Origin of the sequence: Micromonospora coriariae (assembly GCF_900091455.1) — a bacterium.
Classification (GTDB): domain Bacteria; phylum Actinomycetota; class Actinomycetes; order Mycobacteriales; family Micromonosporaceae; genus Micromonospora; species Micromonospora coriariae.
Window position 1 is genome coordinate 4775600 of sequence record NZ_LT607412.1, and the last position, 115343, is coordinate 4890942.

87 protein-coding genes, 1 tRNA gene and 2 pseudogenes (1 of these 90 cut by a window edge) are annotated in these 115343 nt (G+C 71.5%); 50 read left to right on the forward strand and 40 right to left on the reverse strand.

From position 1 onward, the window contains the following. Positions 1-1451, reverse strand: the 5' portion of a protein-coding gene (locus tag GA0070607_RS22295) for a thiamine pyrophosphate-requiring protein (RefSeq protein WP_089019931.1). Its footprint begins 358 nt before the window's first position; 1451 of the gene's 1809 nt are visible here — the first part of the coding sequence; it begins with the start codon at positions 1449-1451; its stop codon lies off the left edge, out of view. Positions 1452-1530: 79 nt separating this feature from the next. On the opposite strand from GA0070607_RS22295, the gene GA0070607_RS22300 reads away from it, so the two are divergent. Both GA0070607_RS22300 and GA0070607_RS22305 read left to right on the forward strand, forming a co-directional pair. Then, positions 1531-2430, forward strand: a complete 900-nt coding sequence (locus GA0070607_RS22300) for a TrmH family RNA methyltransferase (protein ID WP_408630918.1) — start codon at positions 1531-1533, stop codon at positions 2428-2430. 112 nt (positions 2431-2542) lie between these two features. Then, positions 2543-4312, forward strand: coding sequence for a PucR family transcriptional regulator (locus tag GA0070607_RS22305; RefSeq protein ID WP_456299220.1), 1770 nt, complete (start codon positions 2543-2545; stop codon positions 4310-4312). A 187-nt stretch (positions 4313-4499) separates the two neighbouring features. Here the strand turns inward: GA0070607_RS22305 and GA0070607_RS22310 are convergent, their stop codons facing one another. After that, the gene (locus tag GA0070607_RS22310; RefSeq protein ID WP_089019933.1) at positions 4500-5849 is read right to left on the reverse strand and encodes a hypothetical protein; all 1350 of its coding nucleotides are present in this window, start codon (positions 5847-5849) and stop codon (positions 4500-4502) included. Positions 5850-5931: 82 nt separating this feature from the next. On the opposite strand from GA0070607_RS22310, the gene murD reads away from it, so the two are divergent. Then, positions 5932-7278, forward strand: coding sequence for a UDP-N-acetylmuramoyl-L-alanine--D-glutamate ligase (gene murD, locus GA0070607_RS22315; protein WP_089019934.1), 1347 nt, complete (start codon positions 5932-5934; stop codon positions 7276-7278). A gap of 147 nt (positions 7279-7425) precedes the next feature. After that, on the forward strand, positions 7426-7626 hold the full coding sequence (locus GA0070607_RS22320) for a 2OG-Fe(II) oxygenase family protein (RefSeq protein ID WP_089019935.1): 201 nt from the start codon (positions 7426-7428) through the stop codon (positions 7624-7626). Here GA0070607_RS22320 and GA0070607_RS22325 read toward each other — a convergent pair. Beyond that, a complete protein-coding gene (locus tag GA0070607_RS22325; protein ID WP_231930146.1) occupies positions 7591-8601 on the reverse strand; it encodes a hypothetical protein in 1011 nt (336 codons plus the stop codon). The genes GA0070607_RS22320 and GA0070607_RS22325 overlap by 36 nt on opposite strands. Positions 8602-8801: 200 nt before the next feature. On the opposite strand from GA0070607_RS22325, the gene GA0070607_RS22330 reads away from it, so the two are divergent. Then, positions 8802-10100 carry an aspartate aminotransferase family protein gene (locus tag GA0070607_RS22330; RefSeq protein ID WP_089019936.1) on the forward strand — a complete coding sequence of 433 codons (1299 nt, stop codon included), beginning with the start codon at positions 8802-8804 and terminating at the stop codon, positions 10098-10100. After that, complete coding sequence (locus GA0070607_RS22335; RefSeq protein WP_089019937.1) at positions 10097-11590, forward strand: CoA-acylating methylmalonate-semialdehyde dehydrogenase; 1494 nt, start codon at positions 10097-10099, stop codon at positions 11588-11590. The genes GA0070607_RS22330 and GA0070607_RS22335 overlap by 4 nt, the downstream gene beginning before the upstream one ends. Here GA0070607_RS22335 and GA0070607_RS22340 read toward each other — a convergent pair. Next, entirely contained in the window at positions 11562-12959 is a 1398-nt protein-coding gene (locus GA0070607_RS22340) for an acyltransferase family protein (RefSeq protein ID WP_089019938.1), read from the reverse strand. The two genes, GA0070607_RS22335 and GA0070607_RS22340, sit on opposite strands and share 29 nt — an antisense overlap. A gap of 205 nt (positions 12960-13164) precedes the next feature. Between GA0070607_RS22340 and ngcE (GA0070607_RS22345) the strand changes: the two genes are divergently transcribed. From ngcE (GA0070607_RS22345) to GA0070607_RS22360, 4 genes are all read left to right on the forward strand, one after another. Further along, positions 13165-14580 carry an N-acetylglucosamine/diacetylchitobiose ABC transporter substrate-binding protein gene (gene ngcE / locus GA0070607_RS22345; RefSeq protein ID WP_089019939.1) on the forward strand — a complete coding sequence of 472 codons (1416 nt, stop codon included), beginning with the start codon at positions 13165-13167 and terminating at the stop codon, positions 14578-14580. 62 nt (positions 14581-14642) lie between these two features. Continuing rightward, positions 14643-15551 (forward strand): carbohydrate ABC transporter permease, encoded by a 909-nt coding sequence (locus GA0070607_RS22350; protein WP_089019940.1) that lies wholly within the window; start codon positions 14643-14645, stop codon positions 15549-15551. Continuing rightward, positions 15548-16453: a carbohydrate ABC transporter permease gene (locus tag GA0070607_RS22355; RefSeq protein ID WP_089019941.1), complete on the forward strand. Its 906-nt coding sequence runs from the start codon at positions 15548-15550 to the stop codon at positions 16451-16453. The genes GA0070607_RS22350 and GA0070607_RS22355 overlap by 4 nt, the downstream gene beginning before the upstream one ends. A gap of 145 nt (positions 16454-16598) precedes the next feature. Beyond that, positions 16599-16973, forward strand: a complete 375-nt coding sequence (locus tag GA0070607_RS22360) for an Imm51 family immunity protein (RefSeq protein ID WP_089019942.1) — start codon at positions 16599-16601, stop codon at positions 16971-16973. A 143-nt stretch (positions 16974-17116) separates the two neighbouring features. Here the strand turns inward: GA0070607_RS22360 and GA0070607_RS22365 are convergent, their stop codons facing one another. Beyond that, positions 17117-18106, reverse strand: a complete 990-nt coding sequence (locus GA0070607_RS22365) for an N-acetylglucosamine kinase (RefSeq protein ID WP_089019943.1) — start codon at positions 18104-18106, stop codon at positions 17117-17119. Positions 18107-18310: 204 nt separating this feature from the next. Between GA0070607_RS22365 and GA0070607_RS22370 the strand changes: the two genes are divergently transcribed. From GA0070607_RS22370 to GA0070607_RS22390, 5 genes are read left to right on the forward strand one after another with little or no spacing between them, the layout of a single operon-like run. Beyond that, a complete protein-coding gene (locus tag GA0070607_RS22370) occupies positions 18311-19273 on the forward strand; it encodes a MurR/RpiR family transcriptional regulator (RefSeq protein WP_089019944.1) in 963 nt (320 codons plus the stop codon). Beyond that, entirely contained in the window at positions 19270-20019 is a 750-nt protein-coding gene (locus tag GA0070607_RS22375; RefSeq protein ID WP_089019945.1) for a sugar isomerase domain-containing protein, read from the forward strand. Before GA0070607_RS22370 ends, GA0070607_RS22375 begins: the two co-directional genes overlap by 4 nt. A 26-nt stretch (positions 20020-20045) precedes the next feature. After that, the gene (gene ngcE, locus GA0070607_RS22380; RefSeq protein WP_089019946.1) at positions 20046-21497 is read left to right on the forward strand and encodes an N-acetylglucosamine/diacetylchitobiose ABC transporter substrate-binding protein; all 1452 of its coding nucleotides are present in this window, start codon (positions 20046-20048) and stop codon (positions 21495-21497) included. Between the two features lie 16 nt (positions 21498-21513). After that, entirely contained in the window at positions 21514-22422 is a 909-nt protein-coding gene (locus GA0070607_RS22385) for a carbohydrate ABC transporter permease (protein WP_089019947.1), read from the forward strand. Then, positions 22422-23351 (forward strand): carbohydrate ABC transporter permease, encoded by a 930-nt coding sequence (locus GA0070607_RS22390; RefSeq protein WP_089019948.1) that lies wholly within the window; start codon positions 22422-22424, stop codon positions 23349-23351. Before GA0070607_RS22385 ends, GA0070607_RS22390 begins: the two co-directional genes overlap by 1 nt. A 154-nt stretch (positions 23352-23505) precedes the next feature. Here GA0070607_RS22390 and GA0070607_RS22395 read toward each other — a convergent pair whose 3' ends face one another. Then, positions 23506-25251, reverse strand: coding sequence for an ABC transporter ATP-binding protein (locus GA0070607_RS22395; RefSeq protein ID WP_089019949.1), 1746 nt, complete (start codon positions 25249-25251; stop codon positions 23506-23508). Beyond that, positions 25248-27029 (reverse strand): ABC transporter ATP-binding protein, encoded by a 1782-nt coding sequence (locus tag GA0070607_RS22400; RefSeq protein ID WP_231930148.1) that lies wholly within the window; start codon positions 27027-27029, stop codon positions 25248-25250. The genes GA0070607_RS22395 and GA0070607_RS22400 overlap by 4 nt, the downstream gene beginning before the upstream one ends. 139 nt (positions 27030-27168) lie before the next feature. On the opposite strand from GA0070607_RS22400, the gene GA0070607_RS22405 reads away from it, so the two are divergent. Then, on the forward strand, positions 27169-28875 hold the full coding sequence (locus tag GA0070607_RS22405) for a bifunctional 3'-5' exonuclease/DNA polymerase (RefSeq protein WP_089022026.1): 1707 nt from the start codon (positions 27169-27171) through the stop codon (positions 28873-28875). 141 nt (positions 28876-29016) lie between these two features. Next, complete coding sequence (locus tag GA0070607_RS22410; RefSeq protein ID WP_089019951.1) at positions 29017-29610, forward strand: nucleotidyltransferase family protein; 594 nt, start codon at positions 29017-29019, stop codon at positions 29608-29610. A 323-nt stretch (positions 29611-29933) separates the two neighbouring features. Here GA0070607_RS22410 and GA0070607_RS32430 read toward each other — a convergent pair whose 3' ends face one another. Both GA0070607_RS32430 and GA0070607_RS32435 read right to left on the reverse strand, forming a co-directional pair. Next, positions 29934-30146: a hypothetical protein gene (locus GA0070607_RS32430; RefSeq protein ID WP_157743196.1), complete on the reverse strand. Its 213-nt coding sequence runs from the start codon at positions 30144-30146 to the stop codon at positions 29934-29936. 110 nt (positions 30147-30256) lie between these two features. Beyond that, entirely contained in the window at positions 30257-30430 is a 174-nt protein-coding gene (locus GA0070607_RS32435; RefSeq protein ID WP_157743197.1) for a hypothetical protein, read from the reverse strand. Between GA0070607_RS32435 and GA0070607_RS22415 the strand changes: the two genes are divergently transcribed. The 4 genes from GA0070607_RS22415 to GA0070607_RS22430 all read left to right on the forward strand — a co-directional run bounded on the left by GA0070607_RS22415 (position 30429) and on the right by GA0070607_RS22430 (position 37127). After that, the gene (locus tag GA0070607_RS22415; protein ID WP_157743198.1) at positions 30429-30761 is read left to right on the forward strand and encodes a hypothetical protein; all 333 of its coding nucleotides are present in this window, start codon (positions 30429-30431) and stop codon (positions 30759-30761) included. The two genes, GA0070607_RS32435 and GA0070607_RS22415, sit on opposite strands and share 2 nt — an antisense overlap. Before the next feature lie 167 nt (positions 30762-30928). Then, positions 30929-35101, forward strand: coding sequence for a golvesin C-terminal-like domain-containing protein (locus tag GA0070607_RS22420; protein ID WP_089019953.1), 4173 nt, complete (start codon positions 30929-30931; stop codon positions 35099-35101). Positions 35102-35181: 80 nt separating this feature from the next. Continuing rightward, positions 35182-36441 carry an ATP-binding protein gene (locus GA0070607_RS22425; RefSeq protein WP_231930150.1) on the forward strand — a complete coding sequence of 420 codons (1260 nt, stop codon included), beginning with the start codon at positions 35182-35184 and terminating at the stop codon, positions 36439-36441. Between the two features lie 14 nt (positions 36442-36455). Then, positions 36456-37127 carry a helix-turn-helix domain-containing protein gene (locus GA0070607_RS22430; protein WP_197701115.1) on the forward strand — a complete coding sequence of 224 codons (672 nt, stop codon included), beginning with the start codon at positions 36456-36458 and terminating at the stop codon, positions 37125-37127. A gap of 43 nt (positions 37128-37170) precedes the next feature. On the opposite strand, the gene GA0070607_RS22435 is transcribed toward GA0070607_RS22430, so the two are convergent. The 13 genes from GA0070607_RS22435 to GA0070607_RS22495 form a co-directional block, all read right to left on the reverse strand. Next, on the reverse strand, positions 37171-38580 hold the full coding sequence (locus GA0070607_RS22435; protein WP_089019955.1) for a GH1 family beta-glucosidase: 1410 nt from the start codon (positions 38578-38580) through the stop codon (positions 37171-37173). Further along, entirely contained in the window at positions 38577-40817 is a 2241-nt protein-coding gene (gene yicI, locus GA0070607_RS22440; protein WP_089019956.1) for an alpha-xylosidase, read from the reverse strand. The genes GA0070607_RS22435 and yicI overlap by 4 nt, the downstream gene beginning before the upstream one ends. Further along, positions 40814-41710, reverse strand: a complete 897-nt coding sequence (locus GA0070607_RS22445; protein ID WP_089019957.1) for a carbohydrate ABC transporter permease — start codon at positions 41708-41710, stop codon at positions 40814-40816. Before GA0070607_RS22445 ends, yicI begins: the two co-directional genes overlap by 4 nt. Position 41711: 1 nt before the next feature. Then, the gene (locus tag GA0070607_RS22450) at positions 41712-42680 is read right to left on the reverse strand and encodes a carbohydrate ABC transporter permease (protein ID WP_089019958.1); all 969 of its coding nucleotides are present in this window, start codon (positions 42678-42680) and stop codon (positions 41712-41714) included. A 67-nt stretch (positions 42681-42747) separates the two neighbouring features. Then, positions 42748-44052: an ABC transporter substrate-binding protein gene (locus tag GA0070607_RS22455; protein ID WP_089019959.1), complete on the reverse strand. Its 1305-nt coding sequence runs from the start codon at positions 44050-44052 to the stop codon at positions 42748-42750. A gap of 85 nt (positions 44053-44137) precedes the next feature. Further along, the gene (locus GA0070607_RS22460; RefSeq protein ID WP_231931189.1) at positions 44138-45187 is read right to left on the reverse strand and encodes a LacI family DNA-binding transcriptional regulator; all 1050 of its coding nucleotides are present in this window, start codon (positions 45185-45187) and stop codon (positions 44138-44140) included. Between the two features lie 311 nt (positions 45188-45498). Next, positions 45499-46407 carry an amidohydrolase family protein gene (locus GA0070607_RS22465; RefSeq protein WP_089019961.1) on the reverse strand — a complete coding sequence of 303 codons (909 nt, stop codon included), beginning with the start codon at positions 46405-46407 and terminating at the stop codon, positions 45499-45501. Continuing rightward, positions 46404-47213 (reverse strand): metal-dependent hydrolase, encoded by an 810-nt coding sequence (locus GA0070607_RS22470; RefSeq protein WP_089019962.1) that lies wholly within the window; start codon positions 47211-47213, stop codon positions 46404-46406. Before GA0070607_RS22470 ends, GA0070607_RS22465 begins: the two co-directional genes overlap by 4 nt. Before the next feature lie 102 nt (positions 47214-47315). Continuing rightward, positions 47316-48947, reverse strand: a complete 1632-nt coding sequence (locus GA0070607_RS22475; protein WP_172898951.1) for a serine/threonine-protein kinase — start codon at positions 48945-48947, stop codon at positions 47316-47318. A gap of 118 nt (positions 48948-49065) precedes the next feature. After that, positions 49066-50796: a serine/threonine-protein kinase gene (locus GA0070607_RS22480; protein ID WP_089019964.1), complete on the reverse strand. Its 1731-nt coding sequence runs from the start codon at positions 50794-50796 to the stop codon at positions 49066-49068. Then, entirely contained in the window at positions 50793-52199 is a 1407-nt protein-coding gene (locus tag GA0070607_RS22485; RefSeq protein WP_089019965.1) for an RNA-guided endonuclease TnpB family protein, read from the reverse strand. The genes GA0070607_RS22480 and GA0070607_RS22485 overlap by 4 nt, the downstream gene beginning before the upstream one ends. Positions 52200-52278: 79 nt before the next feature. After that, complete coding sequence (locus GA0070607_RS22490; RefSeq protein ID WP_089019966.1) at positions 52279-53613, reverse strand: glycosyltransferase family 4 protein; 1335 nt, start codon at positions 53611-53613, stop codon at positions 52279-52281. Positions 53614-53749: 136 nt separating this feature from the next. After that, positions 53750-55693: an amylo-alpha-1,6-glucosidase gene (locus tag GA0070607_RS22495; protein ID WP_089019967.1), complete on the reverse strand. Its 1944-nt coding sequence runs from the start codon at positions 55691-55693 to the stop codon at positions 53750-53752. 42 nt (positions 55694-55735) lie between these two features. Here GA0070607_RS22495 and GA0070607_RS22500 point away from each other — a divergent pair, with 42 nt between their 5' ends. From GA0070607_RS22500 to GA0070607_RS22525, 6 genes are all read left to right on the forward strand, one after another. After that, positions 55736-58441: an MGH1-like glycoside hydrolase domain-containing protein gene (locus tag GA0070607_RS22500; protein ID WP_089019968.1), complete on the forward strand. Its 2706-nt coding sequence runs from the start codon at positions 55736-55738 to the stop codon at positions 58439-58441. Positions 58442-58563: 122 nt separating this feature from the next. After that, entirely contained in the window at positions 58564-59022 is a 459-nt protein-coding gene (locus tag GA0070607_RS22505; protein ID WP_089019969.1) for an SRPBCC domain-containing protein, read from the forward strand. Next, positions 59019-59369, forward strand: coding sequence for an ArsR/SmtB family transcription factor (locus GA0070607_RS22510; protein WP_089019970.1), 351 nt, complete (start codon positions 59019-59021; stop codon positions 59367-59369). Before GA0070607_RS22505 ends, GA0070607_RS22510 begins: the two co-directional genes overlap by 4 nt. A gap of 1 nt (position 59370) precedes the next feature. Further along, the gene (locus GA0070607_RS22515; protein WP_089019971.1) at positions 59371-59814 is read left to right on the forward strand and encodes an SRPBCC family protein; all 444 of its coding nucleotides are present in this window, start codon (positions 59371-59373) and stop codon (positions 59812-59814) included. Between the two features lie 95 nt (positions 59815-59909). Further along, positions 59910-60545: a TetR/AcrR family transcriptional regulator gene (locus tag GA0070607_RS22520; protein WP_231930153.1), complete on the forward strand. Its 636-nt coding sequence runs from the start codon at positions 59910-59912 to the stop codon at positions 60543-60545. 44 nt (positions 60546-60589) lie between these two features. Further along, a complete protein-coding gene (locus GA0070607_RS22525; protein WP_089019972.1) occupies positions 60590-61300 on the forward strand; it encodes an HAD family hydrolase in 711 nt (236 codons plus the stop codon). Between the two features lie 39 nt (positions 61301-61339). Here the strand turns inward: GA0070607_RS22525 and GA0070607_RS32440 are convergent. Both GA0070607_RS32440 and GA0070607_RS22530 read right to left on the reverse strand, forming a co-directional pair. Then, a pseudogene (locus tag GA0070607_RS32440) lies at positions 61340-61510 on the reverse strand (transposase); the annotation flags it as partial. A 34-nt stretch (positions 61511-61544) separates the two neighbouring features. Next, complete coding sequence (locus tag GA0070607_RS22530; RefSeq protein WP_089019973.1) at positions 61545-62177, reverse strand: MBL fold metallo-hydrolase; 633 nt, start codon at positions 62175-62177, stop codon at positions 61545-61547. Between the two features lie 458 nt (positions 62178-62635). Between GA0070607_RS22530 and GA0070607_RS22535 the strand changes: the two genes are divergently transcribed. Beyond that, positions 62636-63418 carry a L,D-transpeptidase family protein gene (locus tag GA0070607_RS22535; RefSeq protein ID WP_157743199.1) on the forward strand — a complete coding sequence of 261 codons (783 nt, stop codon included), beginning with the start codon at positions 62636-62638 and terminating at the stop codon, positions 63416-63418. A 37-nt stretch (positions 63419-63455) separates the two neighbouring features. Here the strand turns inward: GA0070607_RS22535 and GA0070607_RS22540 are convergent, their stop codons facing one another. From GA0070607_RS22540 to GA0070607_RS22550, 3 genes are all read right to left on the reverse strand, one after another. Then, positions 63456-63734: a hypothetical protein gene (locus GA0070607_RS22540; protein WP_089019975.1), complete on the reverse strand. Its 279-nt coding sequence runs from the start codon at positions 63732-63734 to the stop codon at positions 63456-63458. A gap of 46 nt (positions 63735-63780) precedes the next feature. Beyond that, positions 63781-64212 (reverse strand): hypothetical protein, encoded by a 432-nt coding sequence (locus GA0070607_RS22545; RefSeq protein ID WP_089019976.1) that lies wholly within the window; start codon positions 64210-64212, stop codon positions 63781-63783. Between the two features lie 184 nt (positions 64213-64396). Next, entirely contained in the window at positions 64397-65098 is a 702-nt protein-coding gene (locus GA0070607_RS22550; RefSeq protein ID WP_157743200.1) for a VOC family protein, read from the reverse strand. A 253-nt stretch (positions 65099-65351) separates the two neighbouring features. Between GA0070607_RS22550 and GA0070607_RS22555 the strand changes: the two genes are divergently transcribed. Genes GA0070607_RS22555 through GA0070607_RS22570 form a run of 4 tightly spaced genes read left to right on the forward strand, consistent with a single transcriptional unit; the run spans position 65352 to position 69693 of the window. Then, positions 65352-66638 (forward strand): ABC transporter substrate-binding protein, encoded by a 1287-nt coding sequence (locus GA0070607_RS22555; RefSeq protein WP_089019978.1) that lies wholly within the window; start codon positions 65352-65354, stop codon positions 66636-66638. Next, the gene (locus GA0070607_RS22560) at positions 66635-67630 is read left to right on the forward strand and encodes a carbohydrate ABC transporter permease (protein ID WP_089019979.1); all 996 of its coding nucleotides are present in this window, start codon (positions 66635-66637) and stop codon (positions 67628-67630) included. Before GA0070607_RS22555 ends, GA0070607_RS22560 begins: the two co-directional genes overlap by 4 nt. A gap of 1 nt (position 67631) precedes the next feature. Further along, complete coding sequence (locus GA0070607_RS22565; protein ID WP_089019980.1) at positions 67632-68474, forward strand: carbohydrate ABC transporter permease; 843 nt, start codon at positions 67632-67634, stop codon at positions 68472-68474. A 10-nt stretch (positions 68475-68484) separates the two neighbouring features. Continuing rightward, entirely contained in the window at positions 68485-69693 is a 1209-nt protein-coding gene (locus tag GA0070607_RS22570; RefSeq protein ID WP_089019981.1) for an ABC transporter ATP-binding protein, read from the forward strand. 105 nt (positions 69694-69798) lie between these two features. On the opposite strand, the gene GA0070607_RS22575 is transcribed toward GA0070607_RS22570, so the two are convergent. Beyond that, positions 69799-70908, reverse strand: a complete 1110-nt coding sequence (locus tag GA0070607_RS22575) for a winged helix DNA-binding domain-containing protein (RefSeq protein WP_089019982.1) — start codon at positions 70906-70908, stop codon at positions 69799-69801. Between the two features lie 229 nt (positions 70909-71137). Between GA0070607_RS22575 and GA0070607_RS22580 the strand changes: the two genes are divergently transcribed. The 4 genes from GA0070607_RS22580 (at position 71138) to wrbA (ending at position 73674) form a co-directional block, all read left to right on the forward strand. Next, the gene (locus GA0070607_RS22580; protein WP_231930155.1) at positions 71138-71494 is read left to right on the forward strand and encodes a hypothetical protein; all 357 of its coding nucleotides are present in this window, start codon (positions 71138-71140) and stop codon (positions 71492-71494) included. Between the two features lie 344 nt (positions 71495-71838). Then, on the forward strand, positions 71839-72597 hold the full coding sequence (locus GA0070607_RS22585) for a HipA family kinase (RefSeq protein ID WP_089019984.1): 759 nt from the start codon (positions 71839-71841) through the stop codon (positions 72595-72597). Then, entirely contained in the window at positions 72594-72962 is a 369-nt protein-coding gene (locus GA0070607_RS22590; RefSeq protein ID WP_089019985.1) for a DUF3037 domain-containing protein, read from the forward strand. Before GA0070607_RS22585 ends, GA0070607_RS22590 begins: the two co-directional genes overlap by 4 nt. A gap of 94 nt (positions 72963-73056) precedes the next feature. Next, entirely contained in the window at positions 73057-73674 is a 618-nt protein-coding gene (gene wrbA / locus GA0070607_RS22595) for an NAD(P)H:quinone oxidoreductase (RefSeq protein ID WP_089019986.1), read from the forward strand. 86 nt (positions 73675-73760) lie between these two features. Here the strand turns inward: wrbA and GA0070607_RS22600 are convergent, their stop codons facing one another. Continuing rightward, positions 73761-75680, reverse strand: a complete 1920-nt coding sequence (locus tag GA0070607_RS22600) for an anthranilate synthase family protein (RefSeq protein WP_089019987.1) — start codon at positions 75678-75680, stop codon at positions 73761-73763. A gap of 262 nt (positions 75681-75942) precedes the next feature. Here GA0070607_RS22600 and GA0070607_RS22605 point away from each other — a divergent pair, with 262 nt between their 5' ends. The 3 genes from GA0070607_RS22605 to GA0070607_RS22615 all read left to right on the forward strand — a co-directional run bounded on the left by GA0070607_RS22605 (position 75943) and on the right by GA0070607_RS22615 (position 80411). After that, the gene (locus tag GA0070607_RS22605; protein WP_089019988.1) at positions 75943-77355 is read left to right on the forward strand and encodes an FGGY family carbohydrate kinase; all 1413 of its coding nucleotides are present in this window, start codon (positions 75943-75945) and stop codon (positions 77353-77355) included. Positions 77356-77454: 99 nt separating this feature from the next. Continuing rightward, positions 77455-79992 carry a sensor histidine kinase gene (locus GA0070607_RS22610; RefSeq protein WP_231930157.1) on the forward strand — a complete coding sequence of 846 codons (2538 nt, stop codon included), beginning with the start codon at positions 77455-77457 and terminating at the stop codon, positions 79990-79992. Continuing rightward, a complete protein-coding gene (locus GA0070607_RS22615) occupies positions 79989-80411 on the forward strand; it encodes a roadblock/LC7 domain-containing protein (RefSeq protein ID WP_074307750.1) in 423 nt (140 codons plus the stop codon). Before GA0070607_RS22610 ends, GA0070607_RS22615 begins: the two co-directional genes overlap by 4 nt. Positions 80412-80488: 77 nt before the next feature. Here GA0070607_RS22615 and GA0070607_RS22620 read toward each other — a convergent pair whose 3' ends face one another. Further along, on the reverse strand, positions 80489-81832 hold the full coding sequence (locus GA0070607_RS22620; RefSeq protein WP_089019990.1) for a GH1 family beta-glucosidase: 1344 nt from the start codon (positions 81830-81832) through the stop codon (positions 80489-80491). Between the two features lie 842 nt (positions 81833-82674). Between GA0070607_RS22620 and GA0070607_RS22625 the strand changes: the two genes are divergently transcribed. Then, positions 82675-85575, forward strand: coding sequence for a glycoside hydrolase family 48 protein (locus GA0070607_RS22625; protein ID WP_089019991.1), 2901 nt, complete (start codon positions 82675-82677; stop codon positions 85573-85575). A 310-nt stretch (positions 85576-85885) separates the two neighbouring features. Here the strand turns inward: GA0070607_RS22625 and GA0070607_RS22630 are convergent, their stop codons facing one another. Next, the gene (locus tag GA0070607_RS22630; protein WP_089022029.1) at positions 85886-86518 is read right to left on the reverse strand and encodes a DUF3159 domain-containing protein; all 633 of its coding nucleotides are present in this window, start codon (positions 86516-86518) and stop codon (positions 85886-85888) included. Between the two features lie 191 nt (positions 86519-86709). Between GA0070607_RS22630 and GA0070607_RS22635 the strand changes: the two genes are divergently transcribed. Both GA0070607_RS22635 and GA0070607_RS22640 read left to right on the forward strand, forming a co-directional pair. Further along, a complete protein-coding gene (locus tag GA0070607_RS22635) occupies positions 86710-87591 on the forward strand; it encodes a phosphatase PAP2 family protein (RefSeq protein ID WP_089019992.1) in 882 nt (293 codons plus the stop codon). Further along, on the forward strand, positions 87588-88268 hold the full coding sequence (locus tag GA0070607_RS22640) for a maleylpyruvate isomerase N-terminal domain-containing protein (RefSeq protein WP_089019993.1): 681 nt from the start codon (positions 87588-87590) through the stop codon (positions 88266-88268). The genes GA0070607_RS22635 and GA0070607_RS22640 overlap by 4 nt, the downstream gene beginning before the upstream one ends. 6 nt (positions 88269-88274) lie before the next feature. Here the strand turns inward: GA0070607_RS22640 and GA0070607_RS22645 are convergent, their stop codons facing one another. Next, on the reverse strand, positions 88275-89138 hold the full coding sequence (locus tag GA0070607_RS22645; protein ID WP_089019994.1) for a DUF1028 domain-containing protein: 864 nt from the start codon (positions 89136-89138) through the stop codon (positions 88275-88277). 363 nt (positions 89139-89501) lie between these two features. Here GA0070607_RS22645 and GA0070607_RS22650 point away from each other — a divergent pair, with 363 nt between their 5' ends. Together GA0070607_RS22650 and GA0070607_RS22655 are read left to right on the forward strand one after the other, a co-directional pair. After that, complete coding sequence (locus GA0070607_RS22650; protein ID WP_089019995.1) at positions 89502-90485, forward strand: LLM class F420-dependent oxidoreductase; 984 nt, start codon at positions 89502-89504, stop codon at positions 90483-90485. Continuing rightward, complete coding sequence (locus tag GA0070607_RS22655; protein WP_089019996.1) at positions 90482-91273, forward strand: SDR family oxidoreductase; 792 nt, start codon at positions 90482-90484, stop codon at positions 91271-91273. Before GA0070607_RS22650 ends, GA0070607_RS22655 begins: the two co-directional genes overlap by 4 nt. Before the next feature lie 108 nt (positions 91274-91381). Here the strand turns inward: GA0070607_RS22655 and GA0070607_RS22660 are convergent. Next, a pseudogene (locus GA0070607_RS22660) lies at positions 91382-92545 on the reverse strand (MFS transporter); the annotation flags it as partial. 80 nt (positions 92546-92625) lie between these two features. Here GA0070607_RS22660 and GA0070607_RS22665 point away from each other — a divergent pair. After that, complete coding sequence (locus GA0070607_RS22665; RefSeq protein WP_089019997.1) at positions 92626-93588, forward strand: LysR family transcriptional regulator; 963 nt, start codon at positions 92626-92628, stop codon at positions 93586-93588. Between the two features lie 34 nt (positions 93589-93622). Here the strand turns inward: GA0070607_RS22665 and GA0070607_RS22670 are convergent, their stop codons facing one another. From GA0070607_RS22670 to GA0070607_RS33985, 5 genes are all read right to left on the reverse strand, one after another. Continuing rightward, positions 93623-96073, reverse strand: coding sequence for a transglutaminaseTgpA domain-containing protein (locus GA0070607_RS22670; protein WP_408630846.1), 2451 nt, complete (start codon positions 96071-96073; stop codon positions 93623-93625). Then, positions 96049-97248: a DUF58 domain-containing protein gene (locus GA0070607_RS22675; RefSeq protein ID WP_089019998.1), complete on the reverse strand. Its 1200-nt coding sequence runs from the start codon at positions 97246-97248 to the stop codon at positions 96049-96051. Before GA0070607_RS22675 ends, GA0070607_RS22670 begins: the two co-directional genes overlap by 25 nt. Before the next feature lie 14 nt (positions 97249-97262). Next, positions 97263-98258, reverse strand: coding sequence for an AAA family ATPase (locus GA0070607_RS22680; protein WP_089019999.1), 996 nt, complete (start codon positions 98256-98258; stop codon positions 97263-97265). Positions 98259-98286: 28 nt separating this feature from the next. Next, positions 98287-100911 carry a fibronectin type III domain-containing protein gene (locus tag GA0070607_RS22685; protein ID WP_089020000.1) on the reverse strand — a complete coding sequence of 875 codons (2625 nt, stop codon included), beginning with the start codon at positions 100909-100911 and terminating at the stop codon, positions 98287-98289. 151 nt (positions 100912-101062) lie between these two features. Beyond that, positions 101063-103594, reverse strand: a complete 2532-nt coding sequence (locus GA0070607_RS33985) for a tetratricopeptide repeat protein (RefSeq protein WP_331716428.1) — start codon at positions 103592-103594, stop codon at positions 101063-101065. A 234-nt stretch (positions 103595-103828) separates the two neighbouring features. Here GA0070607_RS33985 and GA0070607_RS22700 point away from each other — a divergent pair. From GA0070607_RS22700 to GA0070607_RS32450, 5 genes are all read left to right on the forward strand, one after another. Continuing rightward, positions 103829-103912 (forward strand) — tRNA-Leu (locus GA0070607_RS22700). Positions 103913-104197: 285 nt separating this feature from the next. Beyond that, positions 104198-104524: a hypothetical protein gene (locus tag GA0070607_RS22705; protein ID WP_089020001.1), complete on the forward strand. Its 327-nt coding sequence runs from the start codon at positions 104198-104200 to the stop codon at positions 104522-104524. Next, entirely contained in the window at positions 104521-105552 is a 1032-nt protein-coding gene (locus GA0070607_RS22710; protein ID WP_089020002.1) for a tyrosine-type recombinase/integrase, read from the forward strand. Before GA0070607_RS22705 ends, GA0070607_RS22710 begins: the two co-directional genes overlap by 4 nt. Positions 105553-106035: 483 nt before the next feature. After that, positions 106036-111237 (forward strand): AAA family ATPase, encoded by a 5202-nt coding sequence (locus GA0070607_RS22715; protein WP_157743201.1) that lies wholly within the window; start codon positions 106036-106038, stop codon positions 111235-111237. Continuing rightward, a complete protein-coding gene (locus GA0070607_RS32450; protein WP_157743202.1) occupies positions 111234-112388 on the forward strand; it encodes a hypothetical protein in 1155 nt (384 codons plus the stop codon). Before GA0070607_RS22715 ends, GA0070607_RS32450 begins: the two co-directional genes overlap by 4 nt. Positions 112389-112977: 589 nt before the next feature. Here the strand turns inward: GA0070607_RS32450 and GA0070607_RS22720 are convergent. Both GA0070607_RS22720 and GA0070607_RS22725 read right to left on the reverse strand, forming a co-directional pair. Further along, positions 112978-114048, reverse strand: a complete 1071-nt coding sequence (locus GA0070607_RS22720; RefSeq protein ID WP_089020004.1) for an ImmA/IrrE family metallo-endopeptidase — start codon at positions 114046-114048, stop codon at positions 112978-112980. Between the two features lie 25 nt (positions 114049-114073). Beyond that, positions 114074-114367, reverse strand: coding sequence for a type II toxin-antitoxin system RelE/ParE family toxin (locus GA0070607_RS22725; protein WP_089020005.1), 294 nt, complete (start codon positions 114365-114367; stop codon positions 114074-114076). Positions 114368-115343 lie beyond the last annotated feature (976 nt).

The window sequence follows — 115343 nt, forward strand, 5'->3', positions numbered from 1 at the left end:
GCCAGGTCCCGGTTGTTGAGCACCAGCACCACGAACCGCGGGTCGGCCCAGCTCCGCCAGTACTTGGCCACGGTGATCAGCTCGTTGACGCCGTTCATCTGCATCGCCCCGTCGCCGATCAGCGCGACCAGGGGTCGGTCGGGGTGGGCGAACTTGGCGCTCAGCGCGTACGGCATGGCGCCGCCCATGGACAGCAGCGTGCCGGAGAGGCTGGCCAGCATCCCCGGGCGGACCTGCACGTGTCGGGCGTACCAGGCGGTGGCGGTGCCGCAGTCCACGGCGAGCATCACGTTGTCGGGCAGCCGCTCGCTGAGCGTGCTGAACAGCAGTTGCGGGTTGACCGGGTCGGCGTCCTGCTCGGCCAGGTCGCGCTGCACCCGGCGCCACGTCGAGGTGGCCTCGGTGATCTCCGTCCGCCACTCGGTCGGCCCAGGGCCGGGACCCAGCTCGCGCAGCAGCGCCCGCAGGGTGGGAGCGGCGTCGCCGGTCAGGTTGACCTCGGTCGGGTACCGCAGCCCGAGCTGGGTGCCGTCCAGGTCGATCTGCACTCCGCGGGCCTGCCCGGGCGGCGGGTAGAACTCCGAGTACGGCATGTTGCTGCCCACGATCAGCAGGCGGTCGCAGCGGCTCATCATCTGCCAGCTCGGTCGGGTGCCGAGCAGCCCGATCGCGCCGGTAACCCACGGCTCCCGGTGGTCGACGGCGGTGAAGCCGAGCAGCGCGGTGGCCACCCCGGCGCCGAGCCGCTGGGCGACCTCCCGGACCTCGTCCTTCGCGCCGAGGGCGCCCTGCCCCACCAGCATCGCCACCCGTTCCCCGCCGCGCAGCACCTCGGCCGCCCGGCGCAGGTCCGCCTCGGGCGGCACGGTCGGCGTGCTGCTCGGCACGTTGCTGGTCTGGTAGTAGCCGTGCGCGTGCGGCGGGTCCGGGACCGCCGGCTTGTCCTGCAGGTCCGCGGGGAGGATCAGGGCGGTGACCGTACGCCGGGCCAGCGCCGTGCGGCACGCCCGGTCGACCAGGTGACGGACCTGCGCCGGGTGGTCGAGTTGGGCCAGGAACGCCGCGGCCACATCCTTGTAGAGGGCGAGCAGGTCGACCTCCTGGTAGTAGCCGCCGCCCTCGGCGGTGACAACGGTGTGCCCGACCAGGGCGATCACCGGCTGGTGGTCGAGCTTGGCGTCGTACAGGCCGTTGAGCAGGTGGATGGCTCCCGGGCCGCTGGTCACCAGGGCACAGCCCAGCGGCCCGCCGCCGTACTTGACGTGCGCCGAGGCGGCGAAGCCGGCGGTCTCCTCGTGCCGCACCTGGACGAACTGGGCCCGCTCGTCGGTGCGTTGCAGGGCGGAGGTGAGGCCGTTGATGCCGTCACCGGGGTAGCCGAAGTAGCGGTGCACTCCCCAGCTGAAGAGGCGAGCGACGATGTGGTCCGCGACGGTCGGGTGCCGGGGCATGGTGCCTGTTTCGCCCGGCGCGGTGTGATCTGCGCTCACCTGGCTGGTCCTTCCCGTCGAGTCCCGTACGCCGCACGCCATTCCCCTTCCTTTACGGACAAAACGCCCTCAACGACGTGGGCTCGACCGGCTTCGGAGTGCCCAGCCGGGCGTCCGGCAGAATCGTCGGGTGCCCGTCCACCAGATCACCGACCCCGACGACGACCGGATCGCCGACTACCGCGCGCTCACCGACGTCGAGCTGCGCACCCGTTGGGAGCCGCCGCACGGCCTGTTCATCGCCGAGGGGGAGCTGGTGCTGCGCCGGGCGTTGCGCGCCGGCTATCCGGCCCGGTCGTACCTGGTCGACGCCAAGCGCATCGACCAGCTCGCCGACCTGGACACCGGCGACGCGCCCGTCTACGCGGCGACGCAGGACGTGCTGGAACGGGCCACCGGCTTCCACGTACACCGGGGGGTGCTGGCGTCGTTCCACCGCCGGCCGCTGCCGGCGGCCGCCGACGTGCTCGCCACCGCGCGCCGGGTGGTGATCCTGGAGGACGTCAACAACCACACCAACCTCGGCGCGATCTTCCGGGCGGTGGCGGCCCTCGGGGTGGACGCTGTGCTGCTCTCGCCGAGCTGCGCCGACCCGCTCTACCGGCGCAGCGTCCGGGTGAGCATGGGAGAGGTCTTCGCCGTGCCGTACGCGAAGCTGGACCCCTGGCCGGACGCGCTCGCCGAGGTCCGGGCGGCCGGGTTCACCGTGCTGGCGATGACGCCGGCGCCGGACGCCGTGCCGATCCAGCGCCTCGACGCCACCCAGCGGGCCCGCTCGGCGCTGCTGCTCGGCGCCGAGGGCGCCGGCCTGACCCGGGCCGCCATGGACGCCGCCGACATCCGGGTGGTCATCCCGATGCGCCGTGGCGTCGACTCACTCAACGTGGCCGCCGCCACCGCCGTGGCCTGCTGGGAGCTGAGCCGCGACGACCCCTGGTGAGGGCGCGGACACCCTCGTCAGCCGGTTGGACGCGAAGCAGATCCGTCCGGTGACCGGGCCCGCGGACGGCGGGATGTCGAGTTCCGGCGTCACGGACTGTAGCGTGGCGGCCGTGTTCCCTACCGTCCGTGAGGTCCTCGCCCTCGACCCGGTCCGCCACGGCGCGCCGCGCGTGGTGGCCGGGGACGCCGGGCTGGACCGGCCCGTGCGCTGGGTGCACGTCGCCGAGGTGCCGGACATCGCCACCCTGCTCGGCGGCGGCGAACTCGTCCTCACCACCGGCATCGGGCTGCCCGGCGACGACGCGGGGCTGCGCGCGTTCATCGGCGACCTGGCCGACGTCGGCGTCTCCGGGCTCGTCGTCGAGCTGGGCCGCCGGTACGTCAGCGGGGTGCCCCGGGTGATGGCCGCCGCCGCCGAGCGGCGCGGCCTGCCCCTGGTGGAACTGCGCCGGGCCACCCCGTTCGTACGGATCACCGAGGCAGTGCACGCGTTGATCGTCGACGCGCAGCTCACCGAGCTGCGCGCCACCGAGGAGATCCACCAGCGGTTCACCGACCTCTCGGTCGAGGGCGCGGACGCCGCCGAGGTGATCCGGCAGGCCGCCGACCTGTCCGGTTGCCCGGTGGTGTTGGAGAACCTGTCCCGGCAGGTGCTGGGGTACGACCCGGCGGGGGAGAGCGCCGAGCTGCTGCTGGACGGCTGGGAGCAGCACTCCCGGCGGATCCGCCCGGCCGGGCGGACCGCGTACGACCCCGACAGCGGCTGGCTGGTGACGGTCGTCGGTGCCCGGGGGCAGGACTGGGGGCGGCTGCTGCTGCGCTGGCCGGCCGGCGGGGAACTGCCCAGCCGCCGAGGCGCCGACCCGGTGGAACCCGACGCCCGCCCCGGCGGCGGGCCGCCGACCCGGTTCACCATCCTGATCGAGCGGGCCGCGTCCACCCTCGCGCTGGGCCGGCTGATCCGCCGCGACGCCGAGGGGCTGGAACGGCAGATCCACCGCACCCTGCTGACCGCGCTGCTCGATCACTCCCGGCCGGTGGACGAGGTGGCCTTGCGGGCGAAGGCGCTCGGCGTGGTGCTGGAGCGCCGGCACCTGGTCGGCGTGATGGTCCGGCACCGGGCCGACGACCCGGCCGGCGAGGGTGGCCCCGAGGCCGGCCCGGCCCGGCTGCGGGACCTGTCCGAGGCCGTCGGCCAGGCGCTGCGGGAGTCGAAACTGACCGCGCTGACCAGCGCGGTCGACGACCACTCGGTGGGCGCGCTGCTGGCCCTGCCGGACCCGGCCGCCGAGGACCGCGCGCTGTCCGCGTTCGCCGCCGCGCTGCGCCGGGTACGCCTCGACGCCGGCGCCGTCCGGACCGCATCCGGCGCCGACGCGTCCCGGATGGTGTCCGGCGGCGACCCGTCCCGACCGGCCGGCGGCGCTCCGGGCGGCGTGATCGTGGCGGCCGGATCCGGGGTCGGCAGCCTGCGGGAAGCCCGACGGTCACTGGTCGAGGCGCGCCAGATCGCCGAGGCGGCCCGCCGGGACCGGCGTGACCTGCCGATCTTCCGGCTGCCGCACGTCGGCCTGGCCGGCCTGCTGCACCTGCTGCGCGACGAGCCCCGGTTGCAGACATTCGTGGAGCGCGAACTCGGGGCACTGCTGGAGTACGACGCCCGGCACCCCCGCGAGCGGCTGCTCGACACCCTGCGCGCGTACCTGGAGCAGGGGCGCAACAAGTCCGCCGCTGCCGCCGCCGCCCACCTGTCCCGGCCGGCCTTCTACGAGCGCCTGGCCCGCATCGCCCGGATCCTCGACGTCGACCTCGACTCCGTCGAAGCCTCCCTCTCCCTACACGTCGCCCTACTAGCCCTGGACGCCGTCCGCCTCCCCTAACCCCGCCCCTCCCGCCCCGCCCCGCCCCGCCGCGCCGCCGCGCCGCGCGCCGCCGCCAACAGCCCCGTTGATCTAGGGCAAATCACCATGAGTTGATCTCCACGCGCAGCGATACGCCCTAGATCGACGGGGAGCGCGGCGCGGCGCGGGGCGGGGGCGGCGCGGGGAGCGTGGGGCGGGGGCGGGGTCAGGTGAGGGTGGTCAGGGCTTTGGCGTAGGTGGGGGGGACGTGGTTGGGGCCGCCGGGGGTGAAGACGTCCGAGGTGGCGATCGCGGACCAGGCGGTGGCCGGTACGGCGTCGACCAGGGCGCGGATCACCGGGGCGTCGCGCCACTGGTCCTGCTCGGCGAGCAGGCCGAGGGCCACCACCGACTCCTCGACCTCGCCCACGCACTCGAACGGCTTGTGCCCGTCCACGCCCAGCAGCTCGCGGTAGCCGGGGATCTGCGACTCGTCGGCCAGCAGGTCGCCGCCGAAGATGTGGGTGACCCGCTCCCGCGGCATGAACGGCGCCATGGCCAGGAAGACGAACCGGCACTTCGGGCAGTCGCGGCACCAGCGTTCGCTCGCGTCGCGCAGCTTGAACGCGGCGTTGCAGCTGGTCACCACGTCGTCGTACCGGGTGAACTCGGCGAACAGCCGGGCGATGTGCAGCTCGGACAGCGAGCGCAGCAGCGAGAAGTACGGCTCGGTCAGGCCGGCGTGCTCGGCCAGCGCCGCGCGCAGCAGCCCTTCGGCCTCGACGCCCTTGGACCACTGGTGGTTGATCTCGTGACCGTTCCAGACCAGGTTCGGGTCGGACGCCGAGCGCTCGTTGGACATCACCACCGGGCCCAGCCCGTGCAGCACCGCGGTCGCCACCGCGATCAGCGAGTTTATCGCGGTCACCGGGATGTGGCCGTTCAGCGCGCCGGCGGCGTTCAGGTCGAACAGCACCGGGTCGATCCGCCGCCGCGCGGCCAGCGGGGTCAGCCCGGACGCCTCGTTGACCGAGACGATCACGTGGTTCGGGTTGACCGAGAACGGCACCGGGTCCAGTTCGGCCCGGCGTAGCGCCTCCAGGCTGACGATGGAGTCCTTGCCCCCGCCGACGGCGGAGAGCGGGCGGCGGTCGGAGTCGTCGTACACCCGGGCCGGCGTCACCTCACCGGCGGGCACCTCTGGGCGCAGCTCCAGCACGTGCGGCAGCTGGTTGCGGTACGCGTACTCCGCCAGGCCCCTGGTGTAGACGGCGGTGACGTAGTCGGCGGTGGCCGCGCCCAACGGCGCCGGCAGCACCAGCCGGGGCGGCGCGGCGGCCTTGTAGTAACTCACCCCGGCGACCAGGTGCAGCACCTCCAGCACCCGGCCGAGGGTGGCCACCGTCTCGTCCGACGGCGGCTCGGCCGGCAGCGGAAGAGTGATGACCTCGGTGAACCGCTGCTCGCCGGCCGGGCCGGTCAGGGCGTAGTCGAACAACACCTCGCCGGTGGCGAAGTCGATCGAGTAGGACGGGAAGGTGAAGGCGTCCATCCGCCGGAGCTGCTCGTTGGGCACACGCCATACTAGGCCCTGGTTCGTCCGGCCGTGTCCGGACCGGGCCCGCCCTGCCGCCGCCGCGACCCCCGAGGAGAGCCCCGTGCGCCTGTCTGACCTGCGCGGACGTACCGTTGCCGTCTGGGGTACCGGCCGCGAGGGCCGGGCCGCGGTGACCGCGATCGCCGCGCACGGCCCGGCCGACCTGGTCGCCGTCGACGACAGCGCCAACTTCCTCTCGCTGCCCTGGGACGGCCCGCTGGCCGAGGCGGCCCCGCTGGTCACCGGTGAGGCGGGCTTCGAGCGGCTGGCCGCCGCGGACGTGGTGGTCCGCTCGCCGGGCGTGCCGCAGACCCACCCGTGGCTGGTCGAGCTGCGCAAGCGCGGTGTCACGGTCACCCAGGGGACCGCGTTGTGGATGGCCGACCACGCCGCGCGCACCGTAGGGGTCACCGGCAGCAAGGGCAAGAGCACCACGTCCAGCCTGATCAGCCACCTGCTCACCGCGACGGGCCGGCCGAACGTCTTCGGCGGCAACATCGGCGTGCCGACCCTCGACCTGCCGGAGGCCGAGCTGTACGTGCTGGAGCTGTCCAGCTACCAGTGCAGCGACCTCAGCGACTCGCCCCGGGTGGCCGTGGTCACCTCGCTCTTCCCGGAGCACCTGGACGCCCACGGCGGGGAGCGGGAGTACTACCGGGACAAGCTCAACCTGCTCGCCCACGGCCCGGAGACGATAGTGGTGAACGGCGCCGACCCCCGGCTCGCCGCCGAGCTGGGTGATCGCCCGGCCGTCCGTGCCGGTCGCCCGGACACCACAAACGTCGCCACCGGCGCCGACGGCACGCCCTGGTTCCACCTCGGCGACCAGCCGCTCTTCCCGCGCGCCGTGCTGCCCCTGGTCGGCCGGCACAACGAGGGCAACCTCTGCGTCGCGCTCGCCGTGCTCGACGCGCTCGGGGTGGACGTGGTCGCCGGCAGGGACACGCTCGCCATCGCGGTCGCCGAGTTCCAGGGGCTGGCGCACCGGCTCACCGAGATCGCCGACCCGTCCGGGCTGACGTTCGTCGACGACACCCTGGCCACCAGCCCGTACGCGGCCATGCACGCCATCGACGCGTACGACGGCCGGCCGTTGACGGTGATCGTCGGGGGCACCGACCGGGGTCTGGACTACACGCCGCTGGCCGAGCACCTGGCGGAGCGGGAGCTGACCGTGATCGGCATCCCGGACAGCGGTCGCCGGATCGTGGAGGCGCTCGCCAACGTGCCCAAGGTGCGTACCGAGCTGGTCGACGACCTGGTGGAGGCGGTGCGGCTGTCCCGGGAGCTGACCCCGGCCGGTGGGGTGGTGCTGCTGTCCCCGGCCGCGCCGAGCTACGGCCGGTTCCGCAACTTCGAGCACCGCTCGGAGGTCTTCGCCGAGGCCGTTCGCGACACCGCGGGCTGACCCTGAGCGACACCGCAGGCTGACCGCGAGCGACCGTGCCCGGTCGGCGGGACCGGTTCAGTGGGATCTTGACAGGCGTCGGCGCAGCCAGGAGCGCGGCCAGGTCGAAGATCGGCCCGCTGGGGCACCCTGTCCGAGGAGGAGTTCGTGGCGCTCAAGGCCGACCCGTTCGACTACGGAATCGAGCCTGAGCGGGTCGGTCCACCGTTGGACACGGTGCTGCCCGGCAAGGGTGATCTGGTGATGTTCGAGGCGGGCCGGATGCACGGCGTCCGCGAGGTGCGTGCGGGTTGCCGTACTTCGGCGGCCGCTTCATCGGGGTTCGCGCGGAGTCCGACCCGCTGCTGATCTTCGCGTGATCCATTGCACAGGGGTGTCGTGCAGGGCGCGCATCGAGCGGATCGCCGAGCGGATCTCCTGGAGGTAGCGCCCCGGGGTGAGTGTCTGCTCGGGCAGCGCGGCCAGGTCGGCAAGCGTCGGGTCCACCCCGACGGTGTCGATGCCGCAGCCGTACGGCACGGCCAGGGTGCGTAGCGCGTCGCAGTGCTGGAACGGCACGTAGATCGGCGCGGTGACCATCAGCACCTCGTCGCCCGGGGCGAGCTGGACGTGCGCGGCCCAGAACCGCTGCGTGTCGGCGGTGTGCGCGCGCCGCCGGTGCGGTTCGCTGGACGGCGCGGCGAGCACCCGTACCGGCGGCAGGCCGGCCGGTCGGTAGCTCCGTGACGACCAGGAGTGGTGCGGGTGCCCGGCGTCGACACCGTCCTGCTCGGCCGGGGCGGCCACGGCGAACACCCGCCGGACCGCCGAGTCGAGCACGTCCACCTCGGTGTCGTCGGCGGGCAGGCCCGCATCGGCAAGCGTCCGGCGTTCCCAGTCGGACAGCGGCCGGAAGCTGCCCAGCACGGCGACCTCGCCGTCCACCCGCAGGCCGGAGCGCAGCAGGTGCGCGGCGTACCCGACCCGACGTACGCAGGCGTGCGCCAGGCCGCCGAGCACCACCAGGTGGGCGTACGCCGGCCGGGCCGGCGCCACCGGCTGGATCAGCCCGAGCGCCGCCGCCGACGCGAGCACCAGCTCGGCGGTGCCGGGGTCGAGGTCCGGCTCCCGGGCGTCGGGCCGTTCCCTGCCGCCGCGGAAGTCCCAGTGTCGGGCGGAGAACTCGTCCAGGAACCGGAGCACGTCGGCGAGGTCGCCGTCCGGCCAGCTGCCACCGAATTGCTCGACCAGCCGGCGTATCGGGTCCGCGCGGACCCACTCGGCGATGCCGGCGGCCGGTTCGCCCGGCGCCCCGGTCGGCAGCGGTACGGGCAGCTCAGGCACCGCCGGATCGTACCGGGCTGGCGGGACGGCCTCGTTGTCGTCCCGTCGTACGCCGTGCCGGCCGCGCTGCCCGCCGCCGGCTCGTCCGGCTGACGCACTGTCAGGCGCGGACGCGCGCTGCGCTACACAGTGGCAGTTGTCCACACCGGCCGCCGGTGGGAGCGTGCGGTATCCACGAATGCCGCTGAAGGGTTGCCACGATGACCGACGACCTGCTGGCCCGGCACCGGGCCGTGCTCCCGTCCTGGATGCCGCTCTACTACGCCGAGCCGATCGAGCTGGTCTCCGGCTCGGGCCGGCGGGTCACCGACGCCCAGGGCCGCACCTACCTGGACTTCTTCGGTGGCGTGCTGACCAACATGATCGGTTACGACATCCCGGAGATCAGGGAGGCGGTCGAGCGGCAGCTCGCCACCGGCATCGTGCACAGCTCGACGCTCTATCTGATCCGGGAGCAGGTGGAGTTGGCCGAGAAGATCGCGCAGCGCTCCGGCATCCCGGACGCGCGGGTGTTCTTCACCAACTCCGGCACCGAGGCGAACGAGGCGGCGCTGCTGGTCGCCACCAACCACCGCCGCTCGCACCAGATTCTGGCCGTGCGGAACAGCTACCACGGCCGGTCGTACGCGGCGATGGGCGTCACCGGCAACCGCAACTGGTCGGCCAGCGGCCTCAACCCGCTCCAGGTGGCCTGGCTGCACTCCGGTGACCGGGTGCGCGGCCTGCTGGCCCGGCTCAGCGCCGACGAGCAGGTCGACGCGGCCGTGGAGGACCTGCGCGAGGTGCTGGCCACCCAGACCGCCGGTGACGTGGCGGCGTTGATCGCCGAGCCGATCCAGGGCGTGGGTGGCTTCGTGCACCCGCCGGACGGGCTCTTCGCCGGCTGGAAGAAGGTCCTCGACGAGCACGGCATCCTGTTCATCGCCGACGAGGTGCAGACCGGCTGGGGGCGTACCGGGGAGCACTTCTGGGGCTACCAGGCGCACGGGGTCACGCCCGATCTGCTCACCTTCGCCAAGGGCATCGGCAACGGGTTCGCCCTGGCCGGGGTGGTCGGCCGGGCCGAGGTGCTGGAGTCCGTACCGGCGATCAGCTTCTCCACGTTCGGCGGCAACCCGATCTCCACGGCGGCCGGCAACGCGGTGCTCGACTACCTGATCTCGCACGATCTCCAGGCGAACGCGGCCCGGGTCGGCGCGATCCTCGCCGACGGCCTGCGGTCCGCCGTGGGCGGCCTCGACTGCGTCGCCGAGGTACGCGGGAAGGGGCTGATGCTCGGCGTGGAGTTCGTCCGGCCGGGCAGCAGTGAGCCGGACCCGGCGCTGACCAACCGGGTCTTCGAAGCCGCCCGGGACGGCGGCCTGCTGACCGGCAAGGGCGGGCTCTACGGCAACGTGCTGCGGATGGGTCCACCGTTGACGCTGACCGAGGAGGAGGCCCGCGAGGGCCTGGCGATCCTCGTCGACGCGATCCGCTCGGCGGCGGCGGTGGCGGCGTGAGCAACCGAATCGGGCACTTCATCGACGGCAAGCGGGTCGGCGGCACGTCCGAGCGGCGGGGCGACGTGTTCGACCCGGCGACGGGTCGGCGTACCGCCGAGGTGGAGCTGGCCTCGGCCGCGGACGTCGACGTCGCGGTGCGGGCCGCAGCCCTCGCCGCCCGGGCCTGGCGGGACGCGTCGCTGGCGAAGCGGTCGGCGGTGCTGTTCGCCTTCCGGGAGCTGGTGCGCGCCCGCCGGGACCGGCTCGCCGAGGTGATCACCGCCGAGCACGGCAAGGTGCTCGCCGACGCCGCCGGGGAGGTGCAGCGCGGCCTGGAGGTGATCGAGTACGCCTGCGGCCTGCCCTCGGCGTTGCGCGGCGCGTTCAGCGAGAACGTCTCCACCGAGGTCGACTCGTACACGATCCGGCAGCCGCTCGGGGTGGTCGCGGTGATCACCCCGTTCAACTTCCCGGTGATGGTGCCGCTGTGGTTCGTGCCGGTCGCGGTGGCCTGCGGCAACGCGGTGGTGCTCAAGCCGAGCGAGAAGGACCCCAGCGCGGCGCTGCTGCTGGCCGAGTGGTTCGCCGAGGCGGGCCTGCCCGACGGGGTGCTGAACGTGGTCAACGGGGAAAAGGAGGCCGTCGACGCGTTGCTGGATCACCCGGAGGTGCACTCGGTGTCGTTCGTCGGCTCCACCCCGATCGCCCGGTACGTCTACCAGCGCGGCACCGCCGCCGGCAAGCGGGTGCAGGCGCTCGGCGGGGCGAAGAACCACATGGTGGTGCTCCCCGACGCGGACCTGGACCTGGCGGCCGACGCGGCGGTCAACGCCGGTTTCGGTTCGGCGGGAGAGCGGTGCATGGCCATCTCGGTGCTGGTGGCGGTGGAGCCGGTGGCCGACGCGCTGGTCGAGCGGATCGCCGCCCGGATGGCCGGGCTGCGTACCGGTGACGGCCGGCGGGGCTGCGACATGGGCCCGTTGGTCACCGCCGCGCACGCGGCGAAGGTGCGCTCCTACGTGGACGCGGGGGTGGCCGCCGGCGCGGTGCCGGTGGTGGACGGTCGGGACGTCACGCCGGACGGCGACCCGAACGGCTTCTGGCTTGGCCCGACGCTGTTCGACCGGGTGACCCCGCAGATGTCGATCTACACGGACGAGATCTTCGGGCCGGTGCTCGCGGTGGTCCGCGTCGGCTCGTACGACGAGGCGGTGGAGCTGGTCAACGCCAGCCCGTACGGCAACGGCACGGCGATCTTCACCAACGACGGCGGCGCGGCCCGGCGCTACCAGCACGAGGTGGAGGTGGGCATGGTCGGGATCAACGTGCCGATCCCGGTGCCGATGGCGTACCACTCGTTCGGTGGCTGGAAGTCCTCGCTCTTCGGGGACCTGCACGCGCACGGCGAGGACGGGGTGCGTTTCTTCACCCGGGGCAAGGTGGTCACCAGCCGGTGGCTGGACCCGCGCCACGGTGGGGTCAACCTCGGGTTCCCCACCCAGACCTGAGCAGCCGCAGCACGCCCGCCCCGGCCAGGTACGCCAGCAGCGCCGGGACGGGCGTGCCGAGCGGCTCCGGTGCCCGCGCCGGGGTCGCGCTGTTGAACAGCAGCGCGGCCACCACGGCGGCGTAGCCGGCCACGGTCAGCGCCGTCCGGGTCGCGGTGCCCCGTCCGGCCCGGCGCCCGGTGCGGTGCCGGCTGCTGCGCGCCTCCACCGGGCCGAAGATGGCGACCAGGACCGCCAGGACCACCGCGAGCAGCAGCAGCCAGGGCACCCGCCACGCCCACCAGGCGGCCGAACCGACCGCCGGGGTGGGCAGTGTCCCGGTCGCGTCGAGCAGGCCGATGAGCAGGACGGCGGCGGTCAGGTGCCAGAGGAAGACGGTCAGCACCACCAGGTTGACCCCGATCACGAGCTGCCACGGGCCGGTGCGGCGCAGCAGGCGCTCCGCCGGGCCGCGCAGCAGCAGGATCAGGCCGAGCTGGGTGGCGGCGACGGCCAGCAGCGCGAGGCTGGGCGGCGCGGCGTTGTCCAGCCGCTCTCCGGGCACGTGCAGCATGGCCACCGGCCAGGGGCCGAGCACGGTGAGCAGCAGCAGCGCGGCCAGCCCGCCGGCCAGGAACACCAAGCCGGTCCGGCGGGACGTGGGCAGCCGGCGTCGGCGTACCCCCGGACGCCCGGGTGCCGCCGGCCCGGCGGCGTCGGTCACGCCGGGCGGAGCGGCGCGGGTGTGGTGCCAGGCGAAGCCGAGCTGGTGTACGGCCAGCCAGCCGAACAGGTAGTTGCCGTACCCCAGCTGCTCCGGCCCGGTCAGCCGGCCCAGGTCGCCGATGCCGACCAGGGCGATCAGCACGAGCGGGACGGCGAGGCCGAAGCGGCGGTGCAGGGCGTACATCGGTGGGGTGAGCGCGACCACCGCCAGGTAGGCGACCAGGAACCAGAGCGGAATGGTGGCGAACCAGACCACCTCGCGGATCCGGATCGGATCGGCGTCGAGCAGCCGGGCCACCGCCGCCGCGGCGCTGAGCACCAGCACCAGCACGGTGGTGGGGCGCACCAGTCGGGCGCTGCGGTCGACCAACCAGCCGGCGGCGTCGCCACCCCGGGCGCGCAGCCGGGTCAGCGAGGCCGCGTTGGCGTAGCCGCCGACCAGAAAGAAGACCGGCATCACCTGGGCCACCCAGGTCAGCGGGTACGCCCATGGCAGGTCGCCGAGCGCGGAGTGCCCGGTGGGCCGGCCGGCGGCGTCCCGCTCGATCACCGTGACGCCCCAGTGCCCGAGAACGACCATGGTGATGGCCAGCGCGCGGAGCAGGTCGACGTACCGCTCCCGGCCGGGCGGGGTGCGCTCCGCGAGCTGGCGCAGGCGGCGCATCGTCTCAGGCTATGCGAACCGGTGTTGGCCGGTGGTGATAACGGTTCGGCAGCCGGGGGTTGAAGTCCGCGCGTCGCTGCCGTAGAAATTCTTCAGCGACTTTATGTCAAATGAAGACAAGCAACACATCCCCCAGCGCCTCGATGCGACGGACGCCACCCCCCCCCATCACCGGCGCCCGCCCGACCCGACCCGAGGAGACATCATGAACAGGCGTGACATCCTGCGGCGCAGCGCCGCCGCCGGCCTGCTGGCCACCCCCGCCGCCGGCCTGCTGGCCGGCTGCGCCACCGGCGGCGGCGACGACAACGACGACAACGCCGCCTACAAGGGCACCAAGTCCGAGCAGAACCCGCTCGGCGTGAAGGAGGACGCCCCGCTCGAGGTGGTGATCTTCGGCGGCGGCTTCGGCGAGGAGTACGCCAAGGCCCACGAGGCCATGTACACCGAGAAGTACCCGAAGGCGAAGATCAGGCACTCCTCCACCCAGGAGATCAGCAAGACGCTCCAGCCGCGCTTCGTCGACGGCTCCCCGCCGGACGTGGTCAACAACTCCGGCACCGGCCAGATCGACTTCAATGGCCTGGTCAGCCAGAACGCCCTCGCCGACCTGGCTGAGCTGCTCGCCGCCCCGAGCCTCGACATCCCGGGCAAGACGGTCAAGGACACCCTGTTGCCCGGCGCGGTCGAGATCGGATCGTACGACGGCAAGTTCCTGGTGCTCAACTACACCTACACCGCGTACGGCATCTGGTACTCCAACAAGCTGTTCACCGAGCGCAAGTGGGAGTACGCGAAGACCTGGGACGACCACATCGCGCTCTGCAAGCAGATCAAGGCCGCCGGCATCGCCCCCTGGACGTACGCCGGAATCCACCCGCGCTACATGAGCTGGCCGCTGATCTCCACCGCGATCAAGTTCGGTGGCCCGTCGGTGGCCCTCGCGCTCGACAACCTGGAGCCGAACGCCTGGAAGTCCGACGCGATGAAGGCCGCCGCCGACGCGTGGCACCAGATCGTCAAGGACAAGTACATCCTGGAGGGCTCGCCCGGCCTGGACCACAAGCAGTCGCAGACCGCCTGGTGCCAGGGCAAGGCCGCCTTCATCTCCTGCGGTTCCTGGCTGGAGAGCGAGCAGAAGGACGTCACCCCGGCCGGCTTCAACATGACAATCGCGCCGACGCCGAGCCTGGGCAGCGGCGACAAGCTGCCGTTCGAGGCGATCCGGGGCACCGCCGGCGAGCCGTTCATGGTGCCGGCCAAGGCCCGCAACGTCGCCGGCGGCCTGGAGTACTTCCGGACCATGCTGTCGAAGAAGGGCGCCCAGGACTTCACCCGCAAGGTCGCCAGCCTCACCGTGGTGGCCGGCGCCACCGAGGGCGTGGAGCTGCCGTACGGGCTGACCAGCGTGGTCAAGGCCCTCGACGCATCCGGCGCCAACGGGTTCAACTGGGTCTACAACAACTACTACCGCAAGCTGGAGCGCAACCTCGTCGACGCCGCGTGCGGCGAGTTCTTCAGCGGCCGGATCGGCCCGGCGGACTTCCTCGACCAGTGCCAGAGGGGCGCCGACTCGATCGCCCAGGACACCTCGGTCAAGAAGTACAAGCGGGCTGCGTGACATCCCGGCCGGTGGGGGCGGACCGTCCCCACCGGCCGCACCACGGGAAGTAGGTCCCCATCGTGAGACATGGCAAGTGGCCGCTGATCGTCACGTTCCTGGTGCCGCCGGTGCTGCTCTACGTCTTCTTCGTCGTCTCGCCGTACCTGCAGGCGTTCCAGATCTCCACCACCGACTGGCTCGGCTACTCGGCCGACGCCAACTCCGTGGGCCTGGCGAACTTCAAGACGCTGTGGCACGACGACTACGTCTGGAACGCGTTGCAGAACAACGCGATCCTGCTGGCCCTGGTGCCGGTGCTGACCATCGTGCTCGGGATCTTCTTCGCCACCATGCTCGCCATGGGCGGGCGCAAGGGCCGCGCCGGAGTGACCGGTGTACGCGGCGGCGCGTTCTACCGCACTGTGTACTTCTTCCCGCAGGTGCTCTCCGTGGTGATCATCGCCCTGCTCTGGAAGGAGGTCTACCACCCGAACCAGGGCCTGCTCACCAGCGCACTGCACGCCCTCGGCCTGCCCGCGCCGACCTGGCTCGGTGACCCGGCGACCGCCTTCTGGTGCGTGCTCGCGGTGATGGTCTGGAGCAACGTCGGCTTCTACGTGGTGCTGTTCGGCGCGGCGATGTCGGCCGTGCCGAAGGAGATCTACGAGGCGGTGCTGCTCGACGGCGCGTCCCGGTTCACCACCCTGCGCCGGGTCACGCTCCCGCTGCTCTGGGACACCATCCAGGTCGCCTGGGTCTACCTGGCCATCTTCGCCCTGGACGGGTTCATCCTCGTGCAGCTGATGACCAACGGCGGGCCGAACTTCTCCACCGACGTGATCGGCGTACGGATGTACGACACCGCCTTCGGCAGCGAGACCAAGTTCGGCTACGCCTCGGCCATCGGCGTGGTGATGTTCTTCCTGACCCTCTCGGTGGCGGTGCTGTCGCTGCGGGTCGGCCGGCGCGAACGGATCGAGTACTCGTGACCACACTGGACAAGCCCGCCCCCGCCGCCACCACGCCGACGCCGGCCGGCGGCCGGGACCGCCCGTTGCGCCGGGACCTCGGCGTGGCCAACGTCTTCTCGCACGGCTTCCTGCTGATCTGGGGCCTGCTCACCGTGCTGCCGCTGCTGTGGATGTTTCTCAGCTCGTTCAAGACCAACGGCGAGATCCTGGCCGACCCGTGGGGGCTGCCCGGGGCGCTGCACTGGGACAACTGGGCGCGGGCCTGGACCGGCGCGCACATCGGCCGGTACTTCCTCAACAGCCTTGTGGTGGTGGCCGGCTCGGTCAGCCTCACCATGCTGATGGGCGCCACCGCCGCGTACGTCTTCGCCAGGTACGAGTTCCGCGGCCGGCAGTTCGTCTACTACCTGTTCGTCGGCGGTCTGATGTTCCCGGTGTTCCTCGCCCTGGTGCCGCTCTTCTTCGTGGTCCGCAACGCCGGCCTCTTCGGCACCTGGATCGGGCTGATCCTGGTGTACGCGGCCTACTCGCTGCCGTTCACGGTGTTCTTCCTGACCGCGTTCTTCCGGACCCTGCCGACCTCGGTGGCCGAGGCCGCGATGGTCGACGGCTGCGGTCACTTCCGGTTGTTCTTCCGGGTGATGCTGCCGATGGCGCGTCCGGGACTGATCAGTGTGGCGATCTTCAACTTCCTCAGCCACTGGAACCAGTTCCTGCTACCGCAGGTGCTGATGCAGGGCGACGAGTCCAAGTGGGTGCTCGCCCAGGGGCTGTTCGCCCTGTCGGTCAGCCAGGGCTACGCCGGCGACTACGCCCGGCTGTTCGCCGGGCTGAGCATCGCCGTGCTGCCGGTGCTCGCCGTGTACGTGGGCTTCCAGCGGCAGGTGCAGACCGGGCTGACCGCGGGCCAGCTCAAGTGATCTCGCCGACGAACGCCCGGTTTTCCTTGCCGAGCCCCGTCCGATTCCGATCACAACTCGACGGGCCACCGGCAGCCGCAGCGGTGTCCGGGGTGTGGCAGATGACACGGGCAGCGCAAGCGGCGCCGCTCGTAGCATCGGGCGGGTGATCGACCAGAGCACCTTCGCCCCGTTTGTGCTGGTGGAACACGACGACCCGCCCGTGCGCAACTGCGGCGGGCGAAGCCGGTGCCGGTACAACCTCGTGCTGCACGACCGCGACATGCAGCCGGTGGCGTCGACCTTCGCGCTCGCTGGCGTCGCAGGCGACGGCTGCGGCTGGAACGGTTTCGCCGAATCGCTCGCGGCCGCCGAGATGCCAGCGGTAGCCGAGCTGGTGAACTTCCTTTCCGACCCCGGGACCTTCGTGCTCACCAGTCACCACGTCGACGCCCTGCGCCAGCTGGCCGGGCGGCTCGCCGCGGCGTACCACGACCCCGAACTACTCGCCCACCTGCTGCGACCGGCTCGCGAGGCCTGACCGGCACGCGATCACCGTCGTGCGCTGGCGTCTACCAGCGCACTCGCCAACCCGCCGCGCGCCCGCGCCGTCGGCGCGCCCGTCCCGTTCAGGGCGGGCCGCGGGGCCGTGGGCGGGGGATCCGGCCCGGCGAGCGCGAGGCCTCAGGCGGTGGGCGGGACCAGCAGGGCGTGCAGGGCGGCCGGATCGGTGACCTCCGGCAGCGACAGGGCGGCGAGCCAGGCCGCAGCGGCGGCGCCATCGCCAGCGGAGAAGACCCACGCGTCCGGCCACCGCCGGCCGACCTCGGCCCGGACGGCCGTGGCCAGCGGGGTGTCCCCGGTGAGCAGACCACCCCCGAGCACGACGGGGGACACCGCCCCTGGGGGGCGGATCCGGGTGGCGCTCTCGGCCAGGTGCGCGGCCGCCTCGTCGATCAGCCCGGCGGCGACCGGCTCGTCGTCCAATGCGGCGGCGACCACCAGGGGCGCCAGCCGGGCCAGCTCCACCGGGGGTCGCCGGGTGACCGCCTGGATCAGCCTGTCGACCGTGTCGCGCGGGCGGGCCGACACCTCGGCTGAGCCGAGCAGCTCGGTGAGCACTGCGACGGCCAGCGGCCCCGGCGCACGGCCGGAGTCCAGGTCGGCCAGGAGTCGCCGGACGGCCTCCCGGCCCAGCCAGAAGCCCGAGCCGGCGTCGCCGAGCAGCCAGCCGTGCCCGTCCGCGACCCGGTCCAGTCGCAGCGCGCACACCCGGGCCGCGATCGCCCCGGTGCCGGCTATGAGCACCGTGCCGTCCGGGCTCGCGGTGCCCGAGGCGTACGCGACCAGCGCGTCGCCGTGCACGTCGTACGGGCAGCGCAGCCCGGCGTCGCGCCAGGCCTGATCGAAGGCCTGCCGGCCGGCGGGTTCGGCGAGCAGCCGGGCCGCCCCGGCCAGCCCGATGGTGCCGGCCGCCACCCGGGTCGGGTCGACGTCGGCGAGCGCACCGCGCAGGGCCTTCAGCAGTTCAGTGGCGGCCTTCTCGGCGCCGTGGCTGGTGGGGTTGCCGCCACCGGCGCGGCCGGTGCCCAGGCGTTCGCCGGTGAGGGTCAGGGCGGTCGCCCGGGTGGACGTACCGCCGACGTCGAGACCGACCACGACGGTGTCGGACATCGGCACGGCCTCCTTGCGCTACGCGGCGACGGCCCCGTTCATGCTGGTCGGCACTGTCGTGTGGGGCAAGATCTGGCGGGCGCGGCGGGCTGTGCGGCAGGTAACAGTTTGAAAACTTCGCCCACAGTCTTGACACGGAGGGGCGTTCAGTAAGAAATTTTACCACTAACAGTTAACAAGCTTTTCGGAAAGGCCAGGCGTCGCATGGTTGATCACGAGGTGGACACCTCCGCGGGGACCGCGGTGGTCGACGCCGACGCGTTCGACCGGCGAGGCGCGCTCGGGTCCGCCTCCGACGGCGTGCTGGCCCGGGTCCGCAACGGGCTAGGTGAGCTGACCGGCGCGCTGCGCCGGGTCGCCGAGCACGTGCTGAGCGACCCGGAAGCCGCCGCCCGGTCCACCATAGTGGAGCTGGCCGAGCGCAGCGGGACGTCACCGGCGACCATCACCCGCTTCTGCCGGGCGATGGGCTTCGAGGGCTACGCCGACCTGCGGCTGGGCATCGCCTCCGAGACCGGCCGGGCGCGCTCGGCCGGCTGGACAGTCGACATCGGTCGGGAGATCCAGCCGAGCGACCCGCTGGCCCGGGTGCTCGACCAGATCATGGCTGCCGACACCCGGGCCATGCACGACACCGCCGCGCTGCTCGACCTCTCCGAGGTGGAGCGGGCCGCGGTGGCGATCGCCGGTGCCAGCAGGGTGAACATCTTCGGCGCCAGCGGCAGCGCGCTGGTCGGCGAGGAGATGCAGTTCAGCCTGCACCGCATCGGGGTGGCCGCGTGGGCCTGGAACGACGTGCACGAGGGGCTGGCCAGCGCCGCGCTGCTGCGCGCCGGAGACGTGGCGCTGGGCATCTCGCACACCGGCCAGACCCGGGAGACGATCGAGATGCTCGCCGAGGCGGGCAGTCGAGGCGCCACCACGATCGCCCTCACCGGCTTCCCCCGCTCACCGTTGGCCGAGCTGGCCGACATCGTGCTGCTCACCGCCAGCCAGGCGACCACCTTCCGGCCGGACGCGCTCTCCGCCCGCCACCCCCAACTGGTGGTGCTCGACCTGCTCTACATCGCCGTCGCCCAGCGCACCCACGACCGCGCGCACGCGGCCTTCCGGCGTACCGCGCAGGCCGTCGACGGGCACAAGGCCGCGAAGGGAGCCCTCGCATGATCAGCGCCCAGGGGTACGCGGACGCGGTCCGCCCGGTGCTCGACCGGCTGCTCGACACCGAGGCCGACGGCATCACCCGGGCCGCCGACCTGATCGCCGAGAGCCTGCGCGCCGGCGGCGTGCTCCAGGCGTTCGGCGCCGGGCACTCCGAGGCGTTCGCCGCCGAACTGGTCGCCCGGGCCGGCGGGCTGGTTCCCACCAACCGGCTCTCGGTGCGTGACCTGGTGGTGCACGGCGACGCCCCGCCGGGTGTGCTCGCCGACCCGAAGCTGGAACGCGACCCCTCCATCGCCCACCAGATCTACGCGCTCGCGGCGCCTCAGCCCCGCGACGTGTTCGTGGTGGCGTCCCAATCCGGCATCAACGGCTCGGTGGTCGAGCTGGCGGCGCTGGTCACCGAGCGCGGTCACCCGTTGATCGCGGTCACCTCGGTCGAGCACACCGCACGGGTGGCCCCGCGGCACCCGTCCGGTCGACGGCTCGCCGACCTCGCCGACGTCGTGCTGGACAACGGCGCGCCGTACGGCGATGCACTGCTGCCGCTCGAGGGCGGCGGCGCGGTCTGTGCGGTCTCCTCGGTCACCACTGCGCTGCTGGCGCAGCTGCTGACCGCGGAGGTCGTACGACGGTTCCATCAGGCCGGAGAGGTGCCCCCTATCTACCTCTCGGCCAACGTCCCCGGCGGGGACGAGCACAACATCGCCCTCGAGTCGCTGTACGCCGGGCGTCTCCGGCGCACCGCCTGACCCGAATTCCACAAGGAGAGACGACGATGTCGATTACCCCCGAGCACCCGGCCGAACTTGACCGCCGTACGGTGCTGCGCCGCGCCGCCGCCGTGGGCATGCTCGCCACTCCGGCCATCGGCCTGCTCAGCGCCTGCGCCACCAGCGGCGGCGACGAGAAGAACGAGCAGGTCTCCGGCGGCACCAAGAGCGCGACCAACCCGCTGGGTGTCAAGGAGGACGCCCCGATCGAGGTGATCATCTTCAACGGCGGTTACGGCGAGAAGTACGCCACCGACGTGCACGAGCCGCTGTACAAGAAGGCGTTCCCGAAGTCCGAGGTCAAGCACCAGGCGACCCAGGCGGTCTCCACGGTGCTCCAGCCGCGCTTCGCCGGCGGCAACCCGCCGGAGTTCGTCAACAACTCGGGCGAGAAGTTCCTCGACTTCGGTGCGCTCGTCAACGACGGCCAGCTGCAGGACCTCACCGAGCTGTGGGACGCGCCGTCGGTCGACGACGCGAGCAAGAAGGTCCGCGACACCGTCATCCCGGGTGTCGTCGAGCAGGGCATGTTCAACACCGCCGACGGGGGGCGCAAGCCGTTCGTCCTGTACTACGTCTCGACGGTCTACGGGATCTGGTACTCCGGCAAGCTCTTCAAGGACAACGGGTGGACCGCGCCCACCAACTGGGAGCAGTTCAAGGCCCTCTGCGAGCAGATCAAGGCCAAGGGCATCACGCCGTACGGCTACGCCGGGGCGAACGCGGCCTACTACCAGTGGAACGTGATCCTCACCCAGGCCGCGAAGATCGGCGGCACCGACGTTCTGAAGAACATCGACAACCTGGAGGACGGCGCCTGGAAGCAGGACGCCGTCAAGCAGGCCGCCGAGGCGTGGGCCGAGATCGGCGCGAAGTACTCGGACAAGAGCTTCGAGGGGCTCAAGCACACCGACGTGCAGCTGCGGCAGAACCAGGGCAAGGTCGCCTTCTACCCGTCCGGTGACTGGCTGGAGAACGAGCAGAAGAAGGACACGCCGGCGGGCTTCACCTACCAGCTCATGCCGGTGCCCAGCCTCACGGCGTCGGACAAGCTGCCGGCGACCGCTATCCGGGCGGCCGGTGGCGAGGGATACTTCGTCTCGTCCAAGAGCAAGAACCCGCGTGGTGGCATGGAGTACATGCGCCAGATGCTCTCCAAGGCGGGCGCCCGGGGCTTCACCGAGACCGTCGGTGCGGCCACGGTCGTGCCGGCCGGCAGCGAGGGCTTCGAGTTCCCGCCGGGTGTGGCCAGCGCCCAGGCCGCGCTGAAGGCAGCCGACAAGGACGTGTTCAACATGCTCTTCGACAACTGGTACAAGGAGCTCGACACGGAGGCGCGTACCGCCACCAACGAGCTGATGTTCGGCCGGATCAAGGCGGACGCGTTCGTGGAGCGGATCCAGAAGCGCGCCGACGCGATCAAGAAGGATTCCTCCGTTACCAAGTTCAAGCGCTGATCGGAGCGTAGGGGTCATGCGGCACGGCAAGTATCCGTTCGTGATCGGGTTCCTGTTCGCCCCGGTCACGCTGTACGTGGTCTTCGTCATCGCGCCGTACGCGCAGGCGTTCCAGATCTCGATGACCAACTGGCGGGGGCTGTCGGCCCCGCAGTGGGTGGGCTTCGACAACTACCGGAGGCTGCTCGACGACGGCAGTTTCTGGAAGGCGGTCCAGCACCACGGCGTACTGCTGCTTGCCCTGCCGCTGATCACCATCGCCATCGCCCTGTTCTTCTCGTTCCTGCTCAACGTGGGCGGCAAGAGCAGCGGCGGGCAACGCCAGGGGGTCTGGGGGGCGAAGTTCTACCGGGTGGTGTTCTTCTTCCCCCAGGTCCTCGCGGTGGCCATCATCGCTGTGCTGTTCCAGATGGTCTACCGGCCCAACGAGTCCGGCCTGATCAACGGCGTGCTGATGAAGCTCGGCTTCGATCCGGTGCTCTTCCTGATCCGGCCGAACCTGGCCCTCTGGTCGATCATCGCGGTGCTGGTCTGGCAGGCGGTCGGCTTCTACGTGGTGCTCTTCTCGGCTGGGATGGCCTCCATCCCGGGTGAGATCTACGAGGCCGCCGAGATGGACGGGGCGACCAAGGTGACCCTGTTCTTCCGGGTCACCCTGCCGCTGCTCTGGGACACCCTCCAGGTCGCCTGGGTCTACCTGGGCATCGCGGCGTTCGACGCGTTCGCCATCGTCGCGGTGCTCTCCGTGGACGGCGGCGGCCCGGACGGCGCCACAACGGTGCTGGCCATGGAGATCTACCGCAACGCGTTCGTCTACTCGAAATACGGCTACGCCTCCGCGATGGGTGTGGCGCTCTTCTTCCTGACCCTCACGTTCGCGGCGCTGACGCTGCGGCTCACCAAGCGGGAAAGCGTGGAGTACTGATGAACCCGCAGTCGACGCTGCCGCCGACGCCGGCGGCGCTACCGCCGAAGACCGGCGACCCGGGTGCCCCCGGTGGGCGGGAGCGCAAGGGCCCCCGCTCGGAGGCACGGCTCTTCGCCGGTCTGGGGCACATCGCGCTCGCCGTGTGGGCGGTGATCGTGATCGTGCCAATCCTCTGGACCTTCCTCGCCGCGTTCAAGAACACGACCGAGATCTTCAGCAGCCCGTGGACGCTCCCGGCCGAACTGCGCTGGGAGAACTTCGGCCGGGCCTGGACCAAGGCGCACGTCGGCCGGTACTTCCTCAACAGCGTCATCGTGGTCGGGTGCAGCACCTTCGGCACCATGCTGCTGGGCTCGATGGCGGCGTACGTGCTGGCCCGGTACAAGTTCTGGGGCAACCGCGCGATCTACTACCTCTTCGTCTCCGGTTTGGCCTTCCCGGTCTTCCTGGCCCTGGTGCCGCTCTTCTTCGTGGTGAAGAACCTGGGCCTGCTGGACACCCACACCGGGGTGGTGCTGGTGTACATCGCGTACTCGCTGCCGTTCACGATCTTCTTCCTGGCCGCGTTCTTCAAGACGCTGCCGTCGTCGGTGGCCGAGGCGGGGCTGATCGACGGCTGCGGGCACACCCGGCTGTTCTTCCAGGTGATGATGCCGATGGCGAAGCCGGGCCTGATCAGCGTGGCGATCTTCAACATCATCGGTCAGTGGGCGCAGTACCAACTTCCCCTGGTGCTGCTCTCCAACGCGAAGGACAAGTGGGTGCTCACCCAGGGCATCGCGGACATCTCCGTCAACGCCGGCTACGAGGCGGACTGGTCCGGGTTGTTCGCCGCGCTGACCATCGCCATCCTCCCGATGATCATCGTGTACGCGATCTTCCAACGGCAGATCCAGGCCGGCCTCACCTCCGGCGCCGTGAAGTAAGGAAGGGCACCTTATTAACGCCTGGTGCATAGGAAGGGCCCCCTGTTAACACCTCGTCGGCCGGTGTCGACCGCAGCACGGGCACGTGCTGACGCGGAGGTTGTTAATAGGGGGCCCTTTCTATACCGGAGGCGTTAACAAGGTGCCCTTCCTTTCATCTCGGGTGGTCGTGGGCGTGCCAGGAGTGCCAGAGAGCGGCGTACGCCCCGCCGGCCGTCACGAGTTCGTCGTGGCTGCCGATCTCGGTGATCCGACCGTCGGCCAGGACGGCGACCCGGTCGGCGTCGTGCGCGGTGTTGAGCCGGTGCGCGATGGCGATGACGGTCCGCCCGACCAGCACGGCGGCCAACGCCCGCTCGGTACGCCGGGCGGTCGTCGGATCGAGGGCGGCGGTCGCCTCGTCCAGGATCAGCGTGTGCGGGTCGGCGAGCACCAACCGGGCCAGCGCCAGTTGCTGCGCCTCGGCCGCGCCGAGCTGCCGGGCCCCGTCCCCGAGCGCGGTGTCCAGGCCGTCGGGCAGGTCGGCGTGCCAGTCGGCGCCCACCGTGATCAGCGCCGAGCGCATCTGCTCGTCCGATGCGTCCGGGGCGGCGAACGCGAGGTTGTCGCGGAGCGAGCCGATGAAGACGTGGTGTTCCTGAGTGACCAGCGCGATCCGGCGACGACGCTCGGTCGGGTCGAGGTCGGTCACCGGGCAGCCACCGATGCTGACGACGCCGCGGCGCGGCGCGTCGATCCCGGCCAGCAGCCGGGCCAGGGTGGACTTGCCGGCCCCCGACGGGCCGACGACGGCCAACCGCTCCCCGGGGTGTACCTCCAGGTCGATGCCGTGCAGCACGTCGCGCCCACCGCCGTACGAGAACCGCGCCTCGCGTACGACGAGTCGCTCTCCCCGCGACGTGGCGACCGTGCCGGGCGGCTCCGGTGGGACCAGGCCGACGCCGAGCACCCGGGCGAACGACGCGAAGCCGCGCTGCGCCTGCTCCGTCCACTGCAGCAGCCGGTCCAGCGGATCGATCGCCTGCTGCAGGTAGAGCGCGGCGGCGACCACCGCGCCGAGCGACACCATCTCCTCGGCGAGCAGATACCCGCCGACGAGCAGAACCATGGCGACCGGCAGCGGATAGCTGGCCTCCACCACGCTGAAGAACACCGTACGCAGTGCGAGGGTCGCCCGCCGGGCCCGCCACACCAGGGCGATGCGCGTGGTGCCGTGCCGGATCCGATCGTCGGCCAGCCGCAGCGCCTCGACGGTGCGGGCGCCCTCGGCGGTGGTGGTCAGCGTCTCGGTCAGCTCCGCGGACGCCGCACCCTCGGCGAGGTACGCGGAGCTGGCCCGCCGCAGGTACCAACGGGTCACCGCCCAGATCGACGGCAGCCCGGCCAGCGCCACCAGCCCGAGCAGCGGGTGCAGCAGGAAGACCGCCCCGAACAGCAGCGTCAGCTGCACCGAGGCGATGACGATGGTGGGCACCACGTCCCGGACCGTGGTGCCGACCGTCGACACGTCGACGGAACTGCGGGTGGCCAGGTCCCCGGAACCGGCCCGCTCGACGACCGAGACGGGCAGCCCGAGCGTCCTGTCGACGAACTCCTCGCGCAACTCGGCGACGGCCCGCTCCCCGAACCGGTGACCGGCGTACTGCGCGTACCGGGAGAGCAACGCGCTCACCAGGACGCACCCGCCGATCGCCAGGGCCAGGCGATCCACGGTGGCCACACCCGCACCCGCGCTGACCCGGTCGACGATGGTGCCCAGCAGCCACGGCGGGGCCAGCCCGGCGACCGCGGCGGCGGCGTGCAGCGCCAGCACGATGCCGACCGAGCGCCGGTGCCGGCCGATCAGGTCCCGCAGCGCGCGGCGTACGGTCCTGCGGTCCGCCACCGGCAGTCGGCTCACGGAAAGGCCCCCTCGACGTCGGCGGGTCGATCCACGTCCGGATCGGCGCTGTCCCGGGCCACCAGATGCCGGTAACCGGGATCCTGCTGGAGCAGGTCGGTGTGGGTGCCGGTGGCGACGATCCGGCCCGCACGCAGGTGAGCGACGAGGTCGGTCCGGCTGAGCAGCAGCGGCGAGGTGGCGAGCACGACAGTCGTCCGTCCGGCTCGCGCGACACGTAGCCGTTCGGCGATCCGCGCCTCGGTGTGCGCGTCCACCGCCGACGTGGGGTCGACGAGGATCAGCACCTCCGGCTCGGCGAGCAGCGCCCGGGCCAGGCGTACGCGTTGGCGCTGGCCGCCGGAGAGCGTACGGGCCCGGGCGTCGATCACGGTGTCCAGCCCGGCCGGCAGCGCGTCGACGATGTCCTCGGCCGACGCGGCCCGCAGAGCCGCGGTGATCCGGTCGTCGTGGGCGCTCAGAGGGTCGTCGTTAAGCCGGGCGTCGTCGGACTCGGTCCGGGAGAGCAGGATGTCCCGCAGCGTGCCGGGGAACAGGTACGAGTCGTGATCGGCGACCAGGATGCGCGCGCGGACCTCGTCCAGGGCGATTCCGGTCAGCGGGACACCGTCCCAGGTGGATTCGCTGGCGACGTACCGGCCGAGCCGGTCGGCCAGGGCCAGCGCCGCCGAAGGGTCGTCGGCGGCCACGCCTGTCAGCCGGCCGACGGGGATGGTCAGCCCGGTCACCGGGTCGTGCAGGTCCGCGGGGTGCTCCGGCGCGGATACGACGTCCGGGCGGCGTCGGTCCGGAACGCCACTTCGCCGATCCGGTGCGCTGCGCGGGCCACCGACGTCGTCCGGGGCGAGTTGGAGCAGGGCGACGATCCGCCGGGCGGCGACCCGCCCGCGGATCAGTTGGTGGCTGCCTTCGAGCAGGAACCAGACCGGCACGATCAGGGTCGCCACGTAGCCGTAGACGGCGACCAGCTCACCGATCGTGACGTCACCGGCCACCGCCATCCGGGCCGTCAGCCACACCACCGCCGCCAGGAACAGCCCGGGGATGGCGACCGTCGCCGCGTCGATCCAGCTGTTGACCGCGCCGACCCGGTAGCCCTCGGCGAGCAGGTCGCGGGATCTGGCCGCGTACCGGCGGGCGAACAGGTCTCGACCGCCCACCCCGGCGAGCACCCGAAGCCCGGCCACGATGTCGCCGGATCGGGCGGTGAGCGCGCCCTGCTGCTTGCGGTAGACCGATTCGGCCCGTTCCAGGCGGCGGAGCAGCGGGCCGACGACCAGCCCGACGGCGGGCACGCCCACCAGGATGCAGAGCGCGAGCATCGGGGAGATGGACCAGAGGACCACGGCGATGACCGCGTACGCGACGACCGCGCCGACGCCCGGCCCGGTCAGCGTGAGCACCTGCGCCGACCAGTCGATGTCGGAGCCGCCGATGGTGGCCACCTCGCCGGCGGCGACCCGGCGCGGCAGCACCGCGCCGATCCGGGACAGCTGCCGCAGCACGACGGCGGCCGACCGGGCCTTGGCGTCCTCCCGGATGAAGGTCATCGTGCGGTGCCGCATGATGCCCAGGTACGACAGCCCCACGCCGGCGACGACGATCGCCGCCACCCAGAGTGCCAGGGCCCGGGTGTCGCCCGCGCGCAGCCCGTCGTCGACGGCGCGGGCGATCAGGTAGGGCCGGACCGACAGCCCGATCATCCAGGCCGTGCCGAGCAGGCTGCCGCGCAGCACCCGCCAGGGCTGGCGGCGGACCAGCCACCAGAGGTACCGCATCGGACCCCCGGTTTCCGGAGTGCCAGGGTCGGAATGCGGAATCTGCGGGGGCACCCGGCCACGCTACCGAGCCCTTTCACGACCCATCGACCCGTTTGCCGGCGCAGGCCGAGATGTAAGGAAGGGCACCTTTGCGTTCCTGTCAGAGGGGCGAGGCAGAATCGCATCTGTGCTGGTGGCGGTGGTGGCGGATGAGCGGGGTGGGGGAGAGCTGCGCCCGTTGGACGCCGCCGGAGACCCCACCGGTCCGACCGAGGCCGTCACCGACCTGGCCGCGGCGGTGGCCGCGCGGGAGGCCGCCGAGCGTCCGCGCTGGATCTGGCCGGCCGCCGGCGCGGTCTATCCGGCGTTGCTGCGGGCCGGGGTGCGCGTCGAGCGCTGCCACGACGTGGAGCTGACCGAGGCGTTGCTGCTCGGCCACGCCGGCCGCTGGGGTGAGCCGCGCTCGTTCGCCGCCGCCTGGGCCCGGCTCAGCGGCGCGCCGGTGCCACCCGACCCGCCGCCGCGCCCGGCCGCGCCGCCGGGGCACGGGCAGGGCGCACTCTTCGACGCGCTGCCCGGCCCGGCGGGCCCGGGGGTCGACGCCCTGACCCGGGTGTACGCCGACCAGCTCGCCCGGGTCGCCGCCACCGAGCATCCGGGTCGGTTCCGGCTGCTGGTGGCCGCCGAGTCGGCCGGCGCGCTGATCGCGGTGGAGATGGGTGTCGCCGGGCTGCCGTGGCGGGCCGAGGTGCACGACGCCATCCTCGCCGAGCTGCTCGGTGAGCCGTCACCGGTCGGCGGCCCGCCGCGCCGCCTGGCCGAGCTGGCCGCCCGGATCGCCGACGCGTTCGGCGTCCGTCAGTTGCACGCCGACTCCCCGGCCGAGCTGCTGAAGGCGTTCGCCCGGGTCGGGGTGGAGCTGCCCAATACCCGGGCCTGGGTGCTGCGCGGGGTGGACCATCCGGCGGTGCCGCTGGTGCTGGAATACAAGGAGCTCTACCGGATCTGGACGGCGCACGGCTGGTCCTGGCGCGAGCAGTGGGTCCGCGACGGGCGATTCCAGCCGGAGTACGTCCCGGGCGGGGTGGTCTCGGGCCGCTGGGCCACCCGGGGCGGTGGCGCGTTGCAGATCCCGAAGGTGATTCGCCGGGCGGTGGTGGCCGACCCGGGCCGGCGGTTGGTGGTCGCCGACGCCGGCCAGTTGGAGCCCCGGGTGCTGGCCGCGGTCTCGGGCGACGCCCGGCTGGCGGCGGCGGGCGGGGCCGGCGACCTGTACGCCGCGCTGGCCCGGGATGCCTTCGCCGGTGACCGGGCCAAGGCCAAGGTGGCCCTGCTCGGCGCGATGTACGGGCAGACCGGCGGAGCGGCGGTGCCCGCGCTGGCGGTGTTGAAGCGCAGCTACCCGACGGCGTTCGGCTACGTCGAGGCGGCGGCGCGCACGGGTGAGGCGGGCGGGCTGGTGCGCTCGTGGCTGGGGCGCACCTGCCCGCCCGGTTCAGCCGGGTTCGGTGACCCGGACGGGCCGAGCGACCCCGATGGCGTGGCCGACCCGCAGAGTCCCCGGGCCCGCGCCGCCCGGTCGCGGGGGCGCTTCACCCGCAACTTCGTCATCCAGGCCACCGCCGCGGAGTGGGCCTCGACGCTGCTGGCCACGCTGCGCACCGAGCTGGCCGGCACCGACGCCGAGCTGGTCTTCTTTCAGCACGACGAGGTGGTCGTGCACTGTCCGGCGGCACAGGCCGAGGCGGTGGCGGAGGCGGTTCGTCGCAGCGGTGAGCGGGCCACCGCGCTGCTGTTCGGTGACACTCCGGTGCGATTTCCGCTGGATCTGTCCATCGTCGACTGCTACGCCGACGCGGCATAGCGCACAATTTTCCTATTTGCCCCGCTACCCGAGGCTGTCCGCACTCGTTGCATCCGGTGTCCGTAGGACGGGACGGACCGGGTGCCGCCGTGCCCGGTCCGCTCCACGGTGGAGGGGGCCCAGCTGAACCGGATCGCAGGAATGATCATCGCCGCGGGCGGGGGGCGCCGCATCGGTGGTCCCGAGGCGCTGCTGCACCAGGGGGAGAAGCCCCTGGTCAACCAGATGATCGACACGATGACCGAGGCGGGCTGCGAGCAGATCGTGGTCGTACTGGGTGCCGCCGCCGACCAGGTCCGGGAAACCGCCGACCTGGGCAGGGCCACGGTGGTCATCAACAAGGCGTGGGGCACCGGGGTCGGCTCGTCCATCCGCGCCGGCCTGGCCGCCATGGAGGACGAGGGGATCGAGGCGGTGGTGGTGGTCCCGGTCGACATGCCGGGCCTGACCGCCGCCGCCGTCCGGCGGGTGGCCGCGCTGCCGTACCCGGACGTGCTTGTCTGCGCCACCTACGACGGGCTGCGCGGCTACCCGATGCTCTTCGGCCGCCGGCACTGGCCCGGCATCGCCACGCTGGCCAGCGCGGACGTGGGCGCCCGACCGTACCTGCTGGCACACAAGGACCAGATCGTCGACATCGGCTGTGACTCGGTGGCCGACGGCAGTCGGGTCGACAGCCCGGAGTTGATGGCGCTCTACGGGCTCACGGTCCCGCCGCAGCGCGTCGGCGTCTGACCCGCTGACCGTCTCTCCCACCGGGGTGGACCTGGTCGGGCGGCGAACGGACGCCGGACCGGCTGGTTCGGGACCGGCTGCCTGACTACACGCTGAGCCGGCCGGTCCCCTGCGAGCAGCCAGCGCCGTCGCCGCGCGGTCGGCGGCGCCGCCGACCGGGCTGCGGACGCTCGGGGAGTGCTGGCCCGAGGTGGTGGCGGCCACGGACTAACTGCCCGGCACCCTTTGCCACCACGACCTCCGGCGATCGACCGTGCGTACGAACACCGCCGACTGGCTCCGAGCCAGTCGGTTGCGGCTGTTCCGCGAGCGTGGGCTCGACTTCAGGCCGAGGGCCAGGCCGTGGCCATGGTCGGCGCCGAGATCAACAACGCCGCCGCGCTCGCCCAGAACGGACCTCGGCCCCGCCACGCCGCCGTTGCCGGCACCGCCGCCACCACGATGTGGCGCCGCGGTTTTCGCGGATTCGTTGGGTGCGCGCGACCGCACACGATGACTAGCGTCACCTCCAGATCGATCGCGGTTAGCAGCGTCATCAAGATCTCACAGGGCACGAGGAATCAGAGGTTGCCGACGCCGTAGGCGCATGCAGGACCCGGCGAACGCGGGGCATCCTGCCGGCGCCCGGCTAGGGAACAGAAATCCCTCACGTGCCATGGGTCGATCGCAACGTCTGGATCAGGCGAACGTTCTCGGAGAGGAACACCATGAAATCGAAGCGAATCCCGGCGGTGGCCGTCGCACTGGCCATGTCGCTCGCCGGCTTGACGCTCGCCCAGCCGGCCCAGGCGGCCAACTCCAGCATCACCCCGTTCTGCATGGCCAACCTGTACGTCCTGACGTACAGCGGGAGCGCCACCGACATGCCGATGTGGTGCCGCCTCCAGGCTGGACCGGCGGCGAGTTACGGCTACACCGGTCCTGCCGACGGCTACCCCGGGGTGAACACGTGGAAGGGCGTCCAGCGTTATCTGACGGCCTCGAATGTCTACAGCGGCCCGATCGATGGAATCCCGGGCACGAACACTTACAAGGGCATCCAGCTCATCGCCCGAAACGGCGGCTATGAGGGTCCGATCGACGGTGCCCCCGGCTACTACACCTGGCGCGGCTTCGACATGGCTATCCGTGTCGGGTGGTTCGGACTCTGACAGCCGGTGTGTGGGTGCCGGACCGGCGACCGTCGGCCCGGCACCCAACCTGCTCTGCGGGTCCCTCGCCCGACGGCGGTCACCCCGATCAGCCGAACCTCCTGCGAGCCGCACCTCGACGGCGTGAACGCGAGCCCCCGTAGCCCTCCCACCCCCCGGAGACGCACATGCAGACCCGCCCGACGGTTGTCCGCGCCCGCAGGCACGCCGCACTGCTGCTCGTGGCCGCGCTCCTCAGCATTCCCGCCGCGTCCGCCCAGGCGGCGCGGCCCGTCGACGACGGGCGGAGCAGTGCGACGCCCGGCGGCCGGCAGCCCGAGTCGCCGGGCGAAGGGCTCGCACCGCGGGCGGTTCCGGAGCAGAACCGTGACCGCGTCCTCGCCCGGGGCTGGAAGACCTCGGACGACGTCGCCTGGGCCACCACGGCCGACGGGCGTGGGTTCCACATCCTCAAGGCCGACGCAGCAGAGGGATACGAGTGGCGAGTCGTCGCGACGCTGCGCGAGAGCCTGGTCGACGTCGACCAGTGGGTCGGGCAAGCGTGCCTCACCTCCTCCGGCGACAAGGTGGTCGCCGTGTACGCGCCCCGGGCATTCGCGAACAAGCCCGACCTCTACGACCGGGGCGGCTTCACCGCGGTCGTCGACCTCCGGGGCGGCACGGTGACCAAGCTGGGAGTCACCGCCTCCCTCGCCTACTTCAACCCCGGATGCGGCGCCGACGACCTCGCCGTCCTGACCCAGGCGAAGGCCCGCGACGACCAGGGGCAAACCCGTCTGGTGGTCGTCGACGCCCGCCGCGGTACGGTCGGCGCGCGGCCGGTCGAGCTCGACGGGCAGGTGACATCGGCGATTCCCCTCAGTCGGACCAGGATCGCGGCGGCCAAGGGTGCACAGGTCGTACGGGTCGACGACCACGGCGCGGTCGCGACCGTCGCCAGGACCACCGGTGTGCCCTTCCGGCTGACCGCCGACGCCGACGGCGGCGTGGTGCTCCTGGACCGAATTCCGGCGGCGGCACCGGGCAGCAAGGCGCAGCGGGCGCCGTCGGCGGCGGGAACGCCCGCACGGGACGAACTGGTCGCGCTGCGCCTGAGCCGCGAGCAGCTCGGGCGGGGCTCGCCCCGGTCGACCGCCACCGACGCCGCGGTGACCAAGCCGACGGAGATCGCCCGCGGCACCTTCGGTGACTTCAGCCTGGCGCCGGCCGCGCACGGCAGGATCGCGGTTCTCGGCGCGGCGAAGGTCCGCGGCTCGGCGCGCTACCTCAAGCACCTTCCGCGGGTCGCGCCAGGCGCGAGCGCCAGCACCAGGGCTGCGGCCTTCGTACACGACGTCGACTGGACCGGTGGGCGCGTCCCGCAGGCCGAGGGTGAGAACGCCCCGATCGAGCTGTCACTCACCGTCCCGGCCACCGACCAGACGGTCCGGCTGGGCATCGACCTGGCCCACCCCACGACCGCCGGGACGGCACCCGGCCAGGGACCTGCGCCGGTCACCGGCACCGCGACCGGCGGCTCGAAGCGTGCCAGCGGCAGCCCTGACACCGCGGCATCCGCGCCGGTGACACCCGGAGACGAGATCTCGCCGGCGCTGAACCTCACATCCACGACGACCGCGTCGAGCAGTCTGGTCGTCGACGACCTTCCCGAGTCCGCCGGTGAACGTACCTGCGCGATTGCCCGCAATGACCACAGACGGCAGGCCATGCAGCCGAAGCCGAGGCAGGTCGAATGGGCGGTGAACCAGGCGGTTACGAAAAACCTCGACGCCCTGTGGAATCCCACCGGTGTGGACGGCTGGCGCACCCGGGTCGAGCTGGGCAGCGCCAAGCCGCTGCAACTCTTCCCGACACCGGCGATCGCCGGTTGGCCGACGAGTCACGTCCCGGCGCAGGTCGTCCTCGGCATCGCCATGCAGGAATCCAATCTGTGGCAGGCCGCGAGATACGCCATGCCCGGCGTCACCGGAAACCCGCTCGTCGGCAACTACTACGGCATCGACATCTACAACGACGACGAGGCCGACGACTGGGACATCTCCATGGCCGACGCGGACTGCGGCTACGGGGTGATGCAGGTGACCGACGGGATGCGGATCGGCGAGCGCACCTACCAGCAGCAACACGCGATCGCGCTGGACTACGCCTCCAACGTCGCCGCCGGACTTCAGATCCTCGTGCAGAAGTGGAACCAGACGTACAACGCGGGTCTGATCATCAACAGCGGAAATCCGCAGAACATCGAGAACTGGTTCTACGCCGCCTGGGCGTACAACTCGGGTTTCTATCCGCAGTCCGAGGCCGCGGCGAACAACGGCGCCTGGGGGGTCGGCTGGCACAACAACCCCGCCAACCCCAAGTACGACCCGGAGCGCGATCCGTTCCTCCACAACAACCACTTCTCGGATGCCGTACATCCGAACTGGTGGCCCTACCCGGAGAGGGTCATGGGGTGGGCGGCCTGGCCGATGGGGTTGTACGAAGCACCCGGCAAGGAGGTGCCCGCGTTCCGCGGCGCGTGGTGGAACAGCGAGAGCTACCGGTACGCGGTGAAGCCTCCGATGGACACCTTCTGCGACGCGACGAACCGGTGCGCCAAGGACCTGGTCGGTACGTTCCCGTGGAGTCCGGGTGAACCGGAGATCCCCGGGCCCTGTCTGAGCACCGAAGGGGGCACCCCCGACTATCGATGCTGGTATCACCGACCTGCGACCTGGAAGGACTGCAGCGTCGAGTGCGGGTACGAGTTCATCCGCTTCCCCGAGGACTGGGAGGAGGAGGCGAATGGCACCCCGTACCCGCCGAACTGCAGCCGCAGCGCGTCGGCGTCGGGGAACGCCGCGCCGGCTGGCGCGTACATCGTCGACAACGACCTGAACGGTGTGCCCTCCGTCCGCCCGTGTGCGGACATCCCGAGCGACGGCACCTTCGCCATGAGCTTCGCCAGCGACCCCGATGGCACCATGCCGTCCAAGGTCGATATCCATCAGCTCGGAGCTGGCTTCGGTGGGCGCTTCATCTTCGGTCACACGAGGTCGGGTAGCCCCGGGGGCATGCAGGACCGCCTCGAGGCGGTCGGCACCTGGAAGCTGAACCGAGCCGCGTACGGCTGGATGCGGGTGGCGGTGCACTTGCCCGACCACGGCGCGCGGACCCAGCAGGCCAAGTACACGATCCACCTGGGCGACGGACGCTCGACCGTGCGCTATCTCAACCAGAAGCGCCAAGCCAACAACTGGGTCTCGTTGGGCGCGTTCAAGTTCAACGGTGTGCCGAGCGTGAGCCTCACCAACGTCACCCTCGACGGCGACGGGACGGAGAACGTCGCGTGGGACGCCGTCGCGTTCCAGCCGTTGAGCCGCGAACCCGTCAAGGTGGCCGTCCTCGGTGACTCCTACTCGTCCGGCGAGGGGACCGGCGACCCGGCGGACTCCGGGCCGGCGGGCTACTACGCCGAGACCAACACCGACGGTGGCGATCTGAAGTGGCAGAACTCCTGCCGGCGCAGCCCCGAGGCGTGGGCGAGGAAGCTGGTCATGCCGGGCATGAGCGAGTCGGTGGGCGCGCTGGAGGGCCGGTGGAGTTCCGACGTCGAGTTGGGTTTCGTCGCGTGCTCCGGGGCGGTGACCGAGCAGTTGAGTGTGCCCTGGTACTCCCGCGTCTCCGAAACCGGCGGATACCGCGGAAAGGGGCAGTGGTCGGAGTATCCGCAGGTGTACTCGGGGGTCCTGAGCGCGGACACGGACTACGTCGTCCTGACGATCGGCGGAAATGACGGAGATCTCTTCTCGAACGTTCTCACCACCTGCGTGGCCCAGCCGCTGTGTGCCGAGTCCCCGATCTGGGACACCGTGTACGACCAGCTCGACGACCACACGATCCCCGACACCGAGAAGCTCCTCCGCAAGATCCACGCTATGGCGCCGAACGCCAAGATCGTCCTCGCGACATATCCGACGGTGTTCAGGATCGACGACGCCGAGGCCTGCTGGGTCGAGCCGTGGGAGCTGACCGAAATTCTCCCGCTGCAGACGTACCTGACGCGGAGTCAGGGCGACCTGATCCTCAAGTTGTGGGCGACCGACGGGCTGAACGTGTCATTCGCCCCCGTCGACGACCAGTTCCGCCGGCACGACGCCTGCGAACCACTCGGGTTCAACTGGATCAACGGACTGACGCTGCTGAAGCAGGGAGACGGCGACGACTCGCCGACCAGCATGGCCTCGTTCCACCCGAACGACCAGGGCACCACCGCCTATGCGGCGGCGATCAGCGCGGCCCTGACCGCCCCGGTGCCCAACGTGCCGTGGAACCCGATCCCGCCGAGCCTGGGCCCGTAGTGCCGCGGCCGGGCGGCTATCTTGGCACCGCTACGGACCGCTCGGACGAGAGCGTCGCCGCACAGCGGATCAGGAGAGCCATGAGCCTGTACGTCGCCCGGAACAGGCTCGGCGCGCTGCCCACGACGACGGCCGGCGTGGAACGCGCGTTCACGATCTTCATCGCCGGTGTCCGCCTGGGCACCGTCGCCCAGATGGTCCCGACCCTCTACGTGGGGATGCAGTCGTCCGCACGGCCGGGTCTCTACCTCACGACGTGGCTGGCCGCGACGTTCGCCGCACTGGCGGTGAGCGTCGCGTCGCTGGTGAGGGGCCGGCCACTGGGCGCCGGTTACGTTCTCGCGGACTTCGCCCTCGCGAGCGTCGTGATGCTCGTGGGGCCCTTGGTCGTCGGCCCCGAGGACCGCGTAGGCACCTGGGTGGGATTCCAGCCAGGCAACGCGCTGTCGGTGATCATTACGGCCATCGGGGCGAGGTCACCGGTCGTGCTGGCGGTCGGCATGCTCTCCGTCACGGGCAGCTACGTGATCCACGTGTCCGGCGCCACCCTTCAGGGGCCGGGGTTCACCACGGTCATCGGCAACGCGCTGACGTTCGTGGTCTACGCGCTGGTATGCCGCATGTTCAGCACGTACATGCGGCGTATCGCGCGGGACGCCGACGCGTCCCGCGCCGTCGCGGCTGAGCTGGCCCGCCGCGAGGAGGAACGCCGCGCCCAGGTCCTCATGCACAACGGCGTGGCCGTGATGCGGCTTCTCACCGAGCCCGACCTCCCGGACGCGACCCGAGTACGCCTGCTCGAGCATGCGGAGGTCGAGCTACGGCGAATGCGTGCCTACCTGAGCTGCCAGTCGTCGCCCGGCACGACGACGCAACCCGCTGGTCGTCCCGACCCACACCAATCGCGGGAAGGCACGACCTCATTCGCGGACGAGGTCCGCCGCACCTGCACCAGGTTCAGAGACCTGCCGATCGAGCTCGCACTCGATCTCGGCACGGGGATCAGGATGGCACCGACGAAGGTCGAGGTCGTGACACGAGCACTGGACAGCCTGCTGCTGAATGTCCGCGAGCACGCGAAGGCAGAAATGGTCGTCGTCCACCTGGACGCCGACCCCGACGGGTCGTGGACCCTGACAGTCAACGACAACGGGTCCGGCTTCGACTCCACGTCGGCCAGCCAGGGGATCGGCCTTCGCGAGGTGGTGGTCGGCGAACTGGAACGCGAGGGGTACTCCGTGGCGGTGACCTCTCAGGTGGGGGACGGTACGACGGTGACGATCACGTACGCGGCGCGGGTCGTCCCAGGGCCGCCCGCCAAGCGCGCGGGGGCGCTGTGAGGCCAACCGTTGCAGTGGTCGACGACGCCTCGGTCATCCGGGAGTCGATTGCGATACTGATGTCCGAAATCCAGGTCGTGGCGGCCGTTTCCACGGTGGAGGAGCTCGTGCGAATAGGGCCCCCGGCTGATCTGGTGGTCCTCGACCTGCACCTGGCCAACGCCGCGCAGCCCGACGTGCGGCAGGGCATCGCGGCGATCCGCGCGTTGACCGATGGCGGGTACCGGGTCTGCGTCTACAGCCAGGAGGAGCGTCGGTTCGTCCTGGCCGCCTGCATCGCGGCGGGCGCACACGGGATCGTCTCGAAGTCGCTGTCGGCCGCCGCGGCACAGCAGAACTTCGCTGAGGTCGCCCTTGGAGGAACGGTGATTCCTCATTCGCTCATCGGACTCCTCGAAGTGCTGGTGCGGCGCAAGGCGATTACGGTGCTCACCGATCGGCAGCGTCAGGTCCTGCACGGTCGCGCGCGTGGCTTCAGCTACGGCCAGCTCGCGAGACGCCTCTTCACGGCCGAGAGCACGCTGCGCGGGTACTGGAAAGACATCACTGAGACGTTGTCCGACTACCTCGCATCCGCGACGCCTGCGGAGATCGAGCACGCGCTCGGGCTTGCGCCGGGCGACCTGCTCGAGTTCTGGCCGGACGGGGGCACACCAGTCAACTGGTGGAGGACGGCCTCAGGGTAGCCACGACCCGGCGGCGTCGAGTTCTACCGCACCGTCGCGCCGGTCAGCCTGACGGCTCATCGAGGCGACCGTTGGCGACCAGGCGCCGGTACCAGTGCGCGCTGTCCTTCCAGGTGCGCTCCTGGGTGTCGTAGTCGACTCGGATGATCCCGAACCGCCGGTCGTAGCCGTAGCCCCACTCGAAGTTGTCCAGCAGCGACCAGACGAAGTAGCCGCGCACGTCCGCGCCCTGCTCGCGGGCATCCGCCATGGCGGCGATGTGCCGGCGCAGGTAGTCGACGCGCCGCTCGTCGTGCACCGTGCCGTCGGCCGACACGACGTCGTCGAACGCCGCGCCGTTCTCGGTGATCATCAGGGGCTGGCCCGGGTACTCCTGGCGCAGCCGCAGCAGCAGCCCGGTCAGCGCGGCCGGGTCGATGTTCCAGCCCATCGCCGTGTACGGGCCGGGCTGAGGCAGGAAGTCGACGTCGTCGGCGCCGACCCACGGTGAGTGCGTCGAAGCGCCGTGACCGTCGGCGTCCGAACGGGCCGAGTGCCCGTCCCAGGCCCGGACCAGGGTGCTGGAGTAGTAGTTGACGCCGAGCACGTCCAGCGGCACGGCGGCCACCTTCTCGTCGCCGTCGCGGACGAACGACCAGTCGGTGACGCTCGCCGTGTCGGCCAGCAGGTCCGCCGGGTACGCCCCGCCGAGCATCGGCCCGAGGAACGACCGGTTGGCCAGCGCGTCGATGCGCCGTACCGCGTCGGCGTCCGCCGGCGAGTCGGACTCCGGGCGGATCACGTGCAGGTTCAGCGTCACCGAGAGTTCGGCCGTCGGCGCCAGCTCGCGGACCACCCGCCCGGCCAGGCCGTGCGCCAGGTTGAGGTGGTGGACCGCGGCCAGCGCCGCCGCAGGTTCGGTACGCCCCGGCGCGTGCACGCCGGAGGCGTAGCCCAGGTACGCCGAGCACCACGGTTCGTTCAGCGTGGTCCAGGTGTGCACCCGGTCGCCGAGCGCGGCGACGATGCCGGCGGCGTACTCCTGGAAGCGCAGCGCGGTCTCCCGCACCGGCCATCCGCCGGCGTCCTCCAGCTCCTGCGGCAGGTCCCAGTGGTACATCGTGGCGACCGGGCGAACCCCGCGCTCCAGCAGCCCGTCCACCAGCCGGGAGTAGAAGTCCAGGCCGGCCTGGTTGAAGCGGCCGGAACCGCCCGGCTGCACGCGCGGCCACGAGATGGATAACCGGTACGCGCCCAGGCCCAGCTCGGCGATGTGGTCCAGGTCCTGCTGCCAGCGGTGGTAGTGGTCGGCGGCGACGTCGCCGGTGTCGCCGTTGAAGGTCCGGCCGGGGGTGTGGCTGTAGGTGTCCCAGATGGACGGCCCGCGCCCGTCCTCGGTGGCCGCGCCCTCGATCTGGTACGCCGCCGTGGCCGAGCCCCAGACGAAGCTCTCCGGGAAGGTACGTGACGTCATCGCGCCGCCACCTCCGTTCCGGCCACCACGCAGTGGTACGCCGACGAGGCGCCCGCCACCAGTTCGGCGGTGGCCGCCCCGTCGCGGAAGCTCACCTCGAACTCCACGCCGGGCCCGCTCCCGGGCGCCGGTATGCGTACCCGTTGACGTTGCCCATCGGCCGGCGTGTAGAGCCGAAGTTGCACGCCGTCGGCCCAGTCGTAGTCGGGCCGGTCCGAGCGCGCCCCGAACGGGATGATCGCGCCCGGCCGGGCGAGCACCGGCACGCTGTCGAACTCGTGCTTCTCGGTGACCCAGGCCGGACCGGTGAGCTGCGCGCCGGTCACCAGGTGCGTCCAGGTGCCGGCGGGCACGTAGAAGGTGACCTCCCCGTCGGCGCTGAGCACGGGCGCGACCAGCACGTCGGAGCCGAGCATGTACTGCCGGTCCAGGTGCGCGGCGGTCGGGTCGTCCGGGAACTCCAGGATCATCGGCCGCATCATCGGGATGCCGTCGCGGTGCGCCTCCTGCGCCGCGCCCGCCAGGTACGGCATCAGGCTGAGCTTGAGCCGGGTGAAGTGCCGCAGCACGTCGACGGCCTCGTCGTCGTACGCCCACGGCACCCGGTACGAGCCGGAGCCGTGCAGCCGGGAGTGCGAGGACAGCAGACCGAAGGCGATCCACCGCTTGAACACGGCCGGGTCGGGGGTGCCCTCGAAGCCGCCGATGTCGTGGCTCCAGTAGCCGAAGCCGGACGCCGCCAGGGACAGCCCGCCGCGCAGCGACTCGGCCATCGCCACGAACGTCGACTCGCAGTCGCCACCCCAGTGCACCGGGAACTGCTGCCCCCCGGTGGTGGCCGAGCGGGCGAACAGCACCGCCTCACCCTCCCCACGCTCGGCCTCCAGCAGCTCGAAGACCGCCTTGTTGTAGAGGTACGAGTAGTAGTTGTGCATCCGCTGCGGGTCCGAGCCGTCGTGCCACACCACGTCGGTCGGGATGCGCTCACCGAAGTCGGTCTTGAAGCAGTCGACGCCCATGTCCAGCAGCACCTTGAGCTTGCCGGTGAACCAGCGGACCGCGTCCGGGTTGGTGAAGTCGACCAGTGCCATGCCGGCCTGCCACTTGTCCCACTGCCAGACCGACCCGTCCGGGTTGCGGACCAGGTAGCCGGCCTGCCGGCCCTCCTCGAACAGGTACGAACGTTGCGCGATGTACGGGTTGATCCAGACGCACACCTTCAGGTCACGCTCGTGCAGCCGGCGCAGCATCCCCTCCGGGTCCGGGAAGGTCGCCGGGTCCCAGACGAAGTCGACCCAGTGGAACTGGCGCATCCAGAAGCAGTCGAAGTGGAACACCGACAGCGGCAGGTCCCGCTCGGCCATCCCGTCCACGAACTCCGTCACCGTCTTCTCGTCGTACGAGGTGGTGAACGACGTGGACAGCCACAGCCCGTACGACCACGCGGGAACGCGGGCCGGACGGCCGGTCAGCGCGGTGTAGCGGCGCAGCACGTCCTTCGGGGTGGGCCCGTCGATGACGTAGTAGGTGAGCGACTGCCCCTCGACGCTGAACTGGGCCTGCGTGACGACCTCCGAGCCGACCTCGAACGACACGTGCTCGGGGTGGTCCACGAACACCCCGTAGCCGGCGCTGCTGAGGTAGAACGGCACGTTCTTGTACGCCTGCTCGCTGGCGGTGCCCCCGTCGGCGTTCCAGATGTCCACGGTCTGGCCGTTCTTCACGAACGGGCCGAACCGCTCGCCCAGCCCGTACACCGTCTCGCCGACGCCGAGGGCGAGCCGTTCGTGCACGTGCCGGCGGCCCTCGCCGTCGGTGACGATGCCGACGCTGCGCGCGGTGGACGCGGTGACCAGCCGGTCGCCGTGCAGGAAGTCGACCCGCCACCCGTCGATGAGCGCGACCCGGGCGGTCAACTCGCCGGTGGTCAGCGACGCGCTGATCCCGGTGATGTCGACGGTCACCGGATGTTCGTCGTTGGTGGCCAGCCCGAAGTGGGGCTCGCGCGGCAGCCCGCCGCTGTGGTGGCCGATGGTCACGCCGACGACACCCGGCGCGGGGGAGAAGAACCGGACGGTGACCACGGGCCGGTTGAGGGTGTCGCCGCGCCCGGTGATCTGGCCGGCCGGCGCGAAGACGGTGAAGCCGCGCTCGTCCGGCTCGACCGATTCCACTGTGCCGGGGCGCAGCACGCTGACGCCGGGGCGCAGTTGCCAGTACCCGTCGGTGAACTTCACTTCTCGGCTCCTGCCGTGATGCCGCGCGCCAGAGTGCGCTGGAAGATGAGGAAGAAGAGGATCGCCGGCACCAGGCTGATCAGCGAGCCGGCGTTGGTGGTCGGGGCGTCCATCAGGCGGTCGCCCTGCAACGACGCGAGCGCGACCGGAATGGTCTGCGTCTGGTTGTCGATGAGCATGACCAGCGGGATCAGGAACTCGTTCCAGGTCCAGATGAAGAAGAAGATGAGCAGCACCGCGAGGGTGGGCCGCAGGTTGGGAAAGACCACCCGCCACAGCACCGTCCACTTGCCGGCCCCGTCCAGCGAGGCGGCCTCCAGCAGCGAGCGCGGAAACGTGCTCAGCACCGAGGCGAGCAGGTAGGTGCCGAACGCGCTCTGGATCACGGTGAAGATGATGATCACCGAGAGTCGGGTGTTGTAGAGGCCGATCTCCTTGGCCACGTAGTAGAGCGGGTAGATCAGCGCTTCCTGCGGCAGCATGTTGGCCAGCAGGAAGAGCCCGACGATCCAGAGCCGGCCGCGGACCCGGCCGATTCCCAGGGCGTACGCGTTGAGCAGCGAGACGACGACGCCGAGCACCGCCACCGAACCGGCGATGAGCGCCGAGTTCCACAGCTTCAGCGGGAAGTTCACAGTGGTCCAGTACGTCCGCAGACCCTTGGTGTAGAACTCCGTCGGCCAGCTCAGCGGACCGCCCGAGGAGTAGTCGGCCGGCGACTTGAACGCGTTGAGCAGCATGAACGCGAACGGCACCAGCATGGCGAGCGCGGCGATCGTGACCACGGCGAGCACCACCCAGCGGGCGGCGCCGCGGCGCCGCCGGTCGCGGCCCGGCCGGCTCTGGCGCGGTGCCCGCGCCGTGCCCTCGGCCGGGATGAGCGTGACGGCCATCTCAGAACCCCCGATCCCGGCGCTCGCTGCGGGCCTGCATCCAGATGAAGACCACGGCCACCACGATGATGATCAACGTGAGCACCGTGGAGATCGCCGAGCCGTAGCCGACCTGGAGCTTCTTGAAGAACGTGTAGTAGGCGAAGTAGGACGGCACGTTGGTGGCGTTCTCGGGGCCGCCCCGGGTCAGGGCGAAGATCGGCCCGAACACCTTCAACGCGGCGATGGTGCAGGTCAGCGCCACCACGAAGGTCTCCGGCCGGATCTGCGGGAGGGTGATCGCCCGGAACCGGTGCAGCCAGTTCGCGCCGTCGACCTCGGCGGCCTCGTACAGCTCCGGGTCGACCCGCTGCAGCGCCGCCATGAAGACGACCACCGGGTAGCCGATCTGCACCCAGATCATCACGGCCATCACGGCGGGCAGCGCGGTGTCCGGGTCGCCGAGCCAGTCGTGCCGTAGCGCGCCGAGACCCACCGCGTCGAGGAGGCTGTTGAACGCGCCGTCAGGGCGCAGGATCCAGCCCCAGACGATGCCGGCCACCACGACGGGCAGCACCTGCGGGAGGTAGAACGCGGCCCGCAGCGCGGCGGCGGTACGCGGCCGGAACCGCCGGCCGATGACGTCGAAGAGCACCGAGGCGAGCACCAGCCCCAGCAGGGTCGGCACCACCACCATCGCGACGAGCATCGCGACGGTGTTGCGGAACGACGCCCAGAACACCTCGTCCTGCAGCAACTGCTGGTAGTTGTCCAGGCCGACCCAGGTGGGGTCGCCCACCCCGGACCACTTGGTCAGCGACAGGTAGCCGGTGCCGACCAACGGTGCGCCGATGACCAGGATGAAGAGCACCGCTCCGGGGAGCAGATAGAGCCAGTACGCCGCGTTGCGGCCGCGACCCTTGCGGCCGGGCGGGGGCTGGGTCGGGGTCGCCGGCGGGTGCGCAGCGGCGACGGTCTCGGAGACTGCCATGGAAGATCCTTCCCGGTGGAGCGGGCGGGCGCTCCGGGCGTGCCGGTCGCGCCCGCCGCTCGCCGTGTCACTTGCCGGTGATCTCCTTGACGCCGTCGGCGTACGGCTTGGCGATCGTGTCGAGGACCTGGTCGGGCGACTTGGAGCCGTTGATCAGGCCCTGGAAGCCGGAGACCAGCACGTCGTAGTAGCCGGGAACCGGCCAGTCCGGGTAGAAGGCCAGACCGTCCTGCTTGCTGACCGTGTTGAAATCCTCGATCAGCTTCCGGTCCTTGGGGTCGCTGATCTTCGCCGGGTCACCGGCGACCGGGACGCCACCGTTGTTGCCGATCAGGTCCTGGATCTCCGGACGCAGCGTGATGTCGATGAAGTCGTACGCCAGGCCCTTGGCCTTGCTGGTCTCCGGCACCACCCAGAGGTTGCCGGACGAGCCGGCCTGCAGGGTGTTGCCGGGGAAGAGGAAGGTGTCCCAGTTGGCCTTCATCTCGGCCTTGAACCGGCCGTACCACCAGCTACCGGAGACGATCATCGGGGTCTTGCCGCCGATGAACGCGGTGCCCATGTCCTCGGCCTTCAGGCTCGCCGAGTTCTTCGCGACGTAGCCCTTGCGCACCCACTCGGCGAAGGTGTCCGCGCCGTACTTCAGCGGGTCGGCCGTGAAGTCCACCGGGTTCTTGTAGAGCTGGTAGTTGTCGACGAACTGCCGGTCCGCCTTGGACAGCGCCAACTGGTAGAAGAGCTGACCGGCCGGGTACTCGGCGCCGGCCATGCCCAGCGGGGCGACGCCCTTGCCGACGAAGGTGTCCATCGCGGCGGTCATCTCCGCCATGCTGGTCGGCACCTGCACGCCGTACCTGTCGAAGAGGTCCTTGTTGTAGTAGACCGTGACGTACTCGCCGTAGTTCGGCACGCCGAACCAGTTGCCCGAGCCCATCACGCCCTTGTCGCTGTAGCGGGCGGTGGTCTGCAGGCTGGGGCTGAGCTTGCCGGCCCAGCCGCGCTTGTCGGCCTCGGCGCTCAGGTCGGTGAGCAGGCCCTGGGAGGAGAGCAGGCCGGCGGTCGCGTTGCCCTTGTTGTACTCCATGATGTCCGGGCCCTCGGACGAGTTGATGATCATCCCGGCGTTCTGCTGGATCTGCTCGAACGCCTTGCGCTCGAAGCGCACCTCGACGCCCGGGTGCTCGGCCTTGAAGATCTCGATCGCCCGGTCCCAGGCGACTCCCATGGCGCTGTTGGCGCTCTCGTAGTGCCAGAGTTTGAGGGTCTTGGCCCCGCTGTCGTCCCCGCTGTCACCACCGCCGCACGCGGCCACGGTGGTCGTCGCGGTAGCCGCCAGGGCGATCGCGGCGACGATCCGGCGGAATCGCTGCATTGCTATCCTCCTCGTTGAGTATCTAGCCGGTACTGCACTGGGCCCGTCGTCGCGTTGCAGCGCGGCGACGGGCCGTTTTCGCTGGTCAACCCCCGCCGGTCGGCGAACGCCGAGGTGTGTCCGGTGCGGGTCGTCGTGGCACGGCTGTCGATCCCCGGATCTCCAGCGCACATGGCAGCAGTTGCTGGTGGCGCTCGTCACCGGGACCGTCCAGGTGGCGCAGCAGCGCCTCGATCGCGATCCGCCCCATGGCCGAGCCGGGCGAGGTCATCGCGGTCAGCGCCGGGGTGGCCAGCTCGGCGACCTGCGGCGAGGTGACCATCGAGACGACCGAGACGTCGTCGGGCACCGAGAGGCCCCGACCGGTCAGCTCGCCGAGGATGCCGAAGATCGCGGTCTCGTTCATGGCCAGCACGGCGGTCAGCTCCGGAGCCTGCGCGAACGCGGCGGCCAGGGCCGCCCGCCCACCGGCGGCGCTGTCCTCGGCCGGGATCATCACCGGCTCCAGGCCGTGGCCGGTCATCGCCGCGACGAAGGCGTCGCGGGTGCGCAAGGCTGGGCCGTAGCCGCTGGCCAGGGTGGCGGCCGAGTGGTTGACGTAGACGATGCTCCGGTGGCCCAGACCGACCAGGTGGGCGACGGCCTCCCGTACGGTCTGCTCGAAGTCGATGTCGACGTAGGAGAACCCGCTGGTGTCGCCGGTGCGGCCGATCAACACCTGCGGGACGCCGGCGTCCCGCAGGACGGTGACCCGCTCGTCGGCGAGCTGCACCTCCATCAGCACGACCCCGTCGAGCATCCGCTGGCTGGCCAGCCGCCGCAGGTCGTCGAGGTCGCCGCCGCCGACGGGGGAGAGCACCAGGTGGTAGCCGGCCGCGCTGGCCGCTGCGGCGGCGCCGGTGACGAAGGCCGTTTCGGTCGCGCCCAGGCCACGCTCGTCCATCGGCATCAGCAGACCGAGGATCCGGCTGCGCCGGCTGGCCAGGCCACGGGCCATCGCGTTGGGCTGGTAGTCGAGCTCGGCCATCGCGGCGAGCACCTTGTCCCGGGTGGCCTGGGAGATCGGCCGGGTGCCGGTGAGCACGTACGACACGGTGCTGACCGAGACCCGGGCGAGGCGGGCGACGTCGTGCATGGTGGCCACCGCGCACCTCCTCCGGCCCGGCGTGGGATCGCTCCCGAATGGTCGTCGAAGCGTTTCGACGAAGCGTTTCGACAGACGCTAGGCCACCTGTTACGGCGACGTCAATAGCCGATGTCGCCGCGCTTTCCGTGCCCTGCTCTGCGGCGTCCCGTGCCCCTGCGGCCGGGTGGCCCGGTTCGGCCTCGGCCTCGGCCCGGCCGAGCGGCCAAGGGGGACCTCGGCCGGCAGCAGGATCGCCCAACATCCCGAGCGATCGAGCACGATCCTGCAGCCGGCAGGGCGTGGCTTGGGCGGGCGGCGTTTCAGCGCAGGTCGAACAGGGTGGCCGCGCTGTCCCAGCAGACCGCGCGCAGCCAGTCGTCGCCGAGGTCCAGCCGGGCCAGCCCGGTCAACTGGTCGGCGTACGGGTAGGGGATGTTCGGGAAGTCGCTGCCCAGCAGCACCTTGCCGGCCAGCCCCAACTCACGCAGCCGGGGCAGCTCGTCGGCGGGGAACGGCACGAACCGGTCGAAGAACGGGGTGAACGCCATAGTGGTGTCCAGCCGGACCCGGTCGTACGCCTCGGCCAGATCGAGGAAGGCCCGGTAGTCGGGCGCGCCGAGATGCGCCACCACGGCGGTAAGCCGCGGGTGGCGGGCGAGCAGGGCGGCGAACGGGTCCGGCCCGGTGTGGCTGGTCCCCACCGGGGCGTGACCGGCGTGCACCACCACCGGCACGCCCGCGTCGGCCAGCAGCCCCCACACCCGGTCCAGCGCCGGGTCGGTCGGCGCGAACCCGCCGACCTGCACGTGCACCTTGAACAGCCGGGCCCCGCCGGTCAGCGCCTCCTGGACGTAGCCGGGAGCGTCCGGCTCGGGGAAGAAGGTGGCCGAGGGCAGGCAGCCCGGGGTGGCGCGGGCGAACTCCAGCGTCCAGCGGTTGAGGTCCGCCGCCATGCCCGGCCGGTGCGGGTACGCCAACGCGCTGAACACGCGTACCCCGAGCCGGCGCAGGTGCGCCACCCGGTCGGCGTCACTCCACCGGTACCGGATCGGCCACTCGGTGCCGACCAGCGGGCCGGCGGCGTCGAAGTACGCCCACACCCGGCGCAGCAGGCGCGGCGGCAGGAAGTGCACGTGCACGTCGGCAAGCCCTGGCAGCCCCAGTGCGCGCCAGAAATCCGGCACCCGCTCGTCGGCCTCTGGAGGTGACTGCGCGCCGGGGTCGGTCATATCTCGATATTGAACCGTTGCAACACCGACGGCGCGAGCAGGCCCGCCATGGCGAGCACCGTCACGACGGTCAGCACGGCACGCAGCACAACCACCTCGGCCTTGCTGCCGGTACGCAGGGCAATGCCGTTCGGCAGGCCGATCATCGTCCACATGCGCCGCTTGATCGGGATCGGCCAGAGGATCGGCACCCCGGCTCGGGTGATCATGTCACCGAGAATGTGCACGAAGCAGCCCACGCCGACGGCGGTACCGATCAGCGGATAGCCGCGCCCACCCGGCAGGTTCGCGAAGGTGAACCAGGCCGCTCCGGCCGACGCGAGGGTGATGATCACCCACCCGGCGCGCTCGGCCCACTCGTCGAACAGCCCGCGCAGGGCCAGGCCGAACATGAAGAACAGGATGGTGATCACCGCCCACTTGCCGTACGCGGCGCAGAGCGCGGTGGTGCCCCACCCGACCAGAACCGTGAACGGAAGCGTGTGGGTCAGCGTCCGGTGCCCGTTGTTGCGGCGCGGGTCCTTGCTGAGTTTCGTGGCGTAGTAGACCCCGAGGGAGATCTTCTCCATCACCTCGGCGGCGAAGAGCGAGAAGACTCCGAAGGTACGGGCCACGGTCGCGCCACCCTGGTTACGGGTCACCTTGCCCGACATGTCGAGGTCGGGAAAGAGCGCGCCACCCGCGCACACCGCAGTGCCCACCGCCAACGCGAGTGGCGACTGGTGGTAGTCGGCGAACTGGTCCAGCGCCCAGGACCCGGCCAGCCATACCGCCGCGCCGGACAGCGCGTGCGACGGTCCCATCATCTCGGCTCACCCTCCCCAGGGATCTTGAGCGCCAAAACTACGCCACTGTAGTCAGCGGCGACGACGCAGGGGCATCCTCCGGACGGTCCACACCGGACGGTGTCAGAGCGCGGGGGTGAAGCTCTGCCGGATCATCGGCAAGTATGTCGCGTTGACCTGCCAGTCGAACTCTTTTGTCAACCACGAGACGGTGAAGGCGCGCCCGGCCGAGGTGTTGGTCAGAAGCCGGAAACTGTGCACCCGCTCGCCGGCGGCGTTCTTCCAGCCGCACTCCCAGATCGCGCCGCCCTCGAAGATGTCCAGCGCCGAGATGTCCACCTTGCGGTAGCCCGGTAGCGCCTCGCCGCCGGTGAGCCGGGCCTCCTCGGCCTTCCAGTACGCCACCGGGTCGGGTCGGGCCGGCCCCGCCTCGACGCTGAGGATCCGGGGTCCGCCGGACTCCCGGAAGCAGGTCGCCGACCCCTCGGTCCAGTGCAGCCAGCCCACCGGCGCGGCGATCCGGAACCCGGTCGGGTCGTCGTGCCACGTCCAGCCCTTCACCAGCCGGTACCGCGCGTCGGGCGGCTGCGGCACCGACGGCACCGGGATCGCCGTCGGTGGCGGGGGAGTCGCGCAGGCGAATGCGGCCGGCCGGGGGGTGGCCTCGCCGCCCCCGGCGCCGGATGGTGGCGTCCGGCCGTCGTTGCGGTTGACCAGCGCCAACGCGACACCGCCGGCGGCGAGCAGCGCGGTGGCCGCACCGGCCAGGGTGAGTAGGCGCCGACGCCAGCGGCCGGGTCGGTTCGCCGGCCGGTCGGTCGGCGCCGGCGGGTCGCCGGGCGGGGACGGCCAACCGCTCGGAGCGGCGGGCACGGCGGTGCGGCCCGCGTTGCGTACGGCCGCCACCGCGGCGGAGCGGGCCGGCTCGGTGGGCTGGTCGTCGTCCGCCGCCGCGCCGCGCAGCAGCGGCTCGGCCTCGGCGGCGGTCAACCGCCGCCAGGGGTCGCGCTGCAACAGGCCGGTGAGCACGGGGCGCAGCGAGCCGGCCCGGCGCATCGGGTCCGGCGGTTCGGTGGCCAGCGCGCTGAGCGTCGCCATCGCGCTGGAGCGGGCGTACGGCGAACGCCCCTCGACCATCGCGTAGAGCGTCGCGCCCAGCGACCACAGGTCCGTACGGGGGTTGGACACCCCTTCGCGGGCGCGCTCCGGTGCGACGAACTGCGGCGAGCCGAGCACAGTGCCCGGCCCGGTCATCGCGCCGTCCCCGCCGTCGAACGTGGCCAGCCCGAAATCGGTGAGCACCACCCGACCGTCGTCGGCGACCAGCACGTTGTGCGGCTTCACATCGCGGTGCAGCACACCGGCGGTGTGCGCGGCCCGCAGCGCGGCGAGCACGGCCAGCCCGATCCGGGCGGTACGCTGCGGGCTCAGCGGCCCCTCCGCGCCGATGACCTGCTGCACCGACCGGGACGGCACGTACTCCATCACGATCCAGGGCCTGTCCCGGTCGTGCACCACGTCGTAGATGCGGACCACGTTGGGGTGGGTGAGCCGGGCCGCCGTACGCGCCTCGCGCAGTGTCCGCTGTCGCAGTTCGGCTCGTTCGGTCTCGGCCAGCCAGGACGGTGGCACGACCTCCTTCACCGCGACATCGCGGTGCAGCATTTCGTCGCGGGCCAGCCACACCCGGCCCATGCCGCCGGTGCCGACCAGGTCGAGCAGCCGGTACCGACCCGCGATCAGCAACTGTTGCACAGTCGCTCCCCCTCGGTCACCCCGTGTTACACGATAGCCACCGGCGCGGCTTTTCTCATCCACTGAGCGGCCTCGATCCACCCGGGACCGCAGGTCGAACCGGCCCACAGGGCGCAGGTCAGCGGGGGAGTCGGAAACTGGTTCGCACCGTCGTCCAGTCCGCGGCGGCGGCGGTCCAGTCGCGGTCGTCGGTGATCCAGCCCAGCGTCCAGCGGTCGCTGCCCGCAGGTGCGCCGGCGACATGTTGTCGGGCGTGCAGCCGGGCGCCGTAGGGCGCCGTCCACCTTGACTCCCACTCCGCCCCGCCGCCGCCCGTGGCGAGCCGGATCTCGTCGTACCCCGGCAGCGCCCCGGCCGCGGCCGCCGCGTCGCGGATCGCCGTCAGCCGAACCAGCGGGTCGGCGGCGCCGCCCTCCGCGACGCTGAACGCCCTTCCGGTCGCCGGGTCCTGGAAGCAGGCCACCGCGCCGTCGCGGGAGTAATGCCAGGTCGCGGGCACGGAGACCCGGAAGCCGGCGCTGTCGGCGTGCCAGACCCAGCCGGCCGGCGGCTGGAACCGTTCGCCGGGAGCCGGCGACGCGGGCGGCACCGGCGCACCGACGGCGTCCGGGCGGACACACGGAAACGGTGGCGGGGGGAAGGCGCCACTGTCGGGCGGTCGGCCCGGTCGGTCGGGGCGGTGGTCGGACGGCCCGCGCGGGCCGCGCTGGTCGGGCGGACGGTCGGGCGGCGGCGTGGTGGCCGACCGGCCGGCGGTACCCGTCGGCTCGTCGCCGCTGACGGCCAGCGCGGTGCCGACGCCGGCGGCAGCCGCCACCAGCAACGCCGTGACGACCAGCGCCGCCCGGCGCGCTGTCCGCCCGACCGCCCGAGCGGACGCGTCGGGCGCGTGCTCGCCAGAGGTGTCGGTCCGCTCGGCGGCGTCTCCGGCGGGCGGATCACCCGGCGCCGCGGCCCGGTCGGCGGCGGGTCGCCCAGGTTCGGGCAACGGGATGGTGGGGTCCTGCTCGGACGGCTCTGCGGTCGCGGCGGCGGTGAGCAGCCGGTGGGCCGCCTCATGGTCGAGGCGGTCGCGCGGGTCACGACGCAGCAACCCGGCCAGCACCGGCGCGAGCGGCCCGGCGTGCGGGGCCGGATCCGGCGGCCCGGCCGCCAGCGCGCTCAGCGTCGCCATCGCTGTGCTGCGGGCGTACGGGGAGCGGCCCTCCACGATGGTGTGCAGGGTGGCCCCGAGCGACCACAGGTCGGCGGCCACGGTGGACACCCCCTCGGAGGCCCGCTCCGGGGCGACGTACTGCGGGGAGCCGAGCACCATGCCCGGGCGGGTCATCGCACCGTCGCCGCCGTCGAACGTGGCGAGCCCGAAGTCGGTGAGCATCACCCGCCCGTCATGTGCCATGAGCACGTTCTGTGGTTTGACGTCGCGGTGCAGCACTCCGGCCGTGTGCGCGGCACGCAGCGCGCCGAGCAGGGCCAGGCCGATCCGCGCCGCCTCGGCCGGCGTGCGAGGCCCCTCGGTGTCCAGCACGTCCTGCAGGGTGCGGGACGGGACGTACTCCATCACGATCCACGGGCTGCCCTCGACCGGGACGACGTCGTAGAGCCGGACCACGGCGGGATGGTTGAGCCGGGCCGCGGCGCGCGCCTCCCGCAGGGTGCGCGAGCGCAGTTCGGCCCGTTCGTGGTCGGCCAGCCAACTCGGCGGCACGACCTCCTTGACCGCGACCTCTCGGTGCAACATCTCGTCGCGGGCCCGCCACACCCGGCCCATGCCTCCGCGACCCACCAGGTCGAGCAGCCGGTACCGACCGGCGATCAGCACCTGCGCACGCTCCTGCTTCCTTGTCATTGCTCACTGATGGGCAAAGCGGATGATTCGCTCTCCGCTCGGCGTGCCGGGCTGGAGTCCGGGAGCGGCAGTCTGCTCCGGTGGCGATCGGCCCGTGCCTGCACGATCTGCCTCACCGCGCGATGCGGGGTGTGCAGGGTGATGTCGGGGTCACCATGTCGTCGCAGGACGTTGATCGCGGCGTTCACGTCGGCCTGCCACACCACCCCGCACAGGGTGCAGTGAAGCCGATCCCCGGCACGGCGGCCAAAGCAGCCGCAGCGGTGACAGACTTGTGAGGTGTAGGCGGCGTTGACGTGCACGAGCGCAGAACCTCTGCGCTCCGAAACATTCTTCAGCGCCTGCGCGGTGACCCCCTTGGTCCACGCGGCGAGACGCCGATTGGTGTTCCTACCGAGCTGCTTGCGCCCGGTGAACGTCCTGGTCAGGTCCTCGGCCACCACGACGGCGGCCTTGTCCACCACCCGATGCACCGCGGTGAAAATCTCCGTGCGCACCCGCGCCTGGTGACGGGCAGCCTGCCGGTCGCGCTTGATCGTGCCGAGGTTGTTCACCGCAATCCGCTCGGCCTTCGCCTGGTCGCCGCGCCGGGCTGCGGTGTTGGCGATCGAGCGCAGTTTCGCCCGGCGGCGGTTGCGTTCCCTGATCCGATCGGATTCAGCGCTCAGCAGATGACCGAGACCGTCACCGTGGTGGTTGCCATCGGAATCGGTCAGCACCTCGGTGTAACCCTTGTCCACCCCCAGCGTCGCCGTGCCACACGGACGCTGTGAGGTCTTCATGCTGGCGGCGTCGATCTGATAGTGGATCTCCACCCGGCCGCCGCGCAGGATCAGCCGCAGCGTGCCCGTCGGAGCGACGGTGGTGTTCAACGGGATGCGGACCATCTGGCGCCGCACGAGCCCGGGAACGGCCAGCCACAATCGCCCACCCTCGTCAGCCTGGGTGTGGTGCTGATCGGCGCGCACCACGATCTGGTTATGGGTGCGGTTGTGCCCGCGCCGCCAGTGTGAGCGCATCAGCCGCGACAGGTACGGGTCGTCGGCCCACCGGTCAGCCTTCAGCAGGCTGAACAGCCGCTTCTGCTCCTTCTGATCACTGATGTGGCGGAGGATTGCCCGCCGCACCGGCACCTTCGCCGACTCGCGGGTCGCGGCGATATCGGCCATGGCGTCGCGGACGGTTTCCTTCCACGCGTTTGCCAACACCCCGAACCGGTGGTGGATGCCCTCAGCAAGCCACCGGTCGCGAACCTGCCGGTCGGTCAGCCCTGACCCTGCGATTGACCCATACCGCTGCCACACCTCGCCGCGGACTGCGCCCAACCGCTGCGCCTGCTCAGCCAGCGCCTGATACTTCCCCACGTTGAGGCGATGCGAATAGGCGATCCGGGTCACCTTCACGACGACGCCTCCTCAGCCGCTGTCCGGGATACACCCTAACCAGCGGATCGGGAGTCACCTATCGGTCGTCCGCCTCGGCTCAGCAGGCGGCGTGGTCGGCTGTGGCGAGCAGATTGCCCTCCGGGATGGCGATCCGGGTATGTCCGCCCGCCAGTCGGGCGGCGGCCCGTCGGGCCTGAAGCGGGCCGTGCTCGCGTCGGGCGGTGGTGTAGCTGGCGGCGGTGCGGGCGGCGATGGTGGCCCAGCCGTACCGTTCGCCGACCATTGTGCGTGCTCGCCGGGCGACCCGCCGGGCGAAGACCTCGTCGCCGAGTAGTTGGCCCACCGCGCCGGCGAGGGCGTCCGGGTCGCTGTGCGGGAACGTCACGCCTGTCACGCCGGGCTCGACGATCTCGGCGAGACCGCCGGTGCGGGCCACCGCGAGGGGCGCGCCGGCGGCCGCCGCCTCCAGCGCGACCATGCCGAACGGCTCGTAGAGGCTGGGCACCACTGTGGCGTCGGTGGCGCCGAGCACCGCCGGCAGTTGGGTGGCGTCGAGGAAGCCGGTGAAGCGGACGGTCGAGCAGAGCGCGAGCCGGCGGGCCTCCTCCTCCAGTTCGGCGCGGTACGGGCCGTCGCCGGCGATCACCACGCGCAGCCCGGGGTGCCGCTCGCGCAGACGGGGCACCGCGTGCACCAGGTGCTGCACGCCCTTCTCGTAGACCAGCCGGCCGGCGTACCCGACGAGCGGGCCGTCGGCGGCGAACCGGGCCCGGGCCGAGGCGACCGCGCGTGGCCGGGCCCGCCAGGCCCGGTGGTCGACCCCGTTGGGCACCACGTCGACCTGGCCGGCCGGAAGGTCGAACAGCGCGGTCACCTGTTCGCGCATGTACCCGGAGCAGGTGATCACCCGGGCGGATTCGTTGCTGAGCCAGTGTTCGACGCCGTGGATGGTGCGGTTCATCTCCTCGGGTAGCCAGCCTTGGTGTCGGCCGGCTTCGGTGGCGTGGATGGTGCTCACCAGTGGGAGGTCGAGGTGGTCGCGCAAGGTGATGGCGGTGTGGGCGACGAGCCAGTCGTGGGCGTGGATGACGTCGTAGGTGCCGGCTTGGGTGGCGCGTAGGGCGGTGCGGGTGAGGGTGTGGTTGAAGGCCATGGTCCAGGCGAGTAGGGAGTTGGTGGCCAGGGGGAAGGTGACGGGGTCTTCGGGGGCGCGCAGGATGCGTACGCCGTCGGCGTATTCCTCCAGGGGTGCGTCGTCGGCGTGGCGGGTGATGACTGTGACGTCGTGGCCGGCGGCGGCGAGGGCGACGGAGAGGGCGTGGACGTGTCGGCCGAGGCCGCCGACGAGCACCGGCGGGTACTCCCAGGAGAGCATCAGCACCCGCAGCTGCCGGGCGGGGTGGATGTCGATCACGTGGGCATCGGGTGACATGCGGCCCCCTTGGTTGTCTCCGGGCGCGCGCCGACCGCACCGGAACCGGTGCCCGCCGTCGCGTCTGGATCTCGGACCAATCCTGCCGGGGCCGAGATAACCAGCGGAGACACCGCCGTTGCGGTCGTGTAAAGCGCTACTGGCCCTTTCGGCGCACCCGCAGCAGCTCGGCCACCGACCACGCCTGGAACGGGCAGCCGGTAGCGGCGTGCGGCGCGTGGCCGTCGGCCGTCTCGCTGACCGAGCCTAGCCCGAATTCGGTCAGATGGGATTCGATACCCACGAAAACGTCATCGGCCGACATTTTGCCACGGCGGCAGGCGTCCACGTACGGGCCGAGCAGCCACGGCCAGACGGTGCCCTGGTGGTAGCCGCCGTCCCGCTCGGCCGGGCCGCCCCGGTGCCGGCCCACGAACTCCGGCGACTCCGGGGCGAGGCTGCGCGGCCCGAGCGGGGTGAGCAGCCCGGCCGCGACCCGGCGCAGGGTCGCCTCGTCCGGCTCCAGCGGCGCGAACGGAAGTGACCAGGCCAGCAGCTGGTTGGGACGCAGCGAGTCGTCGTCGTGCAGAGCGGCCCCGCCCAACGGGTACGCCGGTGCGGGCGCGTCCAGCACGTCGTGCAGCCAGCCGCTCGGCGCGGGGTAGCGGTCCCGGAACGAGGCGGTGGCCTGCCCGTGTCGTCGCCACAGCTCGGCCGCGTCCCGACCGGCCAGCTCGGTCAGCTCGGCGAGCCCGGCCAGCCCGTTGATCCACAGCGCGTTCACCTCGACCGGTTTGCCGGTACGCGGGGTGACCGGCACCCCGTACACGCGGGCGTCCATCCAGGTCAGTGCGGTGCCCGGGGCGCCCTGGGTGAGCAGCCCGTCGGCCGGGTCGACGGCGATGCCGTAGCGGGTGCCGGCCAGGTGAGCGTCGATCACCGTGCGCAGCGCCGGCAGCAGCTCGTCGCCGAGGTCGGTGTCACCGGTGACGGTGACGTGCCGGCTCACCGCGTGCAGGAACCACAGCGTGCCGTCGACGGTGTTGTACTCCACCCGCCCGGTGTCGGCCGTGTTGGCCAGCATCCCCTCGGACAGCGTCGCCGCGTACGCCCGGAGCAGCTCCCGGCCCTCGTCCGCGCGGCCGGTGCAGAGGAACAGCCCCTCGTACGAGATCATCGTGTCCCGCGACCAGGCCCCGAACCACGGGTATCCGGCGACCACATCGACGGCTGTGCGGCCGGTACGCACCACGAACGCGTCCGCGGCCAGCACGAGCGTCGCCTGCACCGGGTCCGTCGGCTTCGCCGTCGCCACCACCTGACGGTTGCGCCGCCGGGCCGTCGCCACGATCTCCGCGGCGGGCGGCGGCTCCTCGTCGAGCCGGCCGGCCCAGGCCCGCACCGACACGGTGTCACCGGGGCGTTCCAGATCGCCGGCGAAGCGGCCCGCGTACCAGAGGTCCTCATCGGGGTGCAGTCCCCGGCTCGCCTCCTCGCGGTGGTGCACGCCCAGCCACCACTGCCCCTCGGGCGTCCAGCCCGGGCCGGCCAGCCGGTACGCCCCCTCGACCACCGCGCCGCCGGCCACCGCCTCGACCTGCGGCGTCGGGCCGTCGGCCCGCCGCTCGCCGTGCGCGTCACGCCAGGTGCAGGCGGCGGAGAGCTCCAGCCGGACCGGCCCGCCGGCCACCAGCCGGTGCACCACCGCCACGCAGGAGCGGCCGGGCAGCATCGCCAGCTCCCGCTCGATCACCACCGCGCCGATCCGCCACCGCCACCGGGGCAGCCCGTCGACCAGGTCGAAGCGCTCCAGCAGCTCGAAGCCGCGCGGGTCGACGTCCCCGGAGGACCATTCGTGCACGCCGAGCCGGACCCGTGCGCCGGACGGCAGGGTGACCGCCGGGTCGAGGCTTACCAGTCCCACCCGGCGGGACGCCGGCGTCTCGCCGGGCACCACCAGCAGACCGTGGTAGCGCCGGGTCCGCAGCCCGGCGACGGTGCCCATCGCGTACCCGCCGACGCCGTCGGGCACCAGCCACTCCCGGCTGGCCGCGCTGGTCAGCTCGCCGCAGACCTGCGGGCCGAAGTGAATGTCGATCAACTTTCCTCCACCGGCGGCGGGGTGTAACACGCCACGACGAGAATGGCTGCTGTGGTCAAGTACCGCGGCGACGTCAAAGATGTGCACGTGATCTCTGACCGTTCGTCCTCCGACGCCTCGCCACCCGACGCCGAGCGGCTCCGGCTCGCCCAGGCCGACTCGGGGGAGCAGGACTGGCGCGCATGGGGTCCCTATCTGTCCGAACGGGCGTGGGGGACGGTGCGGGAGGACTACAGCGAGCACGGTACGGCCTGGGACTACTTCCCGCACGACCACGCGCGGTCCAGAGCCTACCGCTGGAATGAAGACGGGATGGCCGGCGTCTGCGACGACCGGCAGACGTTCGCCTTCGCCCTGGCGCTGTGGAACGGCAGGGACCCGATCCTCAAGGAGCGGATGTTCGGCCTCGGCGGTGACGGCGGCAACCACGGCGAGGACGTCAAGGAGTACTGGTGGTACGAGGACTCCACGCCCACCCACTCCTGGATGCGCTGGCGCTACCACTACCCGCAGGCCGCCTTCCCGTACGACGAGCTGGTCGCGGTGAACGCGCTGCGCGGTCGGGACGACACCGAGTACGAGCTGGTGGACACCGGGATCTTCGACGACGACCGGTACTGGGCGGTGAGCGTCGACTACGCCAAGGCGTCCCCGACCGACCTGTGCATGGTGGTGACGGTGGCGAACCGGGGCGACCGGGCCGCCACCCTGCACGTGCTGCCCAGCCTGTGGTTCCGCAACACCTGGGCCTGGGGCCTGCCCGGGGGTGACCGGATTCCCCGGCTGACCGGCGAGGGCGCGCGGCTGGTCGGCGAGCATCGGGTGCTCGGCCAACTGCTGCTCGAGGGCGACGGAGATCCGGTGCCGCTGCTCTGCGACAACGACTCCAACGCCGAGCGGCTCTGGGGCCTGCCCGGCCGGTCCCGCTACCCGAAGGACGGCATCAACGACCACGTGGTCAACGGCGCCGCCACGGTGAACCCGGCGGGGGAGGGCACCAAGGGCGCGCTGCACTACGTGCTCGACGTGCCGGCCGGCGGGCAGCGCCAGATCCGGCTGCGGCTGACCCGCACCGCGTCGCCGCCGGCGGCCGCTCCGCCGCCCCGGGCGGATCTCGGCGACGGCTTCGACGCGGTGGTGTGGGCGCGGCGTGCCGAGGCGAACCGCTTCTTCGCCGGGGTGATCCCGGAGGCCGCCACGCCAGACGAGGCGCTGGTGGCCCGGCAGGCCATCGCCGGGTTGATGTGGAGCAAGCAGTTCTACCACTTCGACGTCAAGCGTTGGCTGGACGGCGACCCGGCTTCGACGCCGCCGGCCGGGCGTCGCCACGGCCGCAACAGCGCGTGGTGGCACATGACGAGCTTCGACGTCATCTCCATGCCCGACCCCTGGGAGTACCCCTGGTACGCGGCCTGGGACCTGGCCTTCCACTGCGTGAGCATCGCCCGGGTCGACCCGGGCTTCGCCAAGACGCAACTGCTGCTCCTGCTGCGCGAGTGGTACCTGCATCCCAACGGGCAGATTCCGGCGTACGAGTGGGCGTTCGGTGACGTGAACCCGCCGGTGCACGCGTGGGCGGCGCTCAAGGTGTTCGAGATCGACGGCGGGCGGGACTACGAGTTCCTGGCCCGGGTGATGCACAAGCTGCTGCTCAACTTCACCTGGTGGGTCAACCGGAAGGACACCGGCGGCAACAACGTCTTCGAGGGCGGCTTCCTCGGGTTGGACAACGTCGGGCCGTTCGACCGGTCGGCGGCGCTGCCGGTGGCCGGTGTGCTGGAGCAGTCCGACGGCACCGGCTGGATGGCCATGTACGCGCTGAACATGCTGGACATGGCGATCGTGCTGGCCGAGCACGACCGCACCTGGGTGGACACCGCCACCAAGTTCTTCGAGCACTTCGCGTACATCGCCGCCGCCGCGTACGAGCAGGGGTTGTGGGACGACGAGGACGCCTTCTTCTACGACGTGCTGCGGCTCGCCGACGGCACGAAGGTGCCGCTGAAGGTCCGGTCGGTGGTCGGGTTGCTGCCACTGGCCGCCACCACCCGGCTCACGGCCCGGACCCTGCACCAACTGCCGGAGCTGGGTGCCCGGCTGCGCTGGTTCCTCACCAACCGTCCCGAGTACGCCCAGGTGATCGGCACTCGCCGGCTGGGCCCGGACGGCCGCCAGCAGCGGCTGCTGTCCATGGTCGGCCCGGAGCAGGTGGTGCGACTGCTCGCCCGGATGCTGGACAGCGACGAGTTCCTCTCCGATTTTGGCCTTCGTACGCTGTCCCGCGCGCACCTGGACAAGCCGTTCTCGGTCACCCTCGGCGGGCAGGAGTTCTCGGTCGGGTACGAGCCGGCGGAGTCGACCAGCGGGCTGTTCGGCGGAAACTCGAACTGGCGTGGGCCGATCTGGATGCCGACGAACTTCCTGCTGATCAGCGCGCTGCGTGACTACGCGTCGTTCTTCGGTGACGACCTCCAGGTGGAGTACCCGACCCGCTCCGGGGTGAAGCGCACGCTGGACGAGATCGCCGACGACCTCTCGGCCCGGCTGATCTCGCTCTTCACGCAGGACGACTGGGGCCGGCGGCCGATCTACGGGGCGTGCCGGATCTTCCAGACCCACCCGGACTGGCGCGACCTGATCGCCTTCCCCGAGTACTTCCACGGCGACAACGGGGCCGGGCTGGGCGCCTGGCACCAGACCGGCTGGACGGCGCTCGTGGCCGACCTGATCCTCACCCTGCGCCGCTGACCCGGCCGCCGCCCGCGCGCCGCCCGGTGGCGGCGTACCACCCAACATGCAACCAAAGGTTGCGCGTCGCGGCGTGGCCGTTGTAGCGTTACGCAACCAAAGGTTGCGAAAGGTTGGGTGGCATGGAACAGGGATCGATCGAGCGCGACATCCATGTCGACGCTTCACCCGAGGTGGTCTTCGAGGTGATCAGTCGGCCGGAGCACATGCGGGAATGGTGGCCTGACGACGCACGGTTCGAGCCGGTCGCGGGCGCGCCCGGCAAGCTCGTGTGGCGTGACGGCGACACCGGCGAGACGACGACCGTCGCGCTCGCCGTCGTCGAGGTCGACCCGCCGAAGCGATTCTCCTTCCGGTGGTGCTACTCGGACCCGGCCCGGACCGGACAGTCGCTGCTGGTCACCTTCGAGCTGCTCCCGACCGGTACGGGGACCCGGATCCGCATGACCGAGACCGGCTTCCGCGAGATGGGATGGGAGGTGGCTCTCCTCGAGCAGCAGTACCAGGACCACGTGAGCGGGTGGGACCACTACATCCCCGCGCTGGGCAGGTACGTCGCGCGGCTGGTCTCCACCTCATGAGCACCGCTGTCGACGACGACCTGTGGTCGGCGATCGGCGACCCCATCCGGCGCACGATGATCGACCTTCTGCTCGCCGGGGGGCCCGGCACCGCCACGTCACTGAGCGAGCGACTACCCGTCACCCGCCAGGCCGTCTCGAAGCACCTCGCGGTCCTGGACCGGGTCGGTCTGGTGCACGCCCCGCCGGCCGGTCGGGAGCGGCACTACCAGGTCGACGAGGCGCAGCTCGCCCGAGCCGTCGCCCAGTTGTCAGCGGTCGGCTCCACCTGGGACGCCCGACTCCGCCGGATCAAGCGGATCGCCGAGGCGATCGAACGCGACCGCCACAACGACGAAGGAGAATGACATGGTCGACATCCTGCACCGGGTCGGCGTCGTCGCCCCGATCGACGACGTCTACCGAGCGGTGGCAACGCCAGAGGGCATCGCCGGCTGGTGGACGACCGACACGGTCGGCAAGAGCGAGGTTGGCGGGCACCTGGCTTTCCGGTTCGGCGACGTCGGTGGCTTCGACATGGAGGTCCTGGAACTCGATCCCTCCGGCCGCGTGCGGTGGCGGGTCACCGACGGCCCCGAGGAATGGATCGGAACCGAGATCGGCTGGCGCCTCGACCAGCGTGGCGAGTACACGATCGTCCAGTTCACGCACGAGGGCTGGCGCGAGCCGGTCGAGTTCATGCACCACTGCAGCACCAAGTGGGCGACGTTCCTCATGAGTCTCAAGGAGCTTGTGGAGACCGGCCGTGGCAGGCCGGCGCCGGACGACGTCCGGATCGGCGACTGGCACTGAGCCTCCGGCTAGTGCGGTGGTGCGGGAGGGTACGCGTAGTCACCAATCTGTCATGGTGCGACTGCGCGCCGTGTCTTCGACTTACGCTCGTGGGCGTGTCCGGACCTGCCGAGGGAGCCACCGAAGAGGACCGGCGTGACCTCATCGTCGCGGTCGCGCGGGAGTTGGCTGAGGTCGAGGGCTGGACGGGGGTGAGCCCTCGGCGGCTGGCCGAGCGGGCCGAGGTCGACGTCGGCGACCTCTACCGGCACTTCGCGGATCAGGAGGCGCTGCTCGCCGCCGTGGCGGTGTGCGCCTTCGCCGACCTGGCCGCCGACCTGGCCGAGGCGCACGCGGAGGCGACCGGCGGTCCGGAACGGGTCTGGCCGGCGGTGGCCGGCGCGTACCTCGACTTCGCGTACGCGAATCCGGAGGTCTACGACGCGATGCTCGCGCTGACCCCGGACCTGGCCCTCGGCGTCGACGGCGTGCCGGCCGCGCCCCGGGGCGTCTTCGCCGAGTTGCGGGCGGCCCTGACCCCGCTGGCCGAGGGGCGTGACCCGGACACCCTGGTTGAGGTGGGCTGGAGCCTGCTGCACGGCATGGTGATGCTCACCCGGGGTGGCCGGCTTCGCCCCGAGGCGCAGGAGGAGCGGGAGTCGATGATCGGGGAACGGCTGTTCCGGTGGCCCTGCCCGCAGGCCGCCGAGGCGGACGGAAACCGGTTGGGCGCGTCGCGCGACATGCCCTAAGGTCCCCGACGGTCAGGTGCGGTGATCACGACGGGGGGGACGGCATGACTGTGGACCAGGCGGCGCGCCGACAGGCGCAGGTGCTGATCTTCGACGCGGACGACACGTTGTGGGAGAACAACGTCGTGTTCGAGCGGGTGATCGACGATTTCCTGGCCTGGCTCGACCACCCCACGCTGGACCGGGTCGAGCTGCGGGCCGTCCTCGACGACATCGAGCGGGCCAACACGGTGGCGCACGGCTACGGCAGCAAGGTCTTCCTGCGCAGCCTGGCGGACTGCCTGGAGCGGCTACGTGAGCGACCGGCGACCGACGCCGAGCGCCAGGAGATCGACCGGCTGGCGGTGGCCCTGGTCGAGCACCGGGTGGAGCTGATGCCCGGGGTGGCCGACGCGCTCGACGAACTGGCCGGCCGGCACGAGTTGCTGTTGCTGACCAAGGGGGACCAGGTCGAGCAGCAGCGCAAGTTGGACGCGTGCGGGCTGCTGCACCACTTCCGGGCCGCACACATCGTCGCCGAGAAGGACGTCGACACCTACCGGTGGCTGGTCCGGGAGCACGGGTTCGACCCGGTCGACGCCTGGATGATCGGCAACTCGCCGAAATCTGACATCCTGCCGGCCCGGGCCGCCGGGCTGAACGCGGTGTTCATTCCGAATGAGAACACCTGGGTTCTGGAGGACGACGAACTGGACCCGACCGACGCCCACCTGCTGCGCCTGGCCGCGTTCCGCGACCTGCTGCGGCACTTCTGACCCGCTCGGAGCGTGGGTCGGTAACGGGTATCTGGCCGGGTTGTGGCAGTCGGCCAGCAGTTGCCACTCGCCTCGAGCGCCGTCCTCTCCGGGCAGGAGGAACTGGCGGCCGTTCTGGCAGGTCATGACCTGGTCGAAGACGGGTTCGACCATGTCCTTGCGGCGGCTGTAGGCCTTCCGGCCGGGCTTGGTCCGCAGTTTGCGGGCCAGACACGCGCGGATTGCCGGTTGCTGAGACACGCTCTTAGCGGATTGTCACCGACTCCCCGACCGGGATGCGCGCGTATTCGGTGCCGCCCTTGAAGTCCAACCAGCCGTCGAAGTACTCCTGGCCGAGCTCGTTGAGCGTGGCGTCGTGGATCGGGAACGCCCGCTTCGGCCGCACCGCCCGCACGAAGTCCAACGCCTCGCAGAGCTTGAGCCAGGGTGCGGCAGCCGGCACGAGCAGCGTCGCCACCGGCGACGGCGGGACGAACAGCGAGTCGCCCGGGTGGTAGACCGTGCCGTCGACGACGAAACCGACGTTGGCGCAGCCGGGCAGACCGTCGTAGATCTCGGCGTGTGCCCCGCCCACGACGTCGACGGTGAACCCGGCCGCCGTGAACCGCTGCCCCGCATCGACGGCGACCGCTGCGCCGCCCAGCTCGGGGGCCGACTCGATCGCTGCCGACGGCAGGTACACCCGGAACGCGGAGTTGCGCTGACTCGCCGCCACGAGCTTGGCGATGTCGAGGTGGTCGGGGTGCTCGTGCGTCACCAGCACCTCGTCGACCCCGTCGAGCGCTTCGGCCTCCGAGAACGTCCCCGGGTCGATCACCAGCACCCGGTCGTCCGCCTCCAGGCGCACACAGGCGTGGCCATATTTGATCAAATGCATGCGCCCACTATGGCAGGGACGGTCGAAGGCGGGGACCCTGTACTGAGACACGCTCCAGGAGCCCGAACAGCGTCGGCGATCATGGTCGCGTTACGCGGAGATGCCGGTTTTTCCCCTGGAGATCAGTCCTGCCACCGGCGGTCCTGCCCGGCTTGTCCGGCCCGTCGTGACCCGCCTAGCCTGGGCCGGCGCTCACGGCCGTTCGGGGTGTGTCGGGGGCGCACCGGCGTCCGGCGGGTGGGCACCGTGGAGCTGAGTGCAGGGCGGCCGGCTCTCCTGTCGAGCCGTGGGCGTCGAGCCACGCCCGGGCGGAACGGGGCCGGAGCTGCCCGTTCCCATGCCGGATGACCGGGGGTCAGGGCCGGGTAGTTGCGGACCCGGTCCTGGCCCGGCCACCGAATCGACTACGCCCGGCGAGTGGGACAGCCGCGAGTCGGGTCGACTGTCAGGATGACGGCATGAAGCGCAGATCAGTCCTGTTGGGCGCCGCCGCGGGCCTGGCGGCGCCGGCCGTGCTCGCCCCGGCGGCGCCCGCCCTCGGTGCGACCGGCTCGGCTGCGCCGGTCGTGGCCACCGCGACGATTCCCCGGTTCACCCGGCCGACAGTGCCGCGCCACAACCTGGCCGCCCGGTTGGCGACCCTGCCGTCACGGGCGAAGCAGGTCCTCGTCGTCAGCGGCACCGGCCGCTCCGTCAGCCACGCCACTGTGGAGGCGTACGTACGGATCAGCGACGGGGGGCGTTGGCGCCCCGCCTCGGCGGTGCTGCCCGTCCGGATCGGCTCCAAGGGATTCAGCGACAACCACGTCGAGGGGGTGCCGACCACGCCCACCGGGACCTACGCCATCGGCCCGACCATGTACGGCATCGCCGCGAACCCGGGGGTGCGATACCCGTACCACCGCCTGGTCAGTGGCGACTGGTGGAACGAGAACCCGACGTCGTCGCGCTACAACTCCTTCCAGCACAGCTCCACCAACCCCGGCGGCAACAGCGAGGCGTTGTGGAAGGAGGTGCCCGCCTACACGCACTTCGCGGTGATCACGTACAACATGCCGCCCACGGTGAGCAAGCCGGTGCCGTACGCGGGCAGCGGGATCTTCCTGCACGAGTTCAGCGCCAGTGGCGGCAACGCCACCGCCGGCTGCGTCGCCCTGGCCCACGAGCATCTGGTTCCCGTGCTGCGGTGGCTGGACCCGGCGCTCTCGCCGCACATCGTGCTCAGCCCTCCGACCAGCTAGGCCGGCGCCGCCCAGCCGCCGCCAGCGGGCCTGCGGCTCAGGTGACCTGGCCGCCGCGGACGATCGCCACGGCCACCCGGCAGAACTCGTCCATGTCCGGGTTGAACCCGGCCGCGATGTCGGGATGGAGCCCGGACCGGGTCTCGTCCAGCAGCCGCTGGCAGACCTGCTCGACCGGCTCGCCGGCGTAGCCGGCGCGGACCCGGTCGGTGGCCGCCTGGAGCGCCGAGGTCAGCTGATCCTCCAGCGGGCCGCGCAGCTTCTGCTGCACGGGGTCGAGCCCCCGCGGGTCGAGCGTGACATGTGGCTCCGACATGGTGCTCCCTTCGTCGGCGTCGGCGGTACCCCACCGCGTTCGTCGGTCAAACCTCAGCCGGTACGGCAGCGACCCGCACCTGGTACGAGAAGTCCTCCGCCGGCTCCTCGTGGTACGACAACCGGCGGATCTGCCGGTCGTCGTCGAAGAGAGCGACGTCCACCAGGACGCCGAGGTGGGCCAGGCCGATGCTGGTCACCCGCTTCTTGTCCTGCAACACCGCGCAGACGCCGCCGAGCAGGGTGCTGGCGTCGGCCGTACGGTGCCCGGGCGGGCAGCGCAGGACCAGGTCGACCTCGATCGGCCCGGGCAGCGGCGTCCAGCCGGTGCGTTGGGCCGCCGCCAGGGCGGCCTGGAGCAGGGTGCGGACCCTCGTCGCCTGCCGGTGCCCGGCGGCGAAGATGGACAATGCTTCGGTCTTGACCGGTGGCAGGCCGCTCACCTCGAACGTCAGGGCGAGAGCGCGGGTGTCCTGCACGACGGCACCTCCTCGTTGGGACGATCCTGCCGAACCGGGGGAATGACGGTGGGACTTCCCGCGATTACCAACCGAACGGGCAGGCCGGGGTCGGCCGGAGGCGTGTCGACGTCGGCGGCGAACGCGCTGGCTGTGGCGCTAGGACGACGCTAGCCGACGGTGCCCGCGCTGGGTAGTCGGTCGCTCACCCGATGGGACGCGGTGCGAAGGCGCAGAACTCGTTGCCCTCCGGGTCGGCCAGGACCCACCAACGGCTCTCGTCCTGCGGCTCGCGCAGCAGCGTCGCGCCCGCCGCGATCAGCGCCATCGGCTCGGGGTCGACCAGGTCGACGTCCCAGTGCATCCGGTTCTTGACCGTCTTGGGCTCGGGCACCGCGTCGAACACCCAGCGGTCCCACGGGAACCCGGCCGCACCGACCACCGACGCGGTACCGGAGCCGTACTCGGCGGTGCCACCGACCACGCCGGCCCACCAGGCCGCCTGGGCGGCCGGATCGGCAGAGTCCACGACCAGCTCGAACGGGCCCGGTCGGGTGCCCTCGAGCGCCGCGAACGCGCAGAACGGGTTGCCCTCCGGGTCGGCGAGCACCCACCAGGTCACGTCCCCGGACGGTGCGCGGAGCAGCCGGGCGCCGGCCGCGATCAGCGCCGACGGCTCCGCGCCGGCCAGCCGCAGATCCAGGTGTACGCGGGTCTTGCCGGTACGCGGCTCCGGCACCTGGTTCACCCAGATCGACTCGGCGCCCGAGCGGGCGGCACGCGGGTCGACGCGGGTGTCCTCGCCTCCGGCGTCGGCCACGTCCGCGTCCAGGATCCGGGCCCAGAAGGCACCCAGCAGGCGCGGGTTGGAAGCGTCCAGACAGAGGTCCTTGAAACGGGCGATCACCGGCACAGCATGCCGGGCCCCCGGCCCTGGAGTACGCGGCTCCGGCCGACGCGCCCGAAGTGATGTCGCGCACACCGGGCCGGTTGGCCGTGTCCCCCGCTGGCGTCAGGTTTCGCGACTTTCCAGGTCGGGCAGTGTGAAGGCCACGAAACGTCCGGGGTCGCGCGCCGCTGGTCCTGCGCCCCGATCGTCTCGCCGTGCGCCGGGGCGCGGTGCGTTTCCCCGGCGGCTGGCCGACAAGAGGGGAGGGGTGATGAGCGACCCTGACGAGGCCCGACGTCGACGGCGACCACGGGTACGCGCGGTGGCGGCAGCCGCCGCGCTGACGCTGGTGGCGCCCATGGCCGCCTGCGGTTCCGGTGACGCTGGTGGCCCACCGACGATCAACCTGTACTACCCGCCGGAGCAGAACCTGCAGAAGGTCGTCGACGACTGCAACGCGCAGGCTCAGGGACGGTATGAGATCGCCTACCGGGTGCTGCCCCGGCAGGCCGACGATCAGCGGGTGCAGATGGTGCGCCGGCTGGCCGCCGAGGACACCGGGATGGACCTGCTCGGTCTGGACGTCACCTGGACCCAGGAGTTCGCCAGCGCCGACTGGATCCGCGAGTGGACCGGCCAGGACAAGGCCGAGGTCGAGCAGGGCACCCTCGCCGGACCGCTGGACACCGCCCGCTACGAGGGCAAGCTCTACGCCGCCCCGAAGAACACCAACGTCCAGCTGCTCTGGTACCGCAAGGACCTGGTGCCGCAGCCGCCGAAGACCTGGGATCAGATGATCACCGCTGCCCAGCAGCTCAAGGAGCAGGGCAAGCCGTACCAGGTGCTCACCATGGGCGCCCAGTACGAGGGCCTCGTCGTCCTCTACAACACCCTGGCCGAGAGCGCCGGCGGAAAGATCCTCAACGACGACGGCACGCAGGCCGTGATGGACGCCGGCACGGTCCGGGCGCTGGAGCAGTTGCAGCGCTTCGCCACGTCGGGCGTGACCTCACCGTCGTTCACCAACGCCACCGAGGACCCGGTCCGGCTGGAGTTCCAGTCCGGTGCGGGCGCCTTCCAGGTGAACTGGCCGTTCGTCTATCCCGCCCTGCAGGAGGCGAACCCCGAACTGGCGAAGCAGGTCGGCTGGGCCCGGATCCCGGGTGTCGACGACAGCACCCCCAGCAAGGTCACCATCGGCGGGGTGAACCTGGCGGTCAGCTCCTACTCCAGGCACCCGGAGCTGTCCTTCGAGGCGGCCCGGTGCATCCGCGACGCCGAGCACCAGAAGTTCTCCGCCATCAACGACGGCGTCCCGCCCACCATCGAGGCCGTCTACGACGAGCCGGAGATGACCGAGGCGTACCCGATGAAGGACACCATCCTGGAGGAGCTGAAGGAGCCGGCGACCCGGCCACTGACCCCGGCCTACCAGAGCATCTCCACAGTGATGTCGGCGATCCTGTCGCCACCGTCGGCGATCCGTCCGCAGCAGACCGCGGACGAGCTGCGCTCCGCCATCGCCGACGCCCTCCAATCCAAGGGGGTCCTCCCGTGAGCCTGCCCGCCACGCCGACCGGAGCGGACGTGACCGCCGAGGAGACCACCCGCTCCACCGGCCGGCACGCCACCGTCCCCACCCAGCGCGCCGGCCGTCACAAGCCGCCGCTGAGCGAGAACAAGAAGGCCGAACGCAGGCTCGGCTGGTTGCTCTGCGCGCCCGCCGCGCTCGTCATGGTCGCGGTGACCGCGTACCCGATCCTCTACTCGGTCGGGTTGTCGCTCCAGCGCTTCGACCTGCGCTTCCCCGACGAGCGCGAGTTCATCGGGCTGGAGAACTACGTCACAGTGCTCAGCAACGAGTTCTGGTGGACCGCGTTCGGGGTGACCATGCTGATCACGGTGGTCACCGTGGCCGTCGAGCTGGTGCTCGGCATGGGGCTGGCGCTGATCATGCACCGCACGCTTGTCGGGCGGGGCATCGTGCGGACCGCGGCGCTGATCCCGTACGGCATCGTCACAGTCGTCGCCGCGTTCTCCTGGCGGTACGCCTGGACGCCCGGCACCGGCTACCTGGCCAACCTGTTCAGCGACGGAGCGCCGCTCACCGAGCGGGCCAGCTCGCTGGCGATCATCATGCTCGCCGAGATCTGGAAGACCACCCCGTTCATGGCGCTGCTGCTGATGGCCGGGCTGGCGCTGGTCCCGGAGGACCTGCTCAAGGCCGCCTCCACCGACGGCGCGACGGCCTGGCAGCGGTTCACCAAGGTCATGCTGCCGGTGATGAAGCCGGCGATCCTGGTCGCGCTGCTGTTCCGCACCCTGGACGCGTTCCGGGTCTTCGACAACATCTTCGTGCTGACCGCCGGCGGCAACGAGACGTCGTCGGTGTCGATGCTCGCCTACAACAACCTGATCCGGGGCCTCAACCTCGGCATCGGGTCGACGATGTCGGTGCTGATCTTCATCACTGTGGCGATCATCGCCTTCGTCTTCGTGAAGCTGTTCGGCACCGCTGCCCCGGGCAGCGACGACTCCGAGAGGCGCTGACATGGCCACCGGTACCGAAACCACCACCCGAGCCCGGGTGCGCTGGGGTCTCCTGGACATCCTCGTGGTCGTCTTCGCGCTGGTCCCGGTGCTGTGGATCGCGTCGCTGTCGTTCAAGACGCCGGCCACCCTCACCGACGGGAACTTCATCCCCCGAGAGTGGACGCTGGACAACTACCGCACGATCTTCGACACCGACCAGTTCGTCCGGGCACTGATCAACTCGATCGGCATCGCGTTGATCGCCACGCTGGTCGCTGTGGTGCTCGGCGCGATGGCCGCGTACGCAATCAGCCGGCTGGACTTTCCCGGCAAGGGGCTGCTGGTCGGCGTCTCCCTGCTGATCGCGATGTTCCCGCAGGTGTCGCTGGTGTCGCCGCTGTTCGAGATCGAGCGTTGGCTCGGCGTCTTCGACACGTGGCGCGGGTTGATCCTGCCGTACATCACCTTCGCGCTGCCGCTGGCGATCTACACGCTGTCGGCGTTCTTCAAGCAGATCCCGTGGGACCTGGAGAAGGCGGCGAAGATGGACGGCGCCACCCAGGGCCAGGCGTTCCGGCGGGTCATCGCCCCACTGGCCGCGCCCGGCCTGTTCACCACGGCGATCCTGGTCTTCATCTTCTGCTGGAACGACTTCCTGTTCGCCATCACGCTGACCTCCACCGAACGGGCTCGTACGGTGCCGGTCGCCCTGTCGTTCTTCACCGGCGAGTCGCAGTTCGAGGACCCCACCGGGGCGATCTGCGCGGCCGCCGTCGTGATCACCGTTCCGATCATCCTGTTCGTTCTCTTCTTCCAGCGCCGCATCGTGTCCGGCCTGACCTCCGGCGCAGTCAAGGGATAGGTGAGTAGTCGTGGCTGACATCGTGCTCGACAAGGTGAGCAAGAAGTTCCCGGACGGGACCGTCGCCGTGCAGGACGTCGACCTGGAGATCGCCGACGGCGAGTTCGTCATCCTGGTCGGACCCTCCGGCTGCGGCAAGTCCACCACCCTCAACATGATCGCGGGGCTGGAGGACATCAGCTCCGGCGAGCTGCGCATCGGTGGCCAGCGGGTCAACGACAAGGCCCCCCGGGACCGGGACATCGCCATGGTGTTCCAGTCGTACGCGCTGTACCCGAACATGACAGTGCGGGAGAACATGGCGTTCCCGTTGCGGCTGGCGAAGCTGGACAAGGAGACCATCAACCAGAAGGTCGACGAGGCGGCGAAGGTGCTGGAGCTGACCTCGTTGCTGGACCGCCGGCCGGCGAACCTCTCCGGCGGGCAGCGCCAGCGGGTGGCGATGGGCCGGGCGATCGTCCGGCAGCCGAAGGCGTTCCTCATGGACGAGCCGCTGTCCAATCTGGACGCGAAGCTGCGGGTGCAGATGCGCACAGTGGTGTCCCGGTTGCAGAAGCAGCTCGGCACCACCACCGTCTACGTCACGCACGACCAGACCGAGGCGATGACCCTCGGCGACCGGGTGGTCATCATGCGCGGCGGTGCGGTGCAGCAGGTCGGCCCGCCGCAGGAGCTGTACGACCACCCGCGCAACCTCTTCGTGGCCGGCTTCATCGGCTCGCCGTCGATGAACTTCCTGCACGCCGCCGTGCAGGACGGCGGGCTGCGTACCGCGTTGGGCGACGTGCCGCTCGGCGACCGGGTCCGCCGCGAGCTGGAGGCGGCCGACGCGCCGCGCGAGCTGATCCTCGGCGTCCGCCCCGAGCACTTCGAGGACGCCGAGCTCATCGACGAGGACACCCGCCGCCGGGGCCTGGAGTTCGAGGCGCCGGTGGAGATCGTCGAGTCGATGGGCTCGGACAAGTACGTCTACTTCACCGTCGAGGGGGAGCGGGCCAGCGCCGCCGAGCTGGAGGAGCTGGCCGCCGATGCGGGTGCCGCCGACTTCGCCGGTGCTGGCGGCAACCTGGTCACCCGGCTCTCGGCCGAGTCACCGGTGGCCGAGGGGCAGTCGCGCCGGGTCTGGTTCAACCTGGAGAAGATCCACCTGTTCGACCCGTCCAACGGCCGCAACCTCACGCTGCACGAGGGTCGGGCGGCCGGCGCGCTCGCCGACTGAACGGCGTCCATCGCGGTGGGGCCGGTGGGTTCGCCCGCCGGCCCCGTCATTTCTGCGTCCCGCGCGCGGCCGTGGCAAGGTGGCCGGCCGAGGACTGAGCTCCGGTCAGGTCGGCCAGTCGAACCGGGGTGGCAGGCCGAGGAAGTCGGCGTACCGACCCAGGGCCTGCTCCACCCGGGCACGTTCACCGTCGTCCAGCGGCGTCAGCGGCTGGATCGTCACGGTGACCGCAGCCCGGGCGACGCGCCGCTTCCACAGGCCCACCACCCGGCCGGCCCGCACCACTGTGGCCTGGAAGACGCCGTTGTTACCCGGCACGACGGCCGCCAGGTGCGCGGGATCGAGCATCAGCGCGCGATCCCGGTAGCCGAGCAGGTATTCGTCGAAACCGGGCAGCACCAGCACGTCGTCGACAGGCGTGCGCGGCGCGTCGGCCAACGCCGCGTCGACGTACATCTCCTCGCCGTCGACCCGCACCACGGCCAGCGCGTCGCCGGCGGCGGCCAGCCCGCGTCGCGCGTCGGTCAGGGTGAGGCCGGTCCAGCCGGCGAACTCGCGGGCGGTGACCGGCCCGTGTCCGCGCACGTAGCGGTGGGCGAGCAGGGCGAGCGCCTCCTCCCGGTCCAGCCGGCGTGGCCCGGGCGCCCACTCGTCGAGCAGCGTGAAGGTCTGCTCGGTGCCGATGTTCGGCGCCAGGCAGGTCACCCCGCGCACGCTGGCGTACCACAGCAGGTGGTAGCCCCGCTGGCCGTCGGTGTCGAGGCCGGCCGCGCGGAGGGTGGCCAGACACTGCGCCCGGGTGAGCCGGCCACCGCCGGCCAGCGCCGCACCGAGGACGTCCACCGCCCGGTCCGCGTCGACGTCGGTGAGCCCGAGCTGTGCTCGGCGGGTCGCCGCGCCGGCCAGCGACCGGATGCCGGTCACCTCCAGCATCCAGCGCGCGTCGGTGGGCGGGACGAGGTGCACGGTGCCCCGCATCGGCCAGGTGCGCAGCGCCTCGCGCCGTTCCAGAGCCGCCTGCACGTCGGCCACGGTCCACCCGGGCAGCCGGGCGCCCAGCGACCACAGCCCGCTGGCCAGGTCCTGCGCCTGCATCGCCCCGAACCACTCGACCACCTCGCCGACGGTGCAGGGTCGCGTGGCCGGGTGCGGGCGCAGCAGCAGGCTGGTCATCCGCAGCGCCAACGCGTCGGCCGCGCTGAGGTCGGCGGGCATCAGGCGCTCCTTCCGGTTGTCGGGGCCGCCAGCCTAGGACCACCCACCGACACCGGGTGGAACCGACACCCGGGTGGACACGACACCCGGCGCGCCCGCGTCCGACCGGATCGCAACCGGGAGCATAACGGCCGTCGCAGCGGGAAGGCGGCCGACCGGAAGTGCGCGCGCCGCGCGTGCGGAAGGGAGTGTCATGACTGCCGCAAGCGAACCGGCCCGAGGTTCCGGCGTGACTGCCGGGTCCCAGGGCCATCGGGCGGGCACCGGCGCCAAGACCAGCGCGGCCGCCACGTTCGCCCTGGTCTTCGGGGTGTCCGGGCTGATCAGCGTGTTGACCGCGATCCTGGCCTGGGTCGGGCTGGTGCTCGGGATCATCGGGATCATCCTCGGCATCGTCGGGCTCAAGATGGCCCGTCGACCAGGGGTGACCGGTCGGGGCGTGGCGATCGGGGGACTGGTGCTCAGCATCCTGGCGGTGCTGATCGGCCTGGGCCTCGCCGCGGGCATCACCACCTTCATCAACAACGAGGGCGCGGTGGACCGCCTCCAGCAGCAGGTCGACGACCTGCGCGACAAGCTCGACTGACACCGGTGGCACGCTGGCCGCGTCCGCCTCGGTGGTGGCGTGCTCCCGACCACTGTCCCATTTCCCTTTGCACTGCTTACACGGGCGCAACAGGTATTCACGGTTCGGCCATGCCGAGCGCATCGCCGTGCGGAGCTGCGGCATAGTCGCAGCTCAGCGCGGTGTTGCGTCCGGGTAAGCAGAGCAAAGGACGCGATTCATGGGGTGGCGGCTCCGTCCGGACGTCACGCACGGTTACCCGTCGTCTTCGGTCACAAGAGGGGCCGCGGACGCAGCGTGGATCGCGCGGCGGGCGGTGGCGGACGGCGGCGGACGCGGCCGGCGATCACAGTAGGGTGGGCGATGTGCTCCGCCAGATCACCGCGATCCGCTACGTCACCCCGCTCCGCGAGGGTGGCTCGCTGCCCGGCGTGGTGGAGGCCGACGACCTCGGCACGTACGTGGCGAAGTTCCGCGGCGCCGGCCAGGGGCCCAAGGCGTTGATCGCCGAGGTGATCTGCGGTGAGCTGGCCCGCCGGCTGGAGCTGCGGGTGCCGCCGCTGGTGGTGCTCGACATCGACCCGGTGATCGGGCGGGCCGAGCCCGACCAGGAGGTGCAGGAGCTGCTGCGCAACAGCGGCGGCGCGAACCTGGGCATGGACTTCCTGCCGGGTGCGCTGGGCTTCGACCCGGTCGCGCACCCCGTCGACGCGATGCTGGCCTCCCGGGTGCTCTGGTTCGACGCGTACGTGGAGAACGTGGACCGGAGCTGGCGCAACCCGAACCTGCTGGTCTGGCACCGGGAGCTGTGGCTGATCGACCACGGCGCCTGCCTGTACTTCCACCACAACTGGCCGCGGGCGGCCGCCGCCGTGCACCGGGCGTACCGGGCCGAGGACCACGTGCTGGCGCCGTACGCCTCCCGGCTCGCCGAGGCCGACGCGGAGCTGGCGCCACGGGTCACCCCGGAGCTGCTCGCCGAGGTGCTGGCACTGGTGCCCGAGGAGTGGCTGACCGCGGCCGACTTCGACTCGGCCGACGCGGCGCGTGAGGCGTACCTGGCGCACCTGTCCGCCCGGGTCGCCCGCACCGCGGACTGGCTCCCGCAGGGGAGCGCGGCATGAGGCAACCATTCGAGTACGCCGTCATCCGGCTGGTGCCCCGCATCGAGCGCGGCGAGCAGATCAACGTCGGGGTGCTGCTCTACTGCCAGCAGCGCGACTTCCTGGCCGCGCGGACGCACCTGGACGCCGACCGGGTCCGCGCGCTCGCACCCGACGTCGACCTGCCGGCGGTGGCCGCGGTGCTGGACTCCTGGGACCGGACCTGCGCCGGTGACGGGCCGGCGAGCCGGATGCGGCTCGGTGAGCGGTTCCACTGGTTGGTCGCGCCCCGCAGCACGATGATCCAGACCGGGCCGGTGCACACCGGCCTCACCGCCGACCCCGCGGCGGAGCTGGAGCGACTGATGGCGGCCCTGGTCCGCTGACCGGGGCGTGACCGGTAGCGGGCCCGGATTCCGTTTGGCGGTGCGGACAGGGGGTAGTCGCCGGAGCTGACTCAGACGAGAAGGGAAACATCTGATGGCTGCCCAGACCAAGGTAGCGGTGATCTACTACAGCGCCACCGGAATCACGTACCAGATGGCGCAGGCCGTGTGCGAGGCCGCCGGGGACGCCGGCGCCGAGGTGCGCCTGCGCAAGGTGCGTGAGCTGGCGCCGGACGAGGCGATCCGCTCCAACTCCGGGTGGCAGGCACACCACCTGGAGACCCAGGATGTCCCCGAGGCGATGGTCGACGACCTCTCCTGGGCCGACGTGGTGATCATGGGCGCGCCGACCCGGTACGGCATGGTCGCCGCCCAGCTGAAGCAGTTCATCGACACCACCGGCCCGCTGTGGGCGCAGGGCGCGCTGGCCAACAAGGTCTACTCCGCGTTCACCTCGACGGCGACCGCGCACGGCGGGCAGGAGACCACCCTGACCTCGCTCTTCACCGTCTTCTACCACTGGGGTGGAGTCGTGGTGACCCCCGGCTACACCGACACCAGCCAGTTCATCGCCGGCAACCCGTACGGCGCCTCGCACACCAGCAACAACGGGGAGATCGCCCCGGACGCCGTGGCGCTGGGCGCCGCCGCGCTCACCGCCCGACGGGCGGTACAGATCGGCACCGCCCTGAAGAAGGGCCTGGCCGGCTGACCGCAGCGGGGACCGGCGGCGCGGGCGGGGGCTCTCGGCCCGTCCGCGCCGCCGGTCGATTGCAGCCGTACCCCCGGTCGGGGTGACTATGCCCGCCCGCGGGCCGGGGACAGCTCGTCCGGGTGCGGCGCCGGCAGCAGGTCGTCCAGCAGCTCGGTCAGCACGGCGATCCCGTCCGGGCTGAGCACCGACTCCGGGTGGAACTGCACGCCGGCGAAGCCGCGCCCACGCAGGGCGTGCACGGCGCCGTCGCGCACGTCCCGGGCCAGCTCCACCGGCCCGTACGCGGTGTCCAGCCGGTCCGCGTCGGCGCGAGCGGTGAACGTGGAGTAGAAGCCCACCCGGCGGACGTGCCCGAACAGCGGCACCTCCCGTTGCAACCCCTGGTAGGGCGCCTCCCGGCGGTGCAGCGGCAACCCCAGCAACCCGGCCAGCACCTGATGGCCGAGGCACACCGCGAGAGTCGGCCGGCCGCTCGCGAGCAGCCCGGTCAGCAGCTCCCGCAGCGCCACCATCTTCGGCTCGTCCGGGCTGTCCGGGTCGCCCGGCCCAGGCCCGGCCACCACGAGGTCGTAGGCGTCGAGCGGGCCGCTGTCGTGCCACGGCCGCAGCGTGACCGCCAGACCCAACGCGCCCAGCTGGTGGGCCAGCATCCCGGTGAAGGTGTCCTCGGCGTCCACGATCAGCGCGCGGCGGCCGACCAGCCCGGGCAGCCCCGGCGCGTCCGGGGCCCGCTGGTCGAGCCAGAACCGCGCCAGCGGGGCGTTACGCGCGGCCAGCGCGTCGCGTACCGCGGGGTCGTCGGCCAGCCGCGCGAGCGGCCCGCGGCCGCCACCGGGCGCCGCCGGGCCGAGACCGAGCGCGGCCAGCACCCCGGCCGCCTTGGCGTGTGTCTCGGCCACCTCGCCGGCCGCCGTCGAGTGTCGGACCAGGGTGGCGCCCACCGGCACCCGCAGCCGGCCGGTGGGGGAGATCTCGGCGGTACGGATCAGGATCGGCGCGTCCAGCGTCTGCCGCCCCGCGTCGTCGTGGCCGAGCAGGGCCAGCACGCCCGCGTAGTAGCCCCGGCCGACCCGCTCGTGTCGGGCGATCACCCGGCAGGCGTTCTCCATCGGGCTGCCGGTCACGGTGGGGGCGAACATCGTCTCCCGCAGCACCTCCCGCACGTCGCGGGTGCCCCGCCCGGCGAGCAGGTACTCGGTGTGCGCCAGGTGCGACATCTCCTTGAGGTACGGGCCGATCACCTGGCCGCCGTGCTCGGCGACGGTCGCCATCATCTTCAGCTCCTCGTCGAGCACCATGTACAGCTCTTCGACCTCCTTGGGGTCGGCGAGGAAGCGCAGCAGCGCCGCCCGGTCCGGCGCCCCGCCGGCGGGCCGGAAGGTGCCGCTGATCGGGTTCATCATCACCAGCCCGTCGTCGACGCTGACGTGCCGCTCCGGGCTGGCGCCGACAAGGGTGCGGGTGCCGGTGTGCACCACGAACGTCCAGTAGGCGCCGCGTTCGGCGACCAGCAGTCGGCGCAGCGCGGCCAGCGCGGCCACCAGCGGCGGGCCCTGTACGGTGGCGTGCAGGGCGCGGTGGATGACGAAGTTGGCGCCCTCGCCGTGGCCGATCTCCTCGGCCAGCACCCGCCGCACCGTCCCCGCGTACTCCTCGTCGGTGACGTCGAACGCGGCGTCGACGGCGCGCACCGGCTCGTCGGGCAGCGCGGCGAGCACGTCGGCCAGGGCGATCCGGTGGCTCTCGCGGATCTGGAGGCACTCCAGCGGGGCGCTGTCGTCGACGCAGGCGAAGCCGCGCTCGGTGATCTGCCGATAGGGCACGACGGCCAGCGTCCGCGCCCCGGGCTCCGGCGGCAGCGGGATGTCCGCCAGCCGGTCCACGGCATCGACCGGGCCGGTGAACAGCTCCAGGTCGTCGGTGCCGTCGCGGCGCAGCAGCGCGAAGGGGCCGGGGTCGACGCCGCGGGCGACGGCGGCGAGCAGGTCGGTCAGGTGGGTCATCGGATTCTCCGTCGGGCCGGGCGCCGCCGTTGGGGCGGCCATCGGTGCCGGGAGATCCGGCGGCCGCCTCGATGGCGGCCGCGTGGATGGAGCTACGCGCGGTAGGTGGCCGCCGGGTCGGCGGGCCACCAGCAGGTCAGGTGCGCGAGCATGCGGTCCACCCTACGCGCCCACCGACCGGCCGGGTAGCCGATCGGGCGTACCGGTGCGCCCGGCCCGACCAACGTTCCGGCACGCCCGGTACCGGGTAACTTGACCGGCGATGAACATTCTCGCGCTCGACCTGGGCACCTCCTCGGTACGTGGGCTGGTGCTGGACGGGGACACCCAACCGCTGCCCGGCGCCCTGGCCCGGCGGAAGGTCAACCTCGCCCTCGGCGAGGACGGCACCGGCACCCTCTCCGGTCCCGGCTACCTCGCCTGCCTGATCGAGTGCCTGGACGAGCTGGCCGAGGGTGGACATCTGTGCGACGTCGAGTTGGTGGCCGTCTCCGCGCAGTGGCACTCGGTGCTCCCGCTGGACCGGGACGGCGCCCCGCTGGGCCCGGTGATCACTTGGCTGGACACCCGGCCGGCGCCGCTCCACGGGGCGCCCGGCCCGGCCGACCCGGACGACTTCCACCAACGCACCGGCTGCTGGTGGCACCGCTCCTACTGGTCGGTGCGGCTGCCCTGGTTGCGCGAGATGTCCGGCACCTCGATCACCCGGTTCGTCGGCCTGCCCGAGTACGTGCTGGGCGAGCTGCTCGAGGCGGCGCCCATGTCGGTCTCCCAGGCCTCCGGCACCGGACTGCTGGACCTGGGCAACCTGCGCTGGGACGAGGAGGCGTTGGCGCTGGCCGGTACGCGACCGAGGGAGCTGCCGCCGCTGGGCGAGCTGGCGTGGCACGGCCGGCTGCGACCGGACCGCGCCCGCCGCTGGCCGCAGCTGGCCGAGGCTCGATGGTCGCCACCGGTGGGCGACGGCGCGGCCTCGAACGTCGGCTCGGGCTGCGTCGACCCGAGCCGCGCCGCCGTCACCGTCGGCACGTCCGCCGCCGTACGACTGATGCAGCGGGTCCCGGCCGGCGGGCCGCTGCCACGGCTGCCCGAACGGCTGTGGCGCTACCGGGTCGACCACGACCACGTGGTGACCGGGGCGGCGTACTCCAGCGGCGGCAGCCTGTTCGCCTGGGCCGACCGGGAGCTGCGGCTGCCCCGGGGCGCCGAGCTGGACGCGGCGCTGGCGCTGGTGCCGGCGGGCGGTGGACGGCCGGCGGACCCGCGCTTCGGTGGCGACCGGGCGCCGGGGCTGGCCCCGGCGGGCACCGGCGAGGTGCGTGGGCTCAGCTTCGGAACCACAGCGGTGGACATCCTGGCCGGGCTGATGCAGGGGCTGTGCGAGCTGGTCGCCGAGGACCTGACCGTGTTGGAGTCCACCGTCGACAAACCCGTCGAGGTGGTGCTGGGCGGCGGCGCGGTGGCCGCCTCGGTGTGGTGGCGGCAGGCGTTCGCCTCCGCGCTCGCGCCGCGACCGGTGTCGCACCAACGCAATCCGGAGATCGGCGCCACCGGCGCAGCGTTGGTGGCGCTGGGCCGGTTCGGTGACGCGGTCGAGCTCGCCGACATCGGCCGGACGGACGAGCTGGTCCTGCCGACCACGACAGGACGCTCCCACCCGCAGTATCCTTCGTGAACTTCTTCCCCGTCCGGGCCGTTGACAGCGCTCCCGAGCCTGGTTGGATGGACTGCGCTCCCCGGACCGCGGTGGACGCGGCAGGACGGAGGAGGCAGTGTGGCGGTAGGTCCCGACCCGGTGAACGGCGCGGTGTCGAACCATCGTCGGCGTCGCTTCGATGTCCGGGTCGTTCCGCACCGGCGCCGCTCGCCGTTCCGGCTGCGGGACTGGCGGATGAGCACCAAGCTGGCCACCGTTCTGGTGGTGCCGTCGGTGGCGTTCCTGGTGCTCGCTGGCGTGCAGACCAGCGCGCTGGTGGGGCGGACGACGGCGTTGAACGACTTCGCCCGGCAGGTCGGCATCGGCCGGCAGATCACCGCGGTCGTGCACCAGCTCCAGCAGGAGCGGGACCGCTCGGCGGGGGAGCTGGGCGAGCTGCGCAGGGGTGGTGACCGGGAGGCCACGTCCACCGCCCTGAAGCCGTTGCAGGCGGCGACCGATCGGGCCATCGTGGACCTGCGCCGGGCGGCCGAGCCACTGGCCGACGCCGACGCGTCCTGGCGGGTCGCGTTCTCCGAGGTGCTGGAGGCGTACGACCAGGTGGTCGACATCCGGCCGGCGATCCCGCCCGCGGTGCTCAGCACCGACACGATCCTGAGCAACTACCACCGCGCCGTAGACACGCTGCTCGACCTGCTCGCCGAGCCGACGCCCGGCCAGGAACGGCCGGCACTGAGCGACGCGGTGCTGCGCTACGTCCAGATCGCCCGGGTCAAGGAGCTCTCCTCGCGGGTCCGGGCCCAGCTCTACGCCGCCGCCCGCGCCGGTCGGTACGGCACAGAGGACCGGGTTCTCCTGACCGACCTGCGTGCCCAGCAGCTGACCGCGCTCGGCGCGTTCCGGGTGGCCGCCACCACGGACCAGATCCGCCGGTACGACGAGACCTCGGTGGACCCGTTGTTCCTGGTCGCCACCCAGCTGGAGGAGCGCAGCCTGCCGGCCGGTGACGCGACGCCCGAGGTGCTGCCCTCGGAGCAGTGGTGGTCGGCCAGCCAGCAGCGCCAGGAGTTGCTGCGCCAGGTCGAGGCGGGGGTGCTCGACGACGCTGTCCGGCAGGCCGACGGGGCGAGCAGCGGCCAGCTGAGGACCACCCTGCTGGTGGCCGGTGGGATCGTCGCCGTGCTGCTGGTCGCGCTGCTGATCTCGCTGCTCGTCGGGCGCTCGGTCGCCCGGTCGATGCGGTTGCTACGCAGCCAGGCGTTGCGGATCGCGCAGGTGGAGCTGCCGGACGCCCTGGACCGGCTGCGGACAGTGACCGGCGGGGTGCCGGGCATCGAGGTCGCGCCGGCGGTGGTCCGCTCGCTCGACGAGATCGGCGAGCTGGCGGAGGCGTTCGTCGCTGTGCACCGCAGCGCGGTCACCGTCGCCGTCGAGCAGGCGACGATGCGGCGCAACGTCAACGCGATGTTCGTCAACCTGGCCCGGCGTAGCCAGGTGCTCGTGGAGCGCCAGCTGGAGCTGCTGGACGACCTGGAGCGCGAGGAGAGCGACCCGGATCAGCTGGAGAACCTGTTCAAGCTCGATCACCTGGCTGCCCGGATGCGCCGTAACGACGAGAGCCTGCTGGTGCTCGCCGGCACCGATTCCACCCGCCGGTGGAACCGGCCGGTCGGGCTCGGCCCGGTGCTGCTGGCGGCCGCCGCCGAGATCGAGCAGTACCAGCGGGTCCGTCTGGAGTCGGTGGGCGACGTGCACGTGGTCGGGCATGCCGTCGGTGAGCTGGTGCACATGCTGGCCGAGCTGCTGGAGAACGCCACCGCGTTCTCCCGCCCGGACACCGTCGTGGCGGTGACCGCCCGGGTCGAGGCCGCCGGCGCCCTGATCGAGATCACGGACCGTGGTCTGGGCATGAGCCCGGCCGCCCTGGCCGAGGCGAACGAGGTGCTGGCCAGCCCGCCGGCTGCGGACGTCGCGACGGTCGAGCGGATGGGCCTGTTCGTGGTCAGCCACCTGGCCGCCCGGCTGGGCGTGCGGGTGCGGTTGGACGGCGGCCACAACGGCCTGACCGCCCGGCTCGCGCTGCCCGCCGCGTTGCTGGCCCCGGCGGGAGCGGTGGAGCTGGATCCGCCGGCCCCGGCCCGGATGCTGGCCGCCGCCGCTCGGGGCGTTGGTGCGCAGCGGACGCCCGGGGCTGCCCGGGCCGCGGGCTCGTCCGGGCCGGCTGTCACGCCGCTGGACCTGCCGGTTGCGGGCCGCCCGCCCGGGGCGGCCGTGCCGCGTCAGGCCCGCCCGGTGCCGGTCCGGGCCGAGGACGTGCTCACCCCGGGGCCGTCGGGCAACGGCGGCGGATGGTGGTCCCGCGAGGGCCCGACCGGGCCGGCGGCGCCGGGGCCGGTCGTGCCGCCGGCAATTCCGGTGATCGCCGGCACGAACGAGCGGGGCCTGCCGATGCGGGTGCCGATGGCGCAGCTCTCCTCGGTCACGCGCCCGGCCCGGCCGGAGTCGGCGCCGGCGCGGGCCGACCTGGACCCGGAAGCGGTCGGCGGCATGCTTTCCCGGCTCTACAGCGGGGTACGGCGTGCCGAGGCCGAGGACACCACCGAGATACCCGTGCCACCGTCCGGGGGGCACGATGAAGGGGGACGACGACAGTGACGACGTTGAGCCAGGAGGCACGGGACCTGAGCTGGCTGGTGAGCGCGTTCGCGGAGCGGGTGCCGGGCGTGGCGCACGCGGTGGTGGTCTCCTCGGACGGGCTGCTGGTGGCGATCTCCGACAACCTGCCCCGCGACCACGCGGACAAGCTCGCGGCGGTGACCTCCGGGCTGATGAGCATCACCGCGGGCGCGGCCCAGATGTTCGACGGCGACGTCGTCAAGCAGACGGTTGTCGAGATGGGCCGGGGCTACTTCCTGGTGATGCAGGTCCGGGACGGGTCGATCCTGGCCACCCTCGCCGCCGGGGACGCGGACATCGGCGTGGTGGGCTACGAGATGGCCCGGCTGGCGAAGCAGGCGGGCGAGATGCTCACCCCGGCGCTGCGGGCGGAGTTGCAGCAGGCGCTGCCCCGCTGACCGGCCCCGGCCGTGCCCCGGACGGTCACCGGCTCACCGGAGCCGGCCGCCGGGGCCCGGCTGCCCGGGCAGCCTGCTCAGAAGCCGCCGTCGGCGATGACCGAGCGGTACCAGTGGGCGCTGCTCTTGAGCACCCGCCGCTGGGTCGGGTAGTCCACGTAGACCAGTCCCCACCGCTGGTCGTACCCCGCATCCCATTCGAAGTTGTCCAACAGCGACCAGACGTGGAAGCTCTCGAGCGGCACCCCGGCGGCGATGGCCCGGTGTGCGGCGGCCAGGTGGTCGCGCAGGAAGCTGATCCGGCCGGTGTCGTCGACGGCGCCATCGGTGGCCAGGGCGTCCGGGGTGGGCAGCCCGTTCTCGGTGACGGTGAGCGGGATCGGGCCGTAGTCGCGGGTGACCCGGGTCAGGATGTCGTACATCCCGTCGGGGTAGATCTGCTGCCACCGGGCCTCGGAGGTCGGCCAGCGCTGCTCGGTGCCGCCGTCGGCGGTGACGTAGATCGGCGTGTAGTACTGCACCGCGAGCAGGTCTACCGGTGCGGAGATCACGGCCAGGTCGCCGTCGCGGATGCCGCGGACCATCCGGCTCTGTGGGCCCAGGTCGGCCAGCACATCCTGTGGGTAGCTGCCCTTGAGCAGGGAGTCGAGGTAGAGGCGGTTCTCGTAGCCGTCGTAGAGCCGGGCCGCCGCTGCGGCCTCCGGTGAGTCGTCGGCGGGGTAGCAGGGGTGCAGGTTGAGCGCGGGGCCGATCCGGCCGGTGCCGCCGGCGGCGCGCAGCGCGCGGACCGCGAGCCCGTGGGCGAGTTGCAGGTGGTGCGCGACGAGGTAGGCCGCGTCGGGGTCCCGCAGGCCGGGGGCGTGGTGCCCGCCGAGGTAGCCGTTCTGCACCACGGTCTTGGGTTCGTTGACGGTCAGCCAGACCGGGACGCGGTCGCCGAGGGCCTGGAAGACCGCGTCGGCGTAGTCGGCGAACCGGTTGGTGGTGTCGCGCGACTCCCAGCCGCCGGTGTCCTGCAGGGCCTGTGGCAGGTCCCAGTGGAACAGGGTGGCCATCGGGGCGATGCCGCGCTCGTGCAGGCCGTCCAGGAGGCGGCGGTAGAAGTCGAGCCCGCGCTGGTTGGGCGCGCCGCTGCCGTCGGGTTGGATCCGGGGCCAGGAGATGGAGAAGCGGTAGCTGCGCAGCCCGAGGTCGCGCATCAGGTCGAGGTCCTCGACGTACCGGTGGTAATGGTCGGCGGCCACGTCGCCGGTGTCGCCGTTGCGGGTGCGCCCGGGGGTGCGGGCGAAGGTGTCCCAGACCGATTCGCCGCGGCCATCCTCCTTGGCGGCGCCCTCGATCTGGTACGCGGAGGTGGCCGCGCCCCAACCGAAGTCGCTGGGGAAGCGCAGCGGGCCGGCGGGCCCGGAAGGTATCGACATGGATTCTCCTCGTGGATACAGGGCAACCGCCGAAATTCGGGAGCGCTCCCATGATAGGGCAGGGGCGGCCGGCCCGATCAGTCGGTCATCCTGTGGGGCCAACTGTGGCGGGTTGAGGCGGTGTGGAGCCCTGGACAGCGAACGAGGCCGACCGGGCGGCGCGGCGCGCCTGTCCCGTCGGCCTCTTTTCCCATCGTGTACGGGGGTTTAGTGTGGGGACGGGGGAGGGCAACCCCCGTCCCCACCGTAACTGCACACACACGGGCGGATTGTGGGTCCTGCCGTGCGTGTCGCGCGGGAGCCGGGCCACGCGAGTGGCTCTGGTTCCACCTCCCTCCGTGTGGCGGGATGATGGCTGACGGCGGCGTCCGGGCTGGCCCGTCGTCAGCCCTCGGGCTGGTTCACCGGGCTCGTCAGAGACGTTCCCGGTGATCTTCTAATAGGAACCTTTATCGATGGAAGCGCTCCCATCGATGATGCTGCGACTGTAACGCCCGTCACGGCTTTGTGAAAGACCCAAAACAAGATCGAAACACGGCGTCGATCCGGCTCGCCGCACGCTTGTTGTGGGAGCGCTTCCATGGCACACTGTCGATTCAACGCGACAGGAGCCAGATCGCGTGGGCGCGGGTCCGCCGAGGGCAACCGGTAGCACGATCGCCGGTCACGGCCACCCGAGCGCGGCCGGCGGGACCCCCTTCCCGTGCGGGCCGCACCGCCGTACCCCGGCCCGGGCCCGGGAGACCACCTTCCCGGCGCCTCGAATCCCCGCGCACCACCACCCTCGCGGGCAGGCGCCCCGCCGGGCACATCCCGGCCTGGTCCGAGGAGACACCGCGCACATGAGACAACTGGCACGACGCCGCCGAGTGGCGATCATCGCCGCCGCCGCGCTCGCCGTCGGCGGGGTGACCCTGCCCGCCGGCGCCGCGCAGGCCGCACCGGCCTGCGATGTGGTCTACGCGACCAACGACTGGAACAACGGCTTCAGCGCCAACGTGACGATCAAGAACCTCGGCGATCCCATCACCAGCTGGACGCTGACGTTCGCCTTCCCCGGCAACCAGCGGGTCACCCAGGGCTGGTCGGCGCGCTGGAGCCAGACCGGCAACCAGGTCACCGCCACCAACGAGTCGTGGAACGGCAACCTCGGCACCGGCGCCACCACCAACATCGGCTTCAACGGCTCCTACACCGGCACCAACGCGAAGCCGACCTCGTTCGCCGTCAACGGCGTCACCTGCGGGGGTGCCCCGCAGCAGCCGCCGACCGTCGGGCTCACCGTGCCGGCCGGCCCGTTCGAGGCGCCGGCCGACGTGCCACTGACCGCCACCGCCAGCGACCCGGACGGGACCATCAGCAAGGTCGAGTTCTACCGCAACGGCCTGCTGGTCAACACCGACACCACCGCCCCGTACGGCTACACCCTCGAAGACCTGCCGGCGGGCTCCTACACCGTGCAGGCCAAGGCGTACGACAACGCCAACCTCAGCGCCACCGCCGAGAAGTCGTTCACCGTGACCGCCGCGTCCGGGCCGACGCTCGTCGCCACGCCGTCCGCGGTCACCGTCGCCGAGGGCGGCAGCTCGACGGTCAACCTCAAGCTCAGCGCCGCCCCGACGGCGACCGTGCCGGTCACCCTGTCCCGCACCGGCGACGCCGACATCACCGTCTCGCCGGCCACGGTCAGCCTCACCCCGAGCAACTGGAACACCGGGGTCAACCTCACCGTGGCGGCGGCCGAGGACGCCGACACCGTCAGCGGCACCGCCACCGTCACCGCCTCGGCCACCGGCTACGCCCCGCTCGCGATCACCGCGACCGAGGTGGACAACGACACGCCCGGTGGCGACAACACCTACGTCACGCGCTTCCTCGACCAGTACGGCAAAATCAAGAACTCCGGCTACTTCAGCCCCGAGGGCGTGCCGTACCACTCCGTGGAGACGCTGATCGTCGAGGCGCCCGACCACGGGCACGAGACCACCTCGGAAGCGTTCAGCTTCTGGCTCTGGCTGGAGGCCCAGTACGGCCGCGTGACCCAGAACTGGGCGCCGTTCAACAACGCCTGGACGGTGATGGAGAAGTACATCATTCCCACTCACGCCGACCAGCCGACCGCCGGCGCGGCGGGCACGCCGCAGTACGCCGCCGAGCACGACCTGCCCAGCCAGTACCCCTCGCAGTTGGAGCCGTCGGTGTCGGTGGGCCAGGACCCGCTGCGCAGCGAGCTGCAGTCCACCTACGGCACCGGTGACATCTACGGCATGCACTGGCTGATCGACGTGGACAACACCTACGGCTTCGGCCGCTGCGGCGACAAGACCACCCGGCCGGCGTACATCAACACGTTCCAGCGGGGCACCCAGGAGTCGGTCTGGGAGACCGTGCCGCAGCCGTCCTGCGACACCTTCACCGCCGGCGGCCAGTACGGCTACCTCGACCTGTTCATCAAGGAGTCCGCCGCCCCGGCCAAGCAGTGGAAGTACACAAATGCCCCGGACGCCGACGCCCGTGCCGTACAGGCCGCGTACTGGGCGCTGACCTGGGCCAAGGCGCAGGGCAAGCAGGCCGATGTGGCGGCCACCGTGGCCAAGGCCGCCAAGATGGGCGACTACCTGCGCTACTCCATGTTCGACAAGTACTTCAAGAAGATCGGCAACTGCGTCGGGGCCAGCGCCTGCCCGGCCGGCAGCGGCAAGGACTCCGCGCACTACCTGATGTCCTGGTACTACGCCTGGGGCGGCGCGTACGAGACCAACCAGAACTGGTCCTGGCGGATCGGCTCCAGCCACAACCACTTCGGCTACCAGAACCCGTTCGCGGCCTGGGCGCTGACCAACACCCCGGAGCTCAAGCCACAGTCGCCGACCGCGGCCGCCGACTGGACCAAGAGCTTCGAGCGGCAGCTGGAGTTCTACACCTGGCTGCAGTCCGCCGAGGGCGGCATCGCCGGCGGCGCGACCAACAGCTGGGGCGGCAACTACGGCCAGCCCCCGGCCGGCACGTCCACCTTCTACGGCATGTACTACGACGTCGACCCGGTCTACAACGACCCGCCGTCCAACCAGTGGTTCGGCATGCAGGCCTGGTCGATGCAGCGGATCGCCGAGCTGTACCTGCAGACCGGCAACGCCAAGGCCAAGGCACTGCTGGACAAGTGGGTGCCCTGGGCGATCGCCAACACCACAGTCGGCACCAACTGGTCGATCCCGTCGGACATGAAGTGGACCGGCCAGCCGACCACCTGGAACCCGACCAACCCGCAACCCAACACCAACCTGCACGTCGAGGTCACCGTCAAGGGGCAGGACGTCGGCGTCGCCGCCGCCTACGCCCGGACCCTGATCGCGTACGCGGCCAAGTCGGGCAACGAGGCGGCCAGGACCACCGCCAAGGGGCTGCTCGACGCGCTGCACGCCGCCAGCGACGCCAAGGGCGTGTCCACCACCGAGAAGCGCGGCGACTACCGGCGCTTCGACGACACCTACGACGCGGCCAGCGGGCAGGGCCTCTACGTCCCGCCGGGCTGGACCGGGAAGATGCCCAACGGTGACGCCATCGCCGCCGGCAAGAGCTTCGTCGACATCCGGTCGTTCTACAAGAACGACCCGGACTGGCCCAAGGTGCAGGCGTACTTGAACGGTGGTGCGGAGCCCAGCTTCAACTACCACCGGTTCTGGGCCCAGGCCGACGTCGCCATGGCGTACGCCGACTACGGCAACCTGTTCCCGAACGGCTGACAGCGCGCCGGGGTGGGTGGCGTGCCGCCCACCCCGGTGTCCGGCCGGGTCCGGGGGAACGACGGGACCCGGCCGGCTGACGGCCTGACACCCACGGTCAGGCCGGGGTGGGCCGGCCATCCGGCCGACGCAGCGGGTCGGCCGGCCCACCCCACCGCCCAGACTGGAGGCAGCCGCGAAAAAGCCCAGAAATTCGGGCCGTCACGGGATCACGCCGACGACCGGGACGGAGTAACGTACGTCACCGGAGAGGCCGCTCCCCCCGTGGCGGCCTCTCCACTTTTGTGCCCCGGTTTCCCAGCCGGTGGGGTCACCGGGGCGACGCGGTGGGGCCCTTGATGATCGGGTGACGCAGCCCCGGGTGCCCGGGCGGCAACGACCGACGCAGCACCACCCAGCTCACCGCCAGCGCCGCCGCGACCAGCGGCCAGGTCAGCGCGACCCGGGCCACCACCAGCGCGAGCACCTGCCCGCTCAGGTACAGCGGCACGAACACGGCCACCCGCACCACGTACGTCGCCGTCCACACCCAGCTCGCCCGGCCGTACCCGCGCAGCAGCGCCGGGTCGCGCCGCCACCGGGAGCGCTGGCCCAGCACCGCGCCGACCAGTACGCCGAGCAGCGGCCAGCGCACCACGATGCTGACCGCCCACGCCAGCGCGCTGGCGGCGTTGGAGAGCAACTGGATCAGAAAGAAGTTCTCGGCCCGGCCGGTGCGGACCGCGATCAACGCGGCGACGCAGACGGCGAGCAGCCCGACGAGCACCGAACGCGGCCGGTCGCCCCGACGCAGGCGGACGCCGGCCACCACGGCGCCGACGGCCAGCGCCGCGCCGACCCCGGCCCACAGCGACTCCCCGCCGAGCAGCCAGCCCGCCGCGAACGCCAGCGGTGGCAGAGTGGCGTCGATGGCGCCGCGCCGCCCGCCCAGCAGATCCGCCAGCGACTCGGTCCGGGCCGGTCCGTCCCGGCCCGTGTCGACCCCGGTCCGCCGGCCCGTATCGGGCGCCTCCTGGCCGGCGTCCCGCTCCGGTGTGCCGCTCACCGCCACCTCCTCGCCTCCGCCTCAACCTAACCGCCGCCCCCGGGTGGGCCACCGGCCGTCCGGCCGACACCGGCCGCTACCGTGTGCCAATGCGCGCGACGGCAAGGGGTTGGACCGCGGTCTGGTTGGTCGTCATGGCCCTTGTCCAGGCGGCCGCCTTCCTCGTCGTCTGGCGGGTGTCCGTGCACACCGAGGTCGGCCAGTGGATCGACACTGTCGCGCTGACCGGCAACCGGATCGGCCAGGATCGCATCGACGGCCCGGTGGACAAGCTCCTCAACGCGATGTCGGTGGTCTCCCTGCTGGCCGCCACCGCGATGATCGGGTTCATCGCGCTGATGCGGGGGCGGATCGCCCTGGCCATCACCGCGACCCTGCTGATCGCCGGAGCGAACGTCTCCACCCAACTGCTCAAGTCCGGGCTCAACCGGCCGGACTACGGCTTCGACCCGGAGCGAGCCGCGGTGGGTAACAGCCTGCCCAGCGGGCACACCACGGTTGCCGCGTCGGTGGCGATCGCGCTCGTGCTCGTGTTGCCGGCCAAGGTGCGGGCCGTCGGCGGCTTCCTCGCCGCCGCGTACGCCGCAGCCGCCGGGGTGGCCACCCTCTCCGCCGGATGGCACCGGCCCAGCGACGCGGTCGCCGCGTACCTCGTGGTGGGTGTCTGGGCGGCGCTGGCCGGGCTGGTCCTGCTCATCACCCAGCGGGAGCAGGCGCAGGTCGCTCCCGGCGACGCGCACCGGCTCGCCGCCCTGCTGCTCGCGGCCGCCGGCGTGCTCGCCCTGGTCGCCTGCCTGCTGGCCCTGTCCTGGCTGGTCGAGTTGCGCGGCACCGGGCCGGACGAGCTGAGCCGACGGCCGCTCTTCGTCGCGTACGCGGGTAGCGCCGCCGGCATCGGCGGCACGATGGCGCTGGTGATGGCGCTGATGCTCAGCGTCGTGCACCGGCTGGTGCCCCGGGTCAAGGGCTGAGCCGGGTGGTGGATCCGATCCGCGCGGCGTTCCGCGCCGAGTGCGCCCGACTCACCGGGGCCCTGACGGGGCTGGACGACGCCGACCTCGACCGGCCGACCGACTGCCCGCCGTGGACCGTCCGCGAACTGATCGCGCACGTGCGTACGGGCACGGGCCGGCTGACCGACATGCTCGCCGCCCCGGCCCCGCCGCACCCGGAGGTGGACGCCGCCGAGTACTTCGGCGCGGCGAAGTTCACCCCGGAGGTGGACGCCGAGCGGATCGCCGGCGGCCGGCGGGACGCGCGGCAGCTGGACCCGGCGGCGCTGCCGACCGACCTCGACCGGACGTGGCGGGCCGCCGACGCCGCGGTCGCCGCGGCCCCGCCCGAGCGGGTGGTCCGGACCCGGCACGGCGACGCGATGCGCCTCACCGAGTTCCTGCGGACCCGGGTCCTCGAGGTGGGCGTGCACGGGCTGGACCTGGCCGCCGCGCTGGACCGCCCGCCGTGGCTCACCGCCCAGGCGGCAACGGTGATCGTCGACCTGCTCACCGGCGGGCGGCCGGCGCCGGCCGAGTTGCGCTGGGACCGGCTGACGCTGATCCGCAAGACCACCGGGCGGGTGGCGTTGACCGGCCCGGAGCGGGCCGCCGTCAACGCCGCCGGGTTCCGCTGGCTCGCCTTCGGGAGCTGACCCGCGTCAGCTCGCGGAGCGGGGCGCGGGCACGTGCGGGGCGACGCCGCGCAGGTGCGTCAGCACCACCGGATCGATCCGCCCCGGCACCAGCCGCTCTTCGAGGTTCTCCAGCCCGGCCCAGGAGATCAACGCGCCCTCCGGACCGTCGTCGGTGACCGGGTGACCCAGAGCGGTGAGCAACGCGGCCACCTCGTCGGCCACCGCGCCGCTGAGATCCAGCAGCGTGGCCGGGTCGGGCCGGCTGAACAGCAGGGTGTGCACGGCGAGCAGCCGACCCAGCTCGGCCACCGGATCAGGGTGGTCGTCGACCCGCAGGTCGATCAGCACGTCGCTCCTGCCGCCGTACCCGCCGCCGCGCTCGACCACCAGCAGACCGGCGCTCTGCCGACCCCGCCGGTCGCCGCCGGCCTCGTCGCCGGCACGCAACGCGGCGACCAGCCGCTCGGCGAACGGCAGCGCCGAACCGGCCAGCCAGGCGTCGCCCAGCGCGTCGACGACCTCCGGACCGGTCAGCACGTTGCCCTGCGCGGCCCAGCCATCGCCGGTGCGCCCACCTGCCCACGGGTGGCAGGCCGGCCCGGTCCAGCTGGCACCCGGACCGCCGGCCCCGACGACGCCGAGCTGGCGGTGCTCCCGCTCGGCGTCGGCGGCGATCAGGCCGGCCACCACGTCGGCGGCCGGCACCCCTGTGCGCAGCAGGGTCAGCCCCTGCGGGCGGTAGGCGAGGTTGACGTGCGCCTGGGTGGCCAGCGCGCCGACCTGGGCCTCCGCGGCCGGCACGAGCGCCCCGGCGGCGAGGAACTTGCTGGCCACGACGACGCCGTGCAACCGGCCGTCGGCAGAGCGGGCCACGAGGGAGAAGGTCACCCGCCGAGATTAACCTGCCGCGCCGGCATTACATGGGCGTACCTCGATGGCTCAGAACGGCGTCTTCGGCGCCTCCGGTGGGGCGCCGCGCGCCCGCCGGGCGTCGGCGACCGCGACGGCGTCGAAGAAGAGCTCCAGGAAGGTGGCCCGGTTCGGTTCGGCGGGTCGCAGATACCGGCTCCAGGCGTCCGGCTGTCCTGGAACCCACTGTCAGCCGCCCGCGCGGTCGGTCCGGTCCACCTGGCAGTCGTAACACCGGCGCACGTGTCTGGCGGCCCGATAACGGCGAATCTGCCCGGTTCGGGGATCTTGCTCGCGGACCCGGTCAACGGGCACGATCGATCGGTGACGAATCGATGGGGCATGACTGTGCCGTTGGGCGGGATTCCGCTGGCCGACCACGCCGCGGTCTACGCGACGCTCGACCGGGCCGGGTTCACCGACGTCTGGTCGTCCGAGGTCGCCGGGACCGACGCGTTCACTCCGCTGGCGCTCGCCGCGGCCTGGCAGCCCCGGCTGCGGCTGGGGACCGCGATCACCCCGGTCTTCACCCGGGGGCCCGGGCTGCTGGCGATGAGCGCGGCGGCGCTGGCCGAGGCCGCGCCGGGCCGGTTCGCGCTCGGTATCGGCGCGTCCTCGCCGGTGCTGGTCCGCGACTGGAACGCCGTGCGGTTCGACGAGCCGTTCCGGCGCACCCGGGACGTCCTGCGCTTCCTGCGTGCCGCGCTGCGCGGCGAGACGGTGGACGAGGTCTACGACACCTTCACCGTCCGCCGGTTCACCCTGGAACGGCCCCCGGCGGTACCACCGCCGATCCTGCTCGCCGCGCTGCGCCCGGGCATGCTCCGGCTGGCCGGCGCGGAGGCCGACGGGGTCATCCTCAACTGGCTCGGCGCCGACGACGTGCCACGCGCCCTCGCCGAACTCGGCGAGCGCCGCGCCGGCTTCGAGGTCGCCGCCCGGATCTTCGTCTGCCCCACCGAGGACGCCGGGTACGCCCGCAAGCTGGGTCGCCGGCTGATCACCAGCTACCTCACCGTCCCGGCGTACGCCGAATTCCACCGCTGGCTCGGCCGCGACGAGGTGTTGGCGCCGATGTGGCAGGCGTGGGCCGCCGGTGACCGGCGCGGCGCCAGCGCGGCGGTGCCGGACGAGGTCGTCGACGCGCTCGTGCTGCACGGCTCGCCGGAGCGGTGTCGCGCCGAGGTGCGCCGCTACGCCGATGCCGGGGTGGACGTGCCCGTCTTCGCGCTGCTGCCCACCCCGGAGGTGACCGCCGGCGGTGCGGCCGCGCTGACCACCCTCATCGCCCAGTTGGGCACCGACCCCGTAGGAGCGTCGACGTGAACCTCACCGACCGGATCGTGGTGGTCACCGGCGGCGCCGGCGGCATCGGTGCGGCGCTGTCCCGCAGGTTCGCCGCCGAGGGCGCCGCCGCAGTGGTGATCGCCGACCTGGACGCCGACGCGGCCCGCGCGGTGGCCGCCGGCATCGGCCCGGTCGCGCACGCCACCGCACTCGACGTCACCGACGAGGAGCAGGTCCGCGCGCTGGTCGACGACACCGAGCGGCGGTACGGCCGGATCGACCTGTTCTGCGCCAACGCGGGCGTGACCACCGGCGGTGGGGTGGAGGTCGACGACGCCGGCTGGGACCGGGCGTGGCGGGTCAACGTCCTCGCGCACGTCTACTCCGCCCGCGCGGTGCTGCCCGGGATGCTCGCCCGTGGCGGCGGCCACCTGCTGCACACCTGCTCGGCGGCGGGCGTGCTGACCGCGGTGGGCGACGCCGCGTACACCGCGACGAAACACGCCTCAGTGGGCTTCGCCGAGTGGCTGGCCATCACCTACCGGGACCGGGGCATCCGGGTCAGCGCGCTCTGCCCGCAGGGCGTCGACACCCCGATGCTCGCGGGCGGGATCGTGGAGGGCCACCTGGGCGCCCGGGTGATCGCCGCCTCCGGTGCGGTGCTCACCCCGGACCAGGTCGCCGACGCGACCATCGCCGGGCTGGCCGAGGAGCGCTTCCTGATCCTGCCGCACCCGGAGGTCGCGGTCTACGCGCGCCGCCGCGCCGAGGACCCGGACGGCTGGCAGGCCGGCCTCCGCAAACTGGTCCGCCGCCTGGCCACCTGACCCGGCGCACGCTTCCCACTGCTCGCGGTGCATGTGTGTCCGTTTGGGCAGCAGGAGCGGAGTGGCGAGCAGCAGGATGCCGGAGAGCGTGATCGCGGCGAGCGGGCTGGTGAGCGTGGCGAGGATTCCCCAGATCGCCATGAGCGTGGCCTGGGCGAGTTTGCTGCTGATACTCCATGCGGTGAGGACCTGTGCCGCGTGGTCGGCGGGGGTGCGGTGCAGGCGTTCCGTCGCGTTGATGGGGTTGAAGACGCCCATGCAGGTGATGAGCAGGGCCTCAACGATGATCACCGTGAGGAGCCCGGGGACGCCGGGTCCGGTGAAGGCGAGACCGAGCGGGAAGATCGAGCGCAGCCAGCCGGACACGATCATGACGCGGTGGAGACCGTAGCGGGCGACGAGGCGCGGGGAGAGGCGCGCACCCGCGAAGCCGCCGAGTGCCGGGATGCCGAAGGCCAGACCGTACTGCCAGGCGGGGAAGTGGTACTGGCCGAGCAGGAGGACGGCCAGGAGCGGACTGGTGGCCATGATCAGTCCGCTGACCGTCACGGAATTGAGGAACAGACGTCGTAGGACTGTGTCGTGGAGGATGAACCGCCAGCCGTTGAGAAGGTTGGTGGGGCGCACCCTGGTCGCCAGGTCGCGGGGTGCCGCGACGTCGCTTCCGCCGATGCGGAGGACCGCGAGCGCGGACAGCAGAAAGCTGATGGCGTCAATGGCGACGGTGGTGACCGGGCCGAGCAGCCCGATGAGCGCGCCGCCGATGGGCGGGCCCGCCGCGGTCGCCACCCAGCTCGTGCCTTCGAACCTCCCGTTCGCGACGAGAAGGCGATCTTTCCTGACGAGGTGCTTCAGGTACGCCCCCGAGGCGGCGGTGAAGGCGATACCCGCCGTTCCGCAGATGACCGAGACGACCAGCAGTTGGCCGTATGACAGCAGGTCAAGGAGGTACGCGACCGGAACGCTCGCCATGGCGAGGAACCGGACCAGGTCCATCGCGATCATCACCGGACGCTTGGCCCGGTGCTCGACCCACGGCCCGAACGGAACCGCGACGACCGCGGCGACGGCAAGCCCGGCGGCCCCCAGGAGCGAGACGGCGAATGCCGGCGAGTGCAGCACCCGAACCGCGATGAGCGGGAACGCCCCGAAGGCGATCCACGTGCCGTACGTGCTGACGGCGTAGGCCGACCACAACCAGCCGAAACTGGACCCTGATCTCACGCGCACACGACTCCTCCGCGACAACCGATGTTTGGGTCCCTGAATCACATCGGCCGAGTGAGCGCAGGGTCAAACAACCGTCTTTGGGCGAGCCACAACGATCAGTTGTGCGGCCATAGGCTGCACCAATGGACACCGAGGCAGTGCGATCGTTCGTCCGGGCGGCCGAGCTCGGGCAACTGCAACACGCGGCCGACGAACTGGGCGTGACACAGCAGGCGGTCTCGAAGCGGATCGCCGCCCTGGAGCGCGAGCTGGAGGTCCGTCTGTTCACCCGTACCGCCCGAGGGGTCGAGCTGACGCTCGACGGCCAGGCGTTTCTCCCGCACGCCCGGAGCATCGTCGCGGGTGTCGAGCGTGCCGTCAGCGCGGTCAGACCGGGCTCCCGGGCCCTTCGGATCGACGTTCTCGGCCTGCGAAGCGCGCAGGCCGTCGTTCTGCACGACTACTGGCGGTCGCATCCCGAAACCAACCTCGACGTGGTGACCCTCAGGGTCAACGACCCGCGCGTGGCGGTCGCCGCCGTCGAAGCGGGCGATGTCGACGCCTCGTTCCGCACCATCACCGACCCGGCCACGCTTCCGCGCCACGTGCGAATGCTCCATGCGTTCGACTCGCCGCTGGAACTCCTCGTCGGCCCGAGGCATCCGCTCGCCTCAGCACGAGCACTGACGCCACTCCAGCTGCGCAAGCACCGGATCTGGGTGCCGGGCATCGCGCCGCGCAGCGAATGGGCCGAGTTCTACGATCAGCTCGCCACCGACTTCGACCTGCGCATCGACGCGGCAGGCCCGCACTTCGGCGACGAGGTTCTCCTGGACACCCTCGCGGACTCCGCGGACGTGGCCACCCTCGTGGGGGCGCGCGACCGATACATCTGGCCGACGAACCATGACCTACGCCGCATCCCCATCGTCAATCCGACGCTCGCCTACCCACTGTTCCTCATCCTCCCCGCGACGAACCCACACCCGGGACTCCGGGCGGTCATCAACCACTTCGGAAACCTGGCAGCCCTCCCGACGACGACGTGGCGCCCGTCCTGGGCAGCACACCGCGATGATGGCGATGCCGCGCGCACGGGACGTTGACGACGCGCGCGCCGGTGGGACCCGGCAGGGCAGGTCAGCGGCGCCGTAGTGGACCGGGGTGGATGGACCAGAGCAGCCGTCGCCACCACGGGCGGGCGGCACGCAGCCCGTCGACGTAGGTGGCGGCCACCGCGCCGGCGTGATCGGCCTGGGCCGCGGTGGCCGTGCCCGGCGCGAAGGCCACCTGGTTGAGCAGAGCGGCCAGCTCGTCGATCCCGGGGACGTTCCCGCCGGCTCCGGACCCGGCCGGGCCGCCCGGCAACTGGCCCGCGCCGGCCGGGGTCTGGTGGCCGTCGCCGTTGGCTGCCGGGTCCGGGTCGAGCGGCCTGCCGCCGGACCGTCGGAGGTGAGCGTCAAGCAGGGCCTGGCGGGCCTGACCGGCCACCTCGGTGGCCGCCAGGTCGTCGCCGATCGGCCTCCCGGCCAGGCGTAGCGCGTCGGTGACCTCCCGCCAGGCGCCGGCGATCCGCTGGCCGGGATCACCCCGGCCGAGCCGGGCGCGGGTGAGCGAGCGGCGCATCGCCAGGAGAGTGAGCAGCAGGGCCCCCACCAGCAGCAGCAGGCCACCACCGCCGCCGGCGACCAGCACCGGGGTGGACACCCCACCCTGGCCGGCAGGGCCGTCGGGGGCGGCTGCCGGTTCGGGCGACGCGGTCGGTTCCACGGTGGGCGCCGGCGCCTCCGACGGCGGCGGATCCTCCGGCGTCGGGCGGAAGTCCTCCTCCACCGGCCGCGGCTCGTTGTCCGGGCGGGGCAGCGGGTCGAACGCCACCCAGCCCAACCCGTCGAAGAGCACCTCCGGCCAGGCGTACGCGTCACCGGCCCGCACCGGCCCCTGCCCGGTGGACTCGAAGCCCACCACCACCCGGGTGGGCAGCCCGGAGAGCCGGCCGAGCACCGCGAACGCGGCGGCGAACTGCTCCGAGGTGCCCCGCTGCCCGCCAGCGTTGCGCGGACCGAAGAGGAAGAAGCCGAGGTTCGGGTACGCGTGCCCGCTCGGCGCGTCCGCCACCACCCGGTAGTGCTCGGCCAGGAACTGCTCGATCGCCGCCGCCCGCGCGTACGGGGCGCCGTTCTCCTCGGCGAGCTGCGCGGCCAGCCGGCGCATCGGCTCGGGCACCCCGTCGGCCACCCGCAGCACCCGGGCCACCTCCTCACCGGCGGGCACGTTCGCGGTGGCCAGGAGGTTGTTGTCCGGGCGTTCGCGCTCCGAGGTCACCGTGTACCGCAGCCCCGGGGTCAGCCCCTCCGGCCGGATCAGCGTCCCCGTCGCCGGGTCGTACGCCACCCGCGCGCCGCTGACCTCGCTCGGGGTGGCCACGGCGGGCAGCAGCCGGCCGCTGAGGTCGGCCACGGTGATCTGCTGGCGGACCGTCTCCACAGTGCTGTCCCGGGCCGGGGTCGCGGCCGGCAGGATCCGACCGGCGTTACGGTAGGTGGCGCCGACCCGCCAGGTCACCCCGTCGTAGTCGCTGAGCACCGCGAGGCGGATCCGCACACTGCCAGCGCCGCCGGGGCGCACCGTGCGCACGTCGAGCAGCTTCTGCTCGGGGTGCAGGGCCCACCCGGAGATCCGGATCAACGGGTTCTCGTCCAGCGTCTGCACCTGCGGCGGCTCCACGTACCGCCGAGGGTCCACCGGCCGACCGTCCACCTGCCGGGCGAGCACCGGGCCGAGCAGCGCCGTCAGCCCGACCACCAGGGCCACGCCGAGCGCCGCGGTGGCGGCGAGCCGCACCCGCACCGCCGCGCGGACCCGGGGGGCGAGGTCGGCGGCCGGGTCACCACCGGCCGGCGACCCGGTGGGCGCCGCCAGACCCACCGCGGCGACCGCGACGAACGCCAGCGTCGCCCCGATCGCCGGTTCGGCGTTCGGGCCGACCACGTAGAGAGCGGCGCCGTAGAGCCCCGCCGCCGGCAGGTAACCCAGCAGCACCCGGCCGGTGCGCAGCGCCACCTCGGCGCCGGCCAGCCCCGCCAGCCACGCGGCGACCACCGGCATCAGCACAGTGTCCGGCGTGGGCTCGACCGGAATCATCGCGGTGAGCAGGCGGGGGATGCCGTTGCGCGCGGCGTCCGCGGTCACCTCCAGCAGGCTGCCCGGCAGCTCGGCGTGGGCGGCGGCCAGCCGCAACGACCAGAGTGTCCAGCCGGCCATCGCGGCCACCGACACCGGCGCCACGAGCCACGACGGCAGCCGCCGGGCGGCCACGCTGACCAGCACCGACCCGGCCGCGGCACCGATGACCAGCCGGGCCAGCAGGTCGCCCGCGTACACCCGGCCGAGCACCACACCGGCGAGCGAGGTCAATCCGATCAACGCGAGCGGGACGACGGCGGCCCGCAGCACCCGACCGACCCCGGCCGCGCCCCGCTGCGCCGATCCGTCGGGCGGCGCACCCGGCTCCGCACGCGCCGGGTCGGCGGTGGTCCCGCCAGCACGCTGCTGGTCGACGTCCGTCACCACCGGCGCACCCCGTCCCACTCGGCGGCGAACCGCGCGCCGTCGGCCGCGTCCACCACCACCAGGCCCGCCGTACCGGCCGGCGTCGGCTCGGCCGCGCCGAACACCCCGACGACCACCGACGGGTACGCGCCGCGCAGCGCACCCACGTGCCCCAGCTCGGCGCGGCCACCCGGCCCGGTCAGGAAGATCAGCGTGTCGCCGAGCCGGTCCTGCCGCAGTCGGGTGGTGGCGGCGCGCAGCGCGTCGTCGTCGCCGGAGAGCTCGGCGGCGGCGAGCCGGTCCAGCGGCCCGAGCGGCTGGTCCTCGCCGTCCGCCGTGCCGTCGACCCGGTCGCCGCGCCCCCGCTCGACCGATATGGCGGACTCCGCGGCGACCAGCACCAACAGCACCGGCAGGTCCGCGCGGTGCGCTGCGGTGACGATCGACGCGGCCGCCTCGCAGCCCGACTCGAACGACTCGGCCACCCCTCTCACCCGCTGCGGGTGCGCGGCGGCGCGGTTGTCCAGCAGCACCACCAGGCGGGGGAGGCTGGTGTCCACGTTCTCCCGCACCATCAGCTCGCCGACCCGGGCGCTGGTGCGCCAGTGCACGCGGCGCAGTTCGTCGCCCACCACGTACTCCCGCAGTGAGTCGAAGGTGATCGACCCGTGCGGCACTCCGTCCACCCGGCCGTCGAGGCTGCGCCCCGCGCCGGTGGGCACCGCCGTTAGCGGGTGGACCCGGGGGTGTACCCACACAGGTGTGCTCGCGCCGTACGGGCGGGTCAGCGCCACCAGGCCCAGCGGGTCGCGCCGGGTCACCCGCAGCGGCCCGACCGGGACCACCCCACGGCGGTGGGTCGGCACGTCGTAGCGGACCTCGGTGTCCCGGCCGGGCCGCAGGCGCAGCAGCGGCACCGGCACAGTGCGGTCCCCACACCGGTCCTCCGCCAGCACATTCGCCGAGCGCAGCCGGCCGGTGTTGCGGACGGTCAACGTCATGCTCGCCGGCTCGCCGCGGGCCACCCGGTCCGGGTCGGCGCGGCGGGCCACCACCAGCCGGGGCCGCCAGGCCGCGGTCAGCGCCGCGTAGCCGACGGCCGCGCCGGCCGCCGCCCCCAGCAGCGTCAACTCGGGGTACGCGAACCGGAAGCCCACCCCGAGCAGAACGACGGCGGCGACGAGCAGCCCGACCCCGCGGGCGGTGATCCCCATGGCGCTGCTGCCGGTCAGCCCTGCACCGGTGCCGGCTGCCCCGACGGCAGCGGCACGGGCACCGAGGCGATGGCCTGGCGCAGCACCTCCGCCGCGGTCATCCCACGCACCTGGGCGTCCGGGGTGAGCAGCAGCCGGTGGGCGAACACCGGTTCGGCGAGCGCCTTCAGATCCTCCGGCATGATCCAACCCCGTCCGTCGATCAGCGCGTACGCGCACGCGGCGCGGGTCAGCGCGATGACGCCCCGGGGGCTGACTCCGACGCGCACGTGCTGGTGGGTGCGGGTGGCGGCGGCCAGCCGGACCGCGTACGCGTAGAGCGGCTCGGCGATGTGCACCCGGCGGGCCATCCGCACCATCTCGCCCACGGTGGCGGTGTCGGTGACCGGGGTGAGCGCCTCGGGGGAGCGGACGGTCGCGCCGCGCAGCACCTCCACCTCGACCGCCTCGTCCGGATACCCGACGGAGAGCTTGACCAGGAAGCGGTCCAGCTGCGCCTCGGGCAGCCGGTAGGTGCCGTCCATCTCCACCGGGTTCTGCGTGGCGACCACCAGGAACGGCGCGGGCACCGGGTGCCGAACCCCGTCCACGGTGACGGTGCGCTCCTCCATCACCTCCAGCAGCGCCGACTGGGTCTTCGGCGACGCACGGTTGATCTCGTCGGCGATGACGATGTTGGCGAAGACCGGCCCAGGATGGAACTCGAAGTCCCGCGTCGCCTGGTTGAAGATCGTCACACCGGACACATCCGACGGGAGCAGGTCGGGGGTGAACTGGATGCGCCGCCACTGACCCTTCACCGTGGCGGCGATGGCGCGGGCCAGGGTTGTCTTGCCGACCCCGGGCACGTCCTCCAGGAGCACGTGACCCTGCGCGAAGAGCGCGGTCAGCGCCAGCCGGACCACCTGCGGCTTGCCGAGCACCACCGCGTTGACGTTCTCGGCCAGCCGGGCGGCCAGCGCGGCGAAGCCCTGCACCTCCGGCTGGGTGAGCGGCTCGTGGGTGTTCACGGTCGGTGGTGCTCCTTGCCTGGGTGGTTCAGCAGGTGGGCAGGACGTTGATGTTGTCGCCGCCCTCCAGGTTGAGCCAGGCCCAGGGGATGTAGTTCTTCCCGCTGTACTCGACCTGCACCCACCAGGTGCTCTGCTTCTGGTTGTTGTAGATCCACGAGTCGACGTTCTGGCCCGACTTCTTGCAGTACGCCTTCAGCCGGGTGCCGGGCTTCGCCCAGCCCTCCTGCTGGTCGTTGTCCTGCCGGGTGACCCGGAAGATCTCGTTGCCGTTGCGGCCGTCGACCTCCCTGTCGCAGTACGTCCGCTGGTCGCCGTCCGGCCCGTTGTTGCAGGTCGCGACGCCGTACAGCGGGTCGGTGTCCTGCGCCCGGGTCGCGGTGCCCTTGCCGGCGGCGTTGCTGGCGGTCACCGTGAACGTGTACTTCGTGCCCGGCGTCAGGCCCGGCACCGTGATGCTGGAGCACGCCCCGGCCTTCGCCGGCTCGCCCGGCGTGCTCACCGAACAGGTGGCCTGCCCGCCGCCGGCGTCCACTGTGAACGTGACGGTCGCCGAGGTGGCGGTGGCCGACGAGCCGGTCACCGTGACCCGTGGTTCGGCGACCGTGCGGGCGGTGGTGGTGGCCTCCGGGCCCGGCCCGGCCTCGTTGACCGCCTTCACCTTCACTGTGACGTTCTGGCCGTTGCCCAACCCCGTGACGGTGGTGCGGGTGTCGGTCACCTCGCTGCTGCGCCCACCGACGTCCACCAGGTACTTGGTCACCGGTCGGCCGTTCGCCTCGGCCGGCGCCCACTGCACGGTGATCGCGCCGGGCTGGGCGGCGACCGTGCCGGCCCGCAGGTCGACCGGCCGGCCGGGCGCCGCGAACGGCACCACCGTGTTGCTGACCGGCGAGGCCGCCGAGCCGGCGCCCTTGTCGTTGACCGCGACGACGGTGAACGCGTACTGGGTGCCGAACTCCAGCTCCCCGGCGGGCACCACCAGGTCGGTCTTCGTCGACTCGCCGGCCGGCGCGTTCGTCCCCGCCGAGCTGGCCGTCACCGCGTACTTCGCGATCTTGTTGCCCTGCCCGTTGGCCGCCGGCCACTTCACCAGCACCGTGCCGTCCGGCCGCTCCTGAGCGGTGACGCTCGCGGGCGGGTCGGGCACGGCGGCGGTCGGGGTGACCGGGTTGCTGCTGCGCGACGGGCCGTCGCCCTTGGCGTTCACCGCGTGCACCGCGAACCGGTACGTCTCGCCGTTGGTCAGCCCCTTGACCTCCACCGCGCGCCGGTTGGCACCGACCTCCAGGCGCTGGCCGGCGCCCTGCACCACGTACTTCATGATCTCGGCGCCGTTCGCGGCGGCCGGCCGCCAGCTCACCCGGGCCTCGGCGTTGCCGGCGGCGGCGGTGACGCTGCGCGGCGCGCTCGGCTTGCCCACCCGCGGCTTCTTCGGCGGGGGCGGCGGCGGGGGAGCCGGCGGCGGGTCGCCGCCGAGCACGTCGTTGGCGTACTTGTTGACCTCGCGCACCTGGTGCTTGTCGTCCACCACCCGGGCGGTCGCCGAGTCGGGGGAGTTGATGAACAGGTGATTCTCCCGCACCTCCAGCTCCAGCGGCCCGTTCGCCCGGCCGCGGATGGTGTCGACCAACTGGCCACCGGAGTCGAAGGAGTAGATGGTGCCGTTGGCCTCGTCGGCACAGTAGAACCGGTCCGCCCAGGCCACCGCCGCGCTGAGCCGGTCGCCATTGCCCGGCACGGTGAACGCACGCTCCTCGCCGGCGTCACCCACCACCAGCACCCGCCGCTCAGCGGACACGGTGACCGGGACACGCGGGCCGCTGGTGCGAGCCGGCAGCGCCGCCGGACCGGTCAGCTTCAGCGGCGTCAGGTGCACCTCGCCGCGCTGCACCCGCACCAGCTTCCCAGCGGTGCGGTCGAGCACCGCCACCCCGTCGTCCAGCGTGGAGACCACCAGCTCGTGACTGGCCTCGGCAACGTCGTACGTCTCGACCCGCTCCGGACTGAGCCCGCCACCGGCCGGCGCGGCCGACGCCGGCGCGGACGGCAGCTTCGCGGCGGTCACCGCCGACACCGTGCCCTCGCTGGGCACCGCGATCCAGAGCCGGCCCTCGCCGTCGAAGGTGCCGCCGGTGATGCCCGGCGGGTAGCGGACCGGCTCTCCGACGGGCGCCAGCGACCGCGGGTCGAGCTGACGCACGATGCCTTGCACCGCGTCGACGACGAACGCCGCGTCCTCGTGCAGGGCGACGCTCACGCCCAGCCCGGGGGTGGTCCGGGTGGTCGCGGTGAGCTGCAGGGTGGCCAGGTCCAGTGAGCTGACCTGCCCGGTCTGCAGGTCGCGCAAGATCAGCAGCCGGTCGGTCTGGGTGACCTGCATCGGGTGGCGGCGAGCGTTGGGGACCTCGGTGCGGGTGTCGACGCGGGCGGTGACCCCGTTGACCCGGGCCAACTCGCTGCGCGCCGCGCTCCACAGCCAGGAACTCGCGTCGTAGTTGGCCACCGCGTTGTCCGCCGCACCCAACCCGAGGACGGTCAGCCCCATGGCCGCCAGCAGCGCGGTCACCGTGCCGATGGTCACCAGCCCGCCGCGCAGCCGGGACCGCGAACGGGGGGCGTCGGTGCGCGCGGCGTCCTCGATGCTGGCCACAGCCGGCTGCCTCCCCTGAGTCGTGGCAGGTGGCGCGCCTCGCGGCGACCCCTCCCCTGAGCCGGGTGCCATCATATGGCTCGGCAGGTGGCGGGGGAACCCGCACGGTCACCCCTGTGGATACCGAGCGTGTGCGCTGTGGACGCCCAGGTCAGCTCGGTGGGGTGCCGCGCTCCCGCTCGGTGCAGACCTGCCCAGAGGTGGCGAAGCTGTCGGTCGAGTAGACCGCCAGCACTGTGAAGCAGTAGTCCACCCGGGAGTTCAGCCCGTTGACCGTGTAGCTGGTCCGGCCCGGGTCCACGGTGGCCATCACTCCCAGCGCCTGCCCGGCCCGGCCACCGGCGACCATGAACGGCACCGCGCCCTCGGACGGGTCGGTCCAGGTCAGCGTGATCGTGACCGCGTCGTCCCGCAGCTTCAGATCACCCGGCGGTGGCCCGGCCGCCGTCGGCGCCGCCGAGGTCGGCACGGTCCCGGCCGTCGGTGGCGCGTCATCGCGACTCAGCATCACCGCGCCCAGTCCGGCCACCGCCACCACGGCCACCCCGGCGGCCACCACCGCACCGATCAGCGTCGCCCGGCCGCGGCCCGCCGACCTCTCCTCGGTGTACGCCGGCCCATACCCGTCCTGGCCGCCCGGGTGGTAGGGCTGACCCGGGTACACCGGCTGACCCGGGTGGTACTGCTGGGCCGGGTACCGCTCCTGGCCCGGATACCGCTCGGCGGCCGGTGCGGGGGCGGCCGGCGGTGCCGTCCCATCCGCGGCCGCGACGGGGCTCGACTGTCGGGCGGTCAGGTCCGGCTGGGCCGAGTCGGGCCTTGCCGGACCGCCGCTGCCCGGCCCCACGGGTGTGAACACCTCGGTCGGCGCGGGTGGCGTCACGGCCATCGGATGGGCTGGCACGCCCGGCGGCACCGCCGTGGCCCCACCGGGCTCGACCTCAGGGTGCGCCTCGGACCGGGGCCCGTCCACCACGGAACCACCCGCCGGGTCGTTGCCGGCAGTGGGCAACGGCTGCGACGGCGCGGTGCGGCTCCACGGCGGCGCGGTCAACCCCCACGGCGGTACGGGCGGCGCGCTCACCGGCGGTGCGGAGACGGGTGGGCCGGACACCGGGTAGTCGTGGCCCGGTGGTGCGGAGACGGGCTGCTCGTAGGGCGGCCCGGACACCGGATAGGGCTGGGCCGATGGCGCGGAGACAGGATGGCGGTAGCCGGGCGGCCCGGACACGGGATAGGGGTGGCCGGGCGGCCCCGACACGGGGTAGGGGAGCCCCGGTTGTCCGGACACCGGGTGGTTGTGGCCGGGTGGTCCGGACACCGGGTTGTTGTGGCCGGGTGGGGCGCTCACCGGGTGCACCGGCTCGGGAGGGGCGCTGGCGGCGGAAAGCCCGCCCGCCGCCCCGCCGGCCACGTTGGTTGACCCGCTCGCCTCGGCCGGCGTCGCGGCAGCCCGGGCCATCTCCTCGGCCAACAGCGGCTCGATCTGCTGTACCTGGATCGTCGGGGTATCCCACCGGGGAGCCGGAGACGGCGGCACCGCCGGGCCTGGCGGCGCGGCGGCCGGCACCTGGGCCGATGGTGTCGGCGGCGCATCGACCCCTGGCTGCTGCGGTTGGTCGCCCACCCGTTGGCGCGGTGGTACCGGTGACCCGGACAGTGGCCTGGGTGGCTGCTGCGGTCCGACCAGCTGCTGCGGCTCCGCCGGCTGGTTCGCCGGCCGTGGACGAGGCGACGCGTCGACCGGCGGTCGGGCTGGTCCCGGCTGCTGCTCCTCGGTGCGTTGGCGTGGCGGCGTGCGAGGTGCCGGTGCCGGGGGTACGGGAGGCGCCGTGAGCTGGGGCGCTTGAGGTGCCACCGGCGGAGGCGCAGGAGGTGCTCCGGGCTGCGGTGGCCCCGGCGTGACGAACGTCGATGCCGATCGGTTTGCCGGCTCGGTGGGCATCACGCGGGGGTCGGGAGCCGGTCCCGGCGGTGGGCCGGCATCGGTTGGCGGGGTTGGCGCGGCGGGTGCGCGTACCGCCGGAGGGGTCGATTGGGGCGCGGCCGGCGGTGCCGGTGGAGCCCAGGGCGACGCGGCGGCCGGGGGGCCGCCTGCCGACGGTCGCATCGCGGCCAGGGTCGCCAGAGACAGCGTCGGACCGGACAGCGCGGAGCGCGTCCCGGCATCGCCGGCCGGAACGGGATCGGCGGAACGGTCATCCGGGGTCAGCCGGGGCGCTGGCGGCGACGGCTGATGCTCGGCCGGTGCGGCAGCGGCTTCGCCGAGGTAGCGGCGGGCGGTGCGTACCGCCGGGTGGTGCTCCCCGAGCACGGCGGGCCCGGCGGTCGCGACGCGGGTGTAGTTGCGGCGGGCCTCGTGCCGGTTGCCCAGCTCCTCGGCGACCTCCGCGAGCTCGAAGGCGAGCGCGAGCATCGCCGGATCGGAGTGGTCCCAGCGCCGCTCGCCCGCGGCGAACGCCTCCTCCAACAACCGGCGGGCGGCGAGCGGCTCGTCCGCCTCCCGGTGCAGCCGAGCCAGCAGGTGCGTGGTGTGCAGCACCTCGGGGTGGTCCTCGCCGTACGACGGGCGGGCGGATCCGACGGCCTCCGCGAGCAGCTGCCGGGCGGCGCTGAGGTCGCCCGCGGCGCGCAGGGCGAGGGCCCGGTGCTGGGCGGCTGCCAGAGGAGAGGGATGGGGCACGTGGCAATGCTGCCGTCAGAGGCCCGCCCGACGCTACCCGGACACGCCTACGGCGGTACGTCGGTGACCCCTCTCAAGGCGGTCTGAGCAGCGGTGGGACTGCCTCGACAAGGGGGTCGGATGGCGATGTGCATGATCCACGAGTGGCGTGTACAGTAACTCCCCGTGCGGCCCGCCGGGCCGACCGTCGGGTGTCAAGATCATCCAGGTCGGCGAGGTAGGCTGAACGAGCAAGTCCGGGTGGCGGAATGGCAGACGCGCTAGCTTGAGGTGCTAGTGCCCGTATAGGGCGTGGGGGTTCAAGTCCCCCCTCGGACACAGATTTTCCGCATCTAGGCGCTGTTTTACGTGTTGGTGTTCAAGCCCGCTTGAACACCTCATCTACCCTCTGGCGTCTCTGCGGGCGACCGCCGTGCCGGGGCGGGGGTGGTCGTGGTGACCGCCTCGTTCGTGCCGCCGGTAATCCCCAAGGTGGTCCCTGGCGGTGCCGGTGCCGCTGCCGGTGCCGGTGCTGGTCCGGTGGGTCGGAGTCGACGGCCCCTTCCCGTACCGGCGTTGGAATCCAGATCCCCGTCCCCGGGAGCGACCGACACCGTCTACGCGTTGAGCGCTGTGGACAAGAGCGGCAGGGTCGCCGATCGCAGCATCGTCCGGGTGCTTGGCTGGGGGCCGGGGGCTCGCCTGGACATCCGCGAGCAGGCAGGAATCATCGTGGCCCGGCCGGCAGCCGATGGTGTCCACTACGTCGGCGATCGTGGTCACCTGCATCTGCCGTTGGCGGTGCGCCGATGGTGCCGGCTGACGGCGGGGGACCGTGTTCTGCTTGCTGCCGACCCTGCCACCGGTGTACTGGTGGCCCATCCCCTTGCCGTGCTCGACCGGCTGCTGGCCGACGTGCACGCTGCCGTGGCGGGGGGTGAGGTGGAATGAGCCAGACCGTCGCTGGCCGGGCGGAGTTGGAGGCGGCCCGGTTGCTGCTCGAGCGAATGGGCATCTCTCCGGCCGATCTGCTGCAGGTACGGCCGGCCCGTCCGCTAGCCCCGACGTTCGCCGAGTACGTGCCAGTGGTGGCCGCCGCGGTGTCGCCGGGTACTCGTCGGGCGTACGGTTCGTACTGGAACCGAGTGGTGCAGGCATGGGGAGATCGGCGTATCGACGAACCCCGACCGTCTGAGATCGAGCAGTTGCGCGCCCAGGTGCAGGCCAATGTGGTGGCGCGCCGCAACAACCGGGGCGGCCGATCGGCTGCCGAACATCTGGTCGCGGCGCTGCGCTGCCTGTACCGGCAGGCGGTGGCGGACGGGTACCTGGATGCGGCCGACAACCCGGCGTTGAAGGTGGACAAGCCACGCCGGCTGCCCAGCACCCGGCGAGCGATCGGCGACGCGCGCCTGGCGGAGATCAACGAAGTGGCGGCCAGCACGGGCGATGACCCGGGTCTGGACAGTCTGCTGATCCGGCTGCACACCGAGACGGCCTGCCGCCGTGCCGGGGCGCTGGCGCTGCGCCCGCGGGACCTGGACACCGACCAATGTCTGATCTTCCTGCGGGAGAAGGGCGGCACGGCCCGGTGGCAGCCCGTCTCGCCGACGCTGATGCGGCACCTGCTGGCGCATCATGCCGAGCGGGCTGACGGCGACCGGAACGGCAGTCTGCTGCGCTACCGCGACGGTCGGCCGCTGACCTACCGGCGTTACGACCATCTGTGGGCGCGGATCGGGCAACATCTGCGATGGGTGCACACCCAGCAGATCAGTACACACTGGCTGCGGCATACGACCCTGACCTGGGTTGAGCGCACTCACGGTCACGCCGTCGCCCGCGCCTACGCCGGCCACACCGACGGCGGCAGTGGGAGCGGCTCGACAGCCACCTATGTGCGGGCGACGTTGCACGAGGTCGCGGTGGCCTTGGCCGGTCTGACCAGCGAGGACCATCCACTCGCCGTGGAAGCCTAGACGATGGATCACCTGGTGGCCTCCCTCGACAGGGCCGAGGGAGGCCACCGTGCCTTGAGGGAAACCATCTGGCCGCCGTTGGGGAGATTGGCTGGCCGTTACATATCAGCCGCAGTGGGGGCTCCCGCCAACCGACGTCGTTACTGGCAGTGATGGGTCAGGCGACGGTCCGCTCGTTGTCTGCGGCCATGAGCGGATGCTGATGCCGCCTCGGATCCTTCGCCGCCGGGCCGACCGTGCGCGCCCTTCTGCGACGGATATGTCCTGCGCCTGTTGCCGGCCGCCGTCGAGCTGCACAAGTTTCGGCATGAGGTGACGGCTGCGGTAGCGGCCCAGCGGTGTGGTCAGCCCGATCACACTGCCGACCTGCTCGGTGGGACGCAAATCTTGTCGGTCCCGCGTGCCATCATCGAGTTACCCCAGCATGACGGGCCTCTCCTCCAGGACCCGACTTGCCGGATTGGGACCAGTTTGAGGACGCGCATGAACCTGAGGGCGACGCACTACGGCTACGCATACCAGGACCTCATCACTGGCATCGCCCTCGTCGACCTGATGCTAGGCACCGCGGAAAGCATCACGGTCGACACCAAGGGGTTCACGGGCGACCGGTTCGACGACCTGACTATTGGCTACAGGACCGGTCGGCGAGTCCGCATCCAGATCAAGCACACGAATCTGGACCGCGAGCTCTCGAAGGACAGCTTCTCCGGAGACGGGAGGAGTCTCCGGCTCGACTTGCTGTACGGCGCTCTCCTGTCCGACCTGGACCAGCATCCCGGCACTACGTACCGGGTCATCGTCCGTGACGGCAACCCGGATGAGGGCCTCGCCGCCGTGTTAAAACCTGTTGAGGCGGCAGACGACCCTGGCGACCCGCTGCCGGGCGTCGCCACCCGCAGGTTCAAGTTCGACCCGACGGCCCTGCAGGAAACTGAACCCTGGAAGACGCGTCTTGCCGGGCTCACTGAAGTGCAGATCCGCACGGCGTGCGAGTACCTCACGGTCGACACCAGCGCCCCGGCTTCGACGCTCGACTTCTCCGCGCCCGGTCCCGCTGAGCGCGCGCTCCTGCGTCGCGTTATCGAAGAACTCGGCTCTGGCCGTCCCCCCAACACCAACATTCGACCCGAATACGCGGCACTCGCCTTGGCGCACGCAGCCACAGGCGCCCGGGCACTCGACGGGAACGTCGCCCGGGAAAGAGTTCTGCCCCAAGTCGGGCTTGCCACCGACTTCGGTGCGGTCGCCGAAGGACACCCCATCGAAACGGCCGTCGTCGTGCATCGGGCCGGGGCTGCCACCGAAGTGCGCAAGCATGTCGACGCCGTTGCCTCCGCCGGTGGCCGTGTCATCGTTACCGGCGAACCTGGTGTCGGCAAGTCCTGGCTGTGCGAACAACTCGCAGACACCTACCGCGACGAGGGCTGGATTGTTGCCAGGCACCACTGCTGGCTCGGTGCCACTGACATCAACCGAGGGGAACGCGTCCTCACCAATGTTGTCATCGGAAGCATGCTGCGGCAGCTCGAACAGGTCGTGCCCGAAGCCACCACAGACCTGCGGCCCAGGTTCGCCGCTAGCCCGGACGCACTCACCGCGGCAATTCAAACATGCCGCGAGACGCGCCCTCGCCAGAACGTGCTCCTCATCGTCGACGGCCTCGACCACGTCGACCGGGTCCTCGGCCGGCGTACCAGCCAGCAGACGGACCCCTCACGCCTACTGGTTGACCAGCTTGCCGCCATCGACCTCCCGCCCGGCGTATGCATGCTCATCGCCAGCCAACCCGGTTCCCACCTCGTCAACGCAGCACCCGACACCGGCGACTCCCTCCAGATGCCACGCATGTCATGGGAGGAGATTCGCACTCTCGTGACTAAGCACGGGCTGCTCACCGAACCCGGCGGGACCGAGCCGCTCGACGACGAACGCGCCATCGTCGACCTAGTCCACAACCGCTCCGGCGGCAACGCGCTACACGCCACCTACCTGTGCCGGTACGCGACCCGCACCTCGCCGCTCGACGACGACGCAGCGCCGGGCACGGCCAACGACATCATTCACCGACTAACGAGTATCCCCGACACGGCCACTGACATCGACGCCTACTACGAGTACCTGCTCGGCGCTATGACCGCCGACCAGTTGTTCGCCATCGGTACCCTCGCGCTGTGCGACTTCGCGCTGTCCGCGAACGAGCTCGGCGAACTGCTTCCCCCGATGGTGAAGCCGTTCTTGGCGCCCGCTCTCAAGGCGCTCGCACCCGTGCTGACCTCGCAACCCGGCCTCGGCGGCCTGCGCATCCATCACGAAAGCTTTAGCCGGCACATCCTGCGCGGCAGAGACGACGAGTGGGTCGCGTCCATCCGTGAAAGCGCCGCCGCGTGGCTCACGGCTCGCGGGTTCTTCACCGACGCGCGGGCGTTCCGGCACCTCCCCGAACTCCTCGCGCACCTAGACCGGTACGACGAACTGAAGGAACTCATCCAACCGGGCTTCGTCGCCGAAGGCCTCCGCGCGTTTCAACCGCCGGAGGCGCTTCAGTGGGTCGTCGGGATCGTCGCCCGCGAAAGCGAAGCACGGCTCGACTGGCCAACGCTGATCACCTGCATCGAGACCCGCAAGTCAATTGACACCTACGAGACAGAGTCGCTGACCGACTCGATCGTCGAGTATGCGGACGTCGTGGTCGCCATCGTCGGTGCCGACATCGTAGCCGAGCGACTTATGTACGAAGGGCGGGCCACATTCCCGTCACGGTGGGGGCTCCGCCTCTGTGAGTCCGTGGACCGAGCCGGGGCTGCGGCGCCGTGGAAGGTGTACATCGACGCCCGAAAGCACGAATCGAAGCGGGAACGCTCCACCTACAGCTCTGACCGCGACGGAACTCTCTATCGGGCCGGCCAACTCGGGGCGCTCCGCCTCAGCAATCAGCGTGGTGACGTCCCGCCGAACCTAGCCGAACAGGTTGCCGAGAACCTCCAACTCGACCACGACGCGTCCCTCGAAGACCTCGTCGAGGTGTTCACCGCCGGTCTCCCGGCAGGGTCCATGCCGGAGGTTGCCGCGGCAATGACCGATCCCACCAAGGCCGCCCGGGTCTACCTGAAACTCGCCGACCTCGCCACAGCCGGGGCACCTGGCCTACCCGATCCGGCCGACCTCGCCCGGCAGGCGTGGACGCTTGCGCCAGCACTCGACATCGGGGGGTACCTCAACCACGGCATCCCTGGCGCTGATGTTCTCACAGGGCTGGGAACCATCAACCTTGAAGCGAACATCCAGGCCGCCACCGACGGCGTCCTCGACGGGCGCCTCGTCAACGACGTCAACGTCCAACGGTGGCTTTCGCTCCTCACGCTCGCACACTCCCTCGACGGGACTATTCCGCTCAAGTACGTCAGCCAACTCGCGGGCGAAGGCTTCTATCGCGCCTGGCTGCGGTACGCGGTGACGACCATCGGCATCGCAGACGACGTCGCCGCCGGCGTCACCACGGCCGAAGAAGCCTCCACGGTCGTCCTGGTCGCGCTCGCGGACCTCGCGACAGAAGCACAGCCGTTCACCGGGGACCCTCGGGCGTGCGACCTCTATTCCATTCACTCGCTCGTTCACAAGGTCGTCGAGGACTCCCTCATCGTCGTCCAACCTAGCGACCTCGGCCCGGTTCTCGCCCATCTCGTCGCCATTAGCGACGGCACCACCACCACGACCAACTTCGGACTGCCCGAGAACGGGCCCCTGACAATAAATGACCTCCTCGAAATCCTGTCTCGCGTGTCCAGCCACATCGGCGTCGACGCCATCCACGCCCTGATCAAGGTCATTCGGGGCCGACGCCGTGACACCAACACCCAGTACAGCATCACCGCCGACTTCGAACTCGCAACCGCCCGCATCTGCGTCGCCGCCGGCGCAAAGGATGAAGCTAACGAATGTTGGCGCCGCGCCTGCCTGCTCCTCGCAAGCTACGGCGGACACAAAGACCCCACCCTCTCCGAAATCATCGACAGCATCCACGACATCGCCGACGTCGACATCGCCACCGCACGCGTGTGCCTGGCCAAGCTCGTCGATCTCGTCTACCTGGTGCGGCAGCACACCAACGGCCGCGGCACCTCACACTTCGTGGACCGGTGGTGGGAGAAGGTCGCAACCATTGATCCGACCGCTGCGGGCATCGACGGCGCCGACACCCTCCTCGCCGAGCTCGGCTTCGAAGACGGGCGCGCGCACACAGCACATACTCACTTGCTCGAAAACCAGGTCACGACTGCAGACCCCATCGTCTTGGCGGCCCTCCGACTCACCGTCGGGACGGACTGGCGTCGCCCGACCACCGACCTCCAACTCCTCACCCGACTTCAGGAGGAGCTCGGCAAGAGCCCGCAGACAGACGTGATGCTCGCCATCGTCGCGAACAACATTGCGGCGAGCTACGACGACCAGCCGATGCTGTACACCAGCGATCAGCCCAAGTCCGCGGTGACACCGGAGCTTGTCGACGCAGTCGTCCGATTGGGTGGCGCAGCTTTCCCCGCCCGGACGCCGCGTCCAGAGCAAAAGCGGAACAGCGCATGGGACTCCAACCCAAAGCCCGACCCGCTGGAGATGCAGAAGCGGCTCGTGAGCGACCAGCGTCCCGTCGTCCCCGAAGGCCGAGCGGGTGCGGTCCTCGCGGCACGCGAGTTCGAGAACCAGCGATATCGGGACGACGCCGCTCCCAGGTGGGAGCTTGACGCGGTCACGAACGCCATCGGATGGCGCATCGTCGAAGCGGCCGTGACCGATGGCGCAGAGGCGGGTATCGGGCTAATTGACGATGTCGCTCGTGAGGTGGCCCGGTTCTCCGATAACGAGGTGTTCGCTGGTCTTGGCGAGGGACTCGCCGCCCGCTGCGAGAGCACAAACGACTCGTTGAAGACGGTGGCAAGCTACTGCCTTACGCTCGCTTACATCCGCATACGGGGCGGGGGCGGGTGGCGCACGTTCGCCGGACGGGAACGTGTACACCTCTGGACCGCGGCACACGAACTGGACTCGGTTACCGCGGAGAGGACGCTAGCGGCGGCGGTCGCCGAGACAGTCGATTCAGATCCGCAGCGCACGTACGGGGTGACTCAGGCTGTGGTCGCAGCGTTCGCTTCAACGCCGACCGGCGCGCAGGGTGGTACGGCGGTCGAGTGCTGGGAGGCTGCGTTCTCGGTCATCCAACATCGGCTCCCGGGTATCGCGGAACGGGCCGGTCACACGTACCGGCCGACCGCGACCCCTGACTCGCAGGACGCACTGGATGTTGCGATGGCGACGCTCGCATTGGCGACGATCTCTCAGCCGCTGCGCGCGGACCTGCGGCAGACGCTCATCGCCACCACCCTGCTGATGACGTGCCGCCCGAGGATCGGGCAGGCGGCACTCGTCCACGTACTGCGGGCTGGCCTGGATGCAGGCCGGACCACATGGCTGTTGGACGTCGTACGCGCCTGCCTGCCGATCGGTGAGCTGACTGATGAGATGGCAGCAGAGTGGACGCAGCTGGCACGGACTGATTGGTTGTCGGTGCGTGCGCTCGCGGGCCAGATCCTGGATGCACACGGACGTCCTGTTCCGCACCCGCCAGCGACCGAACCGGCCCCGAAGGTGCGTGCCGCCTTCCACGCCCTGATGGGGGAGCGCGAATGACGCCGGCGACACCGGAGGAGCGGGCTAAAGGCCTGGTGAACCTGCTTCTCGATGACCGTTTGAAAGGTGCGAACGAGCCCCCGGGATTGCGTGAAGCAATCGTCGACCGGCTCGTCGGGAAGGTCGATGACATCGGGAAGCGCTTCGGGGAGCAGGTAGACCATTTGCGGTCACCGTCGGCCCAGCGCATTCCGGACGCGTACCTCGCAGACGAAGAAGTCGTCGAGAACGAGCTGCAGGCCGCGGCTGCCGGCATCCGGACCGCGAGAGCGCTTGAAGGCGTCCTATCAGATCCGCGACAGTTCGAGGTCCATCTATCTAGACGTTTGGCCCCGAACGCTCGATGGGCGCTGCTCAGCGAAGCATCAAGGGTTCCGCGCCCCCCAACCCGAGCCAGTGTGCTCAACTGGTCTCTGACACCCATCCCATGGGTTGAAGACAACGCTGAGTGGCCCCCCGCCGGCGCAATCACCCTCGCGGATGTCCGGCAACTCACCGGTGCAGACGGCGAGCCGGTACGCGTCAGCGAGGAGCCGTACAAAGGATGGGTCCAGCTCGGGATGTTCGAGCGGCAAGCAACACTCGGCACCCGCTACCCCGCCGTCGCAGCCCGGCAAATACTCATCGCAACCGGACTCGAGGCGTGCGACCGAACACCACCCGTCAACAGCATGCCGCTCTCCCGCGCCGCCCCGGACGCGTGGACCGTCTGCTGCGACGACCTCGCACCGGGTCTCGACGCCGACCGTGCCCGCATCGCCCTCAGCTCCACCGGACGACCCCTCGCCGCAATCGTCGACTACGAGGGCCAACCGGGCGCCACGGCGCATGACCGTGGAGTTGGACTCCAACGCTTCACACTCGTCCCCCGAATCGAAATAGTCGCCCTTCTCGGGCTCCGCCCCGAAACACCAGCATTACGTCACGTCCTCGTCGACGACAACGGCGCAGCAATTGTCGGCCGGCAATGGCACGGTTTCCTCATCCACGATGGCAGCTACACACCACTCGAACCAGCCATCCACGGAGCCGATCTAATCCTCCGCCCTGACCTTTACGAAATCATCGTAAACACCGCCGGTAAGGATCGACTTGCCCTCGGTGTGACCGTCAGCCATTTCGAGAATGCGCCATCAGCGGGGCGCTCCTAAAGGCGACGATTGAAGCGTTCGTCCCTCCATGCTGAGACTACTCTTCGCCGCACACTGAGGAACTCTCCCGAGAGCGAGAATGTGGTTCATGGACTGACCATGCCCGCCGACTCGTCAGGGACGGAGAAGGCACTATAGCCATGTCAGTGGGTATGTCTCGGGCCTCGTGTCATTACTGGGCAAGTGACGCACGCTCATCGGCACGACCGGAAGCCAAGATAGTCGGGACGGCGTGACTGCGTAGTGAACGGTCGGTGCCAGATGCGTGAACCGCTTACGTCCGGCTCCTCGGCGAGTTGGTGGATCTTCCGGACGATCATGCTGGTGGCGAGTAGGTCGTGGAAGGCCGCCCGTTCCTCCTTGAGGTCGACAGGCCGTCCCGCCAGCTAGGCCAGGAGTTCCGGGAGGTGCCACGCCGACAGGCCGCTCCGCCCAAGTCACGGCGCACCCTGCCAAGGCGGTTCGTGTACTGCCCGTCCGGTTTGACGTTTTCCCAGCTCAAGCGCTATGGGTGTACCGGGTGTGGCAGTTGCGCCTCTTCCCTCACGCCGGACCGACGTCACCAACCGTCCTGTTGTGTACGAACACGCTAGCTTTGGGACGGCTTCATCTGGAACTCAAGCTTCCGCTTTAGCCCATGCCCCCAACCATAGTCCTTGGTCTTCCGCTGGGCACGACCGAGAACGATGCTCGGCGCGATACCTAATTGGTCAGCGAGCACGCGCACAGCCGCAATGTCGCGCGTGCGCGGCAGCCGGCGCTCGAACGAGGGTGGGATGAGAATATCCGAGGCGTACGTGTTCGCCTCTTCCTCGGCAGCGTTCTGCTCGCCGTTTATATAGAGGTCTTGGTCGCCATGCAGGAGGACATGTCCGAGCTCATGGAAAAGAGTGAACCAGAGCTGGTCGTCGCTTCTCCAAAGAAGTGAGAGCTGGATGACGGGATGCCCGCTAACCCATCGCGTGGCTCCATGGATGCCCAGTCCTGGCACAGCCGGGATGAAGCAGAGCACGACGCCGGTCTCACGCAGAGCCGTAACGGTCTCCTCGATCGCGGCCACTGGCTCCTGCCTTGTAAGCGCGCGGAGCCTAGGTATCAATGCCTCCAGCCCTGGTCGGTTGAACGCAGGGACGTCGCGAAGGCCGTCATGGTGACGCTCTGCCAGCGCCAACCAAACTGCGAGCGCTGGCGCATCCTCCCGCCTCGCGGCGGCTCGGCGATACGCCACGCTTCCCTTCGTCCACGTGACCTCAAAAGCTTCCAGGCTAGCCACGCCCAGCACTCCGAGCAGTTGTCGGACAGTTTCCGCCCGCTCCCGGGCAGGTGCAGTGATGAAGCCCCATTTGCGCAAGTAATGAAGCGGAAACTTCTTGGCTTGCTCGTGCTGCGCGACGAGATCGGCGCCCGCGGCCTCACGAGCGAGGGCATCACGATAGCCAGACTCGTACATGTTCCACAGGCGTGAAGGGATGCCTGTCACCCGCTCTAGGGCGAGAGCAAGAGGATGCGACAACGGGGCCTTGCCGCTCAACAGTTCGCTGACATGCTTGGGTGTCACGCCGAGACGGCGGGCCAACTCGGCGGCGTTAATGCCTTCGTCCTCCATCCACTCGGCGATGAAATCGCCGGTGGCGACGACGTAATCCAGTGTGGTGGACATGTTCCGCTCCTATCCTCCTGGATGCCTAGTGGTAGTCGACGATCTCGACTACCACCACCGTGATCACTTCGCGCTGCTCGGGTCGTACGATCAGCCGCCAGTTCGCGGTGAGCCGCGCCGACCACTGCCCCGCGCGATCACCCGTGAGCTCCTCCCAACGACCCGGCCCCTCCAACACGTCCGCCATCTCAACGACGTAGGTCAGCTCGGCAAGCCGGAGCCTCAGCTTCTTCGCGACAGCCGCACCGTAGGTGGCCTGCATCCGACGAGCATCGGTGCAGACCCGCTTCAGGTCCCGCGTCGCGTAGTCGAGCTCCATGGTTCCATGTTACCTAAATCGTAACACCGGCCTGAGCGCGGTGGTAGGACCGTCAAAGTGACCCAGGACGCCTCGGCACCCCATCGAGTCGGAGCCAGCCGGTTTGGATGAATGAGACTTAACGGACTTTTGGTGGAGCCCGGGCGTGCCGCCGCTCACTGCTGGGCCATGCAGCCCTTCGTACGCCGCGGCCGATTGCAGCGGGGCTGATCCGGGGGGCCGGCATGCCACCGCGGAGGTCGCGGTAACGCCATCCACTTATGCCGCAAATCTTGAGGCGCAGTGTCAGGTCCGTCAGGTGGTCAGCAACCCGCGGCGCACCGGTTCACCGACCTCGGTGGACCGCCAGAACCGTCCCAGGACGCCGCCTCCGGCACCGCTCGTGCGAGCCGGGCCCAATCGAAGGCGTCGCCGATCCGGCCGATCACCGTGCCGCTCGGGCCAGTCGGCCGTAACGCAACACCACCACGGCCACTCCGTCAGGACGTTTACCCAGTTCACGGCGCTCCTTGCCCAAAGCGGTTCGTGCACCGCCCATCCAGTTTCACGCTTCGAACTCACTTGCCATGGGTAGGACTCGATGCGCAGAACCCGAACCGCATTCCTGCAGCTCACGGGCATCCTGTGTCAGTTCCGGCCATCCGTCGACGCGCTTAAGCAAGCAACTGAGGGCCTTCCACTCGCGTGATCCCGGATCCTCGCAGGCAGTCGATCTCACTAGCTCGTGATCATCTCGTTCGAGGGCAAGGGCCGCCCGCTGTAAAGACGAACGACCCTTGCCAACAGGGTGCGCGCTCGGGGCGGTGGCGCTCCTCCCGGGCTGACGTGCGTCGGCATTCCTTGATCAGAAGGTTGCTACCTAGCTTCTCGGCGCTCGCCACCGGTAGTGGGTAGCCCGAGGGATGTGAGCGGCTAAAGCTAGGCTGCTGCCGTGGTTGAGGCGCGGGGGACGATCCCCGAACGAGTCCGACGGGCG

Bases quoted from the DNA above. Each gene is read 5' to 3' on its own strand.
- GA0070607_RS22330 (WP_089019936.1), top strand. From the start codon at position 8,802: ATGACCGACGACCTGCTGGCCCGGCACCGGGCCGTGCTCCCGTCCTGG.
- GA0070607_RS22340 (WP_089019938.1), bottom strand. From the start codon at position 12,959: ATGCGCCGCCTGCGCCAGCTCGCGGAGCGCACCCCGCCCGGCCGGGAG.
- ngcE (WP_089019939.1), top strand. From the start codon at position 13,165: ATGAACAGGCGTGACATCCTGCGGCGCAGCGCCGCCGCCGGCCTGCTG.
- GA0070607_RS22365 (WP_089019943.1), bottom strand. From the start codon at position 18,106: ATGTCCGACACCGTCGTGGTCGGTCTCGACGTCGGCGGTACGTCCACC.
- GA0070607_RS22370 (WP_089019944.1), top strand. From the start codon at position 18,311: ATGGTTGATCACGAGGTGGACACCTCCGCGGGGACCGCGGTGGTCGAC.
- GA0070607_RS22375 (WP_089019945.1), top strand. From the start codon at position 19,270: ATGATCAGCGCCCAGGGGTACGCGGACGCGGTCCGCCCGGTGCTCGAC.
- ngcE (WP_089019946.1), top strand. From the start codon at position 20,046: ATGTCGATTACCCCCGAGCACCCGGCCGAACTTGACCGCCGTACGGTG.
- GA0070607_RS22385 (WP_089019947.1), top strand. From the start codon at position 21,514: ATGCGGCACGGCAAGTATCCGTTCGTGATCGGGTTCCTGTTCGCCCCG.
- GA0070607_RS22390 (WP_089019948.1), top strand. From the start codon at position 22,422: ATGAACCCGCAGTCGACGCTGCCGCCGACGCCGGCGGCGCTACCGCCG.
- GA0070607_RS22400 (WP_231930148.1), bottom strand. From the start codon at position 27,029: ATGCGGTACCTCTGGTGGCTGGTCCGCCGCCAGCCCTGGCGGGTGCTG.
- GA0070607_RS22410 (WP_089019951.1), top strand. From the start codon at position 29,017: ATGATCATCGCCGCGGGCGGGGGGCGCCGCATCGGTGGTCCCGAGGCG.
- GA0070607_RS32430 (WP_157743196.1), bottom strand. From the start codon at position 30,146: ATGACGCTGCTAACCGCGATCGATCTGGAGGTGACGCTAGTCATCGTG.
- GA0070607_RS22415 (WP_157743198.1), top strand. From the start codon at position 30,429: ATGGCCAACCTGTACGTCCTGACGTACAGCGGGAGCGCCACCGACATG.
- GA0070607_RS32435 (WP_157743197.1), bottom strand. From the start codon at position 30,430: ATGCAGAACGGGGTGATGCTGGAGTTGGCCGCCTGGGCCGGCTGGGCG.
- GA0070607_RS22420 (WP_089019953.1), top strand. From the start codon at position 30,929: ATGCAGACCCGCCCGACGGTTGTCCGCGCCCGCAGGCACGCCGCACTG.
- GA0070607_RS22425 (WP_231930150.1), top strand. From the start codon at position 35,182: ATGAGCCTGTACGTCGCCCGGAACAGGCTCGGCGCGCTGCCCACGACG.
- GA0070607_RS22435 (WP_089019955.1), bottom strand. From the start codon at position 38,580: ATGACGTCACGTACCTTCCCGGAGAGCTTCGTCTGGGGCTCGGCCACG.
- GA0070607_RS22445 (WP_089019957.1), bottom strand. From the start codon at position 41,710: ATGGCCGTCACGCTCATCCCGGCCGAGGGCACGGCGCGGGCACCGCGC.
- GA0070607_RS22450 (WP_089019958.1), bottom strand. From the start codon at position 42,680: ATGGCAGTCTCCGAGACCGTCGCCGCTGCGCACCCGCCGGCGACCCCG.
- GA0070607_RS22455 (WP_089019959.1), bottom strand. From the start codon at position 44,052: ATGCAGCGATTCCGCCGGATCGTCGCCGCGATCGCCCTGGCGGCTACC.
- GA0070607_RS22460 (WP_231931189.1), bottom strand. From the start codon at position 45,187: ATGCACGACGTCGCCCGCCTCGCCCGGGTCTCGGTCAGCACCGTGTCG.
- GA0070607_RS22465 (WP_089019961.1), bottom strand. From the start codon at position 46,407: ATGACCGACCCCGGCGCGCAGTCACCTCCAGAGGCCGACGAGCGGGTG.
- GA0070607_RS22470 (WP_089019962.1), bottom strand. From the start codon at position 47,213: ATGATGGGACCGTCGCACGCGCTGTCCGGCGCGGCGGTATGGCTGGCC.
- GA0070607_RS22480 (WP_089019964.1), bottom strand. From the start codon at position 50,796: ATGACAAGGAAGCAGGAGCGTGCGCAGGTGCTGATCGCCGGTCGGTAC.
- GA0070607_RS22490 (WP_089019966.1), bottom strand. From the start codon at position 53,613: ATGTCACCCGATGCCCACGTGATCGACATCCACCCCGCCCGGCAGCTG.
- GA0070607_RS22500 (WP_089019968.1), top strand. From the start codon at position 55,736: ATGGCTGCTGTGGTCAAGTACCGCGGCGACGTCAAAGATGTGCACGTG.
- GA0070607_RS22505 (WP_089019969.1), top strand. From the start codon at position 58,564: ATGGAACAGGGATCGATCGAGCGCGACATCCATGTCGACGCTTCACCC.
- GA0070607_RS22510 (WP_089019970.1), top strand. From the start codon at position 59,019: ATGAGCACCGCTGTCGACGACGACCTGTGGTCGGCGATCGGCGACCCC.
- GA0070607_RS22515 (WP_089019971.1), top strand. From the start codon at position 59,371: ATGGTCGACATCCTGCACCGGGTCGGCGTCGTCGCCCCGATCGACGAC.
- GA0070607_RS22525 (WP_089019972.1), top strand. From the start codon at position 60,590: ATGACTGTGGACCAGGCGGCGCGCCGACAGGCGCAGGTGCTGATCTTC.
- GA0070607_RS22530 (WP_089019973.1), bottom strand. From the start codon at position 62,177: ATGCATTTGATCAAATATGGCCACGCCTGTGTGCGCCTGGAGGCGGAC.
- GA0070607_RS22535 (WP_157743199.1), top strand. From the start codon at position 62,636: ATGAAGCGCAGATCAGTCCTGTTGGGCGCCGCCGCGGGCCTGGCGGCG.
- GA0070607_RS22540 (WP_089019975.1), bottom strand. From the start codon at position 63,734: ATGTCGGAGCCACATGTCACGCTCGACCCGCGGGGGCTCGACCCCGTG.
- GA0070607_RS22555 (WP_089019978.1), top strand. From the start codon at position 65,352: ATGAGCGACCCTGACGAGGCCCGACGTCGACGGCGACCACGGGTACGC.
- GA0070607_RS22565 (WP_089019980.1), top strand. From the start codon at position 67,632: ATGGCCACCGGTACCGAAACCACCACCCGAGCCCGGGTGCGCTGGGGT.
- GA0070607_RS22575 (WP_089019982.1), bottom strand. From the start codon at position 70,908: ATGCCCGCCGACCTCAGCGCGGCCGACGCGTTGGCGCTGCGGATGACC.
- GA0070607_RS22590 (WP_089019985.1), top strand. From the start codon at position 72,594: ATGAGGCAACCATTCGAGTACGCCGTCATCCGGCTGGTGCCCCGCATC.
- wrbA (WP_089019986.1), top strand. From the start codon at position 73,057: ATGGCTGCCCAGACCAAGGTAGCGGTGATCTACTACAGCGCCACCGGA.
- GA0070607_RS22600 (WP_089019987.1), bottom strand. From the start codon at position 75,680: ATGACCCACCTGACCGACCTGCTCGCCGCCGTCGCCCGCGGCGTCGAC.
- GA0070607_RS22605 (WP_089019988.1), top strand. From the start codon at position 75,943: ATGAACATTCTCGCGCTCGACCTGGGCACCTCCTCGGTACGTGGGCTG.
- GA0070607_RS22620 (WP_089019990.1), bottom strand. From the start codon at position 81,832: ATGTCGATACCTTCCGGGCCCGCCGGCCCGCTGCGCTTCCCCAGCGAC.
- GA0070607_RS22625 (WP_089019991.1), top strand. From the start codon at position 82,675: ATGAGACAACTGGCACGACGCCGCCGAGTGGCGATCATCGCCGCCGCC.
- GA0070607_RS22635 (WP_089019992.1), top strand. From the start codon at position 86,710: ATGCGCGCGACGGCAAGGGGTTGGACCGCGGTCTGGTTGGTCGTCATG.
- GA0070607_RS22650 (WP_089019995.1), top strand. From the start codon at position 89,502: ATGACTGTGCCGTTGGGCGGGATTCCGCTGGCCGACCACGCCGCGGTC.
- GA0070607_RS22665 (WP_089019997.1), top strand. From the start codon at position 92,626: ATGGACACCGAGGCAGTGCGATCGTTCGTCCGGGCGGCCGAGCTCGGG.
- GA0070607_RS22675 (WP_089019998.1), bottom strand. From the start codon at position 97,248: ATGGGGATCACCGCCCGCGGGGTCGGGCTGCTCGTCGCCGCCGTCGTT.
- GA0070607_RS22710 (WP_089020002.1), top strand. From the start codon at position 104,521: ATGAGCCAGACCGTCGCTGGCCGGGCGGAGTTGGAGGCGGCCCGGTTG.
- GA0070607_RS22715 (WP_157743201.1), top strand. From the start codon at position 106,036: ATGAACCTGAGGGCGACGCACTACGGCTACGCATACCAGGACCTCATC.
- GA0070607_RS32450 (WP_157743202.1), top strand. From the start codon at position 111,234: ATGACGCCGGCGACACCGGAGGAGCGGGCTAAAGGCCTGGTGAACCTG.
- GA0070607_RS22720 (WP_089020004.1), bottom strand. From the start codon at position 114,048: ATGTCCACCACACTGGATTACGTCGTCGCCACCGGCGATTTCATCGCC.
- GA0070607_RS22725 (WP_089020005.1), bottom strand. From the start codon at position 114,367: ATGGAGCTCGACTACGCGACGCGGGACCTGAAGCGGGTCTGCACCGAT.